This window comes from Cryobacterium adonitolivorans (assembly GCF_004402695.1).
In the GTDB taxonomy this organism is placed as follows: Bacteria; Actinomycetota; Actinomycetes; order Actinomycetales; family Microbacteriaceae; genus Cryobacterium; species Cryobacterium adonitolivorans.
In genome coordinates this window covers 1-113,068 of record NZ_SOFL01000012.1, presented here as the reverse complement: position 1 = coordinate 113,068, position 113,068 = coordinate 1, and the positions used below count along the sequence as shown (strand labels likewise).

The 113,068-nt window shown below is 69.3% G+C and carries 104 protein-coding genes, 3 tRNA genes and 2 pseudogenes (1 of these 109 cut by a window edge); 73 read left to right on the top strand and 36 right to left on the bottom strand.

All coding sequences use genetic code 11. The annotated features are described in order from the left end of the window. The 3 genes in view from ispD to rlmB are tightly spaced (at most 9 nt apart) and all read left to right on the top strand, a layout consistent with a single transcriptional unit that may run on beyond the window. Positions 1 to 362: the 3' end of a 2-C-methyl-D-erythritol 4-phosphate cytidylyltransferase gene (gene ispD, locus E3O42_RS04705; protein ID WP_134452758.1), read on the top strand. The gene continues 880 nt to the left of window position 1, outside the view; 362 of the gene's 1,242 nt are visible here — the last part of the coding sequence; the start codon falls outside the window, past its left edge; the stop codon is at positions 360 to 362. 9 nt (positions 363 to 371) lie between these two features. Further along, positions 372 to 1,787, top strand: coding sequence for a cysteine--tRNA ligase (cysS, locus tag E3O42_RS04700; RefSeq protein ID WP_134452757.1), 1,416 nt, complete (start codon positions 372 to 374; stop codon positions 1,785 to 1,787). Next, positions 1,787 to 2,869, top strand: a complete 1,083-nt coding sequence (gene rlmB / locus E3O42_RS04695; protein WP_134452756.1) for a 23S rRNA (guanosine(2251)-2'-O)-methyltransferase RlmB — start codon at positions 1,787 to 1,789, stop codon at positions 2,867 to 2,869. Before cysS ends, rlmB begins: the two co-directional genes overlap by 1 nt. A 357-nt stretch (positions 2,870 to 3,226) precedes the next feature. Here rlmB and E3O42_RS04690 read toward each other — a convergent pair whose 3' ends face one another. Further along, on the bottom strand, positions 3,227 to 4,537 hold the full coding sequence (locus E3O42_RS04690; RefSeq protein ID WP_134452755.1) for a DUF4032 domain-containing protein: 1,311 nt from the start codon (positions 4,535 to 4,537) through the stop codon (positions 3,227 to 3,229). 155 nt (positions 4,538 to 4,692) lie between these two features. After that, positions 4,693 to 5,790, bottom strand: coding sequence for an ABC transporter ATP-binding protein (locus E3O42_RS04685; RefSeq protein WP_134452754.1), 1,098 nt, complete (start codon positions 5,788 to 5,790; stop codon positions 4,693 to 4,695). Positions 5,791 to 6,160: 370 nt separating this feature from the next. Here E3O42_RS04685 and E3O42_RS04680 point away from each other — a divergent pair, with 370 nt between their 5' ends. The 4 genes from E3O42_RS04680 to E3O42_RS04665 all read left to right on the top strand — a co-directional run bounded on the left by E3O42_RS04680 (position 6,161) and on the right by E3O42_RS04665 (position 8,067). After that, a complete protein-coding gene (locus tag E3O42_RS04680; RefSeq protein ID WP_338144922.1) occupies positions 6,161 to 6,994 on the top strand; it encodes a DsbA family protein in 834 nt (277 codons plus the stop codon). A 103-nt stretch (positions 6,995 to 7,097) separates the two neighbouring features. Continuing rightward, a tRNA-Thr gene (locus E3O42_RS04675) sits at positions 7,098 to 7,173 on the top strand. Positions 7,174 to 7,258: 85 nt separating this feature from the next. Further along, complete coding sequence (locus tag E3O42_RS04670; RefSeq protein ID WP_198414060.1) at positions 7,259 to 7,543, top strand: hypothetical protein; 285 nt, start codon at positions 7,259 to 7,261, stop codon at positions 7,541 to 7,543. After that, positions 7,540 to 8,067 (top strand): nucleoside deaminase, encoded by a 528-nt coding sequence (locus tag E3O42_RS04665; RefSeq protein WP_241984642.1) that lies wholly within the window; start codon positions 7,540 to 7,542, stop codon positions 8,065 to 8,067. Before E3O42_RS04670 ends, E3O42_RS04665 begins: the two co-directional genes overlap by 4 nt. A gap of 32 nt (positions 8,068 to 8,099) precedes the next feature. Here the strand turns inward: E3O42_RS04665 and E3O42_RS18170 are convergent, their stop codons facing one another. Both E3O42_RS18170 and E3O42_RS18165 read right to left on the bottom strand, forming a co-directional pair. Next, positions 8,100 to 8,573, bottom strand: coding sequence for a chloride channel protein (locus tag E3O42_RS18170; protein WP_174844220.1), 474 nt, complete (start codon positions 8,571 to 8,573; stop codon positions 8,100 to 8,102). A gap of 102 nt (positions 8,574 to 8,675) precedes the next feature. Next, positions 8,676 to 8,843 carry a hypothetical protein gene (locus E3O42_RS18165; protein WP_174844219.1) on the bottom strand — a complete coding sequence of 56 codons (168 nt, stop codon included), beginning with the start codon at positions 8,841 to 8,843 and terminating at the stop codon, positions 8,676 to 8,678. 86 nt (positions 8,844 to 8,929) lie between these two features. On the opposite strand from E3O42_RS18165, the gene E3O42_RS04655 reads away from it, so the two are divergent. The 3 genes from E3O42_RS04655 (at position 8,930) to E3O42_RS18910 (ending at position 10,575) form a co-directional block, all read left to right on the top strand. Continuing rightward, entirely contained in the window at positions 8,930 to 9,325 is a 396-nt protein-coding gene (locus tag E3O42_RS04655) for a PLD nuclease N-terminal domain-containing protein (protein WP_134452751.1), read from the top strand. A 76-nt stretch (positions 9,326 to 9,401) separates the two neighbouring features. Continuing rightward, positions 9,402 to 10,025 (top strand): sugar O-acetyltransferase, encoded by a 624-nt coding sequence (locus E3O42_RS04650; protein ID WP_241984641.1) that lies wholly within the window; start codon positions 9,402 to 9,404, stop codon positions 10,023 to 10,025. A 427-nt stretch (positions 10,026 to 10,452) separates the two neighbouring features. Then, the gene (locus E3O42_RS18910) at positions 10,453 to 10,575 is read left to right on the top strand and encodes a hypothetical protein (protein WP_241984640.1); all 123 of its coding nucleotides are present in this window, start codon (positions 10,453 to 10,455) and stop codon (positions 10,573 to 10,575) included. A gap of 96 nt (positions 10,576 to 10,671) precedes the next feature. Here E3O42_RS18910 and msrB read toward each other — a convergent pair whose 3' ends face one another. Continuing rightward, the gene (gene msrB, locus E3O42_RS04640; protein ID WP_134452749.1) at positions 10,672 to 11,073 is read right to left on the bottom strand and encodes a peptide-methionine (R)-S-oxide reductase MsrB; all 402 of its coding nucleotides are present in this window, start codon (positions 11,071 to 11,073) and stop codon (positions 10,672 to 10,674) included. Positions 11,074 to 11,260: 187 nt separating this feature from the next. Between msrB and E3O42_RS04635 the strand changes: the two genes are divergently transcribed. From E3O42_RS04635 to groL, 5 genes are all read left to right on the top strand, one after another. Next, the gene (locus tag E3O42_RS04635) at positions 11,261 to 11,569 is read left to right on the top strand and encodes a DUF3263 domain-containing protein (RefSeq protein WP_134452855.1); all 309 of its coding nucleotides are present in this window, start codon (positions 11,261 to 11,263) and stop codon (positions 11,567 to 11,569) included. Positions 11,570 to 11,619: 50 nt separating this feature from the next. After that, positions 11,620 to 12,180, top strand: coding sequence for a LytR C-terminal domain-containing protein (locus E3O42_RS04630; protein WP_134452748.1), 561 nt, complete (start codon positions 11,620 to 11,622; stop codon positions 12,178 to 12,180). Between the two features lie 223 nt (positions 12,181 to 12,403). Continuing rightward, positions 12,404 to 12,607: a cold-shock protein gene (locus E3O42_RS04625; RefSeq protein ID WP_088457037.1), complete on the top strand. Its 204-nt coding sequence runs from the start codon at positions 12,404 to 12,406 to the stop codon at positions 12,605 to 12,607. Between the two features lie 343 nt (positions 12,608 to 12,950). Beyond that, a complete protein-coding gene (locus E3O42_RS04620) occupies positions 12,951 to 13,829 on the top strand; it encodes a DUF3048 domain-containing protein (RefSeq protein ID WP_166787892.1) in 879 nt (292 codons plus the stop codon). Between the two features lie 140 nt (positions 13,830 to 13,969). After that, a complete protein-coding gene (groL, locus tag E3O42_RS04615; protein WP_134452746.1) occupies positions 13,970 to 15,598 on the top strand; it encodes a chaperonin GroEL in 1,629 nt (542 codons plus the stop codon). A gap of 86 nt (positions 15,599 to 15,684) precedes the next feature. On the opposite strand, the gene E3O42_RS04610 is transcribed toward groL, so the two are convergent. From E3O42_RS04610 to E3O42_RS04600, 3 genes are all read right to left on the bottom strand, one after another. After that, entirely contained in the window at positions 15,685 to 15,975 is a 291-nt protein-coding gene (locus E3O42_RS04610) for a WXG100 family type VII secretion target (RefSeq protein ID WP_088457034.1), read from the bottom strand. Positions 15,976 to 16,128: 153 nt separating this feature from the next. Next, the gene (locus E3O42_RS04605; protein WP_134452745.1) at positions 16,129 to 17,910 is read right to left on the bottom strand and encodes a sensor histidine kinase; all 1,782 of its coding nucleotides are present in this window, start codon (positions 17,908 to 17,910) and stop codon (positions 16,129 to 16,131) included. Positions 17,911 to 17,939: 29 nt separating this feature from the next. Beyond that, a complete protein-coding gene (locus E3O42_RS04600; protein ID WP_066597326.1) occupies positions 17,940 to 18,632 on the bottom strand; it encodes a response regulator transcription factor in 693 nt (230 codons plus the stop codon). Between the two features lie 171 nt (positions 18,633 to 18,803). On the opposite strand from E3O42_RS04600, the gene E3O42_RS04595 reads away from it, so the two are divergent. The 3 genes from E3O42_RS04595 to E3O42_RS04585 are packed head-to-tail and all read left to right on the top strand — an operon-like array spanning position 18,804 to position 21,776. Then, entirely contained in the window at positions 18,804 to 20,093 is a 1,290-nt protein-coding gene (locus E3O42_RS04595) for an NAD(P)/FAD-dependent oxidoreductase (RefSeq protein ID WP_134452744.1), read from the top strand. 49 nt (positions 20,094 to 20,142) lie between these two features. After that, on the top strand, positions 20,143 to 21,051 hold the full coding sequence (folP, locus tag E3O42_RS04590; protein ID WP_134452743.1) for a dihydropteroate synthase: 909 nt from the start codon (positions 20,143 to 20,145) through the stop codon (positions 21,049 to 21,051). After that, positions 21,051 to 21,776: a pyrimidine reductase family protein gene (locus E3O42_RS04585; protein WP_134452742.1), complete on the top strand. Its 726-nt coding sequence runs from the start codon at positions 21,051 to 21,053 to the stop codon at positions 21,774 to 21,776. The genes folP and E3O42_RS04585 overlap by 1 nt, the downstream gene beginning before the upstream one ends. 39 nt (positions 21,777 to 21,815) lie before the next feature. Here the strand turns inward: E3O42_RS04585 and E3O42_RS04580 are convergent, their stop codons facing one another. From E3O42_RS04580 to E3O42_RS04570, 3 genes are all read right to left on the bottom strand, one after another. Continuing rightward, positions 21,816 to 23,486 (bottom strand): DNA repair helicase XPB, encoded by a 1,671-nt coding sequence (locus tag E3O42_RS04580; protein WP_134452741.1) that lies wholly within the window; start codon positions 23,484 to 23,486, stop codon positions 21,816 to 21,818. 77 nt (positions 23,487 to 23,563) lie between these two features. Beyond that, positions 23,564 to 25,411, bottom strand: coding sequence for a helicase-associated domain-containing protein (locus tag E3O42_RS04575; RefSeq protein ID WP_134452740.1), 1,848 nt, complete (start codon positions 25,409 to 25,411; stop codon positions 23,564 to 23,566). A 5-nt stretch (positions 25,412 to 25,416) separates the two neighbouring features. Next, positions 25,417 to 25,692: a hypothetical protein gene (locus E3O42_RS04570; protein WP_134452739.1), complete on the bottom strand. Its 276-nt coding sequence runs from the start codon at positions 25,690 to 25,692 to the stop codon at positions 25,417 to 25,419. 95 nt (positions 25,693 to 25,787) lie between these two features. Between E3O42_RS04570 and E3O42_RS04565 the strand changes: the two genes are divergently transcribed. Continuing rightward, positions 25,788 to 26,168, top strand: a complete 381-nt coding sequence (locus tag E3O42_RS04565; protein ID WP_134452738.1) for a cold-shock protein — start codon at positions 25,788 to 25,790, stop codon at positions 26,166 to 26,168. Beyond that, positions 26,161 to 26,589: pseudogene (locus E3O42_RS18430) on the top strand (DUF3027 domain-containing protein); the annotation flags it as partial. The gene E3O42_RS04565 and the pseudogene E3O42_RS18430, both read left to right, overlap by 8 nt. A 276-nt stretch (positions 26,590 to 26,865) precedes the next feature. Here the strand turns inward: E3O42_RS18430 and E3O42_RS18215 are convergent. Continuing rightward, entirely contained in the window at positions 26,866 to 27,099 is a 234-nt protein-coding gene (locus E3O42_RS18215; protein ID WP_194092311.1) for a DUF2530 domain-containing protein, read from the bottom strand. Positions 27,100 to 27,105: 6 nt separating this feature from the next. Next, entirely contained in the window at positions 27,106 to 28,221 is a 1,116-nt protein-coding gene (gene serC / locus E3O42_RS04555) for a phosphoserine transaminase (protein ID WP_134452736.1), read from the bottom strand. A 74-nt stretch (positions 28,222 to 28,295) separates the two neighbouring features. Between serC and E3O42_RS04550 the strand changes: the two genes are divergently transcribed. From E3O42_RS04550 to E3O42_RS04525, 6 genes are all read left to right on the top strand, one after another. Beyond that, positions 28,296 to 29,003: an iron-dependent transcriptional repressor DtxR gene (locus E3O42_RS04550; RefSeq protein WP_134452735.1), complete on the top strand. Its 708-nt coding sequence runs from the start codon at positions 28,296 to 28,298 to the stop codon at positions 29,001 to 29,003. A 406-nt stretch (positions 29,004 to 29,409) separates the two neighbouring features. Further along, complete coding sequence (locus E3O42_RS18265; RefSeq protein WP_241984638.1) at positions 29,410 to 30,105, top strand: C40 family peptidase; 696 nt, start codon at positions 29,410 to 29,412, stop codon at positions 30,103 to 30,105. Between the two features lie 366 nt (positions 30,106 to 30,471). Continuing rightward, entirely contained in the window at positions 30,472 to 30,972 is a 501-nt protein-coding gene (locus tag E3O42_RS04540; protein ID WP_134452733.1) for an HNH endonuclease, read from the top strand. 146 nt (positions 30,973 to 31,118) lie between these two features. Continuing rightward, positions 31,119 to 32,270 (top strand): CHAP domain-containing protein, encoded by a 1,152-nt coding sequence (locus tag E3O42_RS04535; RefSeq protein ID WP_134452732.1) that lies wholly within the window; start codon positions 31,119 to 31,121, stop codon positions 32,268 to 32,270. A gap of 161 nt (positions 32,271 to 32,431) precedes the next feature. Next, a tRNA-Arg gene (locus E3O42_RS04530) sits at positions 32,432 to 32,506 on the top strand. A gap of 68 nt (positions 32,507 to 32,574) precedes the next feature. Continuing rightward, a complete protein-coding gene (locus tag E3O42_RS04525) occupies positions 32,575 to 33,600 on the top strand; it encodes a Gfo/Idh/MocA family protein (protein ID WP_134452731.1) in 1,026 nt (341 codons plus the stop codon). Between the two features lie 166 nt (positions 33,601 to 33,766). On the opposite strand, the gene E3O42_RS04520 is transcribed toward E3O42_RS04525, so the two are convergent. Continuing rightward, positions 33,767 to 34,036 carry a hypothetical protein gene (locus tag E3O42_RS04520; protein WP_134452730.1) on the bottom strand — a complete coding sequence of 90 codons (270 nt, stop codon included), beginning with the start codon at positions 34,034 to 34,036 and terminating at the stop codon, positions 33,767 to 33,769. 428 nt (positions 34,037 to 34,464) lie between these two features. Between E3O42_RS04520 and E3O42_RS04515 the strand changes: the two genes are divergently transcribed. Next, positions 34,465 to 34,737 (top strand): DUF2277 domain-containing protein, encoded by a 273-nt coding sequence (locus tag E3O42_RS04515; RefSeq protein ID WP_134452729.1) that lies wholly within the window; start codon positions 34,465 to 34,467, stop codon positions 34,735 to 34,737. 24 nt (positions 34,738 to 34,761) lie between these two features. Here the strand turns inward: E3O42_RS04515 and E3O42_RS04510 are convergent, their stop codons facing one another. From E3O42_RS04510 to E3O42_RS04495, 4 genes are all read right to left on the bottom strand, one after another. Continuing rightward, entirely contained in the window at positions 34,762 to 35,703 is a 942-nt protein-coding gene (locus E3O42_RS04510) for a S1C family serine protease (RefSeq protein WP_134452728.1), read from the bottom strand. Positions 35,704 to 35,812: 109 nt separating this feature from the next. Next, positions 35,813 to 37,636: a helicase HerA-like domain-containing protein gene (locus tag E3O42_RS04505; protein ID WP_134452727.1), complete on the bottom strand. Its 1,824-nt coding sequence runs from the start codon at positions 37,634 to 37,636 to the stop codon at positions 35,813 to 35,815. A 44-nt stretch (positions 37,637 to 37,680) separates the two neighbouring features. Further along, the gene (locus tag E3O42_RS04500; RefSeq protein WP_134452726.1) at positions 37,681 to 38,568 is read right to left on the bottom strand and encodes a hypothetical protein; all 888 of its coding nucleotides are present in this window, start codon (positions 38,566 to 38,568) and stop codon (positions 37,681 to 37,683) included. Between the two features lie 613 nt (positions 38,569 to 39,181). Beyond that, the gene (locus tag E3O42_RS04495; RefSeq protein ID WP_134452725.1) at positions 39,182 to 39,484 is read right to left on the bottom strand and encodes a hypothetical protein; all 303 of its coding nucleotides are present in this window, start codon (positions 39,482 to 39,484) and stop codon (positions 39,182 to 39,184) included. Between the two features lie 122 nt (positions 39,485 to 39,606). Between E3O42_RS04495 and E3O42_RS04490 the strand changes: the two genes are divergently transcribed. Beyond that, complete coding sequence (locus tag E3O42_RS04490) at positions 39,607 to 40,212, top strand: hypothetical protein (RefSeq protein WP_134452724.1); 606 nt, start codon at positions 39,607 to 39,609, stop codon at positions 40,210 to 40,212. A 118-nt stretch (positions 40,213 to 40,330) separates the two neighbouring features. On the opposite strand, the gene E3O42_RS04485 is transcribed toward E3O42_RS04490, so the two are convergent. Further along, on the bottom strand, positions 40,331 to 41,764 hold the full coding sequence (locus E3O42_RS04485) for an aminotransferase-like domain-containing protein (RefSeq protein WP_134452723.1): 1,434 nt from the start codon (positions 41,762 to 41,764) through the stop codon (positions 40,331 to 40,333). Here E3O42_RS04485 and E3O42_RS04480 point away from each other — a divergent pair. Continuing rightward, positions 41,763 to 42,698, top strand: coding sequence for a DMT family transporter (locus tag E3O42_RS04480; protein WP_134452722.1), 936 nt, complete (start codon positions 41,763 to 41,765; stop codon positions 42,696 to 42,698). The genes E3O42_RS04485 and E3O42_RS04480 overlap by 2 nt on opposite strands. A gap of 32 nt (positions 42,699 to 42,730) precedes the next feature. Here E3O42_RS04480 and E3O42_RS04475 read toward each other — a convergent pair whose 3' ends face one another. Then, on the bottom strand, positions 42,731 to 43,933 hold the full coding sequence (locus E3O42_RS04475) for a TerC family protein (RefSeq protein WP_134452721.1): 1,203 nt from the start codon (positions 43,931 to 43,933) through the stop codon (positions 42,731 to 42,733). 377 nt (positions 43,934 to 44,310) lie between these two features. Between E3O42_RS04475 and E3O42_RS04470 the strand changes: the two genes are divergently transcribed. Continuing rightward, complete coding sequence (locus E3O42_RS04470; protein WP_134452854.1) at positions 44,311 to 48,240, top strand: Pls/PosA family non-ribosomal peptide synthetase; 3,930 nt, start codon at positions 44,311 to 44,313, stop codon at positions 48,238 to 48,240. 5 nt (positions 48,241 to 48,245) lie between these two features. Then, positions 48,246 to 49,610: a M1 family metallopeptidase gene (locus E3O42_RS04465; protein ID WP_198414059.1), complete on the top strand. Its 1,365-nt coding sequence runs from the start codon at positions 48,246 to 48,248 to the stop codon at positions 49,608 to 49,610. A gap of 241 nt (positions 49,611 to 49,851) precedes the next feature. Here the strand turns inward: E3O42_RS04465 and E3O42_RS04460 are convergent, their stop codons facing one another. Then, positions 49,852 to 50,580: a 4'-phosphopantetheinyl transferase superfamily protein gene (locus E3O42_RS04460; RefSeq protein ID WP_134452719.1), complete on the bottom strand. Its 729-nt coding sequence runs from the start codon at positions 50,578 to 50,580 to the stop codon at positions 49,852 to 49,854. A 249-nt stretch (positions 50,581 to 50,829) separates the two neighbouring features. Here E3O42_RS04460 and E3O42_RS04455 point away from each other — a divergent pair, with 249 nt between their 5' ends. The 4 genes from E3O42_RS04455 to E3O42_RS04440 all read left to right on the top strand — a co-directional run bounded on the left by E3O42_RS04455 (position 50,830) and on the right by E3O42_RS04440 (position 56,667). After that, a complete protein-coding gene (locus tag E3O42_RS04455) occupies positions 50,830 to 51,447 on the top strand; it encodes a hypothetical protein (protein ID WP_134452718.1) in 618 nt (205 codons plus the stop codon). A 63-nt stretch (positions 51,448 to 51,510) separates the two neighbouring features. After that, positions 51,511 to 52,527 carry a magnesium/cobalt transporter CorA gene (gene corA / locus E3O42_RS04450; RefSeq protein WP_134452717.1) on the top strand — a complete coding sequence of 339 codons (1,017 nt, stop codon included), beginning with the start codon at positions 51,511 to 51,513 and terminating at the stop codon, positions 52,525 to 52,527. Between the two features lie 101 nt (positions 52,528 to 52,628). Next, positions 52,629 to 56,378: an ATP-binding protein gene (locus tag E3O42_RS04445; protein ID WP_134452716.1), complete on the top strand. Its 3,750-nt coding sequence runs from the start codon at positions 52,629 to 52,631 to the stop codon at positions 56,376 to 56,378. Then, positions 56,371 to 56,667, top strand: a complete 297-nt coding sequence (locus tag E3O42_RS04440; protein WP_241984637.1) for a hypothetical protein — start codon at positions 56,371 to 56,373, stop codon at positions 56,665 to 56,667. The genes E3O42_RS04445 and E3O42_RS04440 overlap by 8 nt, the downstream gene beginning before the upstream one ends. A gap of 178 nt (positions 56,668 to 56,845) precedes the next feature. Here the strand turns inward: E3O42_RS04440 and mscL are convergent, their stop codons facing one another. The 3 genes from mscL to E3O42_RS04425 are packed head-to-tail and all read right to left on the bottom strand — an operon-like array spanning position 56,846 to position 58,394. Further along, the gene (gene mscL / locus E3O42_RS04435) at positions 56,846 to 57,337 is read right to left on the bottom strand and encodes a large conductance mechanosensitive channel protein MscL (protein WP_134452715.1); all 492 of its coding nucleotides are present in this window, start codon (positions 57,335 to 57,337) and stop codon (positions 56,846 to 56,848) included. A 47-nt stretch (positions 57,338 to 57,384) separates the two neighbouring features. Beyond that, positions 57,385 to 57,759 carry an FmdB family zinc ribbon protein gene (locus tag E3O42_RS04430; protein WP_134452714.1) on the bottom strand — a complete coding sequence of 125 codons (375 nt, stop codon included), beginning with the start codon at positions 57,757 to 57,759 and terminating at the stop codon, positions 57,385 to 57,387. A 56-nt stretch (positions 57,760 to 57,815) separates the two neighbouring features. After that, positions 57,816 to 58,394 (bottom strand): 5-formyltetrahydrofolate cyclo-ligase, encoded by a 579-nt coding sequence (locus E3O42_RS04425; protein WP_134452713.1) that lies wholly within the window; start codon positions 58,392 to 58,394, stop codon positions 57,816 to 57,818. A 51-nt stretch (positions 58,395 to 58,445) separates the two neighbouring features. Between E3O42_RS04425 and galU the strand changes: the two genes are divergently transcribed. The 9 genes from galU to E3O42_RS04380 all read left to right on the top strand — a co-directional run bounded on the left by galU (position 58,446) and on the right by E3O42_RS04380 (position 67,980). Beyond that, entirely contained in the window at positions 58,446 to 59,339 is an 894-nt protein-coding gene (galU, locus tag E3O42_RS04420; protein ID WP_134452712.1) for a UTP--glucose-1-phosphate uridylyltransferase GalU, read from the top strand. Between the two features lie 113 nt (positions 59,340 to 59,452). Further along, positions 59,453 to 60,076, top strand: a complete 624-nt coding sequence (locus tag E3O42_RS04415) for a GNAT family N-acetyltransferase (protein ID WP_420897862.1) — start codon at positions 59,453 to 59,455, stop codon at positions 60,074 to 60,076. 54 nt (positions 60,077 to 60,130) lie between these two features. Beyond that, positions 60,131 to 61,123: a hypothetical protein gene (locus E3O42_RS04410; RefSeq protein ID WP_134452710.1), complete on the top strand. Its 993-nt coding sequence runs from the start codon at positions 60,131 to 60,133 to the stop codon at positions 61,121 to 61,123. Positions 61,124 to 61,169: 46 nt separating this feature from the next. Further along, positions 61,170 to 61,245, top strand: a tRNA-Ala gene (locus tag E3O42_RS04405). A 415-nt stretch (positions 61,246 to 61,660) separates the two neighbouring features. Continuing rightward, positions 61,661 to 63,175, top strand: a complete 1,515-nt coding sequence (locus E3O42_RS04400; RefSeq protein WP_198414058.1) for a glycoside hydrolase family 53 protein — start codon at positions 61,661 to 61,663, stop codon at positions 63,173 to 63,175. 234 nt (positions 63,176 to 63,409) lie between these two features. Continuing rightward, positions 63,410 to 65,131: an ABC1 kinase family protein gene (locus tag E3O42_RS04395; RefSeq protein WP_134452708.1), complete on the top strand. Its 1,722-nt coding sequence runs from the start codon at positions 63,410 to 63,412 to the stop codon at positions 65,129 to 65,131. A gap of 187 nt (positions 65,132 to 65,318) precedes the next feature. Beyond that, entirely contained in the window at positions 65,319 to 66,098 is a 780-nt protein-coding gene (locus E3O42_RS04390; protein WP_134452707.1) for a hypothetical protein, read from the top strand. Positions 66,099 to 66,177: 79 nt separating this feature from the next. After that, positions 66,178 to 67,314, top strand: coding sequence for a baeRF11 domain-containing protein (locus tag E3O42_RS04385; protein WP_134452706.1), 1,137 nt, complete (start codon positions 66,178 to 66,180; stop codon positions 67,312 to 67,314). Between the two features lie 420 nt (positions 67,315 to 67,734). Continuing rightward, positions 67,735 to 67,980, top strand: a complete 246-nt coding sequence (locus E3O42_RS04380) for a hypothetical protein (RefSeq protein WP_134452705.1) — start codon at positions 67,735 to 67,737, stop codon at positions 67,978 to 67,980. A 66-nt stretch (positions 67,981 to 68,046) separates the two neighbouring features. Here the strand turns inward: E3O42_RS04380 and E3O42_RS04375 are convergent, their stop codons facing one another. The 3 genes from E3O42_RS04375 to E3O42_RS04365 all read right to left on the bottom strand — a co-directional run bounded on the left by E3O42_RS04375 (position 68,047) and on the right by E3O42_RS04365 (position 71,783). After that, positions 68,047 to 69,546 (bottom strand): threonine/serine exporter family protein, encoded by a 1,500-nt coding sequence (locus tag E3O42_RS04375; RefSeq protein WP_134452704.1) that lies wholly within the window; start codon positions 69,544 to 69,546, stop codon positions 68,047 to 68,049. Between the two features lie 103 nt (positions 69,547 to 69,649). Beyond that, positions 69,650 to 70,840 carry an acyl-CoA dehydrogenase family protein gene (locus E3O42_RS04370; protein ID WP_241984636.1) on the bottom strand — a complete coding sequence of 397 codons (1,191 nt, stop codon included), beginning with the start codon at positions 70,838 to 70,840 and terminating at the stop codon, positions 69,650 to 69,652. A 10-nt stretch (positions 70,841 to 70,850) separates the two neighbouring features. After that, a complete protein-coding gene (locus E3O42_RS04365) occupies positions 70,851 to 71,783 on the bottom strand; it encodes a DUF4349 domain-containing protein (protein WP_134452703.1) in 933 nt (310 codons plus the stop codon). Positions 71,784 to 71,944: 161 nt separating this feature from the next. Between E3O42_RS04365 and E3O42_RS04360 the strand changes: the two genes are divergently transcribed. From E3O42_RS04360 to E3O42_RS04350, 4 genes and pseudogenes are all read left to right on the top strand, one after another. After that, complete coding sequence (locus E3O42_RS04360) at positions 71,945 to 72,157, top strand: hypothetical protein (protein WP_134452702.1); 213 nt, start codon at positions 71,945 to 71,947, stop codon at positions 72,155 to 72,157. Between the two features lie 23 nt (positions 72,158 to 72,180). Next, positions 72,181 to 72,426: pseudogene (locus E3O42_RS18905) on the top strand (alpha/beta fold hydrolase); the annotation flags it as partial. A gap of 58 nt (positions 72,427 to 72,484) precedes the next feature. Further along, complete coding sequence (locus E3O42_RS18425) at positions 72,485 to 72,970, top strand: hypothetical protein (RefSeq protein ID WP_241984635.1); 486 nt, start codon at positions 72,485 to 72,487, stop codon at positions 72,968 to 72,970. A gap of 9 nt (positions 72,971 to 72,979) precedes the next feature. Next, positions 72,980 to 73,966 (top strand): aldo/keto reductase, encoded by a 987-nt coding sequence (locus tag E3O42_RS04350; RefSeq protein ID WP_134452701.1) that lies wholly within the window; start codon positions 72,980 to 72,982, stop codon positions 73,964 to 73,966. 69 nt (positions 73,967 to 74,035) lie between these two features. Here the strand turns inward: E3O42_RS04350 and E3O42_RS04345 are convergent, their stop codons facing one another. Next, a complete protein-coding gene (locus tag E3O42_RS04345; protein ID WP_241984634.1) occupies positions 74,036 to 74,854 on the bottom strand; it encodes an aldo/keto reductase in 819 nt (272 codons plus the stop codon). 89 nt (positions 74,855 to 74,943) lie between these two features. Further along, positions 74,944 to 75,852, bottom strand: coding sequence for an endonuclease domain-containing protein (locus E3O42_RS04340; protein WP_134452699.1), 909 nt, complete (start codon positions 75,850 to 75,852; stop codon positions 74,944 to 74,946). Between the two features lie 151 nt (positions 75,853 to 76,003). On the opposite strand from E3O42_RS04340, the gene E3O42_RS04335 reads away from it, so the two are divergent. Next, positions 76,004 to 76,675, top strand: a complete 672-nt coding sequence (locus tag E3O42_RS04335; RefSeq protein WP_338144924.1) for an SDR family oxidoreductase — start codon at positions 76,004 to 76,006, stop codon at positions 76,673 to 76,675. A gap of 80 nt (positions 76,676 to 76,755) precedes the next feature. Here the strand turns inward: E3O42_RS04335 and E3O42_RS04330 are convergent, their stop codons facing one another. Continuing rightward, a complete protein-coding gene (locus tag E3O42_RS04330) occupies positions 76,756 to 77,964 on the bottom strand; it encodes an MFS transporter (RefSeq protein WP_134452697.1) in 1,209 nt (402 codons plus the stop codon). Between the two features lie 73 nt (positions 77,965 to 78,037). On the opposite strand from E3O42_RS04330, the gene E3O42_RS04325 reads away from it, so the two are divergent. Beyond that, the gene (locus E3O42_RS04325) at positions 78,038 to 78,922 is read left to right on the top strand and encodes a sulfurtransferase (RefSeq protein WP_134452696.1); all 885 of its coding nucleotides are present in this window, start codon (positions 78,038 to 78,040) and stop codon (positions 78,920 to 78,922) included. A 127-nt stretch (positions 78,923 to 79,049) separates the two neighbouring features. Here E3O42_RS04325 and E3O42_RS04320 read toward each other — a convergent pair whose 3' ends face one another. Next, entirely contained in the window at positions 79,050 to 79,916 is an 867-nt protein-coding gene (locus tag E3O42_RS04320) for a PhzF family phenazine biosynthesis protein (RefSeq protein WP_134452695.1), read from the bottom strand. Between the two features lie 77 nt (positions 79,917 to 79,993). Between E3O42_RS04320 and E3O42_RS04315 the strand changes: the two genes are divergently transcribed. From E3O42_RS04315 to E3O42_RS04280, 8 genes are all read left to right on the top strand, one after another. Beyond that, positions 79,994 to 81,073: a FecCD family ABC transporter permease gene (locus E3O42_RS04315; RefSeq protein ID WP_134452694.1), complete on the top strand. Its 1,080-nt coding sequence runs from the start codon at positions 79,994 to 79,996 to the stop codon at positions 81,071 to 81,073. An 8-nt stretch (positions 81,074 to 81,081) separates the two neighbouring features. Then, on the top strand, positions 81,082 to 82,137 hold the full coding sequence (locus E3O42_RS04310; RefSeq protein ID WP_241984632.1) for a FecCD family ABC transporter permease: 1,056 nt from the start codon (positions 81,082 to 81,084) through the stop codon (positions 82,135 to 82,137). Further along, positions 82,137 to 82,991: an ABC transporter ATP-binding protein gene (locus tag E3O42_RS04305; protein ID WP_134452693.1), complete on the top strand. Its 855-nt coding sequence runs from the start codon at positions 82,137 to 82,139 to the stop codon at positions 82,989 to 82,991. Before E3O42_RS04310 ends, E3O42_RS04305 begins: the two co-directional genes overlap by 1 nt. A gap of 68 nt (positions 82,992 to 83,059) precedes the next feature. After that, positions 83,060 to 84,088: an iron-siderophore ABC transporter substrate-binding protein gene (locus tag E3O42_RS04300; RefSeq protein ID WP_134452692.1), complete on the top strand. Its 1,029-nt coding sequence runs from the start codon at positions 83,060 to 83,062 to the stop codon at positions 84,086 to 84,088. A gap of 225 nt (positions 84,089 to 84,313) precedes the next feature. Then, the gene (locus tag E3O42_RS04295; protein WP_134452691.1) at positions 84,314 to 85,210 is read left to right on the top strand and encodes an ABC transporter substrate-binding protein; all 897 of its coding nucleotides are present in this window, start codon (positions 84,314 to 84,316) and stop codon (positions 85,208 to 85,210) included. A gap of 200 nt (positions 85,211 to 85,410) precedes the next feature. Next, positions 85,411 to 86,307, top strand: a complete 897-nt coding sequence (locus tag E3O42_RS04290) for an ABC transporter substrate-binding protein (protein ID WP_134452690.1) — start codon at positions 85,411 to 85,413, stop codon at positions 86,305 to 86,307. Between the two features lie 3 nt (positions 86,308 to 86,310). After that, entirely contained in the window at positions 86,311 to 87,354 is a 1,044-nt protein-coding gene (locus E3O42_RS04285; RefSeq protein WP_420897861.1) for an amino acid ABC transporter permease, read from the top strand. Further along, positions 87,351 to 88,148: an amino acid ABC transporter ATP-binding protein gene (locus E3O42_RS04280; RefSeq protein ID WP_478213360.1), complete on the top strand. Its 798-nt coding sequence runs from the start codon at positions 87,351 to 87,353 to the stop codon at positions 88,146 to 88,148. The genes E3O42_RS04285 and E3O42_RS04280 overlap by 4 nt, the downstream gene beginning before the upstream one ends. An 82-nt stretch (positions 88,149 to 88,230) precedes the next feature. Here the strand turns inward: E3O42_RS04280 and E3O42_RS04275 are convergent, their stop codons facing one another. Continuing rightward, entirely contained in the window at positions 88,231 to 88,608 is a 378-nt protein-coding gene (locus E3O42_RS04275; RefSeq protein ID WP_134452689.1) for a DoxX family protein, read from the bottom strand. 130 nt (positions 88,609 to 88,738) lie between these two features. Between E3O42_RS04275 and E3O42_RS04270 the strand changes: the two genes are divergently transcribed. Beyond that, positions 88,739 to 89,215, top strand: a complete 477-nt coding sequence (locus E3O42_RS04270) for a MarR family winged helix-turn-helix transcriptional regulator (RefSeq protein WP_134452688.1) — start codon at positions 88,739 to 88,741, stop codon at positions 89,213 to 89,215. 50 nt (positions 89,216 to 89,265) lie between these two features. Here the strand turns inward: E3O42_RS04270 and E3O42_RS04265 are convergent, their stop codons facing one another. Next, positions 89,266 to 93,321 carry a DUF3418 domain-containing protein gene (locus tag E3O42_RS04265; protein WP_134452687.1) on the bottom strand — a complete coding sequence of 1,352 codons (4,056 nt, stop codon included), beginning with the start codon at positions 93,319 to 93,321 and terminating at the stop codon, positions 89,266 to 89,268. Positions 93,322 to 93,470: 149 nt separating this feature from the next. Here E3O42_RS04265 and E3O42_RS04260 point away from each other — a divergent pair, with 149 nt between their 5' ends. From E3O42_RS04260 to pnuC, 6 genes are all read left to right on the top strand, one after another. Beyond that, positions 93,471 to 94,517, top strand: a complete 1,047-nt coding sequence (locus E3O42_RS04260) for an iron ABC transporter substrate-binding protein (protein ID WP_134452686.1) — start codon at positions 93,471 to 93,473, stop codon at positions 94,515 to 94,517. Between the two features lie 11 nt (positions 94,518 to 94,528). After that, complete coding sequence (locus E3O42_RS04255; protein ID WP_134452685.1) at positions 94,529 to 96,172, top strand: ABC transporter permease; 1,644 nt, start codon at positions 94,529 to 94,531, stop codon at positions 96,170 to 96,172. Further along, positions 96,169 to 97,353, top strand: coding sequence for an ABC transporter ATP-binding protein (locus E3O42_RS04250; protein WP_241984631.1), 1,185 nt, complete (start codon positions 96,169 to 96,171; stop codon positions 97,351 to 97,353). Before E3O42_RS04255 ends, E3O42_RS04250 begins: the two co-directional genes overlap by 4 nt. Before the next feature lie 70 nt (positions 97,354 to 97,423). Further along, positions 97,424 to 98,257 (top strand): aldo/keto reductase, encoded by an 834-nt coding sequence (locus E3O42_RS04245; protein ID WP_134452684.1) that lies wholly within the window; start codon positions 97,424 to 97,426, stop codon positions 98,255 to 98,257. Between the two features lie 244 nt (positions 98,258 to 98,501). Continuing rightward, positions 98,502 to 99,083, top strand: coding sequence for an FMN reductase (msuE, locus tag E3O42_RS04240; protein ID WP_134452683.1), 582 nt, complete (start codon positions 98,502 to 98,504; stop codon positions 99,081 to 99,083). A gap of 80 nt (positions 99,084 to 99,163) precedes the next feature. Continuing rightward, positions 99,164 to 99,859 carry a nicotinamide riboside transporter PnuC gene (gene pnuC / locus E3O42_RS04235; protein WP_420897860.1) on the top strand — a complete coding sequence of 232 codons (696 nt, stop codon included), beginning with the start codon at positions 99,164 to 99,166 and terminating at the stop codon, positions 99,857 to 99,859. A 36-nt stretch (positions 99,860 to 99,895) separates the two neighbouring features. Here the strand turns inward: pnuC and E3O42_RS04230 are convergent, their stop codons facing one another. Then, positions 99,896 to 100,645, bottom strand: a complete 750-nt coding sequence (locus tag E3O42_RS04230) for a DnaJ domain-containing protein (protein ID WP_134452681.1) — start codon at positions 100,643 to 100,645, stop codon at positions 99,896 to 99,898. 456 nt (positions 100,646 to 101,101) lie between these two features. Between E3O42_RS04230 and E3O42_RS04225 the strand changes: the two genes are divergently transcribed. From E3O42_RS04225 to E3O42_RS04215, 3 genes are all read left to right on the top strand, one after another. Continuing rightward, positions 101,102 to 102,973, top strand: a complete 1,872-nt coding sequence (locus E3O42_RS04225; RefSeq protein ID WP_134452680.1) for a thioredoxin domain-containing protein — start codon at positions 101,102 to 101,104, stop codon at positions 102,971 to 102,973. Between the two features lie 110 nt (positions 102,974 to 103,083). Continuing rightward, complete coding sequence (locus tag E3O42_RS04220; RefSeq protein ID WP_338144923.1) at positions 103,084 to 103,398, top strand: DUF1761 domain-containing protein; 315 nt, start codon at positions 103,084 to 103,086, stop codon at positions 103,396 to 103,398. 273 nt (positions 103,399 to 103,671) lie between these two features. Further along, complete coding sequence (locus E3O42_RS04215; protein WP_134452678.1) at positions 103,672 to 105,489, top strand: stealth family protein; 1,818 nt, start codon at positions 103,672 to 103,674, stop codon at positions 105,487 to 105,489. Here E3O42_RS04215 and E3O42_RS04210 read toward each other — a convergent pair. Together E3O42_RS04210 and E3O42_RS04205 are read right to left on the bottom strand one after the other, a co-directional pair. Continuing rightward, on the bottom strand, positions 105,419 to 106,357 hold the full coding sequence (locus E3O42_RS04210; protein ID WP_134452677.1) for a phosphodiesterase: 939 nt from the start codon (positions 106,355 to 106,357) through the stop codon (positions 105,419 to 105,421). The two genes, E3O42_RS04215 and E3O42_RS04210, sit on opposite strands and share 71 nt — an antisense overlap. Before the next feature lie 231 nt (positions 106,358 to 106,588). Continuing rightward, on the bottom strand, positions 106,589 to 106,807 hold the full coding sequence (locus tag E3O42_RS04205; protein WP_134452676.1) for a hypothetical protein: 219 nt from the start codon (positions 106,805 to 106,807) through the stop codon (positions 106,589 to 106,591). Between the two features lie 125 nt (positions 106,808 to 106,932). Between E3O42_RS04205 and E3O42_RS04200 the strand changes: the two genes are divergently transcribed. The 5 genes from E3O42_RS04200 to E3O42_RS04180 all read left to right on the top strand — a co-directional run bounded on the left by E3O42_RS04200 (position 106,933) and on the right by E3O42_RS04180 (position 112,890). Next, on the top strand, positions 106,933 to 107,769 hold the full coding sequence (locus tag E3O42_RS04200) for a phosphatase PAP2 family protein (protein ID WP_241984630.1): 837 nt from the start codon (positions 106,933 to 106,935) through the stop codon (positions 107,767 to 107,769). A 91-nt stretch (positions 107,770 to 107,860) separates the two neighbouring features. Then, positions 107,861 to 109,111 carry a type III polyketide synthase gene (locus E3O42_RS04195; protein ID WP_241984629.1) on the top strand — a complete coding sequence of 417 codons (1,251 nt, stop codon included), beginning with the start codon at positions 107,861 to 107,863 and terminating at the stop codon, positions 109,109 to 109,111. A gap of 4 nt (positions 109,112 to 109,115) precedes the next feature. Continuing rightward, positions 109,116 to 109,856, top strand: coding sequence for a class I SAM-dependent methyltransferase (locus E3O42_RS04190; protein ID WP_198414057.1), 741 nt, complete (start codon positions 109,116 to 109,118; stop codon positions 109,854 to 109,856). Beyond that, the gene (locus E3O42_RS04185) at positions 109,849 to 111,030 is read left to right on the top strand and encodes an FAD-dependent oxidoreductase (RefSeq protein ID WP_134452675.1); all 1,182 of its coding nucleotides are present in this window, start codon (positions 109,849 to 109,851) and stop codon (positions 111,028 to 111,030) included. Before E3O42_RS04190 ends, E3O42_RS04185 begins: the two co-directional genes overlap by 8 nt. Before the next feature lie 270 nt (positions 111,031 to 111,300). Then, on the top strand, positions 111,301 to 112,890 hold the full coding sequence (locus E3O42_RS04180; RefSeq protein ID WP_241984628.1) for a class I SAM-dependent methyltransferase: 1,590 nt from the start codon (positions 111,301 to 111,303) through the stop codon (positions 112,888 to 112,890). Positions 112,891 to 113,068: the final 178 nt, after the last annotated feature.

Genomic DNA, 113,068 nt, shown 5'->3' with positions numbered 1-113,068 from the left:
ACGCGCTGCTCGCCGCAGCAGCCCTGGGCGACATCGGCCAGGTCTTCGGCACCGCTGACCCCCGCCTCACCGACGCGCACGGCGAGGTGTTCCTCACCGAAACCCTGCGCCTGGTCACCGAGGCCGGCTATCGGGTCGGCAACGTCACCGTGCAGATCATCGGCAACCGCCCCAAGCTCGCCCCGCGCCGGGTCGAGGCACAGGAACTGCTCGCCGCCATCCTGCACGCCCCGGTGTCGGTGTCGGCCACCACGACCGACGCGCTGGGCTTCACCGGGCGCGGTGAGGGCATCGCCGCGCTGGCCACCGCACTCCTCATACCGGAACAGGTCCACCCGGGCATCCGACCGGCTCTCGCCTAAACTGAACCAGTGAGCATGCGACTATACGACTCGAAGGCCCAGGCCCTTCGCGATTTCCTGCCGATCGTTCCAGGCAAGGTGGGAATCTACGTCTGCGGACCCACGGTGCAGTCGTCGCCGCACATCGGCCACCTGCGCAGCGCCCTGGTCTACGACCAGCTGCGCCGCTGGCTCAGCTACCGCGGAAACGACGTCACCTTTATCCGCAATGTCACCGACATCGACGACAAGATCTTGCTGAACGCGAAGGGCACCACCGAACAGTGGTGGGCGCTCGCGTACCGTTTCGAGCTCGAGTTCACCGCCGGCTACCAGCGGTTGGGCATCCTCGCGCCGACCTACGAACCCCGCGCCACCGCGAGCGTGCAGGAGATGCAGGACATCATCGGCCGTCTCGTCGGCAACGGTCACGCCTACCCGGCCGCCGACGACTCCGGCGACGTCTACTTCGACACCCGCAGCTGGCCGGCCTACGGTGAGCTCACCCGTCAGAACCCCGACAACATGGAGGCGGCCACCGACGCCGACCCGCGCGGCAAACGCGACGCCCGCGACTTCGCCCTGTGGAAGGGCCACAAGGCCGACGAACCGGCCACGTCGGCCTGGGCCTCCCCATGGGGTTCCGGCCGGCCCGGCTGGCACATCGAATGCTCCGCCATGGCCGCCCGCTACCTCGGCCCGCACTTCGATATCCACGGCGGAGGCCTCGACCTGCGCTTCCCGCACCACGAGAACGAGCTGGCCCAGTCCACCGCCGCCGGTGACGCCTTTGCGAACTTCTGGGTGCACAACGGCCTGGTCAACACCGAGGGTCAGAAGATGTCCAAGTCGCTCGGCAACTCCGTGTACGCGGCGGAGCTGCTCGACCAGGCCCGCGCCATTGTGGTTCGCTACTACCTGGGCGCCGCGCACTACCGGTCCACCCTCGACTTCCACGGGGGTTCGCTGGCCGAGGCCGAGGCCGCCCTCGAACGCATCGAGAGTTTCCTCGACCGTGCCGACCGGCGCCTGGCCGACACCCGCTTCGCCGGGTCCGGCGTCGAGATCGTGCCGGATGACTTCGCCACCGCCATGGACGACGACCTCGCGGTACCGCAGGCGCTCGGCGTGCTGCACGACACCGTGCGCGCCGGCAACGCGGCCCTCGACGCCGAAGACCTGCACGCGGCCGCGGCCGCGCGCGGCCAGGTGCTCGCGATGAGCGAGGTCCTCGGCATCAACCCACTGTCGCCCGGCTGGGCCGTCGCGACCGATGAACCCGCCATGGTGGCCCTCACCGCCCTCGTCGAGCGCCTGCTCGACGACCGGGAGACCGCCAGGCAGAGCCGCGACTACGCGGCCGCAGACCGTATCCGGGACGAGCTCGTCGCCGCCGGCATTACCATCGAAGACACCCCATCGGGTGCACATTGGAGTTTTGACTGATGAAGAACACAGATCGCAAGTCGCGCACCGGCGCGGTGCGCAAGGGCAGCAGGGGACCGCAGGTCGGTTCCGGCGGCCAGGGCCGTCAGGCCCTCGAGGGCAAGAAGCCCACCCCTAAGGCCGAAGACCGTCCGTACCACCCCGCGGGCAAGGCCAAGGCTGCCAAGGACCGCTTCACCGCGGCCGGCGGCGGGCGCAGCCGCGCCCCTGGCGGCTCCGGCGCCCCGCGCGCCGGCCGCAACACCGGCACCGGCAACACCGGCGGCGGCGGTTCGTCCACCCGCAAGGCGAAGTCGGATGCCGAGTTCGAGGTCGTCACCGGCCGCAACTCGGTGCTCGAGGCGCTGCGCGCCAAGATCCCGGCGTCTGCTCTGTACGTGGCCACGCGCATCGAAATGGATGACCGGGTCAAGGAAGTGCTTAAACTCGCCACGACCCGCAACATCCCGGTGCTCGAGGTCATGCGCCCCGAGATCGACCGGCTCGCCGGCAAGGACGCGGTGCACCAGGGCCTCGCCCTCAAGGTGCCCGCGTACGAGTACGCGCACCCGATCGAGCTGCTCGACCTCACCATCAGCCGCGGCCACAAGCCGTTGTTCGTGGCGCTGGACGGCATCACCGACCCGCGCAACCTCGGTGCGATCATCCGCTCCACCGCCGCGTTCGGCGGCCACGGCATCATCGTGCCGCAGCGCCGTTCCGTCGGTGTCACGGCGTCGGCCTGGAAGACCTCGGCAGGAGCGGCCGCTCGGCTGCCCGTGGCCATGGCGAGCAACCTCACCCAGACGCTCAAGGCGCTCAAGGAGCGCGGCATGCTCGTGATCGGCCTGGACGGCGGCGGCGACACCGTGCTGCCCGAGCTGGGCCTCGGCTTTGCCGAGCGTCCCATCGTCGTGGTCGTCGGCAGCGAGGGCAAGGGCCTGTCCCGCCTCGTCACCGAAACCTGCGACGCCATCGTGTCGATCCCGATCAACGCGAACACCGAGTCGCTGAACGCCGGAATCGCCGCCGGCGTCACCCTGTACGAGATCTCCAAGCTACGCGCCGACGCCCTCGCGGCCAAGGCCGCCGCGAAGGCCTAACCGCCCAGCAGCGCCCGCGCTACGGCGCAGATCCTCCCCTCCGGGAGGATCTGCGCCGTTTCTCGTTGAGTCACCCCTGCACCATGCCCTCCCGACCGCCCGCCTCGCGCGCGCCACCTCGACGCATCCCGCCCACGCGTCCACCCTGCGCCCGCGAGAGGACACTTGAGGCCCCTGACGGGCGGCATGGCGGGCCCCAAGTGTCACCTCGCGAGGGTTGTTCCCGCGAGAGGGCACTTGGTGCCCGTCGCGGGCTCCGTAACGGGCCCGAAGTGTCGTCTGAGCGCTCAAAATGCCCCTTCGGACGGGCTGAAGGGGCATTTTGGCGCAACTCAGGCGGGCTGCGAGCAAGCGTGGTTAGACGTTCAGGCGCCAATCGTCGGCGTCGGCGCCGACCTCGTCAGCGTCGATGTCTTCGTCGTCGGGTTCCTGCACGTCGATCGGCGTGGTGGCCGGGTCGATCACGGTGGCCTCGTCGCGGCGGTGACGCAGCACATCCTGCACGTATGAGGTGACGGCCTCGGCCAGCGGGATATCCCTGTTCGCGTTCTGCGCCATGTACCAGCGGTGGTCGAGCAGCTGGTGGAACACCTCCGCGGGCTCGAGCTTGCCCTTGAGCTCGCGGGGGATGGCGCGCACGACGGGCTCGAAGACCCGCACCAGCCACTCGTGCGCCATCATCTCCTCGTCGGCGTCGGGGTTGCCGTAGGCGACGCCGTAGGAGTCGAGGTCGTTGAGCAGGCGGCGGGCCTGGTTCTCCTCGGCGTCGAGGCCGGTGAGGCGCAGCAGCCGGCGCTGGTGGTGGCCGGCGTCGACGACCTTGGGCTGGATGCGCACCGTCGTGCCGAACTCATCGGTCTTGATCGCGAGTTCCTCGATGTCGAAGCCGAGGTGGTTGAGGCGTTCGACGCGCTCGGTGATGCGCCAGCGCTCGCTGCTCGCGAAGGACTCGGAACCGGTGAGCTCCTTCCACAGCAGCCGGTACGCGGCAACGATGCCGTTGCTCACGTTGACCGGGTCGAGCTCGTCGGCCACGCGGCCGCCGGCCTCGAGGTCCATCAGTTCGCCGGCGATGTTCACCCGGGCGATTTCCAGGTCGTTCTCGCGCTGCCCATTCGACAGGCCGCCGGGGTAGAGCTGACCGGTCTCGGCGTCGACGAGGTACGCGGCGAAAGCGCCGGCATCGCGACGGAAAAGCGTATTCGACAGCGACACGTCGCCCCAGAACAGGCCCACCATGTGCACCCGCACCAGCAGGAGGGCGAGGGCGTCAACCAGGCGGGTGGCGGTGTCGGGGCGCAGGGCCTGGGAGTACAGCGCCCGGTAGGGCAGCGAGAACTTGAGGTGCCGGGTCACGAGCACCGAGTTGAGCGGGTCACCGTCTTCGTCGGTGCGGTTCGTGATCACCGCGAGCGGTTCGACGCAGGGGATCTCCAGGCTCTGCAGGGTGCGGAGCATCTCGTACTCGCGCTTGGCCATCTCGCTGGTGGTCTCCTTGATGGCGACGACCCGGCCACTGAGGTGGGCGAAGCGCACAAGGTGCCGCGAGAGGCCCTTGGGCAGCGAGGCGATGTTCTCGTTCGGCCAGGCGTCCAGCGGAACGTTCCAGGGAAGGTCGAGCAGGGCCGGATCGGCCGTGGCGGAGGTGATGTTGAGAGAACCGCTCATGAGGAGCCTAACTATCGAAAAGGCCCGTCAGGGCCGCAAGCCGCCCCGGCCGGAATCGGCTCGAAGGCGCGGAAACGGCGCCGGTGGGAAACCGGCCGCCGATATGACAAACTCGACCGCCGAAACTGCCGGCGGTCGAGTATGTCGAACGGAACTTAGTCGCTGACGGCGCCGCCGAGACGGAGGCCGGTCTCTGCGTCGAACACGTGCAGGTGATTCGGCGTCGGGGTCAGGTAGACCGTGTCGCCGGCGGACGGGTGCGAGCGGCCATCGACGCGGGCGACGATGTCGGTGCGCTTCCCCTCGACCGTGGAGTGGCCGTAGAGGTAACCGTCGGCGCCGAGCTCCTCGACTAGGTCGACGTCAACGGCGAGGCCTTCGCCCACCGTGGTCGACAGGTGGATGTCCTCGGGGCGAACGCCGATGGTGACCTTCGAGCCGGTGGCACCGGCGAGGGTGTCGCGCTGCACGGGAACCGTGGCGGTGCCGAACTTGATGCCGCCGTCGACGGCGTCGGCCAGGAACAGGTTCATGGCCGGGCTGCCGATGAAGCCGGCAACGAAGACGTTGTTCGGCTTGGCGTACAGGTCGCGCGGGGTGCCGACCTGCTGCAGGACGCCATCCTTGAGAACGGCGATGCGGTCACCCATGGTGAGCGCCTCGGTCTGGTCGTGGGTGACGTAGACCGTAGTGACGCCCAGGCGACGCTGCAGCGACGCGATCTGGGTACGGGTCTGCACGCGCAGCTTGGCGTCGAGGTTCGACAGCGGCTCATCCATGAGGAACACCTGGGGCTGACGCACGATGGCGCGACCCATGGCAACACGCTGACGCTGGCCACCGGAGAGGGCCTTCGGCTTGCGGCTGAGGTAGGGCTCGAGGTCGAGCAGCTTGGCGGCCTCGAGAACGCGGGTGGCGCGCTCGTCCTTGTTGACGCCGGCGATCTTGAGCGCGAAGCCCATGTTCTCGGCGACGGTCATGTGCGGGTACAGCGCGTAATTCTGGAAGACCATGGCGATGTCACGGTCCTTCGGGGGAACGTCGGTGACGTTGCGCTCACCGATGAAGATGTCGCCGTCGTTGACCTCTTCGAGGCCGGCGAGCATGCGCAGCGAGGTGGACTTTCCGCAGCCGGACGGGCCGACGAGGACGAGGAACTCACCATCGGCGACCGACAGATCGAGGTGATCGACCGCGGGGCGGGTGGAACCGGGGTACAGACGGGTGGCCTTGTCAAAGGTTACTGAAGCCATTATTTCGTTATTCTCCTTCACCGGCAGGTACGTGCCGGACGATCCGTTGTGATGGGATTTGCCTGTCCGGCTGACGTAGCGCCAGCGCAAGACCTTCCCAGTATGGCATGCCCGGGATGCGTGTTCGCTGAATTGGCCGCCCACCGCGCGCCGATCAGACCCGGTGAGCCCGCCGTGAGCACGCTGGGAGGCGCCGGTTGGTTATTTCCCAGACTGGGGACCTACTATTTGGAGTGCTACCGCGCATATCCGCGAGCGCACCCCCCTCAACTCGGAGCGATTATCCATGACAACTGGCGGCCCAGGCGACTCTCGTCCCTCGAAGAATCAGCGTCGCGACGCAGCACGCACGAAGGCAGCACAGATTCGAGTGGAACAGAAGAGGCGGGACCGTCGCAACCGGGTGTTCCTGCAGGGCGGCATCGCCATTGCCGCCGTGGCCGTTGTGACGGCCATCGTCCTGATCATCGTCAACTCCGTTCAGCCGGCCGGTCCCGGCCCGCGCAACATGGCCAGTGACGGCCTCCTTGTCGGCGAGGGGTTGACCGCCGTGAGCACCCCGGCTCTGCAGCCGGGTGCCGATCCGGTGCCGTCCACTCCGGACGCTACCGGCAACATCCCTGACATTCGTGTCTACGTCGACTACCTCTGCCCGTTCTGTGGCACCTTCGAAACCACCAACGCCGAGCAGATCTCCCAGTGGGTCGACTCGGGTGCCGCCACAGTGGAAGTGCACCCGATCTCGATCCTGACCAGCAAGTCCGCGGGCACCCAGTACTCGCTGCGCGCCGCGAACGCGGCTGCGTGCGTGGCGGATTCCTCCCCGGACGACTTCCTCGCGTTCAACTCGGCGCTCTTCGAGGCGCAGCCCGTAGAAGGCACCGCCGGCCTGAGCGACGATGAGATCAAGGGGATCGTGAAGAGTTCCGGGGTGTCGGAGAAGCTCACCGCGATCAACGAGTGCATCGACGAGACCACGTTCAAGTCCTGGGTGCTGGCCGCCACGGACCGGGCGCTGAGCGGACCGATCCCGAACTCGTCCTCCCTCGAAGCGATCACGGGAACCCCGACGGTGCTCGTGAACGGCAAGCAGTACGTGGGAGCGCTGGAAGACCCCAAGGAATTCGCGGCCTTCGTGCTGCAGGCCGCCAGCGAGGCGTACTCCACCTCGACGCCGACCCCCACCCCGACGACGGCCGGGTAGCCGGTCGTTTCCCGGGCCGGATGCCGGGCCGACACCTGATTGCGTCGGCATCCGGTCGTCGGGTGATTTAGGATGAAGGCTCGAGGCAGTTCGATCGCCTCATGCCGGCCTGGCGCAATTGGTAGCGCACCACTCTTGTAAAGTGGGGGTTACGGGTTCAAGTCCCGTGGCCGGCCCCATATTCTCGCCCCTCCCGACGGTGCCAGCCGGGCTACGATGTCCGCGTGCCGGCCTGCCGTGGCGCCGGCGGAATCGAGGATTCTCATGTTCACCCTGCACATCGAACACTCCGTCCGGGACTACGACGCGTGGAAGCAGATGTTCGATTCGGATCCGCTCGGACGCAAGACCGCCGGCGTCAGCTCGTTCCGGATCATGCGCCCGGTCGACGACGTTGAATCGGTGCGGATCGACCTCGATTTCGACTCCCGCACCGACGCCGAGAAAATGAAGGTGGCGCTCGAGGAACTCTGGAAGGGTCCGGGGGTAGCCCTGATGCGCAATCCCCGCGCCCTGCTGACCGAAACCGTGGCGGACGTCACCCTGTGAACAGAGCTCACCCGGGCGGCGACATCCGGGCCGACCCGACGCTCATCTCGGTGACCGACGAGGCGTACCTCGGCCGGGCCATCAACGTGGCGCGTCTGGCGCGCGCGAACGGGAATCACCCGTTCGGCGCCATCCTGGTGGCCGGTGACGGCACGATCATCGAGGGCCAGAACAGTGTGGTCACGGCGGGCGACCCGACCGGGCACGCCGAGACCAACCTCGTCCGCCTCGCCAGCGCCCGGCTGTCCAGGGACGAACTTCGCGCCAGTACCCTCTACACGAGCACCGAACCCTGCGTCATGTGCTCCGGCGCCATCTACTGGGCGGGGATCGGCCGGGTCGCCTACGCGCTGCCCGAGCAGATGCTCGGCGAGATGGTGCCGGATCAGGGCGGGGAAGCGACGCTCGACCTGCCCTGCCGGGAGGTGTTCGCCCGCGGCGGCAACACCGTGATCGTCGCCGGTCCCGCCCTGGTCACTGAAGCGGCCGACGTGCACGCGGGTTTCTGGGACGCCGCGACCTGACGGGCGCGCCGTGACGGGCGACCCTGGCCGGGTCAGCCCGTCGACGGGCTGCCGGAAGGCAGCGTGCGGCTCAGCTGCGGGCCCGGCGGCTCGGGCAACCGGCCGGTGATCGCGTGCGCGACGACCACCGCCACGATCACCAGCGGCATCACGGCATACGCGTCGCTGCTGAGCAGCACCGTGGCCAGCAGCACGCTGGTGAGCGGCAGGCGCAGCATCGACGCGCACATGGCGCCGATGCCCACCTCCGCCGCCGGCACCAGCACCACGCCGGGCAGAGGCGAGGCCGCGATCCCCAGGGCGGCGCCGAGGAACATCGCCGGGAAGATCGGGCCGCCCCGGAACGCGCCAGCGACAGGCCACAGCCAAGCGCCTTGCACAGGATCAGCAGCAGGACCGCGCCCCACTGGCCAGGCAGCACCGTCGGAGATCAGCGAAGGCAGCGCCGACTGACCGGAGAAGAGCACCTCGGCGGTGTCCTCCCCGGTCACCTGCGCGAACAGCACGGCTGGCGCCACCAGCAGCCCCGACAGGGCCAACAGCGGAAACGGCTACCAGAGCGGTACGTCGGCGAAGCCCAGGACGCCGCGCAGCGCGGTGAACAGGTACTACTGCAGCCAGGTCACCAGCGCCATGAAGCCATAGGCGGCGATCAACACCGGCACTCCGACGAGCCCGGCCAGCAGCAGGATGCGCAGGTAACCGCGGGAGCGGATCACCGCCAGCGGATCGGGCGACGGCTGTGCCGGTGCCGACGGATCGGGGTGCACGTCCATATCGCGGTCCTCCTCGTCGGGCTATGGGCGTGCCAGAGTCCTAGCCCACGCTGGCCCGGACGAATCGGCAGCGCAAGGCCCACACTATGACGGCCGGGAACGCGCTGTTCTCCGCTCTGCTCCTGGTGCTCATCGTCGCCACCCTCGTGGACATCATCACCCGGCAGAACGGCCAGGTGAAGCACCTGCCCAAGGTGCTCTGGGTGCTGCTGGTGATCTTTCTCCCGGTGATCGGCAGCCTGCTCTGGTTTGCCATCGGCCGGGAGTATCCCGTCCCGGCCGAGCGGTCCAGCGTCGGCATGCCTCGCCGCCGCCCCGCTCCCGCCGGCGGACCCACGGTGCAGCCGGCGCGCCTGGCGAGGACCACCGAGGACGAACTGGCCGACCTCGAGCGCGAGATCGACTTCCACGCCGAACAGGCCCGCATTCGACGGCTCGAGGCGGAGCTGGCCGAACGGCGCCGGCCGGCGGACGAACCGTGAGCGGTCGGTTGACGTTGGGGGTTGGTCGAGGCTGAGCGTCGCGCGGGGGGCCGGAAACGGGTCTACGCTTGGGTTTGTGGTAATAGACAACAAAATACCCCAGCAGCCCGTTCGCTCCGAATTCGACAAGATGGTGGCGGGGGAGTGGTACCGGTATCGTTCCGGGCCCGAGCTGGCCGAGATGACGTCGAGTACGCAGCGCACCTGCCGGCAGATCACCGCGCTCTACGATGACGACCAGCCCGCGGCGCACGCGCTGTTCGCCGGGATGCTCGGCAGCGCCGGCGCCGGCGCCGACTTCCGGCCGCCGCTGTACCTGGATTACGGCTCTCGACTGCACGTGGGCGCGAACACGTTCATCAATGCGGACTTCCTCACGCTGGGCGGCGGGGAGATCAGCATCGGCGCAAACGTGCTGGTGGGACCCAGCGCCCGGCTGTACACGCCGAGTCATGCCCTGGACGTGGCGGAGCGCCGTGCCGGATTCGAGCGGGTCTCACCGATCACCATCGAAGACGATGTCTGGCTCGGCGGCAATGTCGTGGTCTGCCCCGGGGTGACCATCGGCGCGGGCAGCATCATCGGCGCCGGCTCCGTCGTCACCAAGGACGTCCCGGCCGGGGTCATTGCCGCCGGCAATCCGGCCCGCGTGGTGCGCGAGATCGGGCCGGACGACCGGATCGGCCTGGGCGCGGCCTGACCTACCCGACCGCGGCCTGACGTCACCGGGTCCGTGGGGGGCGAGCGTACGCAGGGACGATCGCCGCGGGTTGGATGACCGAGGACGGCACCGTCAACTCGCTGTTCACGTCACCGGAGCAGGGTGCGACCACCTCCACGTGGGCGACCAGTGAACGCCTTCGCCTGAGCACTGCCATGCGCATCCTCCCGAACGCGGGCCAACTGTTGCCGGTGCGGACATGTACGTCCCGTGCGCCGGGCGCAATTGTCCGCACGGGCAACACTTGCGGCCGCCGAATCCGGATCCTAAGTTGGGGGGCATGGCTCGGGACGGTTATGGCAGTGCGGATGCGGATAGGGCGGTCTGGGTAGCTCAGGGAATCCCTGCTCCCGCGCGGCGCGCGCTCGTGGCCGCAGGCATCCTGACCGTAAAGGATCTGCGCGCGATGGACCCTGACGTCCTCGCCCGACTGCACGGGATGGGCCCGTCGGCGCTGGCCCGGCTGCGTCCGTTGCGCGCGACGCCTGACCTGCCCGACCACCGGTGCAGCCACGCGGCTCCCCGGTGACCGCCCAACTGTTCCCGCTGCGGACAATTGCGTCCGGTGCGCCGGACGCAATTGTCCGCGCGGGTAACAGTTGCGGCCGCGGAGGCCGCCCCGGACTTAGCCGACGGGGGTGAAGTTGAGCGAGATCGAGTTCATGCAGTACCGGTCACCGGTTGGGGTGCCGAAACCGTCGTCGAACACGTGGCCCAGGTGCGATCCACACGCTGCGCAGCGCACCTCGGTTCGCACGACGCCGAGCGAACGGTCTTCGATGAGCTCCACGGCCTCGGGGCGCACTGACTCATAGAAGCTCGGCCAGCCGCAGCCGGAGTCGAACTTCGTGCCGCTCTTGAACAACTCGGCGTTGCAGGCGCCGCAGGTGTAGACGCCGGAGCGGCCCTCGTCGAGGAGTTCGCCGGTCCAGGCGCGTTCGGTGGCCGCACCGCGCAGCACGGCGTACTGCTCTGCGGTGAGCTCCGCCTTCCATTCGGCGTCAGACTTGGTGACCTCGTAGTCCATGGTGCGTCCTTTCGATCCAGTCTCGGCAGAGAACTGCCTCCAGAGTAAACTCGGCCGGGCTCTCCGGCATTCCCGGTGACGGCGCACGCGGTGATTCCCCAGCCGATTCCCACCCTCGACCGTAGCGGGTCAACGTCTCCGCGACAGGCGGGTCCGGTCAGCGAAAACCCAGTTCGTGCCAAATAGGATGACGCACATGGCGACCAGCGAGCACGGCGAGAGCGAACGGGGCGCCGAAGGCACCGTGGGGCTCAGCCCTCGTGACGAAAACCTGCTCGCGTTCGAGCGGCGCTGGTGGTCGCACCCGGGTGCCAAGGAGCAGGCCATTCGCTCCGAATTCGGCATGTCGGCGGCCCGGTACTATCAGTTGGTGGGTGCCCTGCTCGACTCCCCGCTTGCCCTCGCCCACGATCCCATGCTGGTCAAACGACTGCAACGGATGCGTGACGCGCGGTCGCAGGCGCGGTCAGCCCGAGCCATCCGCCCTATCGAGTAGGGAACCTCCTACCGTGTGTTCAGCCAAACGAGGATCGAACCAGACAGACGATGCCCACTTCGTACCCGAAAGACCGCTTCGATGACCTCCCGCACAAGCTCGACCGCGTGGGGGCGCACCGCGCACCAGCCAAGAAAGGGCGTCGCTGGGTGGCCTTCTGGTGGGCGCTCGCCGCGACCGCTCTCCTTATCGGGGTGGGCGCCGTCGGACTGACAGTCCTGAACAACCGGCTGAATATCACCATCCCCGGTATCGAGGCAGAGACCACCCCCGCGGAGCCGACGCCGGAACCGGTGCCGACGGCGGAGCCGACCACTGACCCCAGTGCGAGTGTCACGGTGCTCAACGGGACCCCGACGACCGGCGTGGCCCGGTCGGTCGGCGACCTGCTCGCGACCAGCGGCTGGACCGTCGGCAGCACCAGCGACGCGGATACCGAAGACGTCGTCACGACGACCGTTTACTACGCGGATGCGTCCCTGGAGGGCGCTGCACGCGGTGTGGCGGCGCTGCTGCCCGGTTCCGAGGTCTTGCTGGCCGACGACTTCGCGGGCTCAGATGCCACGCTGACCGTCGTCGTGGGCAGCGACTACGTGATGCCCGCCGGCTGACCTGGCCTAACGGCTCCGCGCAATACTGGGGTTGCCCTCCCCAGTCAACCCCCTATTGAGTTTCCCTCCCGTCACTAGTGTCTGCAGTGGTCGCTCATTTTCTTGCGGAGCGCTCTCCTTCCGAGAGCGCCCCCTTACGAGACGGTGGACGCAGCTTCTGCGCCAGGCCCGGTAACACCAGCGGGTGAGTGCCGAATACAACACTGCAACAGGGGAGTTTCACATGGCGAACGGAACCGTCAAATGGTTCAACGCTGAAAAGGGTTTCGGCTTCATCACAGTCGATGGAGGTGGGCAGGACGTCTTCGTTCACTACTCCGCCATCGACATGCACGGCTACAAGGTTCTCGAAGAAGGCCAGCACGTGATCTTCGAACTCGGTACCGGAGCCAAGGGCCCGCAGGCCGAGTCGGTCCGCCCGGCCTAACCACCCCGCGCCGAACAGCACACAGCCTCAACCAGCTGTGAACATCACGCACTTGCTCGATCGCTGAACACAGAATCACCGGTCGAACACCGAGTGTCAGTCACGCCACCACCATGAACGCCAGGCAGACATACCAGGCGGAGCTAGGGTGTGTGGCGTGACTGCGTTTCGAATGACCCCTGCTGCCGCCCGCCGATCCCGATCCCGATCCGGACTCCGGGCGCCGCGCGCCGCGGGTCTGGTCGTCGCCGGCCTGTGCCTGGGTTTGGGGTTTGTCGGGTGCGCGGCCCCGCTGCCCGGAGGAACGACGCCGTCGGCGAACCCGACGCCGCAACCGGGCGTGATGCCGTTACGCGGCATGCCGGTGGACCCGTCCGCTGCCGAGAATCCGTCCCTGGCCGTGAAGATCGACAACCACCCCGCCGCCAGGCCGCAGATCGGACTCGAGCGCGCCGACCTGGTCTTCGAGGAGTTGGTGGAGGGCGGTCTCACCCGCTACGCCGCGCTCTGGCACTCCGACGTGCCCGAGTCCGTGGGACCGGTGCGGTCCATCCGTCCGATGGACCCCGAGATCCTGGGATCATTCGGCGGCATCGTGGCGTATTCCGGCGGCCAGCCGCAGTTCGTCGACCAGATGAAGGCCGCCCCGCTGCTGAACGTGTCTTTCGACGACGACTCCGAAGGACTGTTCGTCCGGGCCGATGACCGGGATTCTCCCCACGACGTGGTGCTCGCCGCGGCCGAGACCGTCGCGCTGCACTCCGACCTCGCGCCGCCGCCGCGCCAGTTCGACTACGCCGACAGCGCCGCAGAGGCCACAGCGGCCCTCGCCGGCGATCCGACCACCGGTATCGTCACCCGGTTCTCCGAGTCCAATGGGCGGGCCTGGGCCTGGGACCCGGCGGCCCCGGCCTACCTGCGCAGCCAGGACGGCGCCGCAGACCTGGACACCGCCGGTGCGCAGCTGCGCGCCACCAACGTGGTGGTGCTGCGGGTTGAGGTTGACCGCGGCAGCGACGTGCCCCGCACCATCCTGTCCGGATCGGGAGAGGCCTGGGTCTCGACCAGCGGTTCGACGATGCCGGTCACCTGGTTCAAGGATGCCGCGGCCGCGCCGATCCGGCTGGCCGACGCGGACGGGGCGACGGTCGAACTCGCCCCGGGCAACACCTGGATCGAATTGGTTCCCGCCGACGACGGCAGCGTGGAACTGGTGCTGTAGGTCAGCCGGCACCCGGCACCAGCCCCCGTCGTTCACTTGCACTCTCGACCCCAGAGTGCCAGAATCGATTTGGCACTCTGCTGTTCGGAGTGCTAACCCATCATCGTTTTGGTAACGTCCGGGAGGGACGAGAAACACATATGGCAAAGATCATTGCTTTCAATGAAGAGGCCCGTCGCGGCCTTGAGCGCGGCCTCAACATCCTCGCTGACACGGTCAAGGTGACCCTCGGCCCGCGCGGACGCAACGTCGTGCTGGAGAAGAAGTGGGGCGCCCCCACGATCACCAACGACGGCGTGTCCATCGCCAAGGAGATCGAGCTCGACGACCCGTACGAGAAGATCGGTGCGGAGCTCGTCAAGGAGGTCGCCAAGAAGACTGACGACGTCGCCGGCGACGGCACCACCACCGCCACCGTCCTCGCTCAGGCCCTGGTTCGCGAAGGCCTGCGCAACGTCGCAGCCGGCGCCGACCCGATCAGCCTCAAGCGCGGCATCGAGAAGGCGACCGCTGCGGTCATCGCCGAGCTCATCGCCAGCGCCAAGGAGATCGAGACCAAGGAAGAGATCGCGGCTACGGCCTCCATCTCCGCCGGCGACGCCGAGATCGGCGCGATCATCGCCGAGGCCATCGACAAGGTCGGCAAGGAAGGCGTTGTCACCGTCGAGGAGTCGAACACCTTCGGCACCGAGCTCGAGCTCACCGAGGGCATGCGCTTCGACAAGGGCTTCCTGTCGGCGTACTTCGTCACCGACCCCGACCGTCAGGAAGCGGTCTTCGAAGACCCCTACATTCTGATCGTCAACTCCAAGGTCTCCAACATCAAGGACCTGCTGCCGATCGTCGACAAGGTCATCCAGAGCGGCAAGCAGCTGCTCATCATTGCCGAGGACGTCGACGGCGAGGCCCTGGCCACGCTCGTTGTGAACAAGATCCGCGGCATCTTCAAGTCGGTTGCCGTCAAGGCCCCCGGCTTCGGCGACCGTCGCAAGGCGCAGCTGCAGGACATCGCCATCCTCACCGGTGGCCAGGTCATCTCCGAGGAGGTCGGCCTCAAGCTCGAGAACGTCACTCTCGACCTGCTCGGCAACGCCCGCAAGGTCGTCATCACCAAGGACGAGACCACCATCGTCGAGGGTGCCGGCGACGCCGAGGCCATCGCCGGTCGCGTACAGCAGATCCGCAACGAGATCGAGAACACCGACTCGGACTACGACCGCGAGAAGCTCCAGGAGCGTCTCGCCAAGCTCGCCGGTGGCGTTGCCGTCATCAAGGCCGGCGCCGCGACGGAGGTTGAGCTCAAGGAGCGCAAGCACCGTATCGAGGACGCCGTCCGCAACGCGAAGGCAGCCGTCGAAGAGGGCATCGTCGCCGGTGGGGGCGTTGCGCTCATCCAGGCCGGCAAGACCGCATTCGAGAGCAAGGCAATCCTTGACCTCGTCGGCGACGAGGCAACGGGCGCGAACATCGTGCGCGTGGCCATCGACGCCCCGCTCAAGCAGATCGCGCTCAACGCCGGCATGGAGCCGGGCGTTGTCGCCGACAAGGTGCGCAACCTGCCCGTCGGATTCGGCCTCAACGCCGCAACCGGCGAGTACGTCGACATGATCGCTGCCGGAATCAATGACCCGGTGAAGGTCACCCGCTCCGCGCTGCTGAACGCATCGTCGATCGCTGGACTCTTCCTCACCACCGAGGCCGTTGTCGCCGACAAGCCCGAGAAGAACCAGGCTCCGGCCGGCGACCCCTCGGGTGGCATGGACTTCTAAGTCCCGCCACACCAGCACTAACGCACGACCTCAGGCTGGGCGTCTCCTTCGGGAGGCGCCCAGCCTTTTGCTGTGTCGGTGCCGGGCTACCGGGCGAACAGCCGGGCGTTGGCCTGCTCGACCTCTGCGTACTGCTGGCCGGCCTGCCCGAGCGCCTGGTTGAGCGCGTCCGCGCTCTGCTCCACGTGCAGCTGGGTCGTGCGCCACGCCGCGACGGCCCCCTGGAACTGAGCCGACGCCTGACCGGTCCAGGAGCCCTCCAGCCCGGTGAGCTGCCCGAGCAGCGCCGCCACCTCGGCCTGGATGCGGGCCATGGTGGCGCGCGCCGCGCCGGTGGTGGTGATCAGTGCATCGCTGTCGACCTGGAACTGGGTCATTGAAAAGGCTCCGTCCGCTCGTGTGCAACGTCAGGGTGACGCCCGCGGGCGACGCTACGGCGTGCGGATGGTCGCAATCGGCCTGAGGCGTCGCCCGGGGACAACCGGGCGCCGACCGGGCTGGGGAGGAACGGGACGACCGGGTGGCACCGGTCAGCCCAGGGCAGGCGACGTGAGTGACTGGGGGGCGGCGGGCGACTCGGCCAGCGGGAACCACACCCGGAAGGTGGCGCCGCCGCCCGGGGTCTGCAGAACCTCGATCGAGCCGTTGTGGCTGGCCACGATGGATGCCACGATCGCCAGGCCGAGGCCGCTGCCGCCGGTCTCCCTGGCGCGAGAGGTGTCGGCCCGCCAGAAGCGCTGGAAGATCTTGTCGCGGATCTGCGGGGGGATGCCCTCGCCGTGGTCGATGATCGAGATGGAGGCCCGCTGGTTGCGTCGGTCGACGGAGACCTCGAGCTCCACCGGGCTGTCTGCCGGGCTGAACCGCAGGGCGTTGCCCATCAGGTTGGTGATGACCTGGCGCACCTTGTTCTCTTCGGCCATGATCACCGCGTCCAGTTCCGGCGGGGCCTCGACGACTGCGGGAGTCTCGGCGGCGGGGAGGGCCGCATCCGTGCGCTTGGGCCTGCGGGTGCGGAGCCGGGCGAGGGTGGCGCCGGCGAACGATATCGTGCCGGTGCCGGGCTGTTCGCCCTTGGCTCCCGCGCCCCTGGGTGCGGTGTTCTTGGCCGCCGTGGCCTTGGCCGGCGTCGTGTCGGCGGCAGGGCTCTGTGGGGGCGACGACGAGACGGGGGCGACCTCACCGGTGGAGTGTGCCAGGTCGATGGACGCCGCGGGAGGCTCGTCGTCGAATTCGGAGGGGTTGCTCGTCAGAACGGTGACCTGACGGCCCGGAGAGGAGGCCATGGCGTCGAGCGCGGCGTCGTGGGCCAGTGGCAGCAGGTCTACCCGGGTGAGCGAGAGCGGTTTGGTCTCATCCAACCTGGCGAGCTCGAGCAGGTCCTCCACGAGCCCGCCCATGCGGATCGCCTCCTTCTCGATGCGCTCCATGGCCTGGGCCACGTCTTCGGGGGTCTGCAGTGCGCCCATCCGGTAGAGCTCGGCATAGCCGCGCACCGAGACTAGCGGGGTGCGCAGTTCGTGGCTGGCGTCGCCGACGAAGCGGCGCATCTGGTCGATCGTGCGGGCCCGATCCTTGAAAGCCCGGTCGATGCGGCTGAGCATGGTGTTGAGGGACCGGTTGAGCCGGCCGACCTCGGTGTTGGGTGTGGCGCCACCCAGCCGTTGGCTGAAGTCACCGTCGGCGATGGCCGCTGCCGTACGCTCGGCCTCACGCAGCGGGGCGAAGGTCGTGGTGACGAGCAGCCGGGTGAGCATGGCACCCACCAGCACCACACCCACCCCGAAACCGAGGAAGATGCTGAGGTAGGTGTTGACGGTGTTCTGCGCCGATTGCAGCGACACGGCCATCAGGAGGGTGCCGTAGGTGCCGGTGGAGTTGATCACGAACGGCACTGCGACCGCGTGGAATTCGGTATTGCCATGCGCGTCAGAGAGCTTCTGAACGGCGCCGTTCATGGCGATCACGCTGGGCAGGTCCAGCGCCATGGTCACCGCGGGCAGGCTGGAGCGCGGGCGGTCCCGCCAGGTGCGGTCTTTCAGAACGCCGTTCTGGTCGTAGACCGCCACGAAGTAATCGGAGTCCACCCCGGAGGCGTTGCCGTTCGCCATCGAGTTCCGGTAGTCCATCAGGGTGGTCTGCGCCTCGGTCTGCAGGCTGGCATCCACCTGTTGCACGACGTAGTTCTGCAGGATGACCATGGTGCCCACCCCGGAAACGAGCAGGCCGAGCGTGAGCATCAGCACGGTCACACCGGTGATCTTGGAGCGGAGCGAAATCCGGCTCCAACGGTCCATCAGGGCCACATGCATTGTTCCAGTCTAAGGAAGTGAAACTGGGTCTACGCCTTGGCGGCCTTGAGCATGTAGCCGAATCCGCGCTTGGTCTGGATCAACGGCTCGCTGGAGTGCATGTCCACCTTGCGACGCAGGTACGAAATGTAGGACTCCACAATGCCCGCATCGCCGTTGAAGTCGTACTCCCAGACGTGGTCGAGGATCTGCGCCTTCGAGAGCACCCGGTTCGGGTTGAGCATCAGGTAACGCAGCAGCTTGAACTCGGTGGGGCTGAGTTCGATGGGCTGGTCGCCAACGAGGACCTCGTGTGTGTCCTGGTCCATGGTGAGCTCGCCGGCACGGATGACCGCGTCCTCATCGGCGTGCATGGTGCGGCGCAGGATGGCCTTGATGCGTGCCACGATCTCGTCGAGGCTGAACGGCTTGGTCACGTAGTCGTCGCCGCCGACGGTGAGGCCGGTGATCTTGTCTTCGGTGTCGTCCTTGGCTGTGAGGAAGAGGATCGGCGCGGTGTAGCCGGCCGAACGCAGGCGCTTGGTCACGCCGAAGCCGTTCATGTCGGGCAACATCACGTCGAGGATGATGAGGTCGGGCTCTTCCTCAAGCACCGCCGAAATCGCCTGGGCACCGTTTCCCACGGCGCGCACGGCGAAACCGGCGAAGCGGAGGCTAGTGGTGAGGAGATCCCGAATGTTGGGTTCGTCGTCAACGATAAGGATGCGGGGGCCGTCAGTCATGGACCCAGTATCTGCGCGTTAGCTGGTGCTTTCCTGTGAGTGCGCGGTATGTGTGCGGATGATCTGGTGACAGCCCTTTCGTCGCGGTCCGGATGCCTCTACGTTGAGTGCCGTGGGCATAATCCGGTCTGGCGGCAGCGCAGACTGCGGTGACGGGGCAAGGAGCAACGCATGGACGACTCAGGCCAACCGAACGGGCCCGGCGACGACCCCATCGTCATCGTCGGTGCCGGACTCGCCGGGGCACGGGCCGCCGAGGCCGTGCGGACGGTCGGCTTTGAGGGTCGGGTGGTGCTGGTCGGGCAGGAGGTCCCGGCCCCGTACATCCGCCCGCCGCTGTCGAAGGAGTATCTCGCCGGGCGTGTCGTCCGCGACAGCGTGGACGTGCATCCGGTCGGCTGGTACGCCGAGCAGTCCATCGAGCGCATCGCCGGGCGCCGGGGCGCGGTCCTGGACCTGGCCGGCCACCGGCTGACCCTCGACGACGGGCGCGCGTTGCGTTACTCGCGGCTGCTGCTGGCCACCGGCGCGTCACCGCGGCCATTCCCCGGGCCGGGCGCGAGCCTGCCCGGGGTCTACTACCTGCGCACGGTCGAGGATTCCGACCGGCTGCGCGCCGCGTTGGCGGAGGGTGGCCGCCGGGTGGTGATCGTCGGCAGCGGATGGATCGGGCTGGAGGTGGCGGCCGCCGCCAATGGCTATGGAAACGATGTCATCGTGCTGGGCCGCGGCGCCGTGCCGTTGCAGTCCGCGCTCGGCACCGACCTCGGCGGGGTCTTCGACCAGTTGCACCGCGACCACGGGGTGCACGTGGGCAACAGCACCGAGGTCGTGGAGCTTGAGGGGGAGACCCGCAGCGGCGGCACCCGGGTGACCGGCGTGCGGCTGAGCGACCGCACCCTGGTGCGCGCCGATCTCGTGGTGGTGGGCCTCGGCGCCACCCCGAACACCCAGCTGGCGCTCGGCGCCGGCCTCGAGGTCGACAACGGCATCGCGGTGTCGGCCACCTTCCAGACGGCTGACCCCGACGTCTTCGCGGTCGGAGACGTGGCGAATGTCTTCCACCCACGGCTCGGCCACCGGCTGCGGCTGGAACATTGGGCGAACGCCGACACTGCCGGCGCCGCCGCGGGGCGCGCGGTGCTGGGCGACACCACGGAGTACGCCGCGATCCCGTACTTCTACACCGACCAGTTCGACCTGGGCATGGAATATTCCGGGTTCGGCGACCTCACCGGGGGTGCCGAGGTCGTCGTGCGCGGCGACAGGCCGGGCCGGGAGTTCGTGGCGTTCTGGCTTACCGACGGGCAGGTCGTCGCCGGCATGAACGTGAACGTCTGGGAGGTGAACGAGACCGTGCAGCGCCTCATCCGTTCGGGTGTCAGGGTGGACCCGCGCCGTCTCGCGGATGAGAGCATAGCCTTGGAAGACCTGCTCGACCCGTCACCGGGCATGGCCTGAGCACACATCCGTCGCACTCGCACTGCGGCCCAGCATCACAAGGAGTCAGATGGTCAGCTCGACCAACACGACCGGGGTCATCCTGCCCCGACTTGACGCGCCCGTGCGCCGCATCAACGGCCGCGACTTCGACTTCGCCCGCGAGGTGGCGGTGATGGCGGCGATCAACCGCACATCGGACTCGTTCTACGATCGCGGCGCCACCTTCGCGCTCGATGCGGCCGTGGCCGCGGCCCGCCGGGCCATCGACGACGGTGCCGACTGGGTCGACATCGGCGGCGCCAAGTTCGCCCCTGGGCCGGCCGTGCCGGTAGCGGAGGAGATCGACCGGGTGGTTCCCGTCGTCGCCGCCCTGCAGGGCTCCGGCGTCGTGATCTCCGTCGACACCTTCGACCCCGACGTGGCCAGGGCCAGCATCGACGCGGGCGCGCACGTGATCAACGACACCACGGGCGTGCACGACCCACGGATGGCGGAGGTCGTCGCGGACAGTGACGCCACTCTGGTCATCACGCACAGCCTGGCCCGGCCCCGCACGCCGTACCCTGCGCCGCAATACGACGACGTCGTCGCCGAAGTGGCTGGGTTTCTGCAGGCCAGGGTGCAGCGCGCCCTCGACCACGGGATGCCGGCCGACCGGCTGGTGCTCGACCCCGGTCACGACCTGAACAAGAACACCCGGCATTCCCTCGAGCTGACCCGCCGGCTGGCGGAGATCACCACGCTGGGCCTGCCCACCCTGGTGGCCGTCTCGAACAAGGATTTCATCGGCGAGACCCTCAACCGCGACCGCGACAGCAGGGTGGAGGGCACCCTCGCCGTCGCCGTGTTCTGCATCCTGCAGGGCGCCCGCATCGTGCGGGTGCACAACGTCCCGGCCGCCGTGGACGCCGTGCGGATGACCGAGGCGATTCTCGGTTGGCGCGAACCGGCCTACCTGCGCCACAACCTCTCCTGATGAACGCCGCCACCCTCGATCCCGGCGACGTGCTGGCCCGCTACACGGTGCGCGACCGGACGACCCCGCACCTGCGGGTGAACTTCATCAGCAGCCTGGACGGCGCGGCCACCCACGACGGCCAGAGCGGCGGGCTCGGCGACGACGCCGACCGGTTGGTCTTCGACACCCTGCGGATGCTCACCGACGTGATCCTCGTCGGTGCGGGCACCGTGCGCGCCGAGGGCTACGGCGGGATCCGGTTCACCGACCATGCGGTGGCCTGGCGGGTCGCCCACTCCCTGCCGGAGCACCCGCCCGTGGCGATAGTGTCCGGCCGGCTCGACCTGGACCCGGCGCACCCGGTGTTCACCGCGGCGGCCACCCGGCCGATCGTTCTCACCCATGCCCAGGCCCCCGCGGAACGACGCGCGGCGCTCGCCGCGGTGGCCGACGTGCTGGTCTGCGGGGAGGCATCCATCGACCACGCGTTGATGGTGCGCACTCTCACCGCGCGGGGCTACCCGCAGGTGCTCTGCGAGGGCGGCCCCAGCCTGTTCGGTTCGCTGCTGGCCGCGGACGCCGTTGACGAGCTCTGCCTGACCCTGTCCCCGCTGCTCGAGTCCGGTCGCGCGCCGCGCATCGCCACCGCCGCCCAGCCGTCGCCGCAGCGGATGCGCCTGGCCCACGCACTTCCCGCCGGCGACACCCTCTTGCTGCGCTACCTCCGCCCTCGCGAACTGTGAGCTGAGCCCCAAAAACCCGCGCGTTCTGGGGCTTTTCTCTCAGCTCGCGGTGGTGGCGGGGGCCCGGGTGGCCAGGTGGAGGGAGTGCGCGTCGAGGATCGTGTAGGAGTAGCCCTGCTCGGCCAGGAAACGTTGGCGGTTTTGGGCGAAATCCTGGTCGACGGTGTCGCGGGCCACGAGGGTGTAGAAACTCGCGGTGAGGCCGGACTCCTTCGGGCGGAGCAGACGACCCAGGCGCTGGGCCTCCTCCTGCCGGGACCCGTACGACCCCGACACCTGGATCGCGACGGAGGCCTCCGGCAGGTCGATCGAGAAGTTGGCCACCTTCGACACCACGAGCAGGTTCTCCTCGCCCACCCTGAACGCCTGGTACAGCCGTTCACGTTCGTCGACCGGGGTGGCACCGGTGAGCTTGGGTGCCTGCAGGGCCTCGGCGAGCTCGTCGATCTGGTCGAGGTACTGTCCGATCACGAGGATGCGTTCGCCGGGATGCATCGCCACCAGCTCTTTCACGATGTCCAGCTTTGCGGGCGCGGTGGCGGCCATCCGGTAGCGCTCGTCGTCGGGCGCGGCGGCGTAGCTGAGCCGCTCGGAGTGCGGTAGGTCGATGCGCACCTCGAAGCACGCGGCGGGGGAGATGAAGCCCTGGGCCTCGATCTCCTTCCACGGGGCGTCGAACCGCTTGGGGCCGATCAGGCTGAACACGTCGCCCTCGCGGCCGTCTTCGCGCACCAGGGTGGCGGTCAGGCCGAGACGACGGCGGGCCTGCAACTCGGCGGTGAGCTTGAAGACCGGGGCGGGCAGCAGATGCACCTCGTCGTAGATCACCAGGCCCCAGTCCATCGCGTCGAGCAGCTCGAGGTGCGCGTACTCGCCCTTCCGCTTGGCCGTAAGGATCTGGTAGGTCGCGATGGTGACGGGCTTGACCTCCTTGACCTGGCCGGAGTATTCGCCGATCTCCGCCGCCGTGAGTGTGGTGCGCTTCTGCAGCTCGTCGCGCCACTGCCGGGCGGAAACCGTGTTGGTGACCAGGATCAGGGTGTTGGTCTTGGCGGTGGCCATCGCGCCGGCGCCCACGAGGGTCTTGCCGGCGCCGCAGGGAAGCACCACGACGCCCGAGCCGGCCTCGAAAAAGTTCGCCACCGCCTTGTGCTGGTAGTCACGCAGTGCCCACCCGTCCTCGAGTAGCGCGATGTCGTGCGGGGTGCCCGGCGTGTACCCCGCGAGGTCCTCGGCGGGCCAGCCGAGCTTGACCAGCTCCTGCTTGAGCTGCCCGCGCGCCCACGGCGCCACCAGGAACGAATCCGGGGTGGGGTGGCCGATCAGCAGCGGGGCGATGCGCCGGGCGCCGGCCACCTCGGTGAGCACCGGGGCGTCGAGACTGCGCAGCACCAGCTGGCCCTCGGAGTCCCGGTCGATGACCAGGCGGCCGTAGCGGCCCACGGTCTCTTCGAGATCGACCGCGACGGTCTGAGGAATCTCGAATTTGGAGTATTTCTCGAGCGTGGCCAGCATATTGGCCGCGTCATGCCCAGCGGCCCGTGCGTTCCAGAGGCCGAGCCGGGTGATGCGGTAGGTATGGATGTGTTCCGGCGCGCGTTCCAGTTCGGCGAAGACGGCCAGATCGTGCCGGGCATCCTCGGCCTGAGGGTGCGCGACTTCGAGCAGAACCGTGCGGTCACTTTGGACGATCAGTGGGCCATCGGACATAACCAACAATGCTACGCCCGTGGGCTGTGACCGTGCCTACCCCGTACGGGGGTGCGCCCAACCGGTCAGGTGCCCGGTCACGGGGCGGGGACGATGCTGACGACGCTGGAGAGCGGCAGCGTGCGTTCGATGTCGGCATGACGGTCCCGCGCGCGGAACCGGCCGCCGCCGACACTGGCCGGTTCGAGGAGGTAGTCGACCACTGCGCCGCCGGGCATCTGCACGCTCACCAGCACCGTCTGCCGGTGCTTGATGGCGGCATCAAGCTGCCGGGCCAGCCAGGCGTTCGCGGCCTTCGCCTCACCGCCGTCGGTGGCGCGCAACTCCTCGACGAGCGCGACCGTGGGGTCCGGCTCCTCTACGCGAACCGGGCGGACGACGGGATGCCGCCGCGGATGCACCACCTCGCCGGCCGCATTCTCGGCGGCGACGGGGTACCGGGCGTCGGAGAGTGCCCAGAACACGGTGTCGGCTGGCTGGGGGCTGGTGAGGCGGGTGGGGGAGTCCGGCGCGAGCGCGAGCGCCGTGAAGGTCTGGTCGACGGCGATGGCGCCGAGTACCGCGGTGTCTTCGGATGCGACGTAACTGGGCCCGGCCGGGTTCTCGGGGTCGATGCGGCCCACCCGCACCGTCCCGTACCTGTTGGCGGCGTCACGGATGAGGTAGTCCACCGGCTGCGGGACGCCGGAGAGTGAAATCGTGGCCAGGAAGTGCAGGATGGACTCCGCATCGTCGCCGGTCGCGAAGGCGCGGTTGACCGACGAACCGCTCAACCGGTAGCTGGAGGCCAGCTCGCGGCTCTCGACATCCGCGAAGGTGCGCAGCCGGGCGTCGATCGACGCCGACAGCGGGCCGGGAGCCACGATCGAGAGGTCGTGCTGCAGGTAGACGGTGCCCACCTCGGCGGGCAGCGACGCGGAGATGGTGGCGATGGCGGCGTCGATGTCGCCGCGGAGCACGGAGGCGCCGGCCGCGCTCGTGGACTGGCGGGCGGTGATGCCGATCAGCTCGCCCTCGTGGGCGAAGGCGGCGATGCGGTCATCCATCCAGGTGCCGCCGGCTGGGTACAGCCAGGCCACGAAACGATGCAGGGCGTCGCCCCAGGCCACGCCGGGCCGCGCGGCGACGATCTGCCGCACATCCGGGGGCAGTGTGCCTAGCCAGGATCCGGCCAGGACGCCCCAGCGTGCCGGCGCGCCCTCGAGAAGCCAGGCTACTCCCTCGGCGGACTCCGACCAGTAACCGGAGCCCAGGGCGACCAGCTCGGCACGGGCGGCAATGCCCACGAGCGGTGCGACGGCGTCGAGGTCGACCCGCATGGCGGCGGAGAGGCGCTTGGTGTCCGGCAGGCCGAGGCCGCCCCGGCTGAGTTCGCGGGCCGGCTCCTGGCCGAGTTCGGTGAGGAGCTCGGCGATCGAGGAGACCGCGGTGAAGGCCCGCTCGGCAGCCAGCCGTTCGGTGAAGCGGCTGTCGATGGCCGAGAGCGGGGCCAGCGGGGTGGGCGCTGGCACGCCGGCCAGCTCGGCGGCGCTGGGCAGGCCTTCCGTCGGCCAGGCGCGCAGCCGCTCGGAGACGGCGGGATACGGCCGCACGGTGTCGTCTGTGCGCACCAGGAGCATCAATTCGTCGAGGTGGTCGACGCGGGCGGAGATGTCGTCGGCGTCCAGCGTGTCATGGCCGAGATCGGCCAGCCGTTCGACCAGCTCACCCATCGGGGGAGCGCCGAGTTCGCCGGCCACGGCCAGAACGGCGAGGGTGCTGCGGTCCAGGTGCGCGAGCGTCGACTGGATGGCCGCGGGCTCGAGGAGCGCCTCGGCGAGGTCGAAGAAGTCGTGGACGCTGTGGGGGGAAACCGATCTGAGCGCGATCGTGCGGCGCAGTGCTGCGTCGTTCAGTGCGCGAAGGCGTGAGGCGAGCGTCAGCATGTGGGTTACTCCAGTCTCTGTCGAGCCTCGCGAGCACGGCGGACTCCGCTGACGATCATCAGGGCGATGATCAGCAGGAAGCCGAGGGGAAGGCCGAACAGGGGCAGGGTGAGCACGGCGGGCCAGACGCCATTGCTGAACCCGTCGTTGTCGCCGGCCCCGGCTGCGGTGCCGAGGATCACGGCGAGGAAGGCCAGGATGGACAGCCCGACGACGCCCGCAACCATGTAAGCAAGGATCTTCTCGAGCCGGCCGGGGTCGTGTGGAGTTTGAGTGGTCACAGACCTAAGGATACGGGGCATAGTCAGCTACAACGGAATATGCTGAGTGAGGTCGGCGCGCATTCTGCGCGCCTCAAAATCACAGCGAGGTTCAGATGCCCACCGGCAAAGTCAAGTTCTACGACGAGGAGAAGGGTTTTGGCTTCATCACGTCCGATGAAGGCCACGAGGTCTTCCTGCACGCGTCAGCAGTGCCCGCCGGAGTGACGGTGAAGGCAGGGATGAAACTCGAGTTCGGCATCGCCGACGGCAAGCGGGGCGCGCAGGCGTTGTCCGTGCGCGTGATCGAAGCTCCGCCGAGCCTGGCCAAGCTGAGCCGCAAGCCCGCCGACGACATGGCCATCATCGTCGAGGACCTGGTGAAGCTGCTCGACGGCATCGGAGCGAGCCTCCGCCGCGGACGGTACCCCGACTCCACGCACAGCAAGAAGATCGCGGCCGTGCTGCGCAAGGTCGCCGAGGAACTGGATGCTTAATCCCTTCGACCCCACCCCGCCCAAGGCCCCGCCGGCCGCTGAGGCCGACGCTGAGACGGCCGACTTCACGGTCGACCAGTCCGCCGACGACGACGCCGCCGTCGAGGTGGCCGATGACGAGGTCTTCGAGGCCGATGAGGTGCTCGTGGCCGCGATCGACCAGGCCAGGACCGCTCTCGAGCTGATCACCCCCGCCGACACGGTCGGCGAACCGCTCGGCTACATCGTCGAGGGCGAGCACGTACTGTCGCTGCTCTTTGACTGCCTGATGACCGGGTACCCGGGCTGGCGTTGGACGGTCAGCCTGTCCCGCGTCGATGCTGACTCCGCTCCGCAGGTGCTGGAAACCGAGCTCATGCCCGGCGACGATTCCCTGCTCGCCCCGGAATGGGTGCCGTGGAGCGACCGCCTCGCTGACACCAAGGTCGCCGAGGAGTTGGCTGCCGCCGGGCTCGCCGGGCTCGCCGGGCTCGCCGGAACCGACGACGACGACGATGACGACGACCACGATGACGACGACCACGACCACGACGACGACGATGACGATGACGACGACGATGATGACCACGACGACGACAGCGATTACGACGACAGCGATGACGACGACGACGAGAGCGCCGAGTCCGACGACGCCGAGTCCGACGACGCCGTCGACAACGGCGTCGACGTTCTCGACGGGATCGACGTGGACGTGGCGCTAATGGCGTCTGAGCAACACAAAGCCGAGGCCGCAGAGGCCGAGGCCGAGACCGATGACGGCGCACCACAGCCACCAGCCCAGGCCGGCGTCGTTCAGCTCAGCTCGGAAGACGACAGCCAGCACCAGCATCGCTAGCCAGCCGGCCGAACCCGCTGCGACCGCTTTCCGCGCATTCGCGCGGGCGGGCAGCGGGTCGGGCCGTCGTTCGCTGTCTTTGAGCCAGAAACGCATGGGCGACTAACCCAGGTTGGCCACTACGTACTCGATCGACGAGACGAGCTTGCGCACATCCGCCGGGTCGATCGCCGTGAAGGTGGCGACGCGCAACTGGTTGCGTCCGAGCTTGCGGTACGGCTCGGTGTCGACGATGCCGTTGGCGCGCAGGATCTTGGCGATGGCTGCGGCATCGATGGCGTCGTCGAAGTCGATCGTGGCGACGACCTGTGAGCGGTGGCTCGGGTCGGTCACGAACGGCGTCGCGTAGTCGACGGTCGCGGCCCAGTCGTAGAGCACCGAGGAGGACTCCGCGGTGCGCGCCGACGCCCAGGCCAGCCCGCCGTTGCCGCTGATCCAGTCGAGCTGGTTCTCCATCAGCAGCAGCGTCGACACGGCGGGCGTGTTGAGCGTCTGGTTGAGGCGAGAGTTGTCGATGGCGTTCTTGAGGCTGAGGAACTCGGGGATGTACCGGCCGCTGGCGGCGATGCGTTCGACCCGCTCGAGGGCCGCGGGGGAGAACAGGGCCAGCCAGATGCCACCGTCGGAGGCGAGGTTCTTCTGCGGAGCGAAGTAGTACACATCCGCCTGGTCGGCCTCGAAGTCGATGCCGGCGGCGGCGCTGGTGGCGTCGATGACGGTCAGGGCGCCAGCGTCTGCGTGCACCCGGGTGACCGGTGCCATGACGCCGGTGGAGGTTTCGTTCTGTGGCCAGGCGTACACGTCGACGCCCTCGGTGGGCACGGCGGCGGCGCGCGATCCGGCCGGGGCCTTGATCACATCGGGAGCGGTGAGGAACGGTGCGGCGGCGGCGGCGGCGAACTTGCCACCGAACTCACCGAAGACGAGGTTCTGGGCGCGGTTCTCGATGAGCGAGAACGCGGCGGCGTCCCAGAACGCGGTCGACCCGCCGTTGCCCATGATGAGCTCGTAGCCCTCCGGGGCGCGGAAGAGGTCGCTGAGGCCGGTGCGGACTCGCCCGACCAGGTTCTTCACGGGTGCCTGGCGGTGGGAGGTGCCCAGGATGCTTGCGCCGGCGCCGGAGAGGTAGTCCAGCTGCTCCTGACGGATCTTGGAGGGGCCGCAGCCAAATCGTCCGTCGGCGGGCAGCAATTCTGTGGGGATCTGTAGGTCCGGCATAACAGGATTCTAGTTGCCGTGTCCGCACGGGTAGTGTTGTGGCGTTGCACATATGGCCGAGCGGGAGGCTGCGGATGACTGACCTTATCGACACGACCGAAATGTATCTCCGCACCATCCTCGACCTTGAGGAGGAGAACATCGTTCCCCTCCGTGCCCGCATCTCAGAGCGGTTGGGCCATTCCGGACCGACGGTGTCCCAGACCGTGGCCCGGATGGAGCGCGACGGTCTCGTCGTCGTCTCCGGCGACCGGCACCTCGAACTCACCCCCTCCGGCCGCACCAAGGCCGTGCATGTGATGCGCAAGCACCGCCTCGCGGAACGCTTGCTCAGCGACGTCATCGGTCTCGAGTGGGAGTTCGTTCACGACGAAGCCTGCCGCTGGGAGCATGTGATGAGCGAACAGGTCGAGCGCAAGATCCTCGAAATTCTCGGTCACCCCACCGAATCCCCGTACGGCAACCCGATCCCCGGCCTCGACGAGCTGGGCGACTCCCCGGCCGTGGCCTTCATGGCGGGCGTCACCAACCTGCTCGATGTCGTCGCGACGTCGGACGCACCCGTGAGCGCCGTCATCCGCCGGATGGGGGAGCCCGTGCAGTTCGACCCGGAACTCCTCGCCCAGCTCAAGCAGTCCGGCGTGTTGCCGGGCAATACCGGGGTGTTCTCCGCGGTCGGCTCCTACGTTCTGGTGCAGGTGGAGGGTTTCGGCGATGGCCTGGAACTGCCCAACGAAGTCGCCGGTCACATCTTCGTGACCACCCCCGTCACCGGCGCCTAACCGGACCAGGACTTCCGGCGAAATTCACGTTCTCGTTACCAATTCGTTAGATTTCGTCCATTTGGAGTGACAAACCGGTTTCGGTCACGTAGCGTCGGACCTGCCCACAGATCAGAGACCGGTCATCGGGCCCGCGCAAGACGTCTCTACCCTTCCCGTCTCTTGCCGCGGAAATTTCACGCGTTCACGCGCACCTGGACGGGGCAACTCCCTAGTGTTGTCGAGGCGCCGGAGGTTCGACTTGACACTTTTAGGCAGAAGACTGTCCCGACGCGGTCGGCGTTCCACGGATGTCGCCGTACGGCCCGCTCCCGCCGATCCGATGCGTGCGACCCAATCCGAGGTGGGGCCTCGCATCGTTACGCGGCCGGGGGCGCCCGTCAAACGATCCAGACGCCGCAGCGCCGTGGGCCACGTCGCGATGATGACCCTGGCCACCGGCCTCGTCGCCACGATGGCGTTGCCGGCCTACGCGTTCGCCCCGGCGGATGCCGAGGGCAACTTCGCGGCCACCGATGCCACCGAACTGACCAAGGCGGGTGCCCAAAAGGTCGCCGTCGATGAGACGGCAGCCACCGTCTCGATCGCCCAGGACGCCTTCGCTGCCACCCCGCAGTCCGAGATCGACGCCGCCGACGCCGCCGATGCCCAAGAGGCCGCCGAAGCCGCGCGGGCCGCCGCCGCGACCTCGATGACCACCTATGCGGAGTCGTTCACCGGCCCATCGGCGGCCGACTACCTGGCCGACTCGCCGTACCCGAGCTTCAGCCTCCCGTCGGTCTACGACGTTGCGCTGCAGTATCAGGGCGTCCCCTACGTCTATGGCGGCGCCACTCCGGCCGGGTTCGACTGCTCCGGCTTCGTGATGTACGTGTACGCGCAGTTCGGCATCTCCCTGCCGCACTCCTCCACTGGGCAGGGCGCCGCCGGCACCCGGATCGCCCTCGCGGATGCCCAGCCGGGCGACCTGGTCATCATGGACGGTCACGACGGGTTCTACGCCGGCAACGGCAACATCCTGCACGCGCCCTATGAAGGAGCGTCGGTGCGGGTGCAGCCGATCTGGACCGGCGACTACTACATCGTGCGGCTGGGCATTTGAGTCGTCTGAGCGCGCAGTTCGCGGCACCGCCCGGGTAAACACTGGGTAACGCATAGCACAAATGGTGCGCCACGTTTTCGTGGTGCACCATTTGTGGGTTAACCTGATGCCCTGATGTTCTGCGGGATTTTGGGAGAGCCAATGCGCAAGCTACGCACGATCCACACCATGGATGTGCGCGGACACTTCGCGCTGCGGCACAGCAGTCAAATCTGTCCGAGTTTCGTGTGCCGCCGGCACACCGGAGCCCGTGGGGCGTTGTCATGATGACGACGCCCTTTTTGTTTGCCCGCATCTCCTCCCCGTCGACGCCAGACAGCAGTTCGAATGGCTGGAAGCCGTCCAGCCTTTTTCGAAAGGGAGCGCATGCGCACACTGGTCCTCAACGCGGGATATGAACCCCTCGCGGTCGTATCGTTCAAGCGGGCACTCGTGCTCGTCATGAACCAGAAGGCAACAATCATTCAGGCGGACCAGGGACACCCGGTCTGGGCGGCAACGGAGTCGTGGGAGCGGCCCAGCGTCATCCTGCTGACCCGGTACGTGCGCCTGCCGCGGTCGCGGGCCGTGCCGGTGAGCAGGCGGGGAGTGCTGCGGCGCGATGACCACCGCTGCTGTTACTGCGGGAAAAGTGCCAGCACCATCGACCACGTGCAGCCGCGGTCCCGCGGGGGCCGCGACACCTGGGACAACCTTGTGGCCTGCTGCCTGCGCTGTAACAACCTCAAGAGCGACCGGACGCCCGCCGAAATGGGCTGGGACCTGCGCTTCGACCCCCGGATGCCGCAGGGCACCACCTGGGTGGTCAGCGGGGTGGAGCGCCCGTTGCCCCAGTGGGACGAGTTCCTCGCTCCGGCCGCCGCGTAGCCTCGTCGATCGACAAGGATTTGTGGATGTGCACCCTTTGTAGTGCCATTGTCACGAAAACGTAACGCTCAACGTGACAGACGACCCGCGCATCGCCTACAGTTGTAAAGTCCCCCCTCCGGTAGCGGCTGTTTAGAGGATTATCTGTGACTCATTCCGGCCCCGCCGGCTCGCCTGAGGGCGTCGGCGCGTTACCCACGCGCCGCGAGGCCCGGGCCCAGCGCGCAGTCGCTGAGGCATCCGACGCTTCCGCCAGCATCATCCCCGCTGAGACCGCCAACGTGCCCGCCGCGACCAGCAACGTCCCCGCCGAGACCGCCATCGTGCCCGCCGAGACCGCCGTAGTCGTCTCCGCCCTTCCCGTACCGCCGGTCTCGATCCTGTCGGTGTCGCCGGACCTCGCCGTCCTCGTTGAGGGCGCGAGCGGCGCGGCGGCCGAGTCGCCCGTGCAGGGCACTCCCGTTCCCCCGCGTGCGGGCCGCCCGGCCCGGTTCCGGCCCTTCTCGTCGACATCCGCACCCTCAACGGCGCCCGCCGGCGCACGCACCAGCCCGGCCAAGCGACCCGTCAAGCGCCGCAAGCAGTTCGCCCAGATGGTGACCCTGCTGGCGATTCCGGCGATTTTCCTCACCGCCGCACTGCCGGCCTACGCCTTCACGCCGCAGGGCGGCTCGGCCGCGATCAGCGCCAAGGCCCCCGGGGTCACCCAGGATCTCACCGTAGGGGCCGCCGCTGCCGCCGTGAGCATCTCCACCGACGCCTTCAGCGCGACGAGCCAGGCCGAACTCGACGAGATCGAGGCGGATATCAAGGCGAACAAGGCGCAGCAGCAGGCTGCCGAAGACGCGCGCTCCTCCGCGGCCGACTACGCGGTAGTGGGCATCCGGGCCGAGGGCGACGACTACCCCTGGCGGGACGCTGCCACCGAATCCCAGGGCGGCGGGCTCTCCCCGCTCGGCTACTACTACCGCGAGTGCGTGGACTTCGTGGCCTGGCGGCTCAACCGCGACGCCGGCGCCACCGGCCCGTTCAAGTGGACCTGGTCGACGATGACGCCCGGCGGCGGCAACGCATCCGCTTGGGCTAACGCCTGGTCGAACAAGGGGTGGGCCAGCAGTAAGGCGCCCGTCGTGGGCGCTGTGGCCTGGTTCACCTACAACCACGTCGCCTACGTGCAGTCGGTGCCGGGAGACGGCACCGTCGTGCTCGAGGAGTACAACTGGAATGGCTCGCACGCGTATCACACGCGTACCGTGCCGATCAGCGAGGTTCCGGTCTACCTCTACCCTCCGACCTAGGCTCTCGCTGTCGGTCCACTTTGCGACTTGCCCTCCTGCGGACAAGTTGCCCTGGCGCACCGGAGCAACTCGTCCGTACGAGGGCAACTCGGCGCAGACGGGTGCTGCCGTGTGTCGCGTGGGCTCACCCGGCGCGGATAACGGCTAAACTTTCCCGGTCAGCCTCTGTAGCTCAATGGAAGAGCAGTTCCGTCCTAAGGAAAGGGTTGGGGGTTCGAGTCCCTCCAGGGGCACCACGCACCACCGCCAGATTCCACTCCCTCGCCGGGGTATGTTCGTCGCCGAAGGTTGGTACCTTCGAGAAATGAAGACTACGCGGTGGGCAATCCTGGGACCGGGCGACATCGGCGGCTGGTTTGCGCGGGCTCTGCCCGGGTCGGCGCATGGCACACTGCACGCGGTCGGCAGCACAAACCCCGACCGGGCGGCCGCCTTCGCGGCAACCCACGGTGCGCCCGTCGCCGGTTCGTACGAGGAGCTTCTCGCCAGGGACGACATCGACGCCGTGTACATCTCCACGGTGAACACGACCCACGCGGATCTCGCGGTGGCCGCGCTGAAGGCCGGCAAAGCGGTGCTGTGCGAGAAGCCGGTCGCGCCGAACATGGCGGAGGTGGAACGGGTCCTGGGCCAGGCCGCGACTTCGGGACTGCCGTTCGTCGAGGCGTACAAGCACCGCTTCGGACCGTTTGCGAGGGCCCTCGACGCCGCGGTCGCCAACGGCGAGGTGGGAACCTCCTTGCAGCTGGTCGCCTCGTTCGGCTTCGCGGCGGGGCAGCGATCAGGACGCCTGTTCGATCCGGAGCTGGCCGGCGGGGCGATCCTGGACGTGGGCGGCTACCCGGTTGCCCTTGCGGTGGGACTCGCCGGCGCCGCCGGCGTCGACCCGGCCGATCTCACGGTCACCGTGGCCACCGGCCACATCGGGGACACCGGAGTCGACGAGCACGCCAGCGCGACGATCGCCGCAGCAGGTTTCTCCGCCGAGGTGGAGTGCTCCATCATCGCCGAGCTGCCCCGATCCGCGAGACTCAGCGGGAGCGCCGGGGTCATCGGGCTTCCCGACGTGTTCGGCAGCCGCAGCGCCTCGGCAGCCTTGTTCGTCGTGCGCGCGGATGGCCGTGACCGTCTCGTCGAGCTGCCGACCGTGGACCCTTTAGCCGCGGAGGCCGACGCCGTGTCGCTGGCCCTGCTGGAGGGCCGAACCGAAGCGCCAGAAGTGCCGTGGGCGCACAGCCGCAGCGTCGCGCGCCTGCTCGACCAGTGGCGGGCCGGACTGGACGAGGCACCGCGCGGCGGAGCGCATCCGGAGCCGGGACCGACGCGTTAGGCGGGTCGGGCGCCGCTATGCGGGTGGCGCGCCACCCGCATGACGGCGCGGCGCCCGCATATTGGCACCGTCCGGGGTACGGCGGGGTGCGGCAGGGTGCCGTTGGTCGCGGCACGGGCCGCCGCCGCAGCCGGAGCTGCGGCGACGGACCTGCCCGTTGCACCGGTCACCGGAACTGAGTGAGCTTCAGGGCCAGGTACTCGTCTCGAACCCGGTCCAGTTCCCGGCTTGCTGCGATCGACTCGGGCGCGAGAGTCGGCCGTACCCCGCGGCGAGCCTTGACGGGCCGCCGACCCCAGCGGATCAGGGCGATGCCGAGGTGCATGACGGCACGATCGACCAGGCCCACGCGGCGCACGGGGTGCGTCTCGGGGGAGCGAACGGATTGGGGTGGATGGTCGTGGCGGCCCGGAACGGGCGCCAGTTGGGTATTCATGATGATGCATTCCTTAACAGAACGGTTCGCGAAGCCGGGCGCTCGGCACGAGCGTCCGGGCTCGCCGAATGAAGGGTGGCCGCGCAGGGCGGCACGAGGGCGGCGCACGAGATGCGCGCCGCTCACGGGGTGAGTGACCCGGGCAGACGGATGCGAACGGGTGCGGATGCACACGGGTGCGGATGCTGCCTGGTCGGGCTTCGAGAGCGTCACCACCGTCTGGACCGGTGGGTTACCTACTGGCCGATCAGGCGGTGAAGACGCCGACGAAGCCGGCGGTCGTGCAGAATGCGAATGCAATCTTCTGAGTAATCACGCTGGGCTCCTTTCGTCGTAGTGGCGTAGGCATCACCGTAGTGGGAAATCGGGCCGCGGCGCAAGATTTTTTTGCACTTCCGTGGCCGGGCCCGGCTGGGTACCCTCGAAGTATGTGCCGGAACATTCATCAGCTTCACAATTTTGAACCTGCCGCCACCGACGACGAGGTGTACGCGGCATCGCTGCAGTTCGTGCGCAAGATCAGCGGTTCCACTAAGCCGTCGAAGGCCAACGAGGAGGCTTTCGGCCGGGCGGTCGCGGAAATCGCCCACATCTCGCAGCACCTGCTCGAGGACCTGGTCACGACCGCCGCGCCCAAGAACCGAGAGGTCGAGGCGGACAAGGCCAGGGCGCGCTCCGCAAAGCGCTTCGCGGCGGCCTGATCGACCGGCCGTGACGGGCCGCGGTCAGGACTCCTGAAGCTCCCGCGGAACGGTGATGGCGTCGACCAGGGCGCCGTTGCGCCAGACGGTGATCTCGATGGGCTTGTCGATCGCGTCCTCGACCATCAGCTGTTGCACTGCTGTGGCCGTGACCACCGGCTGGCCGGCGAGTTCGACCACGATGTCGCCGCGGTGCAGCCCGGCTTCCGCCGCCGGGCTGCCCGGAGAGACGGCGGCCACCCGCAGGCCGGTCGGCGAGCCGATCCGGGCCGCCAAGGCAGGTGGTAGCGGCACCTGGGCGCCGGCGATGCCCAGCCAGGCCCGCCGCATCCGCCCGGTGGTCATCAGCGCCGTGATGATCGCCCGCGTGGTCACATTGATCGGCACCGCCAGGCCCACCCCGATGCCCGCCACCGCCGTGTTGACCCCGACCATGCGGCCGGTGCTGTCGGCCAGCACCCCGCCGCTGTTGCCCGGGTTGAGGGCGGCGTCGGTTTGGATCACCTCGTCGATCACGCGCCCAGACCGGGTGGGCAGCGACCGGCCGAGCGCCGAGACGATGCCGGCGGTGACGCTGCCGGCCAGGCCGAGCGGGTTGCCCAGTGCCACAACGACCTGACCGACGCGCAGCCGTGCGGCGTCGCCGAACTGCACCGGCGGCGGGGTGGCGTCGCGTGCGTGCAGCACGGCCAGATCGGAGAGGGTGTCGCGGCCGACGATGTCGACCCGGCTGCCGGTGCCGTCGGCGAACCCGACCTCGGCCACCCCGGCGCCGGCGACGACGTGGGCGCTGGTGAGGAGGAAACCGTCGTCGGTGATGACACTTGCACTGCCCGCGCCGGCTCCCTGGGTGCTGCGCACAGTGACGCTGGCCACGCTGGGCAGCACCCGCGTGGCCACGGCCATGACGGTCTTCGAGTAGGCGTCGAGCAGCCCGTCGCCATCCATCGCCGGGATATCGTTCATGCCACTAGAGCGTACGTCCGTCGGGTTCGATTGTGGGCGCCGTTCGCTGCCAGCAGACGGGGACGTCCGGGCCACGGGGCCGACGGCGTGCCGCGGAACGCTGCGAGGGTCAGCGGCGCCGGCGGCGGGTGCCGAAGATGCCGGTGACGATGCCGGTGAGGATCGTTTTTGTGGCGGGGGAGCCCAGCACCTCCTCGAGCACCGATTTCTGCGTTTTGGTTCGGGTGCGGGAGCCGGTTTCGGCCTGGCGCCGGAGCCGCTCGTAGTCGGCGTCGGCCTTCTTCTGGGCCCTGGCCTGATGCGCATCCGCGGCCGCCTGCTGTTTCGCGAACTCGGTTTCGGCCCTGGCCTGGTCGATCGCCCGCTGTTCGGCTTCGGCGACCCGGCTGGCGGCCTCTAACCGGGTCGCCAGCATCTCCCGGGCTGAATCCCGGTCGACGGGCTCGCCGTAACGGGCGAGCAGCGGGGATGCGGCGATGCTGGCCTCGATTTGTCCGGCCGGGGTGGGCGCCATCGACCCCAGCGGCGCCCGCAGCCGGGTCCACGCGACCGGACTCGGTGCGCCCTTCTCGTTCATCACCGTGACGACGGCCTCGCCGATGCCGAGCCCGGTGAGTACTTCATCGAGGTCGTAGCCGGAGTGCGGGAAGGTCGATACCGCTGCCCGGAGCGCCTTGGCATCATCCGGCGTGAACGCCCGCAGTTGGTGCTGCACCCGCGAGCCCAGCTGGGCGAGTACGTCTCCGGGCACGTCCTTCGGCGTCTGAGTGACGAAGAAGATGCCCACACCCTTCGAGCGGATGAGCCGCACGGTCTGGGTGATCGCGGCCAGGAAATCCTTGGATGCGTCCCGGAACAGCAGGTGCGCCTCGTCGAAGAAGAACACCAGCTTCGGCCTGTCCAGGTCGCCCACCTCGGGAAGGTCGTTGAACAGGTCAGCGAGCAGCCACATCAGAAACGTCGAATACAGGGCGGGCCGGTCCTGCACCCCTGGCACCTCGAGCAGGCTGACCAGGCCGCGCCCGTCAGCGGTGACGGAGAGGAACTCGGTGGTGTCGATCTCGGGCTCACCGAAGAAGGCGTCGGCACCCTGGTCGGCGAAGGTGATGAGTTCACGCAGGATGACGCCGACGGTGCTGCTGGAGAGCCCACCGAGGCCAGTGAGTTCGCGCTTGCCGTCGTCGCTGATTAGGAAGCTGAGCACCGCCCGCAGGTCGGTGAGGTCCAGCAGCGGCAGGCCCGCCTCGTCGGCATAGTGGAAGACCAGGCCCAGGCTGGACTCCTGGGTGTCGTTGAGCCCGAGTACCTTGCTCAGCAGCAGCGGGCCGAACCCGGCGACGGTGGCCCGGATCGGGATACCGTGGCCGATGCCGCCGAGGCAGAAGAACTCCGTGGGGGAGGCGGCGCCGGCCCAGTCCTGACCGAGTGCGGAGGTTCTGGCCAGCAGTTTGTCGCTGGGCGTGCCGGTGCTGGCGATGCCGGAGAGGTCACCCTTGATGTCGGCGGCGAACACCGGTACCCCGTGCGCCGAGAGCTGTTCGGCGAGCACCTGCAGCGTCCTGGTCTTTCCGGTGCCGGTCGCTCCGGCGACCAAGCCATGCCGGTTCGTCATGGCCAGCGGGATGCGGATCTGCACGTCGGGACGGGCCTCGCCATTAACGAGGGCGCCGAGCTCGAGAGCCGGCCCGTCGAAGGCGTAGCCAGACCGGATCGCCTCGATCTGGGTGTCGTCGAGGGGGCCGGCGGCGGGCTCGGATGGCTGTGCGGGCGACTCTGCGGGGGCGGCGGCCGCGGATTGCGCCGCGTCCTCCGCCTGGCGCAGCTGGGTTTCGGCCTCCTCCGCGTCGGCCTGGGCGCGTAGCGCAGCGGCCCTGGCCGCATCAGCTTTGGCCTTGAGCTGGCTAACCGCGTCGAGCGCATCGCTGGGAGTCATGGCGGTATCCTAACCGCCGTCAATCGGCAGGCGGCGTGGCCGAGTCAGTCGGATTTCTCGGCGGCGTCGGCGGCGTCCCGGGCGTCGCGCGCGCGGGTTCTGGCGTCATCCGCCGCACAGCTGGCCTGGGTGCGGGCATCGGCCAGGGCGTTGTCGTCGTCGGCGACTGCAGCAAGCGCCGCCTCGGCCGTGTCGAGCTGTTCTCGAAGCTCGGTTATCTCCGCCTCCAGACTGGCCCGGCGAAGCTCGAGCCGGTGGGCGCGACGCTCCAGGGCATCGACCTCCGCGGCGGCGGCGTCAGCATCGCGTTCCTCACGTTCCGCTTCCAGCCTGGCCTCCTTGCGGCGGCGGACGTCGGCGAGTTGTACGGGGTCCGGCGGTGCGGCGCTCCGGGAACTACCAGGCGACGAGGCCCACGACGCCGCATCCGGCACGGCGACGGCACCGTCCAGGTCGACGGGGTCGAAGCCGCCGGCCCGCAACGCCTTGACCAGCAGTCCGCTGGCGACCGCGCCGGCGGCGGCCGGATCCGACGTGCCGGCCAACAGGGTCTGCTCGACCTCGCCGAGCACGGCCGCGGTGGGTGGGTTGCCGAGTCCGGCGGCTCGCGCGGCACCCGCCTGCGCGAGCCCGGTGACGGCAGCCCTGCGCTCGCCGGTGAGCCGCCGCAACGCGTCCCGGTCAAGCTGCTCCTGGGCGGTTCGCATGTGCTCGCCGAGATCGAGGAGCGCGGTCAGATCGTCGGTGTTCTCCCGGGCGAGGAGGTTCACTACCCAGGCCGCAGGAGAGGGCTTCTTCATCGCTGCTACCTGCTTGGAGAGACCGGCCTCCGAAGGTTTCAGGTCCTGTGCCTTGGTGTTGCGCGCGGCTGTGAAGTCCTGTGGCCGGAGGCCGTAGAGCTCCCGCGCGACAGCGGCGAGGGTGGCGACCATGGGACCATCCTCGCCCGCTCAGACCCCGGGCGCCAGCAGTCCCGCTGCTTCGGGTGTACGAGTGTGCCCGATCGGCCGGCAAGCAGGTGGCTGGCCTGCTCGCCGCTCCGGGTCATCACGTCGTACTGAGCGGGATGACGCGCGGACACCGCGGTTACCCTGTGCGCCATCGGGTAGTCAGGTAGTTCTCACGAGTGGAGGGTCTGGTGGCCTCGGATGGTCGAGGCATCGTGATCGTGCGAGACGGGTCGTGGGGATTCTCGCCTATCACGTGCTGGTGCTGCTGGTCGGGCCCTGATCGCGGGACCCTACGGTCACACCGGCAGTAGGTTACGCCGCCTGGTCGATCCCGGTCGACGGTGGCGGGCAGGTCGGCGGGGCCATGGGAGCCGGCCGACACCGTGACGAGGCTCGCCGTCATGACTACGGGACGCAGCGACCGGTGGGCGGGGCGGGTGTGCAGGATCGTGGTCATTGGGTTCCTCTCGACGGGCGGCTACCGATCGGGTGAACGAGATCGGTACCTTCATCGTCGCGAAACGCAGGTGCACAGTCATCCCCTGCACGGATGAACCTGTGTACTCCGGGCGATGTAGTCGGCGTGCGGCGCTGGTCAGCCGCGGGACTGCAGGAAGACCATGACGAGGGTGCCTGCGCCGTAGAGCAGCAGCTTGCCCTTGTAGCCGGCCCACCACTGGCGAGGCGCCGGCTGGGAGTCGTCGGGGTTCTCGGGGGCGTCGGCAGCCGTGTCGTCGTCGGCAGTCGTGCCGGCGGCGGGCTGGTCGCTTGGGGTGTGGCGGGTAGGCGTGCGGACGGCCGGGCCGCCGGCCAGGCGCTCGAACGGCCGGGTCAGAAACTCGGGAATCTGAATACGGTCGAACTCGTCGCGCGGTTCGTCGCTCTTGTTCTTGCTCATCCGGAAAATGCCCCCTTCGCTCTTAGTCTAGGGAATCTGCGAGGCGGTCAGGTCGCCCGCTGTGCCCGGCCTCGGACCTGACGGCGAACACCCAGTATTCTCATGCCGAGCAAGGGAGTCCGATGACCACACACCACACCATCACCCGAGGCCGGATCTGGGCGGCCGAGCCCGTGCAGACCGACGACGCGATCCTCGAGAACACTGGACATGCCTGGGAGGAGTGGGCGGATCTGATCGATGCCGGACCCGGCCGCCAGGCCGGGCACACCGCCATCGCCGCCTGGGTGCATGCCGAGCACGCTATGGACGGCTGGTGGGCGCAGGGCGTGACCGTGGGCTACGAACGCATCACCGGCCTGAGGCTGCCCGGCCAGATGCCCGACGGCAGCTTCAGAGTGAGCCGCACCCGGGTGCTGGCCATCGACCGGGACGTGATGCGTGTGCTGCTGCTCGACGAGGGAGCCCGTGCCGACCTGTTTCCCGGTTTCGACCTGCTGCTGCGCTCGAAGCCCGCGTCGAAGGCGCTGCGATTCACCCTCGCCCGCAACGGCGAGGCGCTGGGGTCGATCCTGTTCTCCACCGACCTGCTGCCCGACGGGCGGCTGCGGCTGAGCGTGACCCATGAGAAGGTTGCGTCGTTCGACGAAGGGGAGCAGTGGAAGCTGTTTTGGGCCGACTGGCTCGCGGCCGTCGAACAGAGCACCACGGCCGACGGGAGTGCATAACTCCTGCAGAATCCTCTCGGCCAGGAGGCAGCCCCCGGAATTCCGAGACACCCGCCGGCCGCCGATGAGAAATTGCAGGAGTTATGCACATGGAGACGCGGGCCGGGGCGCGCGAGAGCTAGGGGAGCAGTCGGGCGATCGTCGCCACGGCATCCTCGAAGATCTCGGGGCGGGCCCTGGAGTAGTTCAGCCGCAGGAACGAGCCGGTCGGTTCGGCAGGGAACCAGTCGTCACCGGGAGAAAACAGCACCCCGGCAGCGCGGCCGCGGCGGGCCAGATCGGTCATGTCGACCCCGTCGGCCATTCGCAGCCAGAGGTTGAGGCCGCCCCGGGGAACCAGCTCGAGCGCATCCGCCCCCAATTGGCCGCGCACCTGCCGGGCCAGTTCGTCGCGCCGGCCGCGCAGCGACCCCCGCATCCGGGTGAGGTGGCCGCGCCAGCCGGGGTCGGTGAGCACGTCGACGGCGGCGGCCTGCAGGATGCCGCTGACGTAGAGGTCGTCCACCGTGCGGTCGGCCTGGATCCGCGCCAGGGCCGGGCCGCGGGCCACGACGGCTCCGACCCGGATGGCGGGGGAGAGGCTCTTGGTGAGCGAGCGCACGTAGACGACGTGGCCGTTCGCGTCGTCGGCCGCCAGCGGCACGACGTCGGAGTCGATGCCGAAGTCGTGCGCCCAGTCGTCCTCGACGAGGTAGACGCCACGCGCCCGGACCACCGCCAGGATGGCGGCGCGCTCGTCGCTGGTCCACAGTGTGCCGGTGGGATTGGCGAAGTGCGGTTGGGCGTAGAACAGGCGGGCCCCGCTGGCGCCGAGGGCGTCGTCGAGGTCGTCGGGATCGGGCGCCCGGGCGCCGCGGTATATCGGCACGATCCGCAGCCCGGCCTGGCGGGCGGCGGCCATGGCGCCCCAGTAGGTGGGCGACTCCATCAGGATGGCGTCGCCAGGGGCGGCCAGGGCGCGGAAGATCGACGACAGCGCGCTCTGTCCGCCCGGCGTGATCACGACGTCGTCGGCGGTCGGCGGGGCGACACCGGCTCCCCCGGCGGGGGCCAGCTCCGCCGCGAACCAGGTCAGCAACTCGGGCAGTCCCGCCAGCGGGGCCCGTTCCACCGCGACGCTGGTGCGGGCCGCTCGCACCAGCGCGGAGCGCACCAGCCGGGTGGGCAGGAGCTCCTCGGCCGGGTAGCCAGAGTGCAGCGAGATCACCCCGGGGCCGGCGCTCGCCATGGCGGCACCGATGGCGTCGGCGCCGGTGCGGGCGGTGCCCAGCGCCGTGGTCTGCCAGCCGAAATCGGCCCGGTGCACGCCGTGCCGGCGCGCGATGAAGCTGCCCGCCCCCGGCCGGGTCTCCACGAGCCCCTCGAGCACCAGGCGCTGCACTGCGCGCTGAACGGTGAGGGGACTGGCCGCGTGTTCGAGCACGAGGGTGCGGGTGGACGGCAGCCGCTCGCCGGCCGGGCGGGTGGCCGCCAGCTGGCGGAGCCGGCGCTCAATGGCCAGGTGAGCGGACTCGCCGTCCGTCGCTGTGGGCCAAGTGCTATCCTCTTGCATGAAACCAGAGAATAGCGCTATCGCAACCACACCGCCAGTGCTATCCGGGCCGATTGCCCCACACGGGACCTCCGCCGCCGGCCTGGTTTTCGGGCTGCTGGGCGTGCTCGCCTTCTCCTTCACCCTGCCGCTGACCCGGGTCGCGGTGAGCCAGTTGAACCCTCTGTTCGTCGGCGCGGGCCGCGCCGTCGTGGCCGGCCTGCTGGCCATCGCCGTGCTTGCCGTGCTGCGACAGCGGGTGCCGCGGGGCCGGCAGTGGCTGCGCCTGGCCGTGGTCGGGGCCGGTGTCATTGCAGGCTTTCCCATTCTCACCTCGTTCGCCCTACAGAGCGTGCCGGCCGCGCACGGCGCCGTCGTGATCGGGTTGCTCCCCGCCGCGACGGCCGTGTTCGCCGTGCTCCGGGCGACGGAGCGGCCGTCGGCGCGCTTCTGGCTGGCGAGCGGGCTCGGGGTGGCGGCTGTGGCGGGCTTCGTGGCGCTCACGAACGGCGGCCTCGACAGCCTGCAGCCGGCCGATTTGCTACTTGTGGGTGCCGTCGCGCTCGCGGCCATCGGCTATGGCGAGGGTGCGCTGCTGGCCCGCGAGCTGGGCTCCTGGCAGACGATCTGTTGGGCGCTGATCGTGGCGCTGCCGGTGATGGTGCCGCTGATGCTGGCCGGCCTCGGCGCCGGCTGGCCCGAGGCGGATGCGCCGGCCTGGCTGGCGTTCGGCTATCTCGCCGGGGTGAGCATGTTCCTGGGCTTCTTCGCCTGGTACCGGGGCCTGGCCATCGGCCCGATCGCCCGGGTCAGCCAGATCCAGCTTGTGCAACCGGTGCTCACCATCGCCTGGGCGACGCTGCTGCTCGGCGAGCGGCTCGACCTGATCGTGCTGATCGCCGCCCTCGCCGTGATCCTCTGCGCGGCCGGCGCTGTGCGCGCCCGCATCCGCTGACCGGTTGCCGTGCGCGGCACCGCATTGTGGGGTCAGCCCTCGCGGGCAGCCCGCTGCACGGATTTGTCGTGTTCTACGTGAGCCCGGTGGAGCAGATCAGTGAGATCCGCTTCGTCCCTGGCCGCCTGCCGGTACTTCGGGCCGAGCTTGTGGATGGATTCCTCCTCCTCACGCAGGGCCGTGTACACCCGGATGCGTTCGGTGTGGTCCTCGGTGTAGCCGAGGTCCAGGTAGTCGGTTGCGTACCGTCGGGCGTTGGCGATGGCGGCCTGCGCCCGGCCCGCGGGGCTGAACAGCGACGCCAGCACCGTGACCACGAGCACACCGATGATGACCGTCAGCGAGACGCCCGTGCTGATTTCGATCACCGGCACCGGCTCGCCCCCGTTGACGAACGGCAGGTTGTTCTCGTGCAGGGCGTGCAGGATCAGCTTTACACCGATGAAGGCGAGGATCGCCGCCAGCCCGAAGGAGAGGTAGATCAGGCGGTCCAGCAGGCCGTCGAGCAGGAAGTACAGCTGACGCAGGCCGAGGAGCGAGAACGCCGTCGCCGTGAACACAATGTAGACATCCTGGGTGAGGCCGAAGATGGCGGGGATCGAATCGAGCGCGAACAGCAGGTCGGTGCCGCCGATCGCGACCATCACCAGGAGCATCGGGGTCAGCGCACGCCTGCCGTCGTGGATGGTGAACAGTTTGTCGCCGTCGTACTCCGGGCTGGTGTGGAAGACCTTGCGCGCGACCCGCACGATGAAGTTGTCCGCGGATTTGGACTCCGAGCTCTCAGGTTTGAGCATGTTGCCCGCGGTGATGAGCAGGATCAGGCCGAAGAAGTAGAACACCCAGGCGAAGGTGTTGATCAGGGCGGCTCCGAGGAAGATGAAGCCGGTGCGCGCGATGAGCGAGAACGTGATGCCGAACAGCAGCACCTTCTGCTGGTCCTCCCGGGGCACACGGAAGCTGGTCATGATGATGAGGAAAACGAACAGGTTGTCCACCGAGAGCGCTTTTTCGGTGATGTACCCCGCGAAGTACTCGGAACCGGGGGTGCTGCCGCCGATAACCAGCACACCAAGGCCGAAGAGGATGGCGATCCCCACGTAGATCGATGACCAGATCGCCGCTTCCTTCAGCGTGGGCGCGTGAGCCTTCCGCACGTGGAAGAGGTAGTCGAACGCGAGAAGCGCGACGATCCCCACGACGGTCAGGGTCCAGACGAGAGGTGAGGCATCCATGCGGTCGGCTTTCGGTCGAAGACGTGGGGCGCCCGCTGAAGCCGCCAGGAGCGCATCGGTACCCGCAAGGCTACGCGGGCAGGGCGCCGGGGGAACAGGGGTGGCGGAGAAAAACACGCACGAGTGGCGCAGCCACACGCCGGGAAGCGGGCCGGAGACGCCGATGCGGGTGGAGAATATGCTCATGTAACGCGTGTTCACCCGCAGGCCACCCGGGCGTTCTAGGCTGGCGCCATCGCGGATCTTCGCGAGCCCGGACAGGAGTATGCGTGACCTCGATCCATCCCGACCCCAGCACACGGTCCGCCGGCTCGACCGTCGCACCAGCGGCCATCCCGCCGCTGCGGGCCTCGGCGACGCCCGGCCACGAGCAGGGCGTGCTGGATGCCGGCCACCTGGTGCATCCCGAACGCACCCTGGTCGAGATCCTGCTGGCCACCGCCGAGGACCACCCCACCGCCCTGGCCCTCGAGGATGCCGACGGGGCCCTGAGCTACCGACGGCTGGTGCGCCTGGTCAACGACCAGGCCGTGCGGCTGAGCCGGGCCGGGGTGCGCCGCGGCGACACCGTCGGCATCCGCATCCCGTCCGGCACCCGCGAGCTCTACCTGTCGATTCTGGCCACCCTCGCCGTCGGCGCCGCCTATGTGCCCGTCGACGCCGACGACCCCGAGGAACGTGCCCGGCTGGTCTTCGGCGAGGCCCGGGTCGTGGGCGTCATCGGGGCCGGCGGCGTGTTCGCGGTGCGCGACGGCCTGGACGCCGGGGTGCTCACCGAGCGGCCCCTGCCCGCTGAGGAGGACCCGTCGCTGGCGCACTGGGGCGAGCCGATGCCCGGCCCGCACGACGACGCCTGGATCATCTTCACCTCAGGTTCCACCGGGGTGCCCAAGGGCGTGGCCGTGACGCACCGCTCCGCCGCGGCGTTCGTCGACGCCGAGGCCGGCCTGTTCCTGGCCGGCGAACCCATCGGCCCCGGCGACCGGGTGCTGGCCGGCCTGTCGGTGGCGTTCGACGCCTCCTGCGAGGAGATGTGGCTGGCCTGGCGCAACGGCGCCTGCCTGGTGCCCGCTCCGCGCTCGCTCGTGCGGAGCGGCGCCGACCTCGGCCCCTGGCTCATCGCGCACGGCATCACCGTGGTCTCCACGGTGCCCACCCTGGCTGCGCTCTGGCCGGAGGAGGCGCTGGAGAACGTGCGCCTGGTGATCTTCGGCGGCGAGGCCTGCCCGCCGGAGCTGGCCGCCCGCATCAGCGCCCGCGGCCGTGAGGTGTGGAACACCTACGGCCCCACCGAGGCCACCGTCGTGGCCTGCGGGGCACTGCTCGACGGCAGCGACCCCGTGCGCATCGGCCTGCCGCTGGACGGCTGGAGCCTGGCCGTCGTAGACCCGGCAGGCCAGCGGGTTCGCGCCGGCGAGACCGGCGAACTGATCATCGGCGGCGTCGGCCTGGCCCGTTACCTCGACGCGGGCCAGGATGCCGTGAAGTACGCCCCGCACGCCGGGCTCGGCTGGGAGCGCGCCTACCGCAGCGGCGACCTCGTGCGCTTCGACCCCGCCGGACTCGTGTTCGTGGGACGCGCCGACGACCAGATCAAGCTCGGCGGTCGGCGCATCGAACTCGGCGAGATCGACGCCGCCCTGCAGGCGTTGCCCGGCGTGGCCGGCGCCGCCGCGGTCGTGCAGACCACCCCGGCCGGCAACCAGATGCTGGTTGGCTACCTCGCGCTCGCCGACGAGCCGACCGGAGCGACCCCCGGCGTCGGCGCCTTCGACCTGCCCGCGGCCACCGCGGCGCTCCGGATGGCGCTGCCCGCCGCCCTCGTCCCGCTGCTCACTCTCGTGGAGAGCATCCCCACCCGCACCTCCGGCAAGGTCGACCGCGCCGCCCTGCCGTGGCCGCTGCCCAGCCTGGCCGGCGCCGAGACGGCCGGCGCGGATGCCCTCAGCCCGACCGCCGCCTGGCTCGCCGGGCACTGGGCGGCGATCCTCGGCGTGCCCGTCGTCGACGCCGACAGCGACTTCTTCGCCTACGGCGGTGGTTCCCTCTCGGCCGCCCAGTTCGTCTCCGCCATCCGCGAGCGCTACCCGAACACGCGCATCAGTGACATCTACGACCATCCCCGGATCGGCTCCCTCGCCGAGGAACTCGACGGCCGCACCCCGCCGGTGGCCCGCGCCACCCGGCAGGTTCTGCCCACACCGGCCCGCAGCGGACTGCTGCAAGCCCTGCTCAGCGTTCCGCTGCACCTGCTCGTGGGCGCCAAATGGCTGGTGTACCTGGCCGCGGCCAACAATGTGCTCGCCGCCGCCGGCGCATCCTTCGCCCCCACCGTGTCGTGGTGGGCGGTGCTGGCCGGGTTCGTGCTTCTGGTCACCCCCCTGGGCAAGATGGGTATCTCCGTCGCCTCCGCCCGGCTCCTGCTGCGGGGCGTGAAACCGGGCAACTACCCGCGCGGCGGCTCGGTGCACCTGCGGCTCTGGCTGGCCGAACAGGTGGCCACCTTCGTCGACGCCGCCAGCCTGGCCGGGGCGCCGTGGATCAGCTACTACGCCCGGCTGCTCGGCGCCACCATCGCACCCGGCGTCGACCTGCACTCCGTGCCGCCGGTCACCGGGCTGCTCAGCATCGGCGAGCGTGCCGCCATCGAACCCGAGGTGGACCTGGCCGGCTACTGGCTCGACGGCGACACCCTGCGGATCGGCCGGGTGCGCATCGGCGCGGAGGTCGTGATCGGCTCCCGCAGCACCCTGCTCGGCGGCGCCAAAATCGGCGTCGGCACCGAGATCGAACCGGGATCCGCCGTCTCCGGCCGGGTGCCGCAGGGCGAGCGCTGGGCCGGCTCACCGGCCACCCGGGTGGGCTCGGCCCGCCGCGCCTGGCCAGCCGAACGGCCGGCGAATGCCCGCCGTTGGCTGCTCGCCTACGGCGCCGGCTCCGTTGCCCTCACCGCCATTCCCACCGCCGCGGTGCTGCTCGGCGTTCTTCTTGTTGGTGCGTTCATCGGCGACGCCGGCACCCTCGGCGCCGCGGCTGCTCGCGCCGCGCTGGCCGTGCCGCCGGCCGTGCTCGCCGCCGGCCTGCTCTACGCCGGCGCCGTGATCGGTGTCGTGCGGCTGCTGGGGCTGGGCCTGACCGAGGGGCATCACCCGGTGCGCAGCCGGGTGGGCTGGCAGGTGTGGATGACCGAACGGCTGCTCGACGGCGCCCGCACCTTGCTGTTCCCGCTCTACGCCAGCCTGCTCACCCCGGTCTGGCTGCGGCTGCTCGGCGCCAAGGTCGGCCCGGGCGTCGAGGCGTCCACGGTGCTGCTGGTGCCCTCCCTGACCACCATCGCGCCCGGCGCCTTCCTGGCCGACGACACCATGGTCGCCTGCTACGAACTCGGCGGCGGCTGGATGCGCATCGGCCGCGCCAAGATCGGCCGCCGGGCGTTCCTGGGCAACAGTGGCATCGCCGGCCTCGGCCGCACCGTGCCGCGGGACGGCCTCGTAGCCGTGCTCTCGTCCACCCCGCGCAAGGCCAAGCGCGGCTCCTCCTGGCTAGGCAACCCGCCGGTACGCCTGCGCCGCAGGGTGACCGACAGCGACGAGGCCCGCACCTTCCACCCGCCGGCCCGGCTGGTCCTGGCCCGGTCGCTCTGGGAGGTGCTGCGCCTGGTGCCCGTGTTCGTCTCCGCCTGGATCGCCCTCGCCGTGCTCCTGGCTCTCGAGGCCCTGTGGCTTGTCGGCGGCCCCGGCCTGGCGCTGCTGCTCTCCGGCTTCGTGCTGATCGGCGCCGGGGCGGTAGCGGCCGGGCTGACCACGGTCGCGAAATGGCTGCTGATGGGGCGGATCCGCGCCACCGAGCATCCGCTCTGGTCGTCGTTCATCTGGCGCAACGAGGTCTCGGACACCTTCGTGGAGATGGTCGCACGGCCCTGGTTCGCGCAGAATGCCGCCGGCACGCCGTGGCTGGCGCTGTGGCTGCGGTCGCTCGGCGCCACGATCGGGCGCGGCGTCTGGTGCGAGTCCTACTGGCTGCCGGAGGCCGACCTGGTCACCCTGGCCGCCGGCAGCAGCATCAACCGCGGCTGCGTCGTGCAGACCCATCTGTTCCACGACCGGATCATGCAACTGGACACCGTGCACATCGGCGCCGGCGCCACCCTCGGCCCCAACAGCGTGATCCTGCCGGCGGCGCGCATCGACGATCACGCGACCGTTGGGCCGGGTTCGCTGGTGATGCGCGGGGAGCGGGTGCCCACCGATTCGCTTTGGTCCGGCAACCCGATTGCGCCGTGGCACCGGCCGCCATGGAAGACTTGACCCCTATGCTGCAGCCCACGCCCACCATCCTGGGGTCCGCGTCCGCGGGTGACCCCTATCTACCCTCGAGTGGCAATGGTGGCTACACGGTGGCACACTACGACCTCGAATTGGACTACAGGGTCGCCACGAACCGGCTGACCGCGGCCGCCACGATCACGGCGCGTGCGCTCACCGCGCTGGGCCGGTTCAGCCTGGACCTGGCCGGACTCAGCGTCGACAGGGTCACGGTCAACGGCCGGGCGCCCGCCAAAACCGTGCACGCCGCCCGCAAGCTCGTGCTCACCCCCGCCGTGGCGCTGGCCGCGGGAGAGACGTTCGAGGTAGTGGTGCGCTACCGCGGGGCGCCGCATCCGGTGCGCAGCCACTGGGGCGAGCTGGGCTGGGAAGAACTCACCGACGGCGTGCTCGTCGCCGGTCAGCCCAGCGGGGCGCCGTCCTGGTTCCCCTGCAACGACCACCCGAGCGACAAGGCCACCTTCCGCATCCAGCTCACCTGCGAGGCCCCGTACACGGTCGTGAGCAACGGCCCGCTCGTGGCCAGGAGCACCCGGTCCGGCCGCACCTCCTGGACCTTCGATGTGCGTGAGCCGATGGCCGCGTACCTGGCCAGCGTGCAGATCGGCCGGTATCGCCGGCACGACATCGCCGCCGCCCCGGTGGCGCACAGCCTGTACTTCCCGCCCGCGCTGGCTCGGCCGGTGGCGGTGGACTTCGCCCGTCTGGGCGAGATGATCATGGTATTCAGCGAGGCGTTCGGCCCGTACCCGTTCCCCGCGTTTTCCGTGATCGTCACCGCCGACGAACTCGAGATCCCGCTCGAGGCGCACGGGCTGGCCGTGTTCGGCCGCAACCACGTCGACGGCCTGCACGGCAGCGACCGCCTGATCGCACACGAGCTGGCGCACCAGTGGTTCGGCAACAGCCTCACCCTCACCCGGTGGGCCGACATCTGGCTGCACGAGGGCTTCGCCTGCTATGCCGAGTGGATCTGGGCCGAAGCCAGCGGCGGACTGACCGCCCACGCGAACGCCGTGCTGCACCGCGCCGAACTGGACCTGCTGCCCAAGAACATCGTCGTGGCCGACCCCGGCCCGCACGACATGTTCGACGATCGGGTCTACAAGCGCGGGGCGCTGGCCCTGCACGCCGTGCGCCAGGCGATCGGCGACGAGGCCTTCTTCACCGCCCTGCGTGCCTACACCCGCACCCATCGCCACGGCAGCGTTACCACCAACGACCTGCTCGGCTGCTTCCGCGTCGCCTCCGGCACCGGTGTCGCCGACAAGATCGTCGCCCGCTGGGTGGCGGCCAAGAGCCTGCCGCCACTGCAGCCCGCGGTCCCGGCGCCGCTTGCGCCCACCCTCTGATCCCTAGAGGGTCACTTGCTGAGTTGCCGCATCATCACCCGTGGCGGGCTCCGAAGGGGCGCTGTGCGGCGACTCATCCGAAGTTGCCGAGAAATCCCCGTTCGAGGGCATCCAGGGGGCATTCTGGGGCGACTCGGCGGGCGCTGACCTGGCCCGGGTCCGGCTGCATGATCCGCTCACCGTCGAGAATCGATGTGGATGCCGACTGCCGGTCGCGCACATCACGACCTGAGTGTCGGGTCTAAGCCGAGTGGGGGAGGAAGCGCAGCAGGGGCCGCCGGGTGCACACGACGGCGACGGTGCCGGCGAATTCCGGCGGAGTGGCCACGAGCAGCAGGTGCAACTCGTTGAGGGGGAACGGCGCGTTCGGCCAGTCCATGAGCCGCGGGTGAGCGGCGTCGGGGGCTGGGTCGGCAGCCGGGGCGATCTCGGGTGCGACGGGCGTTTCACGGGTGATGGTGAGGTCCCGCGGATCTACCCGGAGGCCAACGGTGGCGGCCTTGAGCACCGCCTCTTTGGCGGTCCAGATTGCGGCCACAGCGGCTGTGGCCGCCCGCGGTTGCAGGGCGGCCACGGCATCCGCTTCGGCCGCGGAGAGCAGCACGTCATCCAGGGGCGCCCTGGCCAGTGCGGCGACGGATTCGAGGTCGATGCCCACCGGACCGGCCGCGGTGACCGCAAGGGCGAGCCGCCCGGCGGCCCGGGCGAGGCTCACATGCACGGTGAGGGCGGCATCCGCCTCGTCGCCGAGGTCGACGCGCAGGGGGCCGTGGCCGGACTGCCCGCAATTCGGGCACACCTGGCCGATGGAGACGGATGCGGCGGCAACGCCGGTCAGCCGGGTCACCAGATCCGCGAGCGCCCGGTGGTCGTCGGCCTTCGTCGGCGCCCGGTTGCCCAGCGCCACCACAACGGTGGTGGACAGGTCGACGTCCTGCATACCGTCGCGGGGGGAGGAGGCATCGGGCACGCCATCACCCTAGCGCCGGCGGCAGTGCGGCCGAGGTGACAGTTGGGGCCTCTGCGGGCACCGGGAACGGGCCTGACCTGTCGTCTCGCGGGCCGAAGGGGTACGCAACTCGACGACACGGCATGGGCGGGACGCCGGGGTGGCCCTTGTCCGGGGGCTCCGCCGGTGCCAGAATCGTCGGGATCAGCCTTTATGGATGCACGCCGGCGTGCGGGGGCTGTCGAGGCTCCAGGTGTGGGTGAGGTTGCAGTGAAGAGGTTCGAAGGTCTGGCCAAGCCGTCCACTCTCGCCGCCGGTTCCGCCTTCCTGGTCGGCGGCATCCTGGACCAGGCGCTGCGCCTCGCCGGCGAACCGGCCAGCGAGCTCGTGCAGAGCCCCCTGTACGCCGTGCGTTCGGTGGCCCTTCTGGGCGGTGCGCTGCTGCTGATCCTCTCGCTGGTGTCGATCTACGAGCGCCACGCCAAGCAGATCGGCCCGTTCGGTTTCTCCGCCGCGACCGTGGCGGGAACCGGCACCATCCTGATCAGCGGCCAGTTCTGGGCGGAGGCCTTTCTCTACCCGACCCTGGGCCGCGTCGCACCCGACCTTCTCGACGGCACCGAACGGCCCGGCTCCTATGCGTTCGGCCTGCTGCTGACCGCCGCGGTGTTCGGGGTCGGCTGGATGCTGCTGGGCAGCGCCATCCTGCGCGCCCGCGTCTACCGGGTGCTGCCTGCCGTCTTTCTCCTGGCCGGCGGCGCCATCTCGCTGCTCCCCGGCCAGGCGCTCGGTCAGCTGGTTCTCGGTGTCGGCCTGGTGTTGCTCTCGTTCAGCCCTACCTACCGCAAGCACGAGGGCCCGCAACGCCAAGGCAGCCAGGTGCACTGACACGCCGGTGCGCGCCGCACCTCCTGGCCGGTGCCACACTTGTACGGCGAGTGAGGAGCAGTAGTGGCGCTGATTGATGACGCGATCTATGTGGATGGCCGTCGGGTGGCAACCCCGGAAACGTTGCAAGACGTTTTTGAAGTGCTCAAGCAGAAGGCCGGGTTCGCCTGGATCGGACTGTACCGGCCGACCGATGACGAGATCAGGTCGGTGGCCGACGAGTTCACCCTGCACCACCTGGCCATTGAGGATGCGCTCAAGGGGCACCAGCGGGCCAAGATCGAACGCTACGCCGACACCCTGTTCCTGGTGCTGCGTCCCGCCAGGTACCTCGATGAGGACGAGCGGGTCGAGTTCGGCGAGCTGCACGTCTTCGTGGGCCCGGACTTCGTGGTGACCATCCGGCACGCGGAATCGCCGGACCTCGTCTCGGTGCGCCGCCGGTTGGAGAGCACGCCAGAGCTCCTCGCGTTCGGGCCGCAAGCGGTGCTCTACGCGATCCTCGACCAGGTGATCGACGAATACGCGCCCGTGGTCGCCGGCCTCGAGAACGACATCGACGAGATCGAGGACCAGCTCTTCGACGGGGATCAGGCCGTATCCAGGCGCATCTACGACCTCTCCCGCGAGGTCATCGAGTTCCAACGCGCCACCCAGCCGCTGATCGGGATGCTGGAGTCGCTGCAGGAGGGCTTCGAGAAGCACGGTGTGGATGTGGAACTGCACAGGCACCTGCGCGACGTGCTCGACCACACCATCCGGGTCGTGGAACGCGGCGACGCGTTCCGGCAGCTGCTGCAGAACGCCCTCACGGTGCACAGCACCCTCGTCGCCCAACGCCAGAACGACGAGACCCGCCGGTTGAGCGAAACGGGGCTGGCGCAGAGCGAGGAGGTGAAGAAGATCTCCAGCTGGGCGGCGATCCTGTTCGCCCCCACCCTGGTCGGCACCATCTACGGCATGAACTTCACCTACATGCCTGAGCTAAAATGGCAGTTCGGATACCCGTTCGCGATCACCCTGATGGTGGCCATGGGATTCGGGCTCTATGCCGTGTTCAAACGCAAGGACTGGCTCTAGAAACCTGCGAAAACGACTGTTTCTGCAGAGAATCCTGCGAATGCGGGAATTAACCGGGTGGCCTAACCGACAACCGCCCGGTGGAGAAATAGGGTGTGGGTGTGTGGCGCCTCGATAGAAAACCAGAAGATGACGACTTTGCGTCGGATTACTCCGACTCGCCGTCAGCCGACTCGCGTCTCGCGACCTCCCCGGACTCGGTGAGCCTGGGAGACCCGGCGCTGGTGGCCGGGAACATCGCCGAACCCACCTGGCAACGCTGGCGCGACGAACTCTCCGACGTCGGTGGCCACTCTCCGCTGTTGCACTTCGGCGACAGCCCGCGCTCCCGCATCGAGCTCAGCGCCACTCACCCCGGCGGCCTGCCGCAGTTCATCACCGGCAAGACCACTCTTCTCTCCAACCTCATCCGTGACGAGCTGGCTTTGCGCAACGCGCGCCTGGCCGCCAACGAAATCACCCAGAAGGGCATCGAACTGCGTTCGATGCGCGGCATCGAATCGGTGCACCTGGCCATCGGGCTGGCCCAGTGGCGTTACGGCGACGTGGAGTTCACCGCACCGGTGCTGCTGCGCCCCCTGGCCATCCGCCGTTACGGCCGCGACTTCGAACTCAAGCTCAAGGGCCAGCCGTTCCTCAACCCGGAACTGGCGCGGGCGCTGCACGACCAGTTCCAGATCACCCTGGACGCCGACGCGTTCGTGGCGCTCGCCGTGACCAACGGTGCGTTCAAGCCCCAACCGGTGATCGACCGGCTGCGCGGCCTCACCTCGCACCTGCCCTGGTTCAACGTCGTGCCGCGCCTGGTGGCGTCCTCCTTCGCGGACGTCGGCCGGGCCATGGCCACCGACGCGCAGAAGCTCACACATCCGGTGCTCGACGCCGTCGCCGGCAACCCCACCGCCAAGCGCACCATCGAGATGGCCTACAATCCGGTGCTGCCCATCGCTCAGGACGTGCGCCCGCCCGGCACCGACACTCTGCTGCTGGATGCCGACGCCGAGCAGGAGAACGTCGTCGCGCAGATCAGCGCCGGCAACTCGCTGGTCGTGAAGACCCTGCCCGGCACCGGCGGCACCCAGACCATCGTCAACGCCATCGGCTCGCTCATCGCGCAGCACAAGCGCGTGCTCGTGGTCAGCGCCCGCCGCTCCAGCCTCGACGGCATCGCCCACCGCCTCGTCCAGGTGGGCCTGCCCGGCGTCGCCGTCACCCCGCGTACCCTGCGCCGCGACCTGATCCAGTCGATCACCCGCAACGAGAAGTGCACCCAGCCGCGGGTCGGCGACGTCGATGACGCCCTCGTGCGCCTGCGCAAGGTTCTGCTGGACTACAGGGCGGCGCTCACCCGCAAGGATGGCGCGCTCGGCGTGTCGGTGCTCGACGCGCTCGGCGAACTGGCCAGGCTCGCCCAGCTGCCGGCGCCGCCGTCGACGACCGCCCGGCTCGACAGGGTCGCCCTGGAACGCCTCTCCCACGACCGGGCCAGCGCCGCAGCGATCCTGATCAAGGCAGCCGTGCTCGGCCAGTTCCGCTACGGACCCGGCGACTCGCCCTGGTACGGCGCCTCCTTCACCTCCACCGCCGACGCCGGCGCGTCCCACGAACTGGCCAAGCGCCTGAGCCAGACCGACCTGCCCCGGCTGCTCGAGCGCGCCGGTCACCTCGTCGGCCAGACCCAGTTGCGCCCGTTCGAGACCGTGCACGAGCTGGGCATCTATCTGCGCCTGCTGCTGGACATCCGCGAGACTCTGGACAAGTTCCAGCCCGCCGTGTTCGACAGGTCGCTGACCGAACTGATCGCCGCCACCTCCGCGCGCCGCGATTCGCCCGAGATGACCAGCGCCAACCGTCGTCGGCTGCGCAAGCTCGCCGACGAGTACCTGCGACCCGGCGTGCACGTGAGCGACATGAACGAGAGCCTGCGGCGCATCCAGCAGCAGCGCACCCTGTGGCAGCGGTACGCCGCCGCCGGCGTCACCCCGGAGGTGCCGGTCGGCATCAACGACGTTCACGTCGCCTTCCAGCGCGTCGCGGAGGACCTCGGCAAGCTCGACGTGCCGCTGGGCAACACCGGCACCCCGCGCCAGCTGGTCTCCCGGCCCCTGCGCGACCTCGTGCACACCATGTCCGGGCTCGCCGCCGAGAGCGAGGTGCTCGCCAACCTGCACGAGCGCACCGCCCTGCTCGCCACCCTGCGCGAGCACAACCTCGACCCGCTGATGACCGACCTCTCCCAGCGCCACGTGTCGGAGAAGGATGTCGCCGCCGAGCTCGAACTCGCCTGGTGGCAGTCCGTGCTCGAGGTGATGCTGGGCGGCGACAAGGCCCTGCTCAACGCCAACACCCAGGTGCTCGACAGGCTCGAAGCCGACTTCAAGCTCGTCGACGAGGCGCACGCCTCTACCACCGGGCAGATCCTGGCCTGGCTGCTCGCCGAAACCTGGAAGATCGGTGTGGTCGACTGGCCCGAGGAGGCCGACCAGCTGCGCCGGCTGCTGCGCGCCGACCGCGCCACGCCGGCCCGTATCAACGAAGTCTCGCCGCACCTGGGCCGGGTTCTTGCCCCGGTCTGGCTGGCCTCGCCGTACGAGGTCGCCGCGCTGGACGACAAGATGACCTTCGACGCCGTGCTCCTCGTCGACGCCGGCGCGACCACCCTCGCCGAAAACGTTGGAGCGATCCGCCGCGCCAAGCAGGTTGTGGCGTTCGGCGACCCCGTCACCCAGACGCCGTCCGGCTTCGAGACCGGAATCGTCGAACCCTCCGAGGTGCCGAGCCCGCAGGTGACCAACGTCGACGCCCTGCACGCCGACTCCGCCCTGGCCCGCCTGGGCGAACTGCTGCCCACCCTCACCCTGACCCGCAGCTACCGGGCCGGCGGCGAGGACCTCGCCGAGTTGGTGAACCACCGCTTCTACGGCGGCCGCATCGATTCGCTGCCCTGGGCGGGCAGCTTCCTGGGTCACGGCAGCCTCACCCTCAACTACGTCAAGGGCGGCCACGGCATGCCCGACGTCGACAGCGGCGCCGTGGAGAGCGTCGATGCCGAGGTGGCGAAGGTCGTCGACCTGGTCATGGACCACGCCGTCAAGCGGCCCCGCGAATCGCTCATGGTCATCACGGCGAGCGCCCGCCACGCCGTGCGGGTGCACCAGGCTGTGCTGGCCGCGTTCTCCAAGCGCACCGACTTGAGCGACTTCATCCTCAAAGACCGCGCCGAACCGTTCACGGTGCTCACCCTCGAGCAGGCCGTGGCGCAGAGCCGCGACCGGGTGATCTTCTCCATCGGCTACGGACGCACCCCGCACGGGCGACTGCTGAGCAACTTCGGCTCGCTCGGCGAACCCGGCGGCGAACGCCTGCTCGCGATCGGCATGACCCGCGCCCGCCGGGCGATGGACATCGTCTCGTGCTTCCGCCCGATCGACATCGACGCCGACCGGCAGCGGCACGGCATCCTGGCGCTGTCGCAGGTGCTCACCGAGACCGAAGCGCGCCGCAACGAGGTGGCCGTGCCGGATGCCCGCGAGGCCATGCTCGTCGACCTGGGCCGCCGCCTCGAACGCAAGGGCCTCACCGTCTCCCTCGGGCACCGCGGCAAGCTCGCCCTGGCCGCGTCGCACGCCGGCCGCGCCGTGGTCGTGGAGACCGACGCCGTGGTCAACCGGGCCAGCCTGCGCGAGTCGCTGCGGCTGCGCCCCGAGGTGCTGCGGCGCCTGGGCTGGCACTACCTGCGTGTGCACAGCTTCGAACTGTTCAGCAACCCGGATGCCGTCGCGGCCCGCGTCGCCGCCCTCGCGGGCCTCACGCCGACCGAAGGGTCGGACGGTCCGGCGCATCGTGCCTGACCCAGCGGCGGAACCTGAGGGCGACGCCGGGTCCGTGGGCGCGACCGTGCCCGCGGAGGTGCCCGCGGTCGTGCCCGCGGCATCCGTCGGCGTCGCCGAGGCCGCCCAGCCGCGACAGTCGGTGGTCAAGTCGGCCGGCGCCCGCCGGGCGCGCCTGACGCCCGCACCGGACACCGACCCCAGCCCGGAGCCACCCTCCCGCGAAGAGGGCGGGCAGACCTCCGGCAACGGCTCCTCCACGAGCCCGAACGACGCCCGCCTGCGACAGGATAAACCGCCCCACTGGTAGCCGCGCCGGGTCCGCGGCTCGCGAGTCATCGCAAAGTGCCCCACAGCGCTCGCTCAAGGGGGAGATCGCGGCGAGTCGGTGACCAGCGCATCCGCGAGATGTCGCAAAAAGCCCCTTGGAGCGCATCCAAGGGGCCAGGTGCAGAACGTCGGCGGGTTGTGCCGCGCGTGCGGATGGGTTAGAGGGTGTGCTTGGCGTTCTCGGCCGGGCGCGCCGCGGTGGCATCGGCCAGTGGCGCGGCGGCGGTACGGGAGGACACGGTCTCGGCGCCGGTCGAGGCGGCGAGCAGATCGCGGATCTCGGTGAGCAGGTCCAGGTCGGTGACAGGGTTCTTCTTCGGGTCCAGTGGTACGCCGGCCTGACGACGACGAGCCTGGTTCTCCTTGAGCGTGTTCAGCGGCATCACGAACGCGAAGTACACCACGGCCGCGACCAGGAGGAATTGGATCAGCGCGGCAAGGACCAGGCCGAAGGACAGCTCGGCGTCGCCCAGCGGAACGGTCAGGGAGTTCTTCAGGGTGTCCGCGTTGAAGATCGCGGCGATCAATGGGTTGAAGATTCCGGTGACGATCGCGTTGACCAGGCCGGTGAACGCGGCGCCGATGACGACGGCAACGGCCAGTTCGATGACGTTGCCGCGCATTATGAATTCTTTGAAACCGTTGATCATGGCTGGGATCTTTCTGGTGCGGTGCTGCGGGTTCGAGAGGGGGAGGGTCAGGATGCCTTCGGCGCCGCGGTGGGCGTCGAACTGGACGAGGAGCCGGAGCTCGATCCGCCAGAGGACGACGCGCTGGTCGACGCGGCCGGTGTGCTGCTCTTCTCGGCGGGCTTGGCCGAAGATGACTCGGACGAGGTTGAGTCCGTCTTCTTGGCGCCCTTCTCGGCGGAGAGCGAGGACTTGCCGCTGGACTCGGCGCGCGAGTCGTTGCGGTAGAAGCCGGAGCCGGTGAAGCTCACGCCGATCGACGAGTAGACCTTGCGCAGCTTGCCGCCGCAGGCGGGGCACTCGGTGAGCGTGTTGTCGGTGAACGCCTGCTGGATGTCGAAGGCGGTGTCGCACTCGGTGCAACGGTAGGAATAGGTAGGCACTGCGTCTTTCGGTTTGGGGTGTGCGGGGCTGAACGGCAGGTGCCGATCGGGAAAGTCTAGAAGACGACGATGCGAGTAGGGGTGACGAGGCCGTTCACCGGCTGGTCGTGCACCTCCCGGGGAACGTCGTCGACATACTCATTGTCGTAGACCACGGCGTACACCGGCGGGCATTTCTCCATCGACCCGAGAGTCTTGTCGAAATAGCCGCGACCCCAACCCATTCGCAGCCCGGTCCTGTCGATGGCCGCCGCGGGCACGATGATCAGGTCGACGTCGTTGATCGCGATGGGGCCGAGCAGTTCGCCCTGGGGCTCCGGCGCGCCCGAGATGCCCTGCACCTCGGTCTCCTCCTCGCCGACGGTCCAGTCGAGCAGGCCGTCGTCCCGCGACACCGGGAACAACACCCGGATGCCCCTGGCCTCGGCCCAGTTGACGAACGGGCGGGTGTTCGGCTCGGTCGGGCTGGAAAGATAACAGGTGATCGACCGGGCGGAAAGGTCGGTGACGATGCTCTGCAGGTTCTCGGTGAACCCCGCGGTTGCCGCTTCGCGCTCTGCCGCGGTCATGGTGTGGCGGCGCTCCCGCAGGTCTGCGCGGAGCGCCCGCTTGCGGTGCTCGATGTCAGAATCCATACAAGTCATCCTAGGTGCGTAACCAATACCGGTAGCCGCTAACCTAAGGCCATGGTTACTCACATTACAAAGGCCGTTATTCCCGCTGCCGGTATGGGAACCCGGTTTCTGCCGGCAACCAAGGCGATGCCCAAGGAAATGCTACCCGTCGTCGACAAGCCCGCAATCCAGTACGTGGTCGAAGAGGCCGTAGCCGCCGGCCTGACCGATGTGCTCATGATCACCGGCCGAAATAAGAATGCCCTGGAGAACCATTTCGACCGGGTCACCGAGCTCGAGGCGGTGCTCATCCAGAAGGGTGACCGCGACCGCCTGGCCAAGGTGAACGAGTCCACCGACCTCGCCGACATGCACTACGTGCGCCAGGGCGATCCGCTGGGCCTCGGCCACGCGGTGCTCCGCGCCAAGATGCACGTGGGCAACGAACCCTTCGCCGTGCTGCTCGGTGACGACATCATCGACGCCCGTGACCCGCTGCTCGACAAGATGCTCTCCGAGCAGATCACCCGCAACACCAGCATCGTCGCCCTGCTCGAGGTCGACCCATCGCAGATCCACCTCTACGGTGCGGCCGCGATCGAGAAGACTGACGACCCCGACGTGGTGCGCATCACCGGTCTGGTCGAGAAGCCGGCGGCAGAAGATGCCCCGTCGAACCTGGCCATCATCGGCCGGTACGTGTTGCGCCCCGAGGTCTTCGACGTGCTCGAACACACCAAGCCGGGCAAGGGCAACGAGATCCAGCTCACCGACGCCCTGCAGGAGATGGCCGTCAACCCCGAGACCACCGGCGGCGTTTACGGTGTCATCTTCCGCGGCCGCCGCTACGACACCGGCGACCGGCTCGACTATATCAAGGCGATCATCCAGCTCGCCGTCGACCGGGAGGACCTCGGCGTGGAACTGCGTCCCTGGCTGCAGGAGTTCACCGCCACCCTCAAGTAGCGCGCGTTTGATCAGGTCGGCACCGGACTAAGATTCGGTCATCATCGGGCTTCGGCCCCCAAGTAGACGGGTTCATCGTGCCGACCGCGATTCCTACGCTCCGTGAGGGGGCCGTGACCCTGCGCCCGATCCGGTTGCGCGATGCCAGGGCCCTCGAGCGTGAGCTCATGGAGAACCGGTCCTGGCTGCGCACCTGGGAGGCAACCAGCCCGTACGCGCCGATGTCCTTTGACACCCGGGCCAGCATCCGCAGCCTGCTTGCGCACTCGCGCACGGGCGGCGGGCTGCCGTTCCTGGTGGAGTACAACGGCGAACTCGCCGGGCAGCTGAATGTGTCGTCGATCACCTGGGGATCGCTATCCAGCGCGTCGATCGGCTACTGGGTCGGCGAGAAATTCGCCGGCCGGTCGATCACGCCGATTGCCGTGGCCCTGGCCACCGACTACTGCTTCGCCCAGCTCGGCCTGCACCGGATGGAGATCTGCATCCGGCCGGAGAACGCGCCGTCGCTGCGGGTCGTCGAGAAGCTCGGCTTCCGGTACGAGGGGCTGCGCCGCCGGTTCATCCACATCAACGGCGCCTGGCGCGACCACTTCGCGTTCGGCCTGGTGGCCGAGGAGGTGCGCGGCGGCCTGCTGCGCCGGTGGCAGGACGGCCGGGTGCCGATCGGCCTGGCAGCCGTGAACGAGTACGACAGGGCGGCCGCCGCGCAACCGCTGCAGGTGGCCGACAAGTGACACACCCCCCGGTAATCAGGCACGGAAGGTCCCGCGACTCATACGTTAGGGAGCATGAGTAGCGAAGTCCTGGGTGGGGGAGTGATGGTGGCCGTTGCCGCCGCGCTCTGGGTGACGTATCTCATGCCGACATGGGCGAGACGCCGCCAGTATCTCGCCACCGAACGTAACGCCGTGCGCCTGCAGCAGACCCTGCGGATCCTCGCCGAGACGTCGGAAATTCCCCAGGAGGTACTCGTGGAAACCAGCGCACGCGGAGTGTCCGCCCAACGCAAACTCCTCGCCCAGGCCGAGGAGGACGCCCGGATCGCGTCGAAGGCCGCCGGCGACGCCGCCACGGCCGCCCGCCGCGCCGCGGTGCTGCGCGCCGCCGCCGCCCGACCCAAGACGCTCACCCCGGCCGGCAAGGCCAAACGCCTGCGCACCATGCGTGCGCTCTCTACCTTGCTGCTGCTGATCGGCCTGGTGTTCTCCGTGGTAGGGGTCACCATACTTTCGGCAGGGGTATGGACTCTCCTGGCCGGCGGCCTGGTCGCCGCCGTGACGGCCGTCGCCACCCTCGGCCGACTCGCCACCGTCAGCCGGTCCGCCCGCGCCCCGCGCGCCGAAGCGGATGCCGATGCCTTCGCCGGCCGCCGCGCGCCCGGCGGCGCCCGCGGCCAGCGCTTCGAGCCCGTGCACTTCGACGAGGCGCCCGTCGCCCAGCCCAGCCCGTGGACCCCGCAGCCGCTGCCCAAGCCCCTGCACCTGTCCCCGGGATCGATCGCCCAGGCCGCCATGGCGTCGGTGGATGCCGCAGCGCAACTGCGTCAGGCCGCCGCCGAAGCCGAGCTGCACCGTCGCGCGTTGGCCATGGCCGAGGCCATCGCCCCATCTGAGGTGACCTCGATCACCCGCCCGGCAGTCGCCCGCGGCAGCGCCCCCGCCGCCAAGGCCGCCCCTCCGGCGGCGCAGAGCCGGTTCGCGAACATGGGCATCATCGGCGACACCGAACCCGGCATGACCGACCTCGACGCCGTGCTGCGCCGCCGCCGCGCCGTCGGCTGACGGTTCAGCGCGCTCGCACTCGCGTGATATTGTAAATACGCAGTCTGGGGCTATGGCGCAGTTGGTAGCGCGTCTCGTTCGCAATGAGAAGGTCAGGAGTTCGAATCTCCTTAGCTCCACCACGGCAGGGTAATTCCGGCCCTTCCCCTAGGGAAGGGCCGGATAGCCGCCGAGTAAGCCCCGACGGTCTCGCGTTGGGGCTTTTTCGTACCTCCGTCGAGCCGGGCCGGCCAGTCCAGCGACGACATCGCCATTTGCTCACGACGGCGATCGGATCACCAACGTGATCGAAACTACTGTGAGCGCGCACAGCGAATATTGCTAATAGTCATCTTGACCCTCGAATGATCCACGTGTTAGCTTCCATGAAGGGTCAATCTGACTGTGACCGCTCACGGACTACGTGAATGATCACGCAGAAGACCTTGAATCGTCAAGGAGGACGACATGCGGTTTGTCTCACGAGGCACGAAAATGAAAGCGGGTGCCGCGATACTCGCTGGCCTCGTTTTCGCCACGACCATCTCAGCGCCGGCGATGGCGGCACCGGTCATCACCAATGCGGGTTTTGAATCCAGTGCGAGTGCGCTGACGGGCTGGACGGTGACCGGTACGACTTCGGCAGCGACCGTCGGCACGGATGCCCCGCAGAGCGGTGTGCGACGAGCGAACCTTTGGTCGGCCGGCGCGTACATGACCGAGATTGCGCAAACGGTCCCGAACCTCACCGCAGACTGGTACACACTGCGGGTCTGGGTGAAATCGGGTTCGGCATCCCCGGGGCAGGCGCTGGACGCGACCACTGTCGGGCTGCGAAATTGCGGGGCGACGGCGAAGTCCGTGACCGCACCGAGTACCGAGCAAGACAACGGCTGGGTACAGGTTGCTGTTTCGGCGTACGTCAGCGGTGGCAGTTGTACGATCGCGCTCAAGACGTCCGCGGCAGTGGGAGGGGTGTGGGCCCAGTTTGACAACGTTTCGATGACCGCCGAGCGCATCCAGCGCACCATTCGTGGTGCCGACGTGTCGACGCTTCCCAAGAACCAGGCCTTCGGCGCGGTCTACAAGGACGCGTCCGGGGTAACGAGCGCACCGCTCACCCTGCTCGCTTCGAGCGGAGTGAACTACGCTCGAATCAAGGTCTGGGTCAATCCTGCAGACGGGTATAACAACAAAGCGAAGGTCATTGCGCTCGCGCAACAGGCGCAGGCGACCGGGATGAAGATCCTCATCGATTTTCACTACTCAGACACCTGGGCCGACCCGGGAGCGCAAAAAATTCCCGCTGCGTGGTCGACATATGATCTCAACACCCTGGCATCAACCGTGGCGACTCACACCAACGATGTGCTCACCGGGCTCAAGGCGGCCGGCGTGAGCGCCGACATGGTGCAGATTGGCAACGAGATCAACCCCGGGATGCTCATCACCGGTGGTGCGGCATCCGGCGCAACGTCGAACTGGACAAGCCTCGGAACCCTCCTCAAGGCCGGATCGAACGCCGCTCGCTCGGTGTTTCCGAATACGAAGATAATCCTGCACCTCACCAACCTCAATAATGGGGTGTCGACATTGCAGTCCTGGTACAGCAACGCCGTCGCCCAAGGGGTGTCCTTCGATGTCATGGGACTGTCGTTCTATGGGTACTGGCACGGAAGTCTTTCCTCGCTGCAGAGCGGAGCGAACGCACTCCTCACCGCGTTCCCGACCAAGACTCTCGCCGTCGTCGAGACGGCCTACGGTTTCACGCTCGCTCAGGATGACGCCGAGCCCCAGATATTCGCGTCAGGCCAGGTGATCCCCGGTTACCCGGCGACTCCGGCAGGCCAGGCATCGCACCTGCGAGGGGTACAGAACGTGATCGCGGGACTTCCGGCAAATCGCGGCCTCGGTGTCATCTATTGGGAGCCCACCTGGACCGCGGTCGCGGGCTCCGGTTGGGACCCGACCAGCCCGAGCTCCGGGAACGGCTGGGAAAACCAGGCGATCTTCGACTATGGCGACAAGCTGCTGCCGGTCGGGCTGGAATTCGCGGCTGACCCCGGACAGTAGGCGATGGGAGGAAGGTAGACGCGGATCCGCACCCCGAGGACCTTCCGCCTCCTTGCAGACCGCCTGCGCCGTGACCGCAACGCCTATGGCTGATCGCGCCCGCTAGAGCATGAGCGACCCGCCACTAGGGGTGCAGTGGTAGTCGCGAGCAATCGTATGGGGAGCTGTCCACCCGCTTTCTGTGGTTGCATGGGGGCGAGCCCGCCATCGCGGCGGGCCCAGGGAGAAGTTGAGATGGCGAACACCGCGCGAGGCCTCACCGTTCCCCCCATGACCCTGGCCGCCGACCGCGGCTCGACAGCGCCCAAGCCGTCCCTGCTCGGCCGGGGCCGCCGATTCGCCGAACTGGTGCGCATCGCCCGTCGGAATGGCCTGCTGCCCTGGCGCAAACTGGACTTCACGACCTCGCCGGGCGGCGCATCCGTGCGTCTGGTGCAAGCCGAGGGAATGCGCCGGGCGCTGGAAGAGGCCGGTGGCGCGTTCGTGAAGATCGGCCAGCTGCTCTCAACCCGCACCGACGTGCTGCCCGAGGAATACGTGCAGGCGCTCTCGCGGCTGCAGCACAGCGTGGAGCCGGCGGCCTGGGCGGAGGTCGAGGCCATGCTGGTGACCGAATACGGGGCGCCCCTGGAGAGCGTCTTCGCCGAATTCGATCAGGAGCCTATCGCTGCGGCCTCGATCGGGCAGGTGCACCGCGCAATCACGCTTACCGGCCGAGTCGTGGCCGTGAAGGTGCTGCGGCCCGGCATCGTGCCCGCGGTGAAACGCGACATCGACATCGCCCTGCGGGTGACCACCGCCGTCATCCGCACCTCGCCGCAGGCCAGGGCCCTCGGCATCAAGGCCGTCGCCGAACAGTACGCTGCGGACCTGGTGCGGCAACTGGACTTCACCCTCGAGGCGCTGAACCTCTCCGCGATGCGCGCCATGCAGGAGCGCGGGGCCGGGTCGGACGAGCTGCGGCTGCCCGAACTCGTCGAATCGCTCTCCACGGGCCGGGTGCTGGTGATGGAGTTCCTGGAGGGGGACACCTTCGCCGCGATCAACGAGAAACCGGCCGCAGCCCGCGCCGACCTGGGCGACGCGGTGCGCGTCGTGCTCAACGCCTTCGTGAGGCAGATCGTGTTCGACGGGGTGTACCACGCCGACCTGCACCCGGGGAACATCATGCTGCTGACCGGAGGCAAGCCGGCCCTGGTGGACTTCGGCTCGGTGGGTCGCCTCGACCTGCAACTGCGCGAGGCCGTGCAGGAGCTGCTGATCGCGTTCATCCAGGCCGACACGCAGCAGATCGCCGACGCCCTGCTGACCCTCGCCCCGCTGCCCGACGGCGCCGACGAGGCCGGATTCCGGCGCGAGCTGAGCACCTTCATCACCTTCGAGCTGGGCCCGGGCGCCCGGGTCACCGTGCTGACCGTCGACGCGCTGGTGGCCATTCTCACCCGGTACCGGATGACGGTGCCCGCAGAATTCGTGGCGGCCGCGCGCGGGTTCGCGGTGCTCGAGGGCACCCTGCGCTCAACCTTGCCGGAATTCGACCTGCTCGAGGAGTCCCGCACCCTCGCGGCCCAGCAGATCCGCGAGCAGATGGCGCCCGCCAATGTGCGGAGTCTCGTGACGACGGAGCTGCTCGGGCTGCTGCCGAGCATCCGCCGGCTGCCGCGCCGGTTCGACCAGGTCGGCCAGGCCCTGGAGAAGGGCAACCTCAACGTCAACGTGCGGCTCCTGGCCGACCGGCGCGACCGCCGGTTGCTCGGCGCCTGGGTGCGGCAGGGAATGGTCGCGCTGGTGGGAGTGGTGGCCGGGGTGCTGTCGCTGGGTTACCTCACCCAGCCGCTCACGGAGCCTGCCGGCGTGATCAGCACCGCCACCGCCGGAACGGCCTCGGGTGTGACGGCCGTGGTGCTGCTCGCCTCCGCCGGCATCGACGCAATCGTGACCCGCCGCCGCGACTGAACCGCGCGGCGGCCGCCACGCACCGGGCTGCATTCACTCATTTACGGACTTCCCGCCTTGGTTTCGGAATTGAAGGCGGGAAGTCCGCAAACGAACGCGCGCCCGCCCCGGGGGATCGGTGCCGATGTCGCACGTCGTTGCTACCGTGACGGTCAGCGACACGCGAGCGGAAAGACCAGGCATCGGGATGGATGAGGAAGCGACACCGACGGGAACCACCGTGCGGTTCTGCTGCGGCCACGGCGCGGATGCAGCCGACGCGCGCATCACCCTGCAACGGGACTGCCCGCTGTGCATGCTGCTCGCCGAGACCACGCGCTCCCGGGAGCAGCTGCTGCGGAAGGCGGCCCCGGCCGGCCGCGCCGCCCTGGCGCGGGAGACCCGCATCGGGGCGAGCTACGAGTGGATCTGCAGCCGCGGGCACTCCCGGTTCGAGGCCAGCGTGCGGGAGACCCTGACCGGCCCCGGCTGCCCCAAGTGCGCCCGGAACGCGCAGGCACCGGCCGCTCGGTTCGAGGGCGGCGTGCCGTTCATGAAGCCCGGGCTGAAGCTCGGCACCTCCCAAGCCGAACAGAAGCTGCGGATGCTGCTCGGCGAACGCATCCGCCTGCCACACCGGGTGAACGCGATTCGGATCAGCCGCACCTTCTACGGCAAGCCGGAGGTATGGCCGGACATCATCATCCCCGCCCTCAAGGTGGCGATCGAGTACGACTCGCCCGGCCGTGAGGGCACGTCTCACCGCGGGCTCAAGGAGGCCTCTGACCGGGAGAAAGACGACGCGCTCGCCGAGGTCGGTTGGGCGGTGATCCGGGTGCGCACCGGCGGCCTGGCGGCGCTCGGCCCGTACAGCATCGTCTGCTCCGGGGTCACCGACAGCGCCGTCGAGGAGGTCGTACGCCTTCTCGGCGCGATCCGCGGAGAGGAGGCGGTGACCGCCCTTATGAGAACGAAGCCGAGTGGCTAGAGTGGGCCGGACAAGAGGCTCACGGTCGGGCAGGGGGTCGGCGCGTGGGTCGTCAGCCCGGAGCAAAAGGAGCCCTGACGTGCTGCACACCGACATACCCACCAGAGATGACGTCGACACCCTCGCAGCGGTGCGCAAGCATCCGTGCGTCTCGATCTACCTGAGCACGAGCCCGCTGCCCCAGGAGTCCGAAAAAGCCAGGATGGAACTCAAGAACCGGCTGACGGAGGCGGTGCAACAGCTGCGCGACGCCGGCACCGACAAGGGCGCCATCGAGGAACTGCAGGAAACCCTCGACGACCTCATTCAGGACACAGATTTCTGGCGGTCACTGTCGTACAGCCTGGCGATCTTCGCCACCCCCGACGGCGTGCGTACCTTCCGGCTGCCCAACCGGCTCAGCGGGGCGCTGGAGGTCTCTGACCGGTTCTATCTCAAGCCGCTGCTGCGCGCGGTCACGTTCCCGCAGGCCGCGTTTGTGCTCGCCCTTGCGCAGAACTCCGTGCGGCTGTTGGAGATCAGCGCGGAGAGCCCGGTGTACGCGGTCTCGGTGCCCGGGCTGCCCAGCGATGTCGCCGACGCGGTGGGACTGCCATCGATCAACGGCCGCACCCAGGACAGCCACATCATGGGCGGCCGAATCCAGGGCGCAGAAGGGCAGAAGGTGCGGATGCGCCAGTACGCCCGGGCGATCGACCGGGCGTTGCGGCCGGTGCTCAGCGGTCTGGACCTGCCGCTGATCCTCGCCGCCACCGAACCCCTCGCCGGCATCTACCGGTCGGTGAACAGCTACCCCAACCTCACCGAAGGGATCATCCCCGGCAATCCCGAAGAGACTCCAGACGAGGAGTTGGGGCGTTCGGCGCGCGGCATCCTGGACGAGCGCTACGCGGCGGAACTCGACGGGCTCAAGGACCGCATGGCACGCCGGGCCGCACACGGCCGGGCCGTCACCGACCTTAGCGACGTGGCGCGTGCCGCGACGTACGGTGCGGTCGACACCCTGTTTGTGGACATCGATCAGAGCGTTCCGGGGCTGGTCGACGAGGAGACCGGAGCGGTGACCCTGAGCGCGGAGGACGACGCCGTCACCTACGGTGTCGTCGACGAGATCCTGCGGCGGGCACTGTTGTCGGGGGCGGAGATCTTCGCGGTACGGGCCGACGACATGCCCGGCGGCGGGGCGGTTGCCGCAGGGGTGCGGTTCATGGTCTGACCTACACGAAACCGGTGCCGCCTGCTGGCAGGCGACACCGGTGAGTTTCGTGCGCCGGGCGGCATCCGCCCGGCCGGAGGCGAGTTAGCGCTTGCGGGCCTTCTCGGTCTCAGCGGACTTGAGCTGCTTGTCGGCGCGCTTCTCCTTCAGGGACTTGCCGGCGACCTTCTTGGTCGCATCCTTCTTGGGTGATTTGTCAGCCATGTGTACTCCTTCGACCTGAGCCTGGGCGGCACGGATGATCTGACCCTACGCGGGTTCGGCACAAAGGGCATCTTGAGCCCAGGGCGTGCCGCGACGCCGACCAGACAATGCTCGAGGGGGGCAGGGGCCTGTGCCTTTGGGGGGCGTCGACGTAGGCTGTCTGCGATGAGGCTCCTCGTCGCTGGGACGAGAAGTCGTACGGAGAGCCGGGAGATCATGAGCGCACAGGAAACGTACAAAGCAGTGCTATTCGGTCCGAACGTGATCGGGTCCGGCACTGAGATCGAACTTCACTTCGCCGACGGGGGATATCAGGACGTGGTGGTGCTCGAGGCCGTCGAGGACGGCCAGACGATCACCCGCACCTATCGCAAGGGCCGGGAAACCGAGGAACCCATCCCGTACCGGTTCGTCGACGAAGACGTGTCTGACGAGACCGCGGAGGGTGAAGTCCCCAACTAGCCGGCCCGACCGGTACGCCGGCGGCAGCGCGGGATGCGCCGCCGCCGGCGTTTCGGGCGTGTTGGGCTAGATGCGGGCGCCCGGCTTGGAGCTGCGGCTCAGGCGCACGGGCAGGGCCATCAGCGGCCCCACGAAGCGGCGCTGCAGGCTACGGCCCGGACCCCAGACGTACTGCACGATCAGCTGGGCCAGGATGGCACTGGCCGCCAGGGCCACCGCGATCGCGCCGGCGGTGAGCAGGTTGAGCAGCCCGTTGATGTCGCCGTCTGCCATCTGCAGCAGCCCGCGGAACAGCGCCAGGCCCGGCACCAGGGGAACCAGGGCGCAGACGATGATCACCAGCGGCGGGGTGCGCACGATCCGCGCGCCCACCGCTGCAAGCAGTCCCGCGCCCATCGCGGCCGCGCCGGAGGACCAGACCAGGCCGAAGCCCGAGCTCGTGGCGCCGAGGTAGATGGCCTCGGCTACCGCGCCGAGCAGGCAGACCACCCAGAGCGCCCGCCAGGGCACCTGCGTGGCGAGGCCGAAGCCCGCCACGATGACGACAGCGGCGACCAGCTGGATGGCCAGGATGCCCAGGGTGGGGGTGACGTCGGCGGTGATGCGCAGGTCCAGGCCGAATCTGGCCAGGAGCAGCGAAGACCCGGCCACCCCGGCGACAAGGCCGCCGGTGATCAGCAACGCCTCGATCAGACGCGCCGTGCCGGTGAGGTAGTAGCCGGACAGGGTGTCGTGCACCGCGCCGAAGGTGGTCACCCCGGCCAGGAGCATGATGATTGTCGCGACGACGACGAGGGACGGGGTGGCTGTCGGGTCCACAAGCGGCACGAACGCGGCGAACAGCGGACCGATGGCCCCGCCGACCACGGTTTGGTAGAAGAGCGGGACCCTCCGCTTGTCGAGCGCCGTGGTGAGGTAGTCGATGACGAACGCGGCGACGAATGCCGCCAGGACCACGATCGGGCCACCGCCGATGAGCGCGGCAGCGCCGGCTCCGACGAGGCTCCAGCCCACACGGCGGTACAGCAGGGTGACCTGGGGCTTGGAGGAGACGATGGTGGCAAGGCGCTTGCGCGCCTCCGAGACATCCGTGGGCTCGTCGATGAGGTCGGCGATCAATTCGGAGGTGGCGGTGAGCTTGGCGTAGTTGAGGGTGCGGTACTTGACGTCGCGGCTACGGGAGATGGACTCGTGGGTGGACTGGTCCTCGTGCGTGAGAGTGATGATCGTGTGGGTGATGTTCGCCTCGGTGCCGCGTAACCCGTATGCCCGGGTGAGGGCGAGCATGGCCGCTGTGGCGTCTTCGGCGCCGGCGCCGGACGAGAAGATCACCTCGGCCAGTCGCATGGTGAGGTCAAGTACCGACCGGGTGTACGCGGCAATGTCGATGACCGGGACCGCGACCGTCGAGGTGCTCGGCGCATCCTCGTAGGCGCGCACGGCCGCGATGCCGGTGGCGTCGGCGCGCAGGATCGGGATGCTGGTGGTGACAGGGCGCGGGGTGGTGGGATGCGGCGCCCGGTACGGCTGCTTGGGGATCGGGGCGGTCGTCACCGGGACGGGCACCGGTTGGGTGTTCGTGGGGGGAATGGCTGGGGGCACGGTAGTCAACTGGACAACTTCAACACTTCGAGGATCGGTGATGCGGGGAGGGTACGTGCGCGGCTGCTCAGACATCGAGCGGGCCGAGCCAGGCGGTGGCGACGGTGGCGTGGGCGGAATCGGCGTTGGAGGGATGGAAAAGCCCGGCCAGCACGTCGCGGTACAGCCGGCCGAGCTCGTCGCCGGCGAAGTAGCTGGCGCCGCCGTTGACCCGCAGCATCAGGTCCACGACCTGCTTGGCGCTCTCCACGCTGCGGTGCTTGAGGCCGGCGAGCCTGGCGAACCAGAAAGGGCCGTGGTCGACGAGGTCGTCGACGTCGCGCGCCAGCGTCTGAATCTGCGGGTACACGGCATCCAGCAACAGGGCCGCCTCGGCGATGCGGCGGCGGATGTCCGGATCTTGCGCGAGCGGACGCCCGTCGTTCTTGGCCGAACGGCGCCGTTTCGCGGACTCAACCCCGAGCTCCAGCGCACGCTGGGCGATGCCGGTGTACACGGCGGAGAGCAGGATCTCGAAGGTGGCGAAGATGCCGAAGATCAGCGGGTCGTTGACCGGACCGGGCGGGAAGGTGCGCACCACCCGGTCGGCGGGGGCGTACGCACCGTCGAGCAGGGTGGTCTGGCTCTGGCTGCCCCGCATGCCGAGGGTGTCCCAGTCGTCCTTCCGGGTGATGCCGGGCTCGGCACGGTCGAGGAACGCCCACACGATCAGCGGCCGGGCCGGGTCTGAATTGTCCAGTCCCATGGTGCCCAGCTGGGTCCACGCCGGGGAGAGGGAGGTGAACACCTTGGTGCCGGTGAACCTGTAGCCGCCGCCGTGCTGCGGGGCGGCATCCGTTGAGGAGCCGAACAGCACCAGGTCGTTGCCGGGCTCGCTGACCCCGAAGCCGAAGATCGCGCCCTGCGCGGCCTCGGTGAGGACGAACTCCAGGGCGGTGTCGCCCCGCTCATGCATGGCTTTGGCGACGCCGGTCCAGACCAGGTGCATGTTCACCGCGAGAGCGGTGGCCGGGGCGTGCGCGGCCAGGCGGGCCTGCTCGGCGGCCAGCCGCGACAGGGTGAGGCCCATGCCGCCGAAGCGGGTGGGCACCAGGGCGCGCAGGTAGCCGACGGCGGCGAGTTCGGCGACGTCGTCGAACGGGAAGGTATTGGCGGCGTCGTGCGCGGCGGCACGGGAGCGGATGCGGCCGAGGAGTGCGTCGTCGAGCACCCCGCCGGGGGCGGGAGAGGACGTTGCGGGGCGGGGGGATTCGGTCACACCTGCAAGCCTACGTAGCGTTTCCCCTCCGCGTGGCCAGGCGGACGATGAGAAAGACGATCCCGCCGGCCAGCGCCACGATGGCGAGCCACGGTAGGGCGAATCCGATGCCGACGAGGAGGGCGCCGAGCGCCGTCACCAGGGTGTTCCAGCCGGCCACGACGGCGGTCCAGAAATTGTCGGGGGCGCCGGGGGCGACGGTGCCCGTGGAGTACAGCTCGAGGCTGATGGTGGAGTACTCGACCTGGTCGGTGAGGTAGTCCCGCTGGGACTTCATGCCCTCCAGCTCGGCCTGGCGGGTCGAGAGTTCGCTCTCGATCGCGATCAGGTCGGTGGTGGTCGTCGCCTGCGACATGAGGGCCAGCAGCCGGTCGACGGAGGTGCTGAGGGCCGTGATCCTGGCGTCCAGATCCTGGCTCTGCTGGGTGACGTCGGAGGAATTCATGGACACGTAGTTCACGGTGCCGAGGGCCCGGAGCGCGTCGAGGGTGCGGTCGAGGTCTCCGACGGGGATGCGCAGCGACAGGTTCGCGCTGGCGGACTGGTTCTCGGTCTCGGGTGTCTCGGTGCGGCTGTCGACGCGGCCGCCGGCCTCCTCGACGATCGTCGCGGCGTCTTCGGCCGAGCGGATCGGGTCGGCGACGGTCAGCGACACCGAACCTGTCGTGATCACCGAGCGGTCGGTGACGGCGGCGTCCCCCGCGGCCTCGCCCACGGCGGCCTCGCCGGGCACGGGCAGCTGGCCGGGCACGGTGCCGGCGTCCATCGACTCCGAGGAGGAACCCGAGTCGGAGGAGTTCTGCGATCCGAGGGCGGTGCAGCCGGCCAGGAGCAGGCCGATCAGCGCCAGGGCTCCGGTCACGCCGACCGCGCGTGTCAGGCGGAGGGGCCGTCGGTTCGGCACGGCCTGGGCCACACCCTGGGTCTTCGCGCTGTAGCTCATGGGCCCACTGTATGGTCGGGCCGCATCCGCTATCTGGATGGTTTCTGGGAGTCGGATCACAATCGAGTCTCGGCCTCGGGCCGAGTCGTACGCTGATGTGGCGCCGGTTCCTGCGGCGCCGCTGCCCGAAACAGTATTCAGTTCTCGCTCTAGGAGGAACCATGGGATTCGCAGACGACGCCAAAGACGCCCTCGCGGCCACCGGCCAGAAGATCGGACGCGCGGCGGAAGACGCCAAGGAGCGCGTTTCGGACACGGTGGACGGAGCCAAGGCCGACGCCGAGGTCAAGAAGGCCGAGGCTGAGGTCAAGCACGCCGAGGCCGAGCGCGACGCCACCAAGGCCAAGAACGACTACAAGGAAGGCCTGCGCTAGCCGAGGCCGCGGGGAGCGGCGCCGTGGCCGCGGGCCGCGGACGCTGGGCGGCGCTGACGGAGGCCCTCCGTCGGCGCCGCGCTCCGCAACTGTTCGTCCAGACCGACACCGGCACCGGACCCGTCGTGATCCTGGTGCACGGCATTGCCTCGACCGCGGTGACCTTTCGGAAGGTTGTGCCGTTGCTGGCACCAGGGCACCGGGTCATCGCCGTGGACATCCTCGGCCACGGCGCCAGTCCGGCGCCGCCGGACTGCGAGTACACCCTCGACGACCATGTCAGCGGTGTTCGGCGGCGTACCGGGTGGCGATCAGGCTGCCGAGCGAATGCCCCACCAGCACGAAGGGCTCCCGCAGGTTCAGCGCACGGATGGTCGCGGCGAGCGCCGCGCCAGGGTCACCACGTACCTGCGCGCCTACGAATTCCTGCGGTCGAACAAGGACTTCACCCTCGCCAACGCGGCGGTGCTCGGCCGGCTGCTGCCCAAAGGCATCCTGGAACTGACCGAAGACACCTGGACCCCGTTCGTGAAGTCGCTCGAGCACTGCATCGAATCGCAGACGATGGTGAGCGACATCGCCAGCCTGGGCATCCCCGTCGACCTGATCTACGGGGCGCTGGGCGCCTTCGTGGCACCGGGCAGCCTGCGCGTGGTGGAGCGGATGCGGCACGTCACCACCCACCGGGTGGAGGCCAACGATCACATCGTGCGCAGCCGCATCGCGAAGGTGCTCGTGAGGGTGATCGACGGCGAGCCTGAGGATCACCCGGCAGCCCGGAGTGTTCCCGCTGTCGCCGGGCCGCGTGGATAGGCTGGTCGGATGGACACTAGAACACTGGGCAGAACCGGCCGCACCGTCTCCGTCATCGGACTGGGCACCTGGCAGCTGGGCGCCGACTGGGGCGACGTCACCGAGGCCGACGCCACCGCCGTGCTCGCCGCCTCCGTTGATGCCGGCGTCACCTTCTTCGACACCGCAGACGTCTATGGCGACGGCCGCAGCGAACAGATCATCGGGCACTTCCTCGAGCACGGCGCCCCCGGCGTGGACATCACCGTGGCCACCAAGATGGGCCGCCGGGCCGAGCAGCTGCCGGAGAACTACGTGCTGGCGAACTTCCGCGAGTGGACCGAGCGGTCCCGCCGGAACCTGGGCACCGAGACCCTGGACCTGGTGCAGCTGCACTGCCCGCCGAGCGCGGTCTTCGAGTCCGGCGAGGTCTACGACGCCCTGGACACCCTCGTCGACGACGGCGTGATCGCCAACTACGGCGTGAGTGTGGAAACCTGCGCTCAGGCGCTGGCGGCCATCGCCCGGCCCGGCATCGCCACCGTGCAGATCATCCTCAACGCGTTCAGGCTCAAGCCGCTGGACGAGGTCGTGCCGGCCGCGCGCGCCGCCGGCGTGGGCATCATCGCCCGGGTTCCGCTGGCCAGTGGGCTGCTCACCGGCAAGTACACCCGCGAGACCACCTTCGCCGAAAACGACCACCGCAACTACAACCGCAACGGCAGCGCCTTCGACGTGGGAGAGACCTTCTCCGGCGTCGACTACGAGACCGGCCTGATCGCCGCGAGCGAGTTCGCCGCCCTGGTGCCGGAGGGCCTCACGCCCGCTCAGGCCGCGCTGGCCTGGGTGGCGCAGATCGACGGGGTGTCCGCGGTGATCCCCGGCGCGCGGTCGGTCTCGCAGGCGCAGGGCAACGCATCCGCCGGCGCCCTGCCGCCGCTGTCCGAGGATTTCATGATGGGCGTGCAGTCCATCTACGACCGCCTCTTGCGCGGGTCCATCCACGAGCGCTGGTAACTCTCGCGAACCGTGAGCTAAGCACCTTCCCACGCGCTGGGAAGGTGCTTTCCTCACAGTTCGCGGGCTTCAGCCGAGGTCGTCGGGGTCTTTTCCGGTGCGTTCGTTCGCTTCCAGGGCCGTGATGGCGGCGCGATCGGAGGCATCCAGGGTGAAGTCGAAGACGTCGAGGTTCTCGCGGATGCGGGACGGGGTCACCGACTTGGGGATCACGACGTCGCCGAGGTCGAGGTGCCAGCGCAGCACGACCTGGGCGGCGGACTTGCTGTGCCGGGCGCCGATGGCGTCGAGGGTGGGGTTGCCGATCGCGCGTCCCCGGGCCAGCGGCGACCAGTCCTCGGTGAGGATGCCGTGCGCGGCGTTGTACGCGCGTACCTCGGTCTGTTGCAGCCACGGGTGCAGCTCCACCTGGTTGACCGCCGGCACGATGTCGGTCTCGGCCAGCAACCGGTCCAGGTGGTGGGTGTGGAAGTTCGACACCCCGATCGACCGGGCGCGCCCGTCGGCTTTGATCGTCTCCAGGGCGCGGTAGGTGTCGACGTACCGGTTCTGCCGGGGCGCCGGCCAGTGGACCAGGTACAGGTCGACGTAGTCCAGGCCCAGCTTGGCCATGCTCTCATCGAACGCGCGCAGGGTCTCGTCGTAGCCGTGCCGGTCGTTCCAGACCTTGGTGGTGACGAAGACCTCGTCGCGGGGGAGGGCGGCCCGGGCCAGGCCCTCGCCGACGCCGCGTTCGTTCTCGTACAACGCCGCGGTGTCGACGTGCCGGTAGCCCGCTTCCAACGCGATCTGCACGGTGCTCGCGGCCAGGGCATCCGGGATCTTGTAAACCCCGAGTCCGAGCTGGGGGATGCGGAGGCCGTCGTTCATGAGAAGCGTGTGGTCCATGCGTCTCATTAAACCCCGCCGCGACCCCGACCCGGCCTCCCGCGAGCTGTGAGATAAGCACCGAAAATCTCAAAATTGTGGTGCTTAAATCACAGCTCGCGGGCCCTGAGGACGGTGCGCACCCGGCGGAGGAACTCATGGCCACCCCCCATGAGGTCATCGTCGGTAATCCGGATGACTCGCCACCCGTGATCCTCGAGCCGCTCCCGTCGGGCGATGTCCTTGCGGAACTGGGCCCGGTCGGTGCGATGGCCTTCACCCTCGTACTCGACGCAGGCGCGCAGGCGCGGCCAGGCCAGGTCGACGCGGGCGAGGAAGTTGCCCTCGGCGTCGGTGATCACGTAGTTCGTGATCGGTTCCGGCAGCCCGGCATCGACCAGGAGTAGCCGGGTCTCGGTCTCCTTGGGCGATTCGACCCGGGCACGCGCCAGGGAAGCCGCCGTGCGAAGGCGTTTCACGCCGCGGCGGCCGGCGCGGGCGAGGGTCGCGCGGTGCAGGTCCTCCGGGGTGAAGGCCGGATGTTCGCCGGCGAGGAGGACGTCGGCCACGGCAACGAGGGCGGTGCGGGGCAGCACCATGCCGAGATCCGCCCAGGTCTGCAGGGGCGAAGTGACCGGGATGCCGTCCACGTACTCGACGTTCAGCAACTCCGTGCGCAGCTCGTGTCCGACCACCCCGGTCATCTGCGGCGGCCGGGTGCCGGCGGGCACGGTGACATGGATGCGGGTGTCAGCCTCGAGCCAGGAGGGAAGGGGGAGCCCGAGGAGGAGCGCGGCAGTGTGGTGGCTGATCACGTGGGTGGGTGGCATCCGCTCGGCATAGCTGCGGCTGAGGCCGAACGCGCCTGTCGGAGCCGGCCCGGCAACACGCACGGCTCGGAAGGGGGCGCACAGGTCGGATCCCTGGAGGCGGCGTCGCGTGAGGCCGAGGCTTCGGGCCAGTGCAACCGGGAAGGGCTCGCCCAGGAGCTCGGGAGGGATGGGTGTGCGTCGTGACATGCAGAGAGGATGCCAAATTCACACCCAACGTCGGGGAATCTCTCCACAGGGCCCACCGCGCCCTCCGCGAGCTGTGAGAAAGGCCCCAGAAGCGCGAGTTTTTAGGTGCTCAAGTCACGGTTCGCGGGCTGGTGGGGCCTAGTCTCGGGGGATCGGACCCACCCTGCACGGGAGGACGGCGCTCGTCACCGGGGTGTCGCGGCGCAAGGGCATCGGCTACGCGGTGGCGGTGCGCCTGGCGGAGCTGGGCGCCAGCGTGTTCGTGCAGCATTTCGCGCCGCACGACGACGAGCAGCTCTGGGGCGGAGACGACCTCGACGCGGTGCGGGCGGGCATCCGCTCGGCGCTGACCGAGGGCGCCGTGTTCGGTGACGTGAGCGCCGCCCTGGCCGGGCCGGATGCCGCGGCGGCGGTCGTGCGCGCGGCCGTCGGGCCCACCGGGCGAGTCGACATCCTGGTGGCCAGCCATGCCCGCAGCGGCGGCGAGGGCTCCATCTTCGATATGACTGCCGAGATGCTCGACGGGCACTGGCAGGTCAACGCCCGCGCCACGCTGCTGCTCACCCGCGCCTTCGCCGAGCAGTTCGGCGACGCCGGGCTCACACCCACCGTGGCCAGTGAGCTGCTCAGCCGTGGCATCACCCTCAACACCGTCAATCCCGGCCCGGTGAACACCGGCTACCTCGATCCGGAGACCACCGACCGCCCCCTGGACGGCATGCTCGAGTATCTGCGCACCATCCCGTTCGGCCGGTTCGGCGAGCCCACCGACCCCGCCCGCCTGATCGGCTGGCTGGTGGGCGGTTTCAGCCTCGCGAACTGAGAGAAAAGCCCCAGAAACTCGAGTTTTTGGGTGCTTAACTCACAGCTCGCGTGAGGGGAGGGAAGGGGGAGGGGGACGGGCTAGGAGACCTGGATGCTGATCGGCTCGGTGTCGGGGATCGGGCCGGCGTCGCGGCCACGCAGGTCGGGATGCCAGCGGCGGCCGAGCGCGGGGATGATCGTGCCGAGTGCGGCGAACCCGGCGGCGACGTAGATCGCGGCACCGGCACCGGAGTGGTCGATGGCGAAGCCGGCCAGTGCGGAGCCGAGCGCGGCGCCGATGAGCTGCCCCGTACCGATCCAGCCGTACGCCTCGGCTGTGTCACTGAACTTGACGCTGGCCGAGACGATGCCGAACAGTACCGCGAACGACGGCGCGATCCCGATGCCGGCGACGAGCAGCGCCCCCGATAGCCACCAGAAGTTGAGAAAGATGCCGGCGACGGCCAGGCCGAGCGTGACGATGAGCATCCGGCTGGCCAGCGCCCACGGGCCGATCGGGAGGTGGCCGAGCGCGAGCCCGCCGATGAGCGAGCCGATGGCGAAGATGCCCAGCACCCAGCCGGCGTTGGCGCTGCCGTGGCCGAAGACGGCGACCACCCCGGCCTCGACGGCCGCGCAGGCGGCGACGAGCATGAAGCCCACGACGGTGCTCAGCAGCACCTCGGGCTTCTTGAGCACCACCCCGAGCTTGCGGCGGCTGCGGGGGATGCGCACCCGGCCCACCTCGGGCAGCGCCACGAACCAGATGCCGCCGGCGACGAGGAAGAACGCGGCGAGCAGGATGCCCGCGGTGCTGCTGACCTGGATAGCGACGAAGGTGGCGATGACCGGGCCGAGCACCCAGATGATCTCCTGCGCCGAGGCGTCCAGGGAGAACAGCGGCGTGAGCTGGCGGGAGTTGACGACCTTGGGGTAGATGGTGCGGACGGCCGGCTGAATGGGCGGCATCGACAGGCCGGCGATGAAGCCGACGACCATCAGGCCCACGATCGGCAGCGGCACCAGGGCCATGACCACGATCGCCGCGGTGCACACGATCATGGTGACGATGAGAACCGGGCGCATGCCCAGCCGGCCCATCAGCCGGGAGGTGAGCGGGCCGGCGATGGCCTGGCCGATACTCATGGCGGCCAGCACGAGGCCCGCGGCCGCGTACGAGTCGAAGAGCGCCTCGATGTGGATGAGGAACGCCAGCGAAAGCATCCCAAAGGGGAATCGGGCGGTGAGCTGGGCTCCGATGAGTCGGGCAACGCCCGGGGTTTTCAGAAGGGTCCAGTAGCTGCTCACAACCGTCTAGTCTATGTCCGGGGCGAGCCTCAAAGCGCAGCGGAGGCTCTGCCTGCCCGGCTAACGTGAACGGGTGCACACACTGATTTCGGCGGCCGATCTGGCCGCACTCCTCGTCGTCGGCCCGGCTCCGCGCATCCTCGATGTGCGGTGGAAGCTCGGCGGCCCTCCTGGCCGTGCCGAGTTCCGCCGCGGGCACCTGCCCGGCGCCGTGTATGTGGACCTGGATTCCGAACTGGCCGGGCACGGCGAAGCGGCCGACGGCCGGCATCCGCTGCCCGCGTCGGCCGATCTGGAGGCCGCCGCCCGCGGCTGGGGCCTGAACGATGGCGACACTGTCGTGGTCTACGACGACCTGGGCAACATGTCTGCCGCCCGCGCCTGGTGGCTGCTGCGCCACGCCGGGGTGCGCGACGTGCGCCTGCTCGACGGCGGCCTCGCCGCCTGGCGCGCCGCCGAACTGCCGGTAGTGGAGGGCGAGGAGCCGGTTCCGGCCGGTTCGGTGAGCCTGACGCTCGGCGTCCTGCCTGTGCTCGACGCGGATGCCGCGGCCGCGCTCGCGCAGGACGGCGTGCTGCTCGACGCCCGCGCCGCCGAACGCTTCCGGGGGGACACCGAACCGATCGACCCGCGCGCCGGGCACATCCCGGGCGCGGTGAGCGCTCCGACGGGCGGCAACCTGGATGCCGAGGGCCGGTTCCTTCCGGCCGCCCAGCTGCGGGCCCGGTTCGAGGCACTCGGGGTGCACGGTCAGGTGTTCGCCGGGACGCGCGGTCCCGGCTACGACGTGGGCGTGTACTGCGGTTCCGGAGTGACGGCCGCCCACGAGGCCGTGGCGCTCACCCTCGCCGGATTCACCCCGGCGGTGTACCCCGGCTCCTGGTCACAGTGGTCGAACCTGCCCGACCGGCCGGTCGCGACCGGGGACGCTCCCGGCGGGGCATCCGCTCGCGCTTAGGCCCTTCTCGAGGGCCCGGCAGCGTCGCGGCCCGGTTTGGTCTTCGCGGCCCGAAGTACGCCCGGCGGCGCTTGTTTTATCGCGTGCCGCCGGGGGTAACGCGTGCCGTGGCTGACGCGCCGCGCGGCTAGGCGATCTCGGACGCGGTGCCGCTCACCACGATGCCGCCGGTGGCAGGCACGTCCACGAGCAGCAGGCTCGGCCGGTGCACGTGCCGGCCCTGGTGGATGACCACCCGCGTCGGCGGTGTCACCAGCCCGAGCTCGCGCAGGTAACCGCCCACCGAGGCGGCGGCCGAGCCGGTGGCCGGGTCCTCGCTGAGGGTGCCGACCGGGAACAGGTTACGGGCCTCGAACTCGTTCGGGCCCAGCACCGTCAGGGTGGTGACGGTTCCCGCCCAGCCCTGAGCATCCATCAGCGTGCGCATGGCCGCCGGGTCGAAGGTGAAGGCGTCGAACCCGGCCGCGTTGGCGAAGACCAGCACCGGATGCCAGTTGCCGGCGAAGGCCTGCAGGGGCGGGTACTCGGGGTGCAGCGACGCAACCGAGGCGCCGAGCAGCCCGAGCAGTTCGGTGAGCACCTCAGGCGCGATGGCCCGCACCTCGGGCTCGACGCTGGTGAAGGATGCGGCCAGGCCGGCATCCGTGTTGCGGGTCTGGATCGTGATGGTGCCGACGCTGGTGTCGAACGTGAACGCGCCGACACCGTCGCGGCCGGCCAGCGCCACGGCGGTGGCGATGGTGGCGTGCCCGCAGAACGGCACCTCGGCGACGGGGGAGAAGTAGCGCAACCGGCTGCGGCGCGGGTCGCCGTCGACCACCGGCACCGTGACGAAGGCGGTTTCGGCGTAGCCGACCTTGGCGGCGATGGACTGCATCGCCGCGTCGTCGAGGCCGCTTGCGTCGAGCACGATGCCGGCGGGGTTTCCCCCGGCGGCCGCATCAGTGAGGGTCGGGTCGGTGAAGGCGGCGAATCGCAGCACGGGCACAGTCATGGGTTCATGATGCCAGCAGGGACTCTGGACGGTCCACCCCGGGTGACTGCTCAGGTCGAGGCTGGCATACTTAGGTAATGCTTACCTCAGCGGCTTCGGGGACGGGTGCGCCGACCCGCGGGTCCGTCGTGCCCGCAGCCAACGACGCGCTGCGGGTGCCGCGGCGGCGCCAGCTCGCCGGACTGCTCACCGCCGTGATCCTTTTGGCGCTCGCCGTGGCCGCGTCGCTCGTAGTGGGCAGCAGGGCGATCCCCTTGGGCACCGTGCTCGAGGCCCTGCTGCACCCCGACCTCGGCGTGACCGACCACACCGTCGTGCTCGACCTGCGGGTGCCGCGCACCGCCATCGGCCTGCTCGCCGGCCTCGCGCTCGGCCTGGCCGGGGCCCTCATGCAGGGCATCACCCGCAATCCGCTCGCCGATCCCGGCCTGCTCGGCGTCAACGCCGGCGCCTCGCTCTTCGTCGTCGCCGGCATCGCCTGGTTCGGGGTCACTTCGGCGATGGGCTACGTCTGGTTCGCCTTTGCCGGCGCGTTCGTGGCCGCCGTGATCGTCTACGTGGTCGGCTCCCTCGGCCGCGAGGGCGCCACCCCGGTGAAACTGGCCCTGGCCGGCACCGCGCTCACCGCCTCGCTCACCTCCCTGATCACCATCGTGCTGCTCAGCGACTCGGAGGCGTTCGACAAGTACCGGTTCTGGTCGGCAGGCTCCCTCGTGGCCCGCGACCTCGACTCCACCCTGCAACTGGCCCCGTTCATCGGCGTCGGCGTGCTGCTCTGCCTGTTGGCCGGGCGGATGCTCAACGCGCTCGCCCTGGGCGACGACCTGGCTCGCGGGCTCGGCCAGAACCTCGTGGCGGCCCGCATCGTCTGCGCCGTCGCCGTGGTGCTGCTCTGCGGTTCGGCCACCGCCATGGCCGGCCCGATCGTGTTCGTGGGCCTGGCCGTTCCGCACATAGCCCGCCGTTTCACCGGCCCCGACTACCGCTGGATCCTGCTCTACTCCGCGGTGCTCGGCCCGGTGCTGCTGCTGGCCGCCGACGTGCTCGGCCGGGTGATCGCCCGCCCCGGCGAGATCGAGGCCGGCCTGGTCGTCGCGTTCCTCGGCGCCCCGATGCTCATCGCCCTGGTGCGCCGCGTGAAGCTGGCCGGCCTGTGAGCGGCGCCGTGACGACATCCGCCCGGGCCGCGGTGGATGCCGCCCCGCTCGTGCGAGCCCGCACCCTGCGGCACCGCCGGGAACGTCGCATCGTGCTCGTGCTGGCCGCGCTGGTGTTGGTCGTCGCCGCGACCAGCCTGATGGTCGGCGCCTACAACCTCAGCGTGCCCGACCTGCTGCGCACCCTGGTGGGCCAGGGATCGAGCAGCGAGAACTTCATCGTGTTCAAACTGCGGCTGCCGCGGCTGACTCTGGCGATCCTCGTCGGCGTGGCCTTTGCGGTCTCCGGCGCGCTGTTCCAGACCGTGCTGCGGAACCCACTGGCCAGCCCCGACATCATCGGCGTCACCGGCGGCGCCAGCGCTGCCGCGGTGTTCGGCATGCTCGTGCTGGGCCTGGGCAGTGTCGCGACCTCGTTCATGGCCTTCGCCGGCGCCATGGTCGTGGCCGCCGCCATCTACCTGCTCGCCTGGCGCGGCGGCGTGGTCGGCTACCGATTCGTGCTCATCGGCGTGGGTGTCGCGTTCATGGTGCAGGGCCTGCTCGGTTACCTGCTCTCCCGCGCCGACCTCCGGAACGCCGAGGACGCCCTCACCTGGCTGGTCGGCAGCGTCAGCGGCGCCCGCTGGCCGGAGATCGCGGTGCTGGCCGCGTTCCTGGCGGTGCTGCTGCCGGCCATCGGGGTGCTCGCCGGGCGGATGCGGATGCTGCAACTGGGCGACGACACCGCCAGCAGCCTCGGCGTGCGCGCCGAACGCTCCCGGCTGGCCCTGCTCGTGGCCGCCGTGGCCCTCGCGGCCCTCGCCACCGCCTTCGTGGGTCCGCTCGCGTTCATCGCCTTCGTCTCTGCGCCCATCGCCCGCCGCCTCGTGGGCACCGGCAGCCTGGCCCTGTTCCCGGCCGCGCTGATCGGTGTGCTGATCACCACGGTCGCGGACTTCACCGCCCAGCACCTGCTGCCGGGGGCGCTCGAATTGCCGGCCGGCATCATCACCGGCGCCATCGGCGCCCCCTACCTGCTCTGGCTGCTCGCCACCCAGAACCGAATCGGAAAGGGAGCCTGATGCCCCAGACCACCGACCAGACCGCTGGCCAGCCCGTCGGCCAGCCCGGCGCATTCGCCCGGCACGCCCTCACCGCCACCGGCCTCAGCCTCGGCTACGACGGCACCCGCATCGTCGACAAGCTCGACCTCGCCATCGAACCCGGCGCGATCACCGTGATCGTCGGCGCGAACGCGTCCGGCAAGTCCACCCTGCTGCGCGGCCTCGCCCGGCTGCTGCCGCCGCAGGCCGGCACGGTCACCCTCGACGGCCGCGACATCGCCAGCCTGCCCAGCCGGAAGGTCGCCACCATCGTGGGCCTGCTGCCGCAACAGCCCATCGCGCCGGAGGGCATCGGCGTGGCCGACCTCGTCGGCCGGGGGCGGTACCCGCACCAGGGCTGGTTCCGGCACTGGTCGAGCACCGACGACACCATCGTCGCCGAGGCCATGGCCGCCACCCAGACCCTGGAGCTGGCCTCCCGGCGCATGGAAGAGCTCTCCGGCGGGCAGCGCCAACGCGTCTGGATCGCCATGGCGCTCGCGCAGAACCCGGACATCCTGTTGCTCGACGAACCCACCACCTTCCTCGACGTCACCCACCAGGTGGAGGTGCTCGACCTGCTGCACGAGCTCAACCACGAGCAGGGTACAACGGTGGTGATGGTGCTGCACGACCTCAACCTGGCCGCCCGCTACGCCGACAGGCTCGTAGTCATGCGCCAGGGCACGATCATCGCCGAGGGCGCTCCGGCCCAGGTGCTCACCGAGGCCGTGGTGCTGGACGCCTTCGGGCTCACCGCCCGCATCATCGCCGACCCGGTCTGCGGCTCCCCGCTGGTCGTGCCGATCGGGCGCTTCCACGGCGCCGCCTGATCCGCTATATTAGGTGAGGCTACCCTAAACACCAGGGGCCCTTCCCCCTTCCAGATCCGGAGTTACCTGTGCCTAGACGTTTGATCACCGTGCTCGCCGCCACCGCGGCCATCGCCGCCCTCACGCTCAGCGGATGCTCCGCCTCCGACACCGACGGCGACGCCGGCACGGATGCCGCGGCCGGCGGCGCCTTCCCCGTCACCATCGAGCACGCCTTCGGTGAGACCACCATCGACGCCGAGCCCACCCGTGTTGTCACCTGGGGCTGGGGCAGCGCCGACGACGCCATCGCGCTGGGTGTCGTGCCGGTCGCCATCCCGTTCCAGGCCTACGGCGGCGACGAGAACGGCGTGCTGCCGTGGATCGCCGACGCCCTGGACGAGCAGGGCGCGGACCTGCCGACCGTGCTCTCCGACTCCACCGAACCGCCCTACGAGGAGATCGCGGCCGCCGCGCCCGACGTGATCCTCGCCGCGTACTCCGGCCTGACCGAGGAGCAGTACGAGCTGCTCAGCGACATCGCCCCCGTCGTGGCCTACCCCGACGAGCCCTGGTCCACCGACTGGCGGGAGCTGATCGAGATCACCGGCACGGCCCTGGGCAAGACCGACGAAGCCACCAGCCTGCTCGCCGACATCGACAGGGCGATCGCCGAAAAGGCCGCGGCGCATCCGGAGTTCGCGGGCAAGTCAATCGCCCTCACCTCCGACACGGCCGGAGTCTTCTACGTCTACACGGATGCCGACCCGCGCGTGACCTTCGCCACCGAACTCGGCTTCGAGAGCGCCCCGAGCGTCGCCGAACTCGCCAACGGGGAGTCCGACTTCTTCTACACGATCAGCTACGAGCAGCTCGACAAACTCACGAGTGACGTGATCGTCAACTTCGCCGCTACCCAGGAGGAATCCGACGCGTTCCTGAACGCCGGCTACGCGCAGGTCATGCCGCAGGTGCAGAACGGAGCCGTGGCGTCGCCGGTCGGAGCGGCCGTCGTCGCCTCGGTCTCCCCGCCCACCGGCCTTTCGCTCACCTGGGGCATCGACGACTACGTCGAGCAGCTCTCGGTGGCCGCTCTGGCCGCCGACGCCGCGAAGTAATCGCCGGTTAGACACGCAGCGCTCCCGGCCCCAGCGGCCGGGAGCGAGGGCTGCCTGGAGCGCGGTAACCTTGAGATGCCTCCGTACCGACTGGTCCCGAAGCCGATGTCGTACGAGCCGTACCCCCAGCGCAGGGACGTTTCAGGCTCACTCCGGTCGCACCATCCACGGGCCGCACTGTCGACTCGATCCTTGAGGCCTCGAGACCCATGAAAAGGTTGTGCCATGCGCGCTAGATACGTATTCCCCGCCCTCGCTGCCGTGGCGGCGCTGATGCTCACCGGATGCGTGGACAACTCGACTCCGGCGGAGTCAGGTGTGCCCGAGAGGAGCGCCGCTGCGACCACGAAAGACGATGCGGCAGCAGCACTGGTCCCGGCCGAGGTGGCCGATCGTGGCACCCTGATCATCGGAACCGAACCGACCTACGCGCCGAACGAGTTCAAGAACGAGGCCGGCGACCCGATCGGCTGGGACATCGAGCTCGCCAGCGGCCTCGCCGCCAAGCTCGGCCTGACACCGAAGTTCCAGGTCGCGAAGTTCGACAACATCATCCCGAGCGTGGCCGGCGGCAAGGCCGACATCGGGGCGTCCTCTTTCACCGACACCGTCGAGCGCGAAGAGCAGGTCGACTTCGTCAACTACTACAACGCCGGCATCCAGTGGGCGTCGGCGACGGGCAATGACGTCGACCCCAACAACGCCTGCGGTCTGAAGGTTGCAGTGCAGACCGCCACCTTCGAGGACACCGATGAGGTGCCCGCCAAGAGCGAGGCCTGCGTGGCCGCCGGCAAGCCGCCGATCGACAAGCTGAAGTTCGACACCCAGGCCGACGTGGCCAACGCTGTTGTGCTCGGCCAGGCCGACGCACTCAGCGCCGACTCCCCGGTCTCGCTGTACGCGATCGCCCAGACCGGCGACAAGTTGCAGCCGGCCGGCGACACTTTCGATGAGGCCCCGTACGGCATGGTCGTCGCCAGGGGTTCCGAACTCACCGCCGCCGTGCAGGCCGCTCTGCAGTCGATGGTGGATGACGGCAGCTACAACGCCATCCTCGATGCCTGGGGTGTCACGGACGGTGGCGTGGACGAGATCACGATCAACGCAGCCGCGAACGGCTGACCCATGAGCTCTCTTGACCCGCTGGAGTGCCGCCGTCGCGGCACACGGTAACCTTGGCGGGCGTCGTTTGGGCTGTTCCCGAACCGATATCGCCAGACCATTCCCCCGGAGCAGGGGTGTATTAGGCTCACTGCAGTCGGACCGTTCACTGCCATTCAGTCGAATCGAAACCTCGACGCCCTAATGAAGAAGGTCGTGCCATGCGCGTTAGATATGTACTCCCCGCCCTCGCTGCCGCCGCCGCGCTGATGCTCACCGGCTGCGTCGACAACTCGACGCCTGCGACGAGTGGCACCGACGCCAGCAGCGCACCCACGATCGAGAAGGACGACGCGGCAGCGGCCCTGGTCCCCGCCGACGTCGCCGACACCGGGACCCTTGTCATCGGCACCGACCCGACCTACGCACCGAACGAGTTCAAGAACGAGGCGGGCGATCCGATCGGCTGGGGCATCGAGATAGCCAGCGGCATCGCCGCCAAGCTCGGCCTCGAACCCGAATTCCAGGTCGCCAAGTTCGACAACATCATCCCGAGCGTCACCGGCGGCAAGGCCGACATCGGCTCGTCCTCGTTCACCGACACCATCGAGCGGCAGCAGCAGGTCGACTTCGTCAACTACTACACCGCGGGCATCCAGTGGGCCTCGGCGGCAGGTAAGGATGTCGACCCCGACAACGCCTGCGGCCTGAAGGTGGCCGTACAGGCCACTACCTTCGAGGACACCGACGAGGTGCCCGCCAAGAGCGACGCCTGCGTTGCCGCCGGCAAGCCCCCCATCGACAAGCTCAAGTTCGACACCCAGGATGCCGCGACCAACGCGGTCGTGCTCGGCCAGGCCGACGCGCTCAGCGCCGACTCCCCGGTCACCCTGTACGCGATCGCCCAGACCGGCGACAAGCTGCAGCTCGCCGGCGAGACCTTCGATGTGGCCCCGTACGGCATGGTTGTCGCCAAGGGCTCCGAACTCACCGTGGCCGTGCAGGCCGCGCTGCAGTCCATGGTCGACGACGGCAGCTACCAGGCGATCCTCGACGAGTGGGGCGTCGCCGACGGCGGCATCGACGAGATCACAATTAACGCGGGCGCGAACGGTTAAGCCGTGAGCACCACGAACGTGAACGGCGCAGCGGCCGGGCAGACCCCGCCGCTGCGCGAAGCGGCGTCGACGTCGGAGCCGATCAAGGCCATCCGACTGCGACACCCGTGGCGCATGGTGTTCGCCGTACTGCTCGTGGCGATCTTCGCGTTCTTCGTCGTCGACGCGGCTTTCCGCCCGGCGTACGACTGGCCGGCGGTGGGCAAGTACCTCTTCGACCGGCGCATCTCGATGGCCGCCCTGGTGACGATCGAACTGACGGTCTTCTCCATGGTGATCGCGATCATCCTCGGCGTGATCCTGGCCGTGATGCGGCTCTCACCCAACCCGGTGGTCAAGAGCGTGGCGTGGTTCTACCTCTGGATCTTCCGCGGCACCCCGGTCTATGTGCAGCTGACCATCTGGGGCCTGATCTCACTGATCTACACGAGCATCGACATCGGCCTGCCGTTCATGACCCCGTGGATCTCGTTCAGCACCAACGCGGCCCTGAATACCTTCACTCTTGCCGTCATCGGCCTGGCCCTGAACGAGGCCGCGTACATGGCCGAGATCGTGCGCGCCGGACTGCTCTCGGTCGACAAGGGCCAGGAAGAGGCCTCGGTCGCCCTGGGCATGAGCTGGTCGCAGACGATGACCCGGGTCATCCTGCCGCAGTCGATGCGGGTGATCATCCCGCCGACCGGCAATGAGGTGATCTCGATGCTGAAAACCACGTCCCTGGTCACCGCCGTGCCGTTCAGCCTGGAGCTGTTCACAAGATCGCGAGACATCTCGGCGGAGACCTTCAACCCGATCCCGCTGCTTATCGTGGCGTCGATCTGGTACCTGTTCTTCACCTCGATCCTGATGGTAGGCCAGTACTTCCTCGAGAAGCGCTTCTCCCGCGGGGTGGGCGACCGGCAGACCGACAAGAGCGACCCGGCGGCTCCCACCACGGGCGCCATCACCGGTGTCGTACCCGTGGTCGGGGCGGGGCAGCCCACCGTGGTGCTGCCGCCGAGGACGGATGCACCGGGCACGACCGGCGACGGAGGAGCACGATGAGCGCTACGACAGTGGGCGGCGTCGCATCCGTCGACGTGCCGATGGTTTTGGCCGAGCAGGTCACCAAGAGCTTCGGCTCGAATGAGGTGCTCAAGGGCATCACCCTCGAGGTCAAGCGCGGCGAGGTGATGTGCCTTGTCGGGCCGAGTGGGTCGGGCAAGTCCACGTTCCTGCGCTGCATCAACCATCTCGAGGTGCTCTCGGCCGGCCGGCTGAGCGTGGACGGCGAGCTGATCGGCTACCGCGAGTCCAACGGCAAGCTCTACGAGATGGCGCCCAAGGAAGCCGCGAAGCAGCGCCGGGACATCGGCATGGTGTTCCAGCGGTTCAACCTGTTTCCGCACATGACCGCCCTGCAAAACGTGATGGAGGCGCCGCTGCGCGTCAAGGGAATGCCCAAGGCGAAGGTGGAGAGCAACGCTCGCGACCTGCTCGCCCGGGTGGGCCTGGCCGACCGGGCCGACTACTACCCGGCGCACCTCTCCGGTGGGCAGCAGCAGCGGGTGGCGATCGCCAGGGCGCTGGCGATGGAGCCCAAGCTGATGCTCTTCGACGAGCCCACCAGCGCGCTGGACCCCGAACTCGTCGGCGAGGTGCTCGACGTGATGAAGGGCCTGGCCAGGGAGGGCATGACCATGATCGTGGTCACCCACGAGATGGGCTTCGCCCGTGAGGTCGCCGATTCGCTGGTGTTCATGGACGCCGGCGTCGTGGTCGAGTCCGGTCTCCCGTCGGAGGTCCTGGCCAACCCGCGCCACGCCCGCACCCAGACGTTCCTCTCCAAGGTGCTCTAGCCCCCACGCGAACCGTGAGAAAAGCCCCAAGAACTCGAGGTTTTTGGGGCTTTTCTCACGGTTCGCAGGATGACTGCGCGGGTTAGAACGCCCAGGGGCCGAAGCGGGTGATGGCCACGACGAGGGACAGGATGCCCAGGATCACGCTGGGCATGGTCTCCTTGGCACCGTCGCCGGCGCGCACGTGCCAGACGACGGCGCCGAGCATGATCACGGTGAGGGCGGCGGCGGCGATCGGCACCAGGACCGGGGCGACGCCGGTGAGCGCGGGCAGAATCAGGCCGATGCCGCCGAGCAGTTCGGCGAGGCCGATGAGCTTGACACCGGCATCCGAGTAGTCGTCGGTCCAGGCCATGCCGTTGGCGGCGAGCTTGGCGCGGGGCTGGGCGACCTTCATCAGGCCGGCGCCGATGAAGGCGACGGCGAGCAGACCGGTGATGATCCAGATGGCGATGTTCATGGGGGACTCCTGGGTTGGTCTCGGGCCTGAAGACACCGAACGAGGATAATTGCGGCGGAAGTAGTTGCCGCGTCAAATAAACTAGCGGGAACTACTTTCCACGTCAAGTAAATCTCGGTAGAGTGGGCGGATGCACGAACCGGAGTGGCTGACCGCCGATGAGCTGACGGCATGGACGGCCCTCGCGGGGGTGCTCTTCCTGCTGCCCGCTGCGCTCGACTCGCAGTTGCAGCGCGACTCTGGCCTGGCTATGGCCGACTACATGGTGCTGGTGATGCTCTCCGAGCGGGACGGCCACTGCATGCGGATGAGCGACCTCGCGTCCTCGGCGAGCACCTCGCAGTCGCGGCTGTCGCGCATCGTGGCCCGGCTCGAGGCCGCCGATTACGTGACCCGCGAGATGGCCCCGGATGACCGCCGCGCGGTGCTGGCCACGCTCACCGAGACGGGCCTGGCCAAGCTCGTGGCGGCCGCGCCCGGGCACGTCGCCCAGGTGCGCCGCTTGGTCTTCGATCGCCTCACCTCCGCCCAGGTGCTCTCGCTCACCGACATCGCCCGGGCGCTTGCGCATCCCGACGACCACGCGAACTGTGAGTTAAGCACCTAAAACTCGCGAGTTGTGGGGCTTTACTCACAGTTCGCGGGATGACGAGGGGGCTAGGAGACCAGGACCTTCTGGATGCGCTGGAGGGAGACCGACTCCGCGGCTCGCAGTTCCTGGGCGAAGAGACTGATGCGCAGCTCCTCGATCATCCATCTCGCGCGCACCAGGTTGGGCGCGGCATCCGCAGGCAGCGGGATGCGCCCGCCGGCGTCCGCGAAGCGAGCCGTGGCGGACTGCACCTCGTTCATCCAGACGCGGTCGCGGTTGGGGTTGTCGAGCAGCTTGTCGATGCGGGTGCTGATGCCGCCGAGGTAGCGCGGCAGGTGCCGCAGCTGGGCGAGCCCGGTGGCGCTGACGAAACCGGGGTAGACCAGCCCGTTCAGCTGCTCGCGGGCATCCGTTAGCGCGGCCAGCAGGGCCATGCTGGTAGAGGCCTTGAGCGCCTTGTCGGCGGCGCGGGACGCCGTGAGAATGCGGGCGACCAGCCCGACGGTCTCGAACATCGAGTCCATCACGACCCCGGAGACCCGGTCGCGGATGGTGTCGAACTCGGCCTTCATGAACACCTGGCCGTCGGGCCGCACCCGGTAGAGCACGTCGTCGACGGCGGCAGCGAGGCAGTCGTCGAACAGCGCCTGGGTGGACCGGTACGGGCTGGTGGCCAGCGACAGCTTCTCGCCGCCCTTGAGGTGCTGCTGCACGTACGCCACCGGCGACGCCGTCGCAAGCAGCAGCAGGCGGCGCACGCCGCCCGGCAGGGTGCGGCCCTGCTCCTCCGCAGTGCTCATCATGCGGATGCTCACCGAGGTGCCGTCGTCGATCAGGGTGGGGTAGCCGCGGATGGTGTTGTCACCCTGCTTGGTGTCGATGAAGCGGGGCAGCTCGACGAAGTCCCAGGTGGTGAGGCCGCTGCGCTCGATGGCGTTCTTCGGGGTGGCTGCGGAGGCCTTGGCGACGGACTCGCGCACCTTGTTGCCCAGGCGCCGCTGCAGTTCGGTGAGGTCCTTGCCGGATGCGACAGTGCGGCCGCGCTCGTCGACGACCCGGAAGGTCATGCGCAGGTGCGCGGGCACCCTGGAGAGGTCGAAGTCGCGCACGGTGACGGGCACGTAGGTGAGGCGCTGGATAAGGGCGGCGAGGGTTTCGGCGAAGGAGGGGTCGGATGAATCGCCATGTGTGTTGGCGCGATTCAAGGTGGCGCGCGGGGTCTCGACAAGCTCGACCAACGATCGATCGCCGATCGAGGAACCCACGGTGGATGAGCCTGTCGAACGCACGACACCGGGGGCGAGGGGCAGCTCGGCGAGGAGGCGCACGGCCCAGTCGGCGGCGGGCACGACGTTGCGGCGGATGGCCTTGGGCAGCGACTTGATCAGCGAGGTGACCAGGTCTGCGCGCAGGCCCGGCACCTGCCAGTCGAAGCCGGTGGGGGAGAGGCGAGCCAGAAGCGCGAGGGGCACCTGCACGGTCACGCCGTCGTCCTCCTCGCCGGGCTCGAACCGGTAGCTCAGCGCGAAGCGCTGGTCGCGCTGCTGCCATGTCGGCGGAAACAGCGACTCGTCGATCTCCGGCGCATCCTCGGGCACGAGCGCCTCGGCGGTCATGGTGAGCAGGTCCGGCGTCTCGGCGCGGGCGACCCGCCACCAGGTCTCGAAGGTTCGGGTGCTGTGCACCTCCGCGGGAATGCGTCGGTGGTAGAACTCGAAGACGGCCTCGTCGTCGAAGAGGATGTCGCGGCGCCGGGTGCGCTCCTCGAGCTCGGCGAGTTCCTTGCGGAGGGCCGTGTTGGCGCGGTCGAAGGCGGTGACCCGCTGGTCGACGCGATCGAGGTCCCACTCGCCATCGACGAGGGCGTGCCGGATGAACAGCTCGCGGGCGTAGGCCGGGTCGACCCTGGAGAACTGCACGCGGCGGCGCGGCACGATCGGCACCCCGTAGAGGGTGACACGCTCGTAGGCGACCACGGCGCCCTGCTTCTTCTCCCAGTGCGGCTCGGAGTAGCTCCTCTTGCAGAGGTCACCGGCGAGCTGCTCTGCCCAGGCCGGGTCGACGACGGCGTTCATCCGGGCGAACAGACGGCTGGTCTCCACCAGCTCGGCGCTCATCACGGCGTTGGGCTGCTTCTTGGCCAGCGCGGAGCCGGGGAACAACACGAAGCGCTGCTGCCTCGCGCCGATGTAGTCCTTCTTGGCGACGTCCTTCAGGCCGATGTGCGAGAGCAGGCCGGAGAGCATCGACCGGTGGATGCCGTCGGGGTTCACGCTGGGGTCGCCGATGTGCAGGCCCAGCGGCTTGGCCAGCTGGCGGAGCTGCTTGTAGACGTCCTGCCACTCGCGCACCCGCAGGTAGTTGAGGTACTCGTTCTTGCACAGCCGCCTAAATGCGCTGGAGCCGAGCTCCTTCTGCTGGTTCTCCAGGTAGTTCCAGAGGTTGAGCAGAGAGAGGAAATCGCTGGTGGGATCGGCGAACCGGGCGTGCTTCTCGTCGGCGGAGCCGCGGCGCTCGAGCGGTCGCTCGCGCACATCCTGGATGGTGAGCCCGGCGACGATGGCCATCACCTCGCGGCTGGTGCCCTGGATTTTCGATTCGATCACCATGCGGCCGAAGCGGGGGTCGATGGGCAGTTGGGCGAGCTGTTGGCCCACCCGGGTGAGGGCGTGCGTGCCGGCCGTGACGGCCATCCGCCCGCCCTGGGGCCCGCGACCGCCGCTGTCACGGCCACGACCGCGCCCGCCGGACCGGCCACCGTCGCGGCCGCCGGCCTGACTCGGGTCTTCGGTGGGCGTGCCCGTCGGAGCCACGGTGGCCGTGACCGCGCCGAGCTCGGTGAGCAGGTCGAGGCCGTCCTTGATGTTGCGGGAATCCGGCGGGGTGAGGAACGGGAACTGCGCGATGTCGCCCAGGCCCAGCGAGATCATCTGCAGGATCACCGCGGCGAGGTTGGTGCGCAGGATCTCCGGCTTGGTGTACTCGGGACGCCGGGTGAAGTCCTCTTCGCTGTAGAGGCGGATGGCGATGCCGTCGCTGGTGCGGCCGCTTCGGCCCGAGCGCTGGTTGGCGGAGGCCTGCGCGATGGCCTCGATCGGCAGTCGCTGCACCTTCGAGCGCACGCTGTACCGGCTGATCCGGGCGGTGCCGGCGTCGATGACGTACCGGATGCCCGGCACGGTGAGGCTGGTCTCGGCCACGTTGGTCGCCAGCACGATGCGCCGCCGCACCCCGGCCACGGTGGAGGGCTGGAACACCCTGTGCTGGTCGGCGGAGGAGAGCCGGCCGTACAGCGGCAGCACCTCGGTGGGGCTGGTGCGGCCCCCGCCGGCGAACTTGCCCTGCAGGGCGTCGGCCGCGTCGCGGATCTCGGTCTCGCCGGAGAGGAAGACCAGCACGTCGCCGTTGGACTCCTGCTCGAGTTCGTCGAGCGCGGCGGAGATGCCCTCGATGTAGTCGCGGTCCACGCTGGGCGCGGCATCCGCGATCTCGTCCTCGTCGTCGATAGCGGCCTCGGCCACGAGCGGGCGGTAGCGGATCTCGACGGGGTAGGTGCGGCCGGAGACCTCGATGATGGGCGCCGGGGTGCCGTCGGCGGCGGCGAAATGCTTCGCGAAGCTGGCCGGGTCGATGGTGGCCGAGGTAATGATGAGCTTGAGCTCGGGCCGCTGGGGGAGCAGTTGCTGCAGGTAGCCGAGCAGGAAGTCGATGTTGAGGCTGCGCTCGTGCGCCTCGTCGATGATGATGGTGTCGTACTTGTGCAGCATCCGGTCGCGGTGGATCTCGTTGAGCAGGATGCCGTCGGTCATCAGCTTGATGCGGGTGTCGGCGCCGACCCGGTCGGTGAAGCGCACCTGGTAGCCGACGAGCTCGCCCACCTCCTGGCCGAGTTCCTCGGCGATGCGCTCGGCGATGGTGCGCGCGGCGAGCCGGCGCGGCTGGGTGTGGCCGATGCTCTCCCGGCCCAGCTCCAGGCAGATCTTGGGCAGCTGGGTGGTCTTGCCCGACCCGGTGGATCCGGCCACGATCACCACCTGGTTGTCGCGGATGGCGCGCGCGATGTCGTCGCGGCGCTGGCTGATCGGCAACTCGGGCGGGAAGGTGATTTTCACGGGAATCATTAGCCCTCCATGTTATTGCCTCGCGGAGTGCCCCACTCGCTGGTCGAGCTTGCGAGAACGACCTCCGACCTCCTTTTAGGATAGGCTAACCTGATCACCGCGGGCCACGCCTGCACGACGAGGGGGACCCCTACACAATGACGTTCACGATGACACGCCGCTGGGCCATGACCGGCGCGATCGCGACGGCCACCCTGCTGGGCGCGACCGCCTGCGGCGCCCCCGGTGAGGCGCCCAGCCCGTCGGCCGCCGAAAGCAGCACGCCGTCCGGCGCCATCACTGTCTACAACGCCCAGCACGAGGAGTTGACCCAGGCCTGGGCCGACGAGTTCACGAAGGAGACCGGCGTCACGGTCACCCTGCGCAACGGTGACGACTCCGAGCTCGGCAACCAGCTCGTGCAGGAGGGCAGCGCCTCGAAGGCCGACGTCTTCCTGACCGAGAATTCGCCCGCGATCAGCCTCGTCGACAACGCCGAGCTGTTCACCAAGGTCGACGCCTCGACCCTCGAGCAGGTGCCCGAGCAGTTCCAACCCACCTCGGGCAACTGGACCGGGATCGCGGCGCGCTCCACGGTGTTCGCCTACAACCCGAAGCTCCTCACCGAGGACCAACTGCCGAAATCCCTCCTCGATCTTGCCGACCCGAGCTGGAAGGGCCGCTGGGCCGCCTCGCCCTCCGGAGCCGACTTCCAGGCCATCGTCAGCGCCATGCTCGAACTCGAGGGCGAGTCCGCAACGAGCGCCTGGCTCACGGCGATGAAGCAGAACTCGGTGGCCTACAAAGGCAACAGCACGGTCATGAAGGCCGTCAACGCGGGGGAGATCCCCGGCGGCGTGATCTACCACTACTACTGGTTCGGCGACCAGACCGGCACGGGCGAGAACAGCTCCAACACCAAGCTGCACTACTTCAAGAACCAGGATCCGGGCGCCTTTCTGAGCATCTCGGGCGGCGGGGTGCTCAAGACGAGCACGAACCAGGTCGCCGCGCAGGCCTTCCTCGCGTACATCACCGGCAAGGCCGGCCAGGAGGTCCTGAAAACCGGCACCTCCTTCGAATACCCCGTCGCGACCGGGGTCGAAGCGAACCCCGCGCTCGTGCCGATCAGCGAGCTGGACGCACCCCTGCTCGACCCCTCCCAGCTCAACAGCACCAAGGTCACCGATCTGATGACCGAGGCCGGGCTTCTGTAAACTAGGACCCGATGTCCCTCACCCGCGCACCAGAGACAACGACGCCTGAGTCCAGGCTGCCCGCAGCCGGGGGCGCTGCCGACGCTCGCGGTGGGCCCCGCGGTCCGGTGCAGACGGATGCCGTCGGCCGCGTCGGCCGGCGCCCGTCGCCGTTCATCGTGGCCGTGGCGTGCACGGTGGCGCTGTTCGGACTGCTGCCGCTCGGCTATGTGATCGTGACGGGGATCCTCACCGGCTGGCCGGCGCTGTCGGCGCTCGTGTTCCGGCCCCGGGTCGGCGAACTGCTGATGAACACGGTCGGCCTCGTCGTTATCACCGTACCGCTGTGCGCGGCAATCGGAGTGGGCTGCGCCTGGTTGGTCGGGCGCACGAGGCTGCCCGGCGCCCGGGTGTTCGCGGTGCTTCTGGCGACCCCGCTCGCAGTGCCGGCGTTCGTGAACAGCTATGGCTGGGTCAGCGCCATCCCCTCGCTGAACGGACTGTGGTCCGGCGTGCTGATCGCGACCCTGTCCTACTTCCCGCTCGTCTACCTGCCCTGCGCGGCCGCGTTGCGGCGCCTGGACCCGACCGTCGAAGAGGCCGCCGGTTCGCTCGGCAGCGGCCCAGGCGGGGTTTTCTTGCGCGTAGTCCTGCCCCAGTTGCGGCTGCCGATTCTCGGTGGCTCGCTCCTGGTGGGACTGCACCTGCTCTCCGAGTACGGCGCCTTCGCGATGATCCGCTTCGACACCTTCACGACCGCGATCGTCGAGCAGTACCGCTCCACCTTCAACGGTCCGGCGGCGAACGCGCTGGCCGGGGTGCTCGTGCTCTGCTGTCTATTCCTATTGGTCGGGGAGTCCGGCGCTCGCGGCAGGTCCCGCTACGCCCGGATCGGCTCAGGCGTCGCCAAGGACGCCCAACGGCGCGGATTGGGGATGTTCACTCCGCTCGGCTACCTGTTCCTCGGCGGCCTGTTCGTGCTGTCGATCGGCGTCCCGTTTTCGAGCGTCATCCGCTGGCTCGTGCGCGGTGGCGTCGAGGTGTGGTCCGACGGCGTCGTGGCAGAGGCGTTCCTGCAGACGGTCGGCTACGGGCTGGCCGGCGCCCTCGCGACGTGTCTGCTCGCCTTCCCGGTCGCGTTCCTCGCGGTGCGGCACCCGAGCCGGCTGGCGCGCGGCCTCGAGTCGGTCAACTACCTCACCAGCTCGCTGCCCGGGATCGTGACGGCGCTCGCGCTGGTGACAGTGAGCATCCGTTTCGTGCAGCCGCTCTACCAGACCGCAGTGCTGGTCGTCGTGACCTACGTGCTGATGTTCCTGCCCCGGGCGCTTGTAAACCTGCGCGCCGGGCTCGCGCAGGTGCCGGTCGGGCTGGAGGAGGCCGCCCGGTCGCTCGGCAAGCACCCGGTCGCCGCGTTCCTGAGCGTGACCGCCCGCTTCTTCGCGCCGTCCGCCCTCGCCGCGGCGGCGCTTGTTTTCCTCGGGATCGTCACCGAGCTGACCGCGACGCTTCTCCTGGCGCCGAACGGCACCCGCACGCTGGCGATCCAATTCTGGTCGAAGGTGAACGACATTGACTATGTCGGGGCGGCCCCGTACGCACTGCTGATGATCGTACTGAGCCTGCCGGTCACCTACCTCCTGTTCGCCCGGTCGCGACTGGCGGCCGTCTCGTGAGCGGGCGGGCGCAGGCCGGTGCCGAGCAGGCCGCGGTCGAGATGGTCGGCGTGGGCAAACGGTTCGGCGGGGCGACCATCCTCGATGACATCGCACTCACCGTGCCAGAGGGCAGCCGCACCGTGATCGTGGGTGCGTCGGGGTCGGGGAAGACCACCCTGCTTCGCCTGATAAGCGGCTTCGAGCTGCCCGACGTCGGCACGATCACCGTCCACGGCCGCGAGGTTGCCGCACCGGGCATCGCCGTGGCGGCCCACCGGCGGGGAATCGGCTACGTCGCCCAGGACGGCGCCCTGTTCCCGCACCTCACCGTCGGGCAGAACATCGCCTTCGGCCTCGGGCCGGCCCTGCGCAGCGGCACCCGGCTGGGCCGCCGAAAGGCGGTCGACGAACTGCTCGGCATGGTGTCGCTGACCCCGGACTTCGCCGCGCGCCGCCCCGACGAGCTCTCGGGCGGCCAGCAGCAACGCGTCGCCCTGGCCAGGGCTCTCGCCCGCCGCCCGCGGGTGATGCTGCTCGATGAGCCGTTCTCTGCCCTCGACGCCGGCCTCAGGGCCGTGACCCGCGACATCGTCGCCGCGACGCTTGAGCGCGCCGAAATCACGACAGTGCTGGTCACCCACGACCAGGCCGAGGCGATGAGCTTCGCGCACCAGCTCGCTGTGCTCCGCGACGGCCACCTCGGCCAGGTCGGGTCGCCGCGGGAACTGTACTGGCGCCCGGCCGACCTGTTCACGGCCCGTTTCCTTGGCGACGCGGTCGTGCTGCCGGCCATAATCGGCGACGGTGTCGCCCAGTGTGCTCTCGGCACTCTGCCGGTGTTACCCACGAGCCTGCGCGGCACGGCCTGCATCATGTTGCGTCCAGAGCAGATCGTGGTTGAGCACCTCGACGGGCTCGGCCCGGAAGCGACGGTCGGCTCGGCGGACGCGCCGGGTTCCTGCGGGGGCGCCTGCGTCGGCCGGGTCGAGGCGGTCGACTTCTACGGGCCAGAGGTGCAGCTCACCGTGCGCATCGACGGCGCGGCCGGCGGAACCGTCGTCCACGTTCGGCACCGCGGAACGACCGGCACCTCCGTCGGCAGCCGGGTCAGGCTCACCGCACACGGAACGGCCACGGCGTTCAGCTCGGACGCCCAGACTGCCGCGCACCGGCATCCGTTCCCTGCCATCAAGCACTGACCGTTGCCCGGGATTACGCTCTCGGCATGCGTGACGTGCGCCGGAGGCGGCCGGTGCCTAGGCTCGGTGGATGACGAATTCCGTACCCACCCTTACCCTGAACGACGGCCACACCATTCCCCAGCTCGGCTTCGGGGTCTTCAAGGTGGAGCCGACCGAGACCACCCGCATCGTCACCGACGCCCTAGAGGTGGGCTACCGCCACATCGACACCGCCGCCGTCTACGGCAATGAGGAAGGCGTCGGCCAGGCGCTGGCGTCGTCCGGCATCGACCGCTCGGAGCTGTTCGTGACCACGAAGCTGTGGAACGACAAGCAGGGCACCCAGTCGGCGCTGGACGCGTTCGATGAGAGCCTGGAGAAACTCGGCCTGGACTATGTAGACCTGTACCTCATCCACTGGCCGGCGCCGGCCAATGACAAGTTCGTGGAGAGCTGGAAGACGCTCGCCGAGATTCGCAAGTCCGGCCGGGCACGCTCGATCGGCGTGTCCAACTTCCTGGTGCCGCACCTGGAGCGTCTTCTCACCGAGACCGATGTCGTGCCGGCGGTCAACCAGATCGAGCTGCACCCCGCCTACCAGCAGGCCGAGGTCACCGCGTTCGCCCGCGAGCACGGCATCCACATCGAGGCCTGGGGCCCGCTGGGCCAGGGCAAGTACCCGCTGCTCGAGGAGGGCGTGGTCACCGCCGCGGCCGAGGCGCACGGCAAGACGCCCGCCCAGGTGATCATCCGCTGGCACCTGCAGACCGGCAACATCGTCTTCCCCAAGTCCAACCGCCGCGAGCGCATGGCCGAGAACTTCGACGTCTTCGACTTCGAGCTCAGCCACACCGAGTTTGCCACGATTTCAGCGCTCGAGCGCGGCGGCCGCGTCAGCGCGCACCCCAACGAGGTCAACTAGTCTCACGGCGCGAGCCGACACGAACGGCCCCTTCGGCGCGCGCGAAGGGGCCGTTCGCGTCATCTCGCGGGATGCCCTGGTGCCGAGGGGGCAGATGCGGCCCACCGGGAGCTCGCAGAGGGGCCGAAAGTGCCCTTTCGCGGGTCGTGGGGCAGCGGATGCGGCCGGCACCGGGCCATCCATCGTCTTACGCCGTGCGTCGGCGCGGGTGGCGGCATCCGGCGGAGGGATTTAGCGTCGGAACATGTCGTACACCCTGAACGTCGTCGCCGTTTCCGGCAGCCTGCACGCGCCCTCGAAGACCACCGCCCTGGTGCGGGCGATCCTCGACGCGCTCGAACGGGAACTCTCGATCGAAGTGCACCTGATCGAGCTGAGCCGGGTGGGCCGCGAGTTCTCCGGGGCGCTCCGCCGCGACGAGCTCTCCGCCGCGGCCGAGGCCGACCTGCAGCGCATCGAGGGCGCCGACTTGCTCATCGTGGCGTCCCCGGTTTACCGGGCCTCGTTCACCGGGCTGTTCAAGCACGTCTTCGACTTCGTCGAGCAGTACTCGCTCGTCGACAAGCCGGTGCTGCTCGCCGCGACGGGCGGCAGCGACCGGCACGCGCTGATCCTCGAGCACCAGTTCCGGCCGCTGTTCAGCTTCTTCCAGGCGCTCACCCTGCCGCTGGGGGTGTACGCCAAGGACTCCGAATTCACCGACTACCGGGTGACCAACGCCGAGCTCAGCGACCGCATCGACCAGGCCATCCGCCGCGGGCTGCCGCTGGTGCGGGCCAGCCTGCCGGCCAACCTCTCGGCGGACTCCGCCGCGATCGTCTGGTGACGCGCCGATGGATCCGCGCCATTCGGTGACGCCCGCGGAATAGTCCCGCTCCCGAACGCCTTACATTGGGACGTGCACGGATGCGACCCATCCGGGAGAGAAGTATCCTTGTGTCCCTGATCGATTGGCTTTTTGACGCCCAGCTGCAGATCGGCAGCCAGACGATCCTCTGGCGCGAGATCATCGGCAACGTCTTCGGCATCGCCAGCGCCGTCGGCGGGATGCGCCGCAAGATCTGGGCGTGGCCGGTGGGCATCCTCGGCAACGCCCTGCTGTTCACGGTGTTCCTCGGCGCCGTCTTCGGCACGCCCAACCCGGTGAACCTGCTCGGCCAGGCCGGCCGCCAGGTGATGTTCATCATCGTCTCGATCTACGGCTGGGTGCAGTGGTCGCGCAGCCGCTCGGTCGGCACCGTCGCCGTCGCCCCGCACTGGGCCGGCACCCGCGCGCGCATCGGCCTGGGTTTGGGTCTGGTCGTCGGCACGCTGGTGCTCACCCCGATCTTCCGGGCGCTGGGCTCCTTCGAACCGGTCTGGGCCGACGCGTGGATCTTCACCGGCTCCCTGCTGGCCACCTACGGCATGGCCCGCGGCTGGACCGAGTTCTGGCTGATCTGGGTGGCCGTCGACATCGTCGGCGTGCCCCTGCTGATCAGTGCCGGCTATTACGCCTCGGCGATCCTGTACCTCTTCTATGGCGTCTTCACCATCACCGGCTTCGTGATCTGGACCCGGGTGCAACGCCGCCGGGCGATCGTGGAACGGGCCCTGGTCTGATCGTGCCCTGCGGCGTCGCGAGCGCGGTCGGGGCCGCTAGCCGGCGGGGCGCGGCGGGGCGGTTGACCGGCGCCTGAGCTGCTTGGGCCGGCCGAGGGCCACGAGCCCCAGCACCGGAGCGATGAGCAACTGCAGCGCCACGAGGGGTCCGAACGAGGCGAACATCACCGTGAGTACCGCCGTCGCGGCGCCCAGGATCAGCACGATCACCAGGTAGACGGTGCGACCGGTGCGGGCGAAGGCGACGGATGCCAGTCCCAGCGGCACCAGCCGCAGCCATAGGTCGAGCGGGGACTGGGGCAGCGGCCCGCCGATGACCGAGATCACGGCAGCCAACGCGTAGAGTGCCGTCCACACCCAGAACAGCCACGGGCCGGCGGGCTCCGCCGGCTGGTACGGCTCCGTTGCCGCCCAACCCGGCGGGGCTCCCCGACCGGTGCGGCGCGACGCCGGGCCGGTGCCGGACCAGGCCGACGAGCCCGCGCCGGCATCGGAGCCTGCCCCCGAGCCGGGCACCGCGCTTCCGGGCGGCCAGTGTTCGGCGGAACCGGGGGAGCGGCGCATCCGATCGGTCTCGGCCTCCCGCAGCACGGCCCGTGCCTGGGTGATCCTGTCGAACCGGGCGGCCGCGGCGGCCAGCTCGGCCGGGGTCGCGGCGGTCAACCGGTCGGGGTGCGAGCGCTGGGCCTGGTACCTGAAGGCGCGCTCCACTTGCTCCAGTTCGGCGTCAACCGCGACCTCGAGGAGCGCCGCCGCTTCGGCCGGGGTCATCGTGCGCTCGGTCATACGCTGCAGACGGTCACGGGACGGCGGTGGATGTTCATGGGCGGCTGGCTAGGAGAGGCGTCCGGTCAGCGCCGCGGCGGTTCGGCGGGCGAGAGCGCCGGGAGGGAGCCGAAGCCCACGAGAACGGCGACGGCGAGCAGGGCCATCGCGCCGATGCCCAGCAGCAGTGCCCAGAGTTCCATCGTGCCCCTTCGTCGCATCCAGTCTCACAGCCGGCCCCCGGCTCGGCAAGCCTCCCCAGACGAGTCGTGGCGCGCGACTTGCCGCAAAGCGCTCCATCCAGCGCTCCGAAGCGGCACTGTGCGGCAACTCGCGGGGGCCCGGAGCGTCGAAGTCGCGTCAGATGGCCCCGTCGGGTGGCTCGATGGGGCGTTACGCGGCAACTCGCGGTGGTGGCCAGCGCCGGGATATCGCCACGACCAGCCGGATCGGAGATCGCCAGGTCACAATGGAGCCATGCCGAATCGCCTCGCCGACGCCATCAGCCCGTATCTGCGCTCGCACGCCGAGAACCCCGTCGACTGGCAGCCGTGGGGTGAGGCCGCATTCGAAGAGGCCCGCCGGCGCGACGTGCCCGTTCTGGTGTCGATCGGCTACGCCACCTGCCACTGGTGCCACGTGATGGCCCGCGAGAGCTTCAGCGACGTGGGCGTAGCCGCCTACCTCAACGAGCATTTTGTGAGCATCAAGGTCGACCGGGAGGAGCATCCGGATGTCGACGCCAGCTACCTCGCCGCCGCCGGCGCGTTCACGCAGAACCTCGGCTGGCCGCTGAACGTGTTCGTCACCCCGGCAGGCCGGCCGTTCTACGCCGGCACGTATTCGCCGCCCACGCCGCTGCCCGGGCATCCGGCGTTTCGTGAGGTGCTCAACGCCGTGACGGATGCCTGGACCAGCCGCCGGGACGCCGTGGAAGACAGCGCAGCGGGCCTGGCCGACGCGCTCGCCCAGGCTGCGCCCGCGGTGACGGGGGAGCTGCCCGACCAGGCCCGGCTCGCTGACATCGTCGCCCGGCTGGCAACGGCCGAGGATCCCGTCTACGGCGGCTTCGGCGGTGCCCCCAAGTTTCCCGCCGCGCCGACCCTGGGCCTGCTGCTCGACCGGGCCGACGGGCGCGAGCTGGCCCTGCGCACCCTGAAGCGCATGGGCGCGTCGCCGCTGCGCGACCCGGTCGAGGGCGGCTTCTTCCGCTATGCCGTCAACCGCGACTGGAGCGACCCGCACTACGAACGGATGCTCTACGACAACGCACAACTGCTCGAGCTGTACACCCGGGCGTGGATGCTCACCGGCGAAAGCTGGGCCCGCATCGTCGCCGAGGGACTCGTAGGGTTTCTCGGCGCGGTGCTGCAGCTGCCCGACGGCGGTTTCGCCAGCGCCCAGGACTCGGAGAGCACCGTCGACGGGGTGCGGGTGGAGGGCGGCTACTACGCCCTTGACGAGGATGCCCGCCGCGACCAGGCCCCGCCGGCCCTGGACGCCAAGGTGCTCACCGGCTGGAACGGCCTGGCGATCGGGGCGCTCGCCCTGGCCGCACATGCCTTCGCCGACGATGCCGCGCTGCACCTGTCCCGCCGTGCGGCCGACCGGCTGCTCGAGTCGCACCGCCGCGCCGACGGTGCCCTGGTGCGTGCATCCATAGACGGGCGGCTCTCGCCCGCGGTCTCGACACTGGAGGACTACGGCATGTTCGCCGGCGGCCTGCTCGAGCTCGCCACCGCCACCGGAGAGGTGCGGTACGCGGTCGCGGCACGGGAGCTCATCGAGCGGGCCATGCCCGGCGATGGCGTGACCTTCGCCGCGCCCGAGGGCGCCGACCCGGTGCTCACGGCGCAGGGCCTCGACCTCGCCACCGACCCCTCGGAGGGTGCCTACCCGTCCGGGCTCACGGCCATCGCCACGGCGACCTGGCGGCTGAACCTGCTCACCGGTGCCGCCCGCTACCGCGACGCAGCCACGGCCGGGATGGTGCGGCTGGTCGGCACCGGCGACGTCAACCCGCTCGCCTTCGGCGCCGCCCTCCGGCTCGTCACCGCCCTCGCGTCGCCGGTGGAGCAACTCGTCGTTGTCACCCCCGATCGAACCCCTGATGGGAGTGCCGATACGGCCCCGGGCGATTCGGCCCCGGACGATGCGGCTCTGATTGACGCGGCCCGGCGTCGCACCGGGCTCGTCGCCGTGGTCACCGAGCGGCAGGGAGCCGCCTTCGCCGCGGCCGGTTTCGAGCTGTTCGCCGACCGCTCGACCCGCGACAGCCTGCCCACCGCCTACCTCTGCCGCGACTTCGTCTGCCGCCTGCCCACCACGGATGCCGCAGCCCTCGCCTGACCCGCGCCATCCGCCCGTGGCGAGCCCGTGAGTGGCCATGTGAGGCCCGTTGCGCGCCCCGCACTAGGGCCGGATGCTGCCGCGAGTAGACAGTTGGGGCCCGTGTTGGCCTGCGGAAGGACGAGAGCATGCAATTCGGTGCCACCCGGGTCATCGTCGTCACGATCATCGTGAGCTTCATCACGGCCTGGGTGCTCGCCGGCTCGGCGGCCATCGCGCAGTACTTCTACGGCGGCAACTTCGTGGGCAACACCGTGCTCACCGGCGTCATCCTCTGGGCGGGTTTCACCGCCGCCCGGATGATCACCCACGATGCGTTCGATCGCCGTCCGTGGGGTCTCACTGCGCTCAACCTCGCCCACGAGCTGGTCACCATCGTGGTGATGGCGCTCATCATCGGCCTGTTCGGCATCAGCGCGGCCTGACCGGGGCGCACGCCGCACCGGTCCGAGCCCGCGGGTCACGCCCCGGCCGCACCGGCGTCGTACACTAGAGCAACGTCACTGTTCCCAGCGGGCCCATTGCCCGGCCTGGACCGGTGCGTGGATGCCCGGGAGACCGGGCGCATACTCCGGGGCCTGGCGCATCGATGCCCGCCCCGCGGAGATCACCCGTCGCAATTCCCGCACAACCGCTTGGCACCCCGCAGTCAGCCCTGCATCCGTTACCGCTCCACGTACTTTGCTCCAAGGAGGACCATGGCACGCTTCGACCGCACCGATTCCACCCGACACTCCCACATTGCTGCCGGCAGTGGCTTCTCCGAGGCGCCGACGAGCCCGGTCGACGAAGCGGCCCCGGACACCGCGTCCATTCCCCTTCTCTCGCTGAGCAGCGAACCCGAGCTCGTCCTGCTCAGCCTTGACGACCGCACCCGCCGTTTCGACCGCGAAGACGTGGTCGTGCGTAAGGGCGAGATCGCCCTGATCAACGGACACTTCACCCCGCACGAGTCCCGGGTCAGCGACCTGCTCGCCCTGGCCGATGCCCTCGACACCGCCGGCATCGACTACCTGCTGGTGCGCGGCGACCACGACCGTCCGGTCATCGCCGTGAACCGCAAGCGCCGCAAGAAGATCAGCCGCGTTCTGGCCGAGGCCTTCGCCAACACGCCCTTCTACCTCAAGCCGCTCGACGGCGACCCCGCCCGCCCGGCCCTGGCCGCCGACGGCGCCCTCGCCGCCCTGCGCACCTCCGACGTCTTCAGGGTCTACCAGCCGCGCATCGAACCCATCGGCCGGCTCCGTTACGGCGCCGAGACCGCGTTCCAGCTCGAACTGTGGCGGTTCGGCGAAGACGAGATCGTCGCCCCCGTCGAGAACGCCCTCATGCGCCGCCGGCTGCCCCGCGCCGAGGCCCGCGAGACCACCGTGGAGCTCTTCGGCCGCACCTGGCGCACCCTGCAGAACATGTTCGACGACCTCGTCAGCGACATCAGCTTCGACATCGACCTGGTCTTCTCCTGGGTCGACGGTTCCTCCAGCGATTTCCAGAAGGCCCGCGCCCTGCGCATGGCCGGTTATGTCGCCGGCTCCGGCGACGATTCGGATGCCCGCTTCCGGCAGATCGACGAACTCAAGTACGCGCTGCGCAGCGTGTACATGTTCGCGCCCTGGGTGCGACGCATCTTCATCGCGACCGACTCGCCCGCCCCCGAGTGGCTGGTCGACCACCCGCGGGTGACCATCATGAACAGCGAGGACTTCTTCCCGGATGTCTCCGTGCTGCCCACCCACAATTCGCACGCCGTGGAGAGCCAGCTGCACCACATCCCGGGCATCGCCGAGCACTTCATCTACTCGAACGACGACATGTTCTTCGGCCGTCCCGTGGGACCAGAGCTGTTCTTCTCACCCGGCGGTATCACCAAGTTCGTCGAGGCCGCGACCCGCATCGGCCTGGGCGACAACGACCCCAGCCGCAGCGGGTTCGAGAACGCCGCACGGGTGAACCGGGCGCTGCTGCGCGAACGGTTCGGCAAGGTCACCACCCGGCACCTCGAGCACACTCCGGCACCGCTGCGCAAGAGCGTCATGGCCGACCTCGAGGCGGAATTCCCCGAGGACTTCCGACGCACCATGGCCAGCCGGTTCCGCTCGGCCACCGACATCTCGGTCACCAACTCGCTGTACCACTACTACGCGCTGGCCACCGGGCGGGCCGTGGAACAGACCCAGGCCCGGTCGCTCTACGTCGAAACGACGCTCAAGCTGGCGCTGCGCCAGATGAACAAGCTGCTCAAGCGCCGCGACCAGGACATGTTCTGCCTCAACGACGGCAGCTTCCCCGAGATCAGCGACGAGGTACGCACCGAAGCCGTCACCGACTTCCTCGAGCGCTACTTCCCGATCGTGGCCCCGTGGGAACGCGAAAGCGTCATAGCGGCCAGCCAGCACGGCGAGGACACCCTCATCGAGAGTGCCCTCGGGATGGGGAACGGCGACGTCAGCGCAGAACCGGGATCGGCGTGGTCATTGGCGGCTCGCGGTATGCGGGGAGACTCCCCGCAGGCATGATCTCGATGCCGGATGCGGCCAGACGACGGGCGCTTTCGGCGGCATCGATGTAGTCCAGCGATTCGAACTCCCCCAGCGGCACCACCGAGTGCAGCACGGTGTCGGCGTAGACGTGCACGAGGTTGAACGCTCGCGCGCCGTCGCGGCCACGGGTGCCGCCGACAGGAACGTTGAGGTCCTGCGTGTAACAGGTGGCCGACGCCACCGACACCGGGATGCCGGCGAACGTGGCGGTGGACGAGTAGTGCAGGTGTCCGGCCAGGATGCTGCGCACATCCGTACCGCGCAGCACCTGCGCGAGGCTGGCCTGCTCGCGCAGCTCCACCGCCACCGACAGGTCGAGCATGCTTGGCACCGGCGGGTGGTGCATGGCGAGGATGGTGCCGTCCGGCGCCGGAACGCTGAGCTGCAGCGCGAGCCATTCGAGCTGCTGCTCGGTGATCTCGCCGTGGTGACTGCCGGGCACCGTGGTGTCCAGGGTGATGATGCGCAGCCCGCCGACGTAGTCGACGTGGTCGATCGGCGCCTGACTGGGCTCCTCGCCGAGCAGCTCGGTGCGGAAGTTCGCCCGGTTGTCGTGGTTGCCCATCACCCAGATCACCGTGGCACCCAGGCGCGCGGCAGCGGGTTCGACGATGCCACGCAGCTGTGCGTAGGCATGGGGCTCACCCTTGTCGGCGAGGTCGCCGGTGATGACGATCGCGTGAGGCCTGCCGCCGGATGCCTCGACATCCGCGAACAGCCGCTGCACGTGTGCGGCGCTGTCCACACTGCCGTAAAGACGGTTACCGTCTGCGAGCAGGTGCGTGTCGCTGAGGTGGAGAAGGAAATAATCCGGCCTGGGGTATTCGGCCGTTCGAATGCTCACGGAGCTTCCATTCGTTTGGTACTCAGGCACTTTACGGGGATTGCGCTTCGGATGCTACAGAGCCAGTCGATCAGAAAAGTCTGAACAAAGCGTGTCCAACACGCGAAAAGACAGGACCCGGAGGATAAAACCTCCAGATCCCGTCTCCCATTTGCGTTTCCGCGTCGCACATGCCCATCCCGTCGGTCGGGCGTGTCGAGATCAGGTGACCCGTCCCGTCCGGTGCGTTGCTCAGGGGTGGGTGAGCCCGGGCTCCGTGACCGGCAGAACGGCCAACTCGCCCTCGCCGTGCTCGTACGGTTCGAGGGTGTGGTGGTCGGCGGCCGCGGCACGGCGCCGCTCGGACTCGAAGTCGCCCTCCAGCCCCGGGTAACCACCACGGTCGAAGGAGCGATCCGCGCCGCGGTTAGCCCTCGCCGGGCGTTCCCGCCTCGTCTTTTTGCCGAACATAACTTGACGTTACGCCGCAGATTCTCGATGTCAAGAGTCAAGTTGAGCACAACTCAACATTCGACGCACATGTTTTGTGCACCGCGCTTTCACGGTTCACTCATGCTCCCGTGGGAGAGTAGGGGGTGCCCTCGATCTCCCGCCTCACCCCCACCCGCTATATCGGCGCCGCGCTGCTCTGCATCGTCGCGTTCGTGGCGCTCTACCTCTTTTTCGTGCGCGATGCCACCGGGCAGGGAATCGACCAGCTGGCCTTCAACGGGGCCGAGAACGGCTCGACCGGCACCACGGTCACCCAGCAGCTTCTCGACCTGATCCCCTCGGTGATGGTCGCCGTCGGAGCGATCGTGAGCCTGATCATCGCGACGGTGCGACGCGCCTGGTTCGCGCTCGTGGTTGCAGTGAGCGCCGCTATGGCCGCTGTGGTGACCACGCAGCTGCTCAAGAACGTGATCCTCACCCGCCCAGAGCTCGGCGTGGACGGCTACATCCCCAACTCATTCCCATCCGGGCATACAACGGTGGCGGCGGCATCCGCGCTGGTGGTGTTCCTCGTCGCCAGCGCCCACATGCGCTGGCTGGCCGGCACCATCGGGGCGGCGTTCGCGGTTGCGGCCGGCGTGTCGACGCTGGTGAGCCTGTGGCACCGGCCCAGCGATGCGATCGCGGCGCTGCTCGTCGTGGCGTTTTGGGGCTGCGCCGCCGGTGCCGTGCTCACCCGGTCCGGCGGTCGCCAGCGCGCCGCACGAACCCCCACCCCGGCCAGGGTGGGCCTGAAGCTGCAGACCTGGATCGCCGTGCTCGCCGGCATCGTCACCGCGGTGGCCGCGGGCATCGGCGCCACCGGGGCGTTCGGCATCTCGGATGCGCCGGTCGCGTATCTCGGCGCGGTCACCGCGATCGTCGCGGTCGGTTTCGTGCTCGCCATCACCGCCACCCGGCTCTTCGACCGCCTGCCGTAGCGGCAGCAGTCGGAGCTCCGGCGGTGTATCCGCCTCGCGCCTCGCCGTACAGGGGGATGTGCCTTCGACTCGGTGCGTGTAACACTGGGGCATGGCCGTCACGCTGAGAGCGCTCCAGACCGTTGTTCCGCCCACCGTCCTCGTGCAGGAGCAGGTCAGGGACATCTTCGCCGCCCAGCCCGGCCTCAGCCGGCTGGCGCAGCGATTAGTGACCGCATCCTTCAACCTGTCGGGCATCGACACCCGCCACACCGTGATCGAGGAACTCACCCTCGACTCGCAGGCGTCCGACCCGCAGTTCTTCGACGCCACCACCCAGCGGCTGCTCATGCCCGGCACCCGGGTGCGCAACGAGCTGTACATCGAGCAGGCCACCACGCTGTTCGTAGAGGCCGGCCGGCGCGCGCTGGCCGCCTGCCCGGGGCTGGACGCCAGCGACATCACCCACGTTGTAACGGTCTCCTGCACCGGCTTCTACGCGCCGGGCCCCGACTACATGCTCGTGCGCGAGCTGGGGCTGGCGCCGTCCACCCAGCGCTACCACCTCGGTTTCATGGGTTGTTACGCGGCAATGCCGGCGCTGCGCACCGCGAAGCAGTTCGTGGAGGCGGACCCGACCGCCGTGGTGCTCGTGGTCAGCGCCGAGCTGTGCTCGCTGCACCTGCGCACCTCCAGCGACCCCGACACCATCGTGGCCTCGTCGCTGTTCTCGGATGGCGCGGCCGCGGGCATCGTAAGCAGCCGACCGCCGGTCGCCGGTGAGAACGCCCTGAACCTGGACCACTTCGAGACCGTGATCACGCCCGTCGGTGAGGGCGACATGGCCTGGAAGATCGGCGACGAGGGTTTCGAGATGGTGCTGAGCTCCTATGTGCCGCACATCATCGACCAGCACATCGAGTCGGCACTGGCGCCGCTGTTCGGCCGGGACGAGTCGTTGACGCTGGCGCTGGCGGCCGGAGTGGTGGCCGAGGCGGACGCCGTGGCCGTGCAGGCGCAGGAGCAGCAGTCGCTGGAGGGCGGCGGGAGCCCCGGCCAGGTGCTCACGGCCGCGACCACCGGTTCGGCGTTGAGCACCGCCATCGCGCACTGGGCGATCCACCCCGGCGGGCGCAGCATCCTCGACAAGACCGAGGCCAAACTCGGCCTCACCGAGGCGCAGCTGGTGCCGTCGCGGGAGACGCTGCGCACCAACGGCAACATGTCCAGCGCCACCATCCTCTTCGTCATGAAGGAGATCCTCGACGGGCCGGCCACCGCCGACGGTGACAGGGTCTGCGCGATGGCGTTCGGGCCGGGACTGACCGTGGAGTCCGGCCTGATGACAGTGCAGCGCGGCTGACACAGTGCTCGCAACGCTCCGCGAACGGGCGGTCGACGCCGTCGAGATCATGGATGATCCAAACTGCGACGCCGAGGCCCTGCAGCGCACCTACGCGAACTTCCGGTACGTCAACGCCGTCGTCTCCGGGCTGCGGCACACCTACCGGCGCGACATCCGGCCGCGCCTGTCGGCCGGCGCGGAGACCAGCCTGCTCGACATCGGCTCCGGCGGCGGCGATGTGGCCCGGTCGCTGGCCCGGTGGGCCGCCCGCGACGGGTTGCGCCTGACCGTGACCGCGATCGATCCGGATGCTCGGGCGCACGCCTACGCGGCCGGCCAGCCGCCGCTGCCCGGGCTGGAGTTTCGCCGGGCGCTCAGTAGCGACCTCGTGGCCGCGGGGGAGCGCTTCGACATCGTGCTCTCCAACCACGTGCTGCACCACCTTGGCGGCGCGGAACTCGGCGCGCTGCTGGTGGACTCCGAGCGGCTCAGCCGCGGGCTGGCGCTCCACGGCGACATCGAACGCTCTCCGCTGGCCTACCTCGGCTTCGGCCTGGGCACCTGGCCGTTCTTTCGCCGCTCCTTCATCCGCGCCGACGGCCTCACCTCGATCCGGCGCAGCTTCACCTGGCGCGAGCTGGCGGCCGTTGCGCCGCCGGGCTGGGCAGTGCGCCGGGAGGTGCCGTACCGGCTGATACTGCGCTGGCAGGCCCCCGCGATCGCCGAACCACGCCGGGCCGAGGGAAGGCGAGCGCATGCGTGACGTGATCGTGGTCGGCGGCGGCCCGGTGGGCATCCTGCTGGCCTGCTTGCTGGCCGAGCGCGGCGTGGATGTGGAGGTGCTGGAACGGCGCACCGAGCCGTCGATGCTCGCCAGGGCCATCGGCATCCACCCGCCGTCGATGCGGGTGCTGCGCCAGGCGGGTGTGGCCGAGGAAGTGCTGGCTCGGGCCGTGCGCATCGAAACCGGCAGCGTGCAGAGCGGCGGACGCACGCTGGGGCGGCTGTCGTTCGCGCAGACGACGGGGCGGTTCCCGTTCGTCGTGGCGCTGCCGCAGCACGAGACCGAGGCCGTGCTGCGGTCGCGGTTCCGGCAGCTGCGGCCGGACGGCCTGCGCTCGGGCGTGGGTGTGGGCATGCTGCACGATCGCGGTCACCACGTTGACCTGATCGCCGAGCCGAGCCCGGATGGGACCGGGGACGCCCCCGACGAGGGCGCCGACGACAACGGGCTCGAGATCGTGGGGTCAGCGCGGTACGTGGTGGTGGCCGACGGCGCCCGCGGTCAGCTACGCGACGCCGTCGGCATCGCCTCCCGGCCACTCGGCGGCGGGGACACCTACCTCATGGCCGACTACCCGGATACCGGCGAACACGGCAGCGAGGCCGTGTTGTTCTTCGAGCAGGGCGGCGTCGTGGAGTCGTTCCCGCTGCCGAACGGCCGGCGCCGCTGGGTGGCGTTGACGCCCACCCTGATGCCGGATGCCTCGCTCGACGACTTGTCGGCGCTGGTGCTCAGTCGCACCGGGGTGCTGCTTCCGGCCTCGGACGCCCGGCCGAGCTCGTTCTCGGTGCGGCAGCGGCTGGCCGCCACGATGGTGCAGGGCCGGGTGCTGCTGGCGGGGGATGCGGCGCACGAGATCAGCCCGATCGGCGGGCAGGGCATGAACCTGGGCTGGCTGGACGCGGTGGCGCTGGCGCCGGCGCTCACGCACGCTCTCGCGCAGCCGATCGAGGCCCGGGTGACGCTCGCCGGGTACGACCGGCGCCGTCGGCGGAGCGCCCGCATGGCCGCCAGGCAGGCCGGCTTCAACATGGCCATGGGTCGTCCGGCACGCGGCCTGCGGCTGCGGCTGCGCAACGTGATCGTGCGAGTGCTCGCGACGCCGCCGCTGAACGGCCTGCTCACGCGGGCGTTCACGATGCGCTGGCTCTAGCGGGTCGAGCTGTCCTGCGCGCCCGGCCCGTTGCCGCCGCGTGTCCTGAGGCTCGCCCCTGCCTGCCATGGGCGATATTGCGCAACTCCTGCAGAATCTCGCGGCCGCGACAGATCGCCGCGGGTTTTCGGCATCCGCTGCCGGCGATCTGGGAAAATTGCAGGAGTTATGCCACGGGTCGTGACGGCTGGCAGCTCGAAACGAGGGGCCGGAGCCGGCCGGGAAGGGAGCGGGCCCGTCGAGTGGGCCGGCGTGCAGTTGAATAGAGAAGTGACTGCACCTCTGATCGACCTGCTCCGCGCGGACCTCGCCGCCGCCAACTACTCGGTGACCGCCCTGACCGGACTCTGGGGCATCGAAGCGGATGCCGCCCTGCACCGCAATCAGCGGGTGCCGGCCCTGCGGGCGCTCGCCACGCTGCGCGCCACCCTCACCGTGCCCGAACCCAACGTGGTGCTCGCCCAGCTGTTCGTCCTCGGCCTGCCCGTCGAAAGCGCCGACCTCGACGCCGCGCTGCCGTCCCTCGGCGTGGACGGTGCCGAGCGACTCGGCCTGGTCACCGCCCACCCCCAGGAGCCGACCCCCGACGCCGGCCCGGCGCAGGTGGCGCCACTGGTGGACCTGCGGCCGTATAGCTTCGTGGACGCGCACGGCGCCGGCAGCTGGTGGATCACCTCGGACCTGGGCGAACTGGCGCTGGGGCATCCGCTCGGCGAAAACCACGTGCTCGGTGTCGGCGGCGCCTCGCTTACCCTCAGCGCCCTGATGATTCCCACCTCGGTCGACAGCGCGCTGGATCTCGGCACCGGCTGCGGCATCCAGGCCCTGCACGCCTCCAGACACGCCACCCGCGTGGTGGCCACCGATATCTCCGAGCGCGCCCTCGAACTCGCCGCGCTCAACGCCCGGCTGAACGGAGTCGAGAACATCGAGTTCCGGCTCGGCAGCCTGTTCGACCCGGTCGCGGGGGAGCGCTTCGACCAGATCATCTCCAACCCGCCGTTCGTGATCACCCCGCGGGTGGAGGGTGTGCCCAGCTACGAGTATCGTGACGGCGGCCTGGTCGGCGATGCCCTCGTGGAGGCCGTGGTGCGCGGCGCGGCCGAGCACCTCACCCCCGGTGGCGTGGCCCAGCTGCTCGGCAACTGGGAGTACCACGACGACGACGCCTTCGACAGGCTCACCGGCTGGCTGGAGGGCCCGGCGGAGACCGCGCTGGACGCCTGGATCATCGAACGCGAGGTGCAGCCGCCAACGGGCTACGCCGAGACCTGGATCCGTGACGGCGGCACCCGCCCGGACACCCCCGACTTCGACCGGCTCTACGGCGCCTGGCTCGACGACTTCGAGGCCCGTGGGGTGCGCCAGGTGGGCTTCGGCTACATGCTGCTGCGCCGCCCGACGGATGGCCGCCGCCGGGCCGCCGCCCCGGCCCGCCCCCGCCTGGTGCGCCTCGAACGGCTGCCGGAGGCCCTGGGCCACAACCCGGCCGGCATCGGCCACCACCTGGCCGAGTGCCTGGCCGCGCACGACTGGCAGACCGGACTGGACGACGACGCGCTGTCCCGCAGCACCCTCACCGTGGCATCCGACGTCACCGAGGAACGGCACTTCTGGCCCGGCCAGGAGGACCCCACCCTCATGGCCCTGCACCAGGGCGGCGGATTCGGCCGGTCGGTGCCGCTGGACACCGCCCAGGCCGCCCTGATCGGCGCCTGCGACGGCGAGCTGCCGGTGGGCGCCATCATCGACGCGATCGCCCAGCTGCTCGACGCCGACGCGGCCGCGCTGCGGGCCGAGCTGCTGCCCCGGGTGCGTGCCCTGCTCGACGACGGCTTCCTCGCGCCACCCGCCGCCTGACCCCGTGGCGCCGCCCGCCCGCAGCATCGGCCCGGCCTCGGCTGGGCTGACTGTTGCCAAAGCGGCCATTTGCGCCCCTTGGGTTCAGGGGGTCGTTGCAACACCTGATTGATTGAGGTGTTGGTTATGGGTGGTCGTACGGGGTTTCCGCGTGAGGTTCGCCGTCGGTTCTGGGAGG

Bases quoted from the DNA above. Each gene is read 5' to 3' on its own strand.
- rlmB (WP_134452756.1), top strand. From the start codon at position 1,787: ATGAAGAACACAGATCGCAAGTCGCGCACCGGCGCGGTGCGCAAGGGC.
- E3O42_RS04690 (WP_134452755.1), bottom strand. From the start codon at position 4,537: ATGAGCGGTTCTCTCAACATCACCTCCGCCACGGCCGATCCGGCCCTG.
- E3O42_RS04685 (WP_134452754.1), bottom strand. From the start codon at position 5,790: ATGGCTTCAGTAACCTTTGACAAGGCCACCCGTCTGTACCCCGGTTCC.
- E3O42_RS04670 (WP_198414060.1), top strand. From the start codon at position 7,259: ATGTTCACCCTGCACATCGAACACTCCGTCCGGGACTACGACGCGTGG.
- E3O42_RS18165 (WP_174844219.1), bottom strand. From the start codon at position 8,843: ATGGACGTGCACCCCGATCCGTCGGCACCGGCACAGCCGTCGCCCGAT.
- E3O42_RS04655 (WP_134452751.1), top strand. From the start codon at position 8,930: ATGACGGCCGGGAACGCGCTGTTCTCCGCTCTGCTCCTGGTGCTCATC.
- E3O42_RS18910 (WP_241984640.1), top strand. From the start codon at position 10,453: ATGGACCCTGACGTCCTCGCCCGACTGCACGGGATGGGCCCGTCGGCG.
- msrB (WP_134452749.1), bottom strand. From the start codon at position 11,073: ATGGACTACGAGGTCACCAAGTCTGACGCCGAATGGAAGGCGGAGCTC.
- E3O42_RS04635 (WP_134452855.1), top strand. From the start codon at position 11,261: ATGACGCACATGGCGACCAGCGAGCACGGCGAGAGCGAACGGGGCGCC.
- E3O42_RS04630 (WP_134452748.1), top strand. From the start codon at position 11,620: ATGCCCACTTCGTACCCGAAAGACCGCTTCGATGACCTCCCGCACAAG.
- E3O42_RS04625 (WP_088457037.1), top strand. From the start codon at position 12,404: ATGGCGAACGGAACCGTCAAATGGTTCAACGCTGAAAAGGGTTTCGGC.
- E3O42_RS04620 (WP_166787892.1), top strand. From the start codon at position 12,951: ATGCCGTTACGCGGCATGCCGGTGGACCCGTCCGCTGCCGAGAATCCG.
- groL (WP_134452746.1), top strand. From the start codon at position 13,970: ATGGCAAAGATCATTGCTTTCAATGAAGAGGCCCGTCGCGGCCTTGAG.
- E3O42_RS04610 (WP_088457034.1), bottom strand. From the start codon at position 15,975: ATGACCCAGTTCCAGGTCGACAGCGATGCACTGATCACCACCACCGGC.
- E3O42_RS04605 (WP_134452745.1), bottom strand. From the start codon at position 17,910: ATGCATGTGGCCCTGATGGACCGTTGGAGCCGGATTTCGCTCCGCTCC.
- E3O42_RS04600 (WP_066597326.1), bottom strand. From the start codon at position 18,632: ATGACTGACGGCCCCCGCATCCTTATCGTTGACGACGAACCCAACATT.
- E3O42_RS04595 (WP_134452744.1), top strand. From the start codon at position 18,804: ATGGACGACTCAGGCCAACCGAACGGGCCCGGCGACGACCCCATCGTC.
- folP (WP_134452743.1), top strand. From the start codon at position 20,143: ATGGTCAGCTCGACCAACACGACCGGGGTCATCCTGCCCCGACTTGAC.
- E3O42_RS04585 (WP_134452742.1), top strand. From the start codon at position 21,051: ATGAACGCCGCCACCCTCGATCCCGGCGACGTGCTGGCCCGCTACACG.
- E3O42_RS04580 (WP_134452741.1), bottom strand. From the start codon at position 23,486: ATGTCCGATGGCCCACTGATCGTCCAAAGTGACCGCACGGTTCTGCTC.
- E3O42_RS04575 (WP_134452740.1), bottom strand. From the start codon at position 25,411: ATGCTGACGCTCGCCTCACGCCTTCGCGCACTGAACGACGCAGCACTG.
- E3O42_RS04565 (WP_134452738.1), top strand. From the start codon at position 25,788: ATGCCCACCGGCAAAGTCAAGTTCTACGACGAGGAGAAGGGTTTTGGC.
- E3O42_RS18215 (WP_194092311.1), bottom strand. From the start codon at position 27,099: ATGCGTTTCTGGCTCAAAGACAGCGAACGACGGCCCGACCCGCTGCCC.
- serC (WP_134452736.1), bottom strand. From the start codon at position 28,221: ATGCCGGACCTACAGATCCCCACAGAATTGCTGCCCGCCGACGGACGA.
- E3O42_RS04550 (WP_134452735.1), top strand. From the start codon at position 28,296: ATGACTGACCTTATCGACACGACCGAAATGTATCTCCGCACCATCCTC.
- E3O42_RS04540 (WP_134452733.1), top strand. From the start codon at position 30,472: ATGCGCACACTGGTCCTCAACGCGGGATATGAACCCCTCGCGGTCGTA.
- E3O42_RS04525 (WP_134452731.1), top strand. From the start codon at position 32,575: ATGAAGACTACGCGGTGGGCAATCCTGGGACCGGGCGACATCGGCGGC.
- E3O42_RS04520 (WP_134452730.1), bottom strand. From the start codon at position 34,036: ATGAATACCCAACTGGCGCCCGTTCCGGGCCGCCACGACCATCCACCC.
- E3O42_RS04515 (WP_134452729.1), top strand. From the start codon at position 34,465: ATGTGCCGGAACATTCATCAGCTTCACAATTTTGAACCTGCCGCCACC.
- E3O42_RS04510 (WP_134452728.1), bottom strand. From the start codon at position 35,703: ATGAACGATATCCCGGCGATGGATGGCGACGGGCTGCTCGACGCCTAC.
- E3O42_RS04505 (WP_134452727.1), bottom strand. From the start codon at position 37,636: ATGACTCCCAGCGATGCGCTCGACGCGGTTAGCCAGCTCAAGGCCAAA.
- E3O42_RS04500 (WP_134452726.1), bottom strand. From the start codon at position 38,568: ATGGTCGCCACCCTCGCCGCTGTCGCGCGGGAGCTCTACGGCCTCCGG.
- E3O42_RS04495 (WP_134452725.1), bottom strand. From the start codon at position 39,484: ATGAGCAAGAACAAGAGCGACGAACCGCGCGACGAGTTCGACCGTATT.
- E3O42_RS04490 (WP_134452724.1), top strand. From the start codon at position 39,607: ATGACCACACACCACACCATCACCCGAGGCCGGATCTGGGCGGCCGAG.
- E3O42_RS04480 (WP_134452722.1), top strand. From the start codon at position 41,763: ATGAAACCAGAGAATAGCGCTATCGCAACCACACCGCCAGTGCTATCC.
- E3O42_RS04485 (WP_134452723.1), bottom strand. From the start codon at position 41,764: ATGCAAGAGGATAGCACTTGGCCCACAGCGACGGACGGCGAGTCCGCT.
- E3O42_RS04475 (WP_134452721.1), bottom strand. From the start codon at position 43,933: ATGGATGCCTCACCTCTCGTCTGGACCCTGACCGTCGTGGGGATCGTC.
- E3O42_RS04465 (WP_198414059.1), top strand. From the start codon at position 48,246: ATGCTGCAGCCCACGCCCACCATCCTGGGGTCCGCGTCCGCGGGTGAC.
- mscL (WP_134452715.1), bottom strand. From the start codon at position 57,337: ATGATCAACGGTTTCAAAGAATTCATAATGCGCGGCAACGTCATCGAA.
- E3O42_RS04425 (WP_134452713.1), bottom strand. From the start codon at position 58,394: ATGGATTCTGACATCGAGCACCGCAAGCGGGCGCTCCGCGCAGACCTG.
- galU (WP_134452712.1), top strand. From the start codon at position 58,446: ATGGTTACTCACATTACAAAGGCCGTTATTCCCGCTGCCGGTATGGGA.
- E3O42_RS04410 (WP_134452710.1), top strand. From the start codon at position 60,131: ATGAGTAGCGAAGTCCTGGGTGGGGGAGTGATGGTGGCCGTTGCCGCC.
- E3O42_RS04400 (WP_198414058.1), top strand. From the start codon at position 61,661: ATGGCGGCACCGGTCATCACCAATGCGGGTTTTGAATCCAGTGCGAGT.
- E3O42_RS04395 (WP_134452708.1), top strand. From the start codon at position 63,410: ATGGCGAACACCGCGCGAGGCCTCACCGTTCCCCCCATGACCCTGGCC.
- E3O42_RS04390 (WP_134452707.1), top strand. From the start codon at position 65,319: ATGGATGAGGAAGCGACACCGACGGGAACCACCGTGCGGTTCTGCTGC.
- E3O42_RS04380 (WP_134452705.1), top strand. From the start codon at position 67,735: ATGAGCGCACAGGAAACGTACAAAGCAGTGCTATTCGGTCCGAACGTG.
- E3O42_RS04365 (WP_134452703.1), bottom strand. From the start codon at position 71,783: ATGAGCTACAGCGCGAAGACCCAGGGTGTGGCCCAGGCCGTGCCGAAC.
- E3O42_RS04360 (WP_134452702.1), top strand. From the start codon at position 71,945: ATGGGATTCGCAGACGACGCCAAAGACGCCCTCGCGGCCACCGGCCAG.
- E3O42_RS18425 (WP_241984635.1), top strand. From the start codon at position 72,485: ATGCCCCACCAGCACGAAGGGCTCCCGCAGGTTCAGCGCACGGATGGT.
- E3O42_RS04350 (WP_134452701.1), top strand. From the start codon at position 72,980: ATGGACACTAGAACACTGGGCAGAACCGGCCGCACCGTCTCCGTCATC.
- E3O42_RS04345 (WP_241984634.1), bottom strand. From the start codon at position 74,854: ATGGACCACACGCTTCTCATGAACGACGGCCTCCGCATCCCCCAGCTC.
- E3O42_RS04340 (WP_134452699.1), bottom strand. From the start codon at position 75,852: ATGTCACGACGCACACCCATCCCTCCCGAGCTCCTGGGCGAGCCCTTC.
- E3O42_RS04320 (WP_134452695.1), bottom strand. From the start codon at position 79,916: ATGACTGTGCCCGTGCTGCGATTCGCCGCCTTCACCGACCCGACCCTC.
- E3O42_RS04315 (WP_134452694.1), top strand. From the start codon at position 79,994: ATGCTTACCTCAGCGGCTTCGGGGACGGGTGCGCCGACCCGCGGGTCC.
- E3O42_RS04305 (WP_134452693.1), top strand. From the start codon at position 82,137: ATGCCCCAGACCACCGACCAGACCGCTGGCCAGCCCGTCGGCCAGCCC.
- E3O42_RS04295 (WP_134452691.1), top strand. From the start codon at position 84,314: ATGCGCGCTAGATACGTATTCCCCGCCCTCGCTGCCGTGGCGGCGCTG.
- E3O42_RS04290 (WP_134452690.1), top strand. From the start codon at position 85,411: ATGCGCGTTAGATATGTACTCCCCGCCCTCGCTGCCGCCGCCGCGCTG.
- E3O42_RS04280 (WP_478213360.1), top strand. From the start codon at position 87,351: ATGAGCGCTACGACAGTGGGCGGCGTCGCATCCGTCGACGTGCCGATG.
- E3O42_RS04275 (WP_134452689.1), bottom strand. From the start codon at position 88,608: ATGAACATCGCCATCTGGATCATCACCGGTCTGCTCGCCGTCGCCTTC.
- E3O42_RS04270 (WP_134452688.1), top strand. From the start codon at position 88,739: ATGCACGAACCGGAGTGGCTGACCGCCGATGAGCTGACGGCATGGACG.
- E3O42_RS04265 (WP_134452687.1), bottom strand. From the start codon at position 93,321: ATGATTCCCGTGAAAATCACCTTCCCGCCCGAGTTGCCGATCAGCCAG.
- E3O42_RS04260 (WP_134452686.1), top strand. From the start codon at position 93,471: ATGACACGCCGCTGGGCCATGACCGGCGCGATCGCGACGGCCACCCTG.
- E3O42_RS04255 (WP_134452685.1), top strand. From the start codon at position 94,529: ATGTCCCTCACCCGCGCACCAGAGACAACGACGCCTGAGTCCAGGCTG.
- E3O42_RS04245 (WP_134452684.1), top strand. From the start codon at position 97,424: ATGACGAATTCCGTACCCACCCTTACCCTGAACGACGGCCACACCATT.
- msuE (WP_134452683.1), top strand. From the start codon at position 98,502: ATGTCGTACACCCTGAACGTCGTCGCCGTTTCCGGCAGCCTGCACGCG.
- pnuC (WP_420897860.1), top strand. From the start codon at position 99,164: ATGCGACCCATCCGGGAGAGAAGTATCCTTGTGTCCCTGATCGATTGG.
- E3O42_RS04230 (WP_134452681.1), bottom strand. From the start codon at position 100,645: ATGACCGAGCGCACGATGACCCCGGCCGAAGCGGCGGCGCTCCTCGAG.
- E3O42_RS04225 (WP_134452680.1), top strand. From the start codon at position 101,102: ATGCCGAATCGCCTCGCCGACGCCATCAGCCCGTATCTGCGCTCGCAC.
- E3O42_RS04215 (WP_134452678.1), top strand. From the start codon at position 103,672: ATGGCACGCTTCGACCGCACCGATTCCACCCGACACTCCCACATTGCT.
- E3O42_RS04205 (WP_134452676.1), bottom strand. From the start codon at position 106,807: ATGTTCGGCAAAAAGACGAGGCGGGAACGCCCGGCGAGGGCTAACCGC.
- E3O42_RS04195 (WP_241984629.1), top strand. From the start codon at position 107,861: ATGGCCGTCACGCTGAGAGCGCTCCAGACCGTTGTTCCGCCCACCGTC.
- E3O42_RS04185 (WP_134452675.1), top strand. From the start codon at position 109,849: ATGCGTGACGTGATCGTGGTCGGCGGCGGCCCGGTGGGCATCCTGCTG.